The organism is Arthrobacter sp. NPDC056886, assembly GCF_042788715.1.
Classification (GTDB): domain Bacteria; phylum Actinomycetota; class Actinomycetes; order Actinomycetales; family Micrococcaceae; genus Arthrobacter.
The window spans coordinates 462392-573433 of the sequence record NZ_JBHUBT010000001.1 but is presented as its reverse complement, the minus strand read 5'-3'; the positions used below and the strand labels follow the sequence as shown (position 1 = coordinate 573433).

Sequence of the window (111042 nt, the reverse complement as noted above, 5' to 3'; positions counted from 1 at the left end):
GCACTTCCGGCATCGGCCACGGGCCCATGTCCTGCAGCTCATTCCGCACGGCGTCAACGACGGCGTCCGGGCGCAGCGGCACGCCGGAGGTCGGCCGGACGTTGACCATGACCCGGTTCCGCGACACGACCACCATCACCTGTTCCTGAGTCACGTTGGCGGCCAGGCGGGCCCGGCGCGCCAGGGCCGCGGCAATCACCTCATCGTCCACCACGACGGCGGCCCGGCGGTCCGGGAGCAGGTGGCGCGCCCGCCGTCCGGGCAGCACGGCGTTAAGGAAGAAAAACAATCCGACCATGGCGATCACGGCGCCCGTGACGACGAGGAGCAGCGGCCCGATTCCGGCCGGGAGCGCGACCACCCGCTCGGCCGCGGTCTGCGGATCCACGAGCCACGGTGGCTGCCCGATCGCGCGGACACCGGTCTCGAGCAGCGCATAAGCGCACACCGCCATCACCAGGGCGGCCGCGATCACGGAGACGACGGCCCGCGATGAGTGCGTCTCCCGTTTCAAAATACGTTCCATGCCCGCGGCACCGGAACCTAGCGGCGCGCTCCCGGGCACCGCGTCGGCGTCGTGCGTGCCGGAACCGAGACCGGCGTTCTGGGTGTCCTGGCTCAACGCACCCGCCCTCCCCCGCGCATGGTGGCCCCGCTGATGCGGATGTCCACGCGGCTCAGCTGGGCTCCGGTCAGCTCGGTCACGCGGCCCAGGATCTGGGCTTTGGCCGCGACGGCACGGTCCCAGATGGAACCGCCAAAGCCAGCGATGCGGCCGGGATCCCGCAGGACCATCGTGAGGTTCGGGACCGCGACGGGCATGACCAGCGAGAGCGCGAGCAGCCCGTCGTCGTCCGACCATTCGGCGCGCACATCGTGCGCCGGCACCCCGAGGGCCTCACCCGCCGCCGCCCGGGCCACGCTCGTCAGGGCCTGGGTGCTGATGCGGTTGTGCCCGGCCAACGCGGTGCCGCGGACCGGCGTTTCAGCCGTCATGTTCATGAGGAGGAACGCCGGCCCGTGAGGGCGTCAAACACGCTGCGCAGGTCCAGCTTCCCCTCTGCGGCGCGGCCCAAGAGGGCGCCGATGCCCATGAAGAGCAGCGCACCGAGGAAGCCCCAGACGCCGAACTGGAAGGACATGAAAGCCACAAAGGCCCCCATGGCGATTCCCACTACCGTCAGACTCATTGGATTGCCTCCCTGACCGGCCGGGCCTCGGCGGACGCGGCCGGTTTGGCCGGGCCGGGCACGTAAACATCATTGATCTCGATATTTACCTCGATCACCTCGAGCCCCACCAGTTCCTCGACGGCGGAGTAGACGGCGGCGCGGATCTGGTCCGCGAGTGCATGCAGGGGGGTGCCGTACACCGCGACGAGATCGATGTCCACGGCGACCTGAGTTTCGCCGACTTCCACGCGGACGCCCGCTGCGTGATCGGCGCTGCCGACGGCGTCGCGGATGGCCCCCAGGGCGCGTGACGGGGCGGATCCCAACGAGTAGACGCCGGGTACGGAGCGGGCGGCGATGCCCGCGACCTTGGCGACGGCGGCTTCCGATATGACCGTGCGGCCGGTGCCGGCCGGCCCGGACAGGCCGTCACCAGGCAGACCGGCCGCATGATTGGCAACGTGCTGGCGGGCGACGGGCAGACCGGCCGCGGGACCAGCCGCAGGTCCGGCTACCGGTCCGGCAACGGGCTGAGAATTCTGGTATTCCATAACGCACTCCCCCTTCTCTTTGACACCACCCTAGTCCCTGCCTCGGGCCGCGCGGGGGAATCTTGCGGCGCCCGTTCCCACAGAGCCGCCGCAGGTGGGGGCCATGGGAACGGGCGAAGCGCATCGGGGAGCAGGCATCCGGAGCTGGGCTGGCGTCCGCAGGTCAGCGGCGCGGCATCAACCGGGAGCCAGTGCGGACGATGGCCCGGTCAGACTCCCTACTTGCAGTTGGTGGCGATCCAGGTTGTTACGGGCGCCATGGCCGCCTGCAGCTTGCCGCTGGAGAAGACAGTCTGGTCGGTGACGCCCGCGACTGCCACCTCCTTGAGATTGGCGAAGTCGGCCTTGAGGCTGTCCGGGACCCGCTCCGCGGTCTCGGCCAAGTCCGCTTTAAACTGTTCCAGCTCCGCGGTCTTGCCCTGGGCGGCCGACAGCGGAAGGAGCGTGGCGCCGGTGGCCTGCTCGGAGATCTTGGTGCACGCCTCGGCGGCGCTGGAGAAGCTGCCAAAGGGGCCGGACGTTGCGCTGGGGCTCGGCGTGGCGGAGGCCGAAGCAGTTGACGAGCTCGCCGCGGACGACGGCGCACTGCCGGCTTGGGGGGCCGAGCAACCGGCGAGGGCGAGGGCGGCGAGGAACGCGGCGGCGGTGAGAGGACGGGCAATATTCTTCGAAATCACGTTGCAGAATCACTTTTCGGTTGAGATTGCGCCGCCTGCCCGGACCGGGCTGCCGGCGGCCTTGGTGTTCTTTCCCCAGCGTGCGAGTCTAGCCCGGCCAGCGGTCCGGCCCCCAACCGGTCGCCGCCGTCGGTGGCCCATCGCTGCGGCCCCGGTCTACCCGTCGATTGCTCCGTAACTGCCCTTTTGACCCCTCAGAAGGGCACTTACGGAGCAGCCGATGGTAGTAAAGCTGGTGTTAAAGAAGAAAAGCACCAGTTCTCAATGAACTGATGCTTCCCAGTGGTGGCTCCGACCGGCGTCGATCCGGTGACCTTTCGATTTTCAGTCGAACGCTCTACCAACTGAGCTACAGAGCCTAGGTGACATGTCACCTTGATGGCCGGAATTTCTTCCGGCAATCAGAGCGACCCTGACGGGACTTGAACCCGCGACCTCCGCCGTGACAGGGCGGCGCGCTAACCAACTGCGCTACAGGGCCTTGCTTTTTACTGCTTGTATTGCGTGTTTCTTGCTGTCTGCGGTATCGCTACCGCAAATTTTCAAGGCCTTTAGCCTACCAGACTTTTCCATCCGGTTTGACCAGTTCCTTGCGTACCCCCAACGGGATTCGAACCCGTGCCGCCGCCGTGAAAGGGCGGTGTCCTAGGCCGCTAGACGATGGGGGCCAGGACGCCATCCGATTGAACACATCAGGGCAAAAATTAAGGGCCGAAGCCTGTCGTTTTTGTCCTTTCGGGTTCCTCCGAACTGGACTATAAAACTATAAGGGCACACCCCCGGATTATCCAAAATCAGGCTTGCACGGGTGCAAGATCGGTGCCGGGCGGGTGCAAGATGGACGGATGGATGCCGTTGATGCCCTCAATGAGATTGCGTTCTGGCTGGAACGCGAGCTCGCCCCCACCTTCAAGATCCAAGCATTCCGCAAGGCAGCCGGGATTATCGGCGCCCTGGACCCGGACGAGGTCGCGGCGCGGGCACGCAACGGCAGGCTGAAAAGCATGAAGGGGATCGGGGACAGAACCTTCGAAGTCATCAGGCAGGCGGTCGACGGCGGCGTGCCCGACTATCTCGAGGGCCTGCGGCAACGCGGGCAGCAGCCCCTTGCGACCGGCGGCGCCGAACTGCGCTCCGCCCTCCGCGGGGACCTGCACAGCCACAGCGACTGGTCCGACGGCGGGTCCCCGATCGCACTCATGGCTGACGCCGCGAGGACCCTGGGCCGGGACTATCTGGCTCTGACGGATCATTCCCCCAACCTGACGATCGCCAACGGCCTGAGCGCCGAGCGCCTTCGGGAACAGCTGGCCGTTGTTGCGGAGATCAACGGGGACGACGGGGGCTTCCGCCTCCTGACCGGGATCGAGGTGGACATCCTGGAGGACGGCAGCCTGGACCAGACCCCGGACATGCTGGAGCAGCTGGACATCGTGGTGGCGAGCGTCCACTCGAAGCTCCGTTCCGACCGGCGCACCATGACGGACAGGATGCTGGGTGCCATCAATGATCCGCATATGAACGTCCTCGGCCACTGCACCGGCCGGCTGCTGCAGGGCTCAAGGGGAACCCGGCCGCAGTCCGAGTTCGACGCCGGGCGGGTGTTCGCGGCGTGCGCCGAGGAGAACGTGGCCGTCGAGATCAATTCCCGCCCCGAACGGCAGGATCCGCCGGATGAACTGATCCGGCTGGCCCTCGACGCCGGCAGCCTCTTCAGCATCGACAGTGACGCCCATGCGCCGGGCCAGCTGGATTTCCTGCAGTACGGCGCCGAACGCGCGGCCGCGAACGGCGTGCCCGCCGAGCGGATCGTCACCACCTGGCCGCTGGATCGGCTGCTGGAGTGGGCCGGACGCGGAAAGTAGCGGCCCCGGCCGGGCCCGCGCCCTAGCCTTCGCCCCGGGGCTGTTCCGGGCCCTCCGGCCGCCACGGCGTGAGCCTGGGCAGCCAGCGCGGGACATTTCGGCGGTATTCCTCGTAGGCCGCGCCGAATTTCCGGGTAAGTGCCGGCTCCTCGTACAGCCGGACGAATGCGACCACCGGGACGGCGCCGATGCCCAGGGCCACAAAGAGCTTCGGCTGGCCAAGCAGGAGTCCCTGACCGGCAACAGCCGCCGCAACGGACACGTACATCGGGTTCCGCACGTACCGGTAGAGCCCGCCAACCACCAGGTTCTTGGGCGGGGCGAACGGTGCGGGGGTCCCGATGCCCTCCACGGCGAAATGCACAAACGAGTTCGCGATCACCGCCGCGCCCGCGCCGATCAGCAGGGCGCCGGTGATCTGCGCAGGCACCCCGCCCGGGGCCGGGGAAGCCACTTCCCAGCGGGCCAGCAGCCACGGCACCACGCCGGCGACGGTTGCGGGGGCAACCGCGAAGGCGGCCGTACCGATGGCTGCACGCCTTCTTTCGCGGGCCGACGCTGCGGATGCGGTCATACCGCAATCGTTGCGCCGCATCATTGAGGGGACAAGGGCCCACCGGCCCCGATCTAAGGCCGGCCCGGGAGAAGTTCGGTTTTCCCTACGCGTTGCGTCGGTCACCGCGCGCCGGCGGAACGGCGGGCAGCCGCCGTTCAGGCCAGCAGCAGCACGGCAAGGGTGACCATCACGACGGCGATTCCGGCGTCGAGCACCCGCCACGCCGCCCGGCGCCGGAACAGGGACGTCAGGAAACGCGCCCCTGCCCCGAGGGCGGTGAACCAGGCGATGCTTCCCAGGCCGGCTCCTGCGGCGAACCACCAGCGCCCGGCTTCGCCCTGGGCGGCGGCGAGGGATCCGAGCAGCAGCACCGTGTCCAAATAGACGTGCGGGTTCAGCCACGTGAAAGCCAGGCAGGTGCCCAGTACGGCGGCCCGGCCACCGGCCGGTTTGTCGCCGGGATTCTGCAACTGCTCCCCCCGGACCGCGCGCCAGGCCGCGAGCGCTCCGTAGACGAGGAGGAACGCGGCCCCGACCCAGCGGATCACCACGAGGGCACCGGGCGCCCGGTCCAGCAGGACACCGATGCCCGCGACGCCCAACAGGATCAGCACGAGGTCCGAAACCGCGCAGACCGCCACCACCATGACGACGTGGGAGCGCTGGATGCCCTGGCGGAGGACAAAAGCGTTCTGCGCGCCGATGGCAACGATGAGGGACAGCCCGGCGGAAAGGCCGGAAAACAGGGGAAGGATCATCAGTCCACGGTAGGGGCCCGCCAAAGATGAAACCAGTTAAAGTTTCTGCTGATAGATAAGATGAGCTAATGATGGAAATTTCCCCCGAGCAGGCCCGGACGCTGGCCGCAATTCTCACGCACGGGAGCTTCGACGCCGCAGCCGCCCACCTGTCCGTGACGCCCTCGGCCATCAGCCAGCGTGTCCGGGCCCTCGAGGCCGCCGTCGGCAGGCCCGTCCTGACCCGCGCGCGGCCGCCCGGGCTCACGGAGTCCGGCGAGGCCGTGGTGCGGTTCGCCCGGCAGCTGGAAATGCTCGCCGCGGACCTGGCCGAGGAACTGCAGCCGGAGCAATCCCGCGGGGGAACGCGCCTGACCCTGGTGATCAACAGCGATTCACTGCACACCTGGGCGCTGGCCGGGCTCGCCGCGGCCAGCGACAACGTCCAGCTGGAGATCCTGCGCGAGGACCAGGAGCACTCGTTGGACCTGCTGCGTGCCGGCGCCGCCGCTGCCGCCATCACCGAGACAGCCAAGCCCGTGCCCGGCTGCTCGTCCAGCAAGCTGGGCATCATGCGCTACTTTCCGGTATGCGCTCCGGACTTCACCCGCCGGTGGTTTGGGGACGGGGTGAGCGCCGCTGCGCTGGCCGCGGCTCCCGTTATGGTCTTTGACCGCAAGGACGATCTGCAGGACCGCTGGCTGCGCCGGTTCAGCCGCGCAGCCCTGCAGCCGCCGCGCCACTACGTGCCGGCCGCCCAGGAGTTTGGCGATGCCATCCGCTGGGGCATGGGCTGGGGCATGATGCCCGAGATCGAAATCGGCGAAGACCTGGACAGTGGCAGGCTCGAGACGCTCTCTGCCCGCGCGCACGTGGACGTCGCCCTCTACTGGCAGCAATGGCGGCGCGGGTCGGCGGCGCTGACCGGCGTGGCGGACGCTGTCCGGGCGGCGGCGAAGGTCCTCCGCTGAGGCCGTCCGCCATGTTGGCAGGATCTCGACTAGACGCGACCGATTTCCGCCAGTAATGACCGTGCGGGAGCGGCTAGATTGGCAGCATGGCAACAACCGCCGCATCCGGCCCCACTCCCTCCGCAGGCCCCCACGAAGGGTCTCCGCTCCCTGCCCCCTTACCCGCCCCGCAACCCGCGCCCGGCTCTCCCCGACAGCCGGCCCCGATCAGCCGGCTCGGCATCGCCGCCGTCGTCGTCACCGTGGTCCTGTGGGCCTCGGCATTCGTGGGCATCCGCGCCGTGGGCCCGAGCTTCTCCCCCGGCTCCCTGACGCTGGGCCGCCTGGCCGTTGCCGCCGTCGTGCTGGGCCTGCTGGTGGTGCCAAAGCTCAGGGGGCTGCCCCGGGGCCGCGAATGGTGGCCCATTTTGGCGTACGGCGTCATGTGGTTCGGCGGCTACAACGTGGCCCTGAACGCCGCCGAGCACATGCTCGACGCCGGCACCGCCGCCCTGCTGATCAACGTCAATCCCATCCTGGTCGCCGTGATGGCCGGCGTGATTCTGAAAGAAGGCTTCCCGCGCTGGCTGATCATCGGCAGCCTGATCGCCTTCGGCGGCGTGGCCGTGATTGCGCTGGGATCCGGCCAGCGCTCGACGGCGGACGTGGCGGGTGTGCTGCTGTGCCTGCTCGCGGCCGCGCTGGCCGCCGTGAGCGTGATCGTCCAAAAGCCGGTGCTCCGCAAGTTCCCGGCCGCCCAGGCCACATGGTTCGGCATCATGGTGGGCGCCGTCTGCTGCCTTCCCTTCAGCGGCCAGTTGATCACAGAGCTGCAGTCCGCTCCCCTGCCGGCGACGCTGGGCTTGGTCTATCTGGGCATCTTCCCCACTGCGATCGCGTTCACCACGTGGGCCTACGCGCTCTCCCTCATTGACGCGGGGCGCCTCGCCGCCACCACCTACCTGGTCCCGGGCACCACAATCCTGATCTCCTGGCTGGTCCTGGGCGAGATTCCGACCATCTGGGGCCTGGTGGGCGGTGTGATCTGCCTCGTGGGCGTGGGGCTGACGCGGCGCCGGTCCCGCTAGAGTTTCCGTATGCCCTCATCCCTCCCGCCCGGCCTGCCGATCGTTCCGAACGGCGGGGACGGCAGTGACGGTAGTGACGGTAGTGAGTACCAGGCTGACGGGCCGTTCCCGATGTCCGAGGCCGATTTCGAGGCGGCGGTGAGCGACGCCCTAGACCGGATCCCGCCGGAGCTGGCCAAGACCATGAGCAATGTCGCGATCTTCATCGAGGACGACTACACCCCGCAGCCCGGCGAGGACCCGGACACCGTGCTGCTGGGGCTCTATGAGGGTGTTCCCCTGACCGAGCGGGACTCCTGGTGGGACGCCGGCTCGCTGCCGGACCGGATCACGATCTTTCGCCAGCCCATCTTGGACATCTGCGCCTCCCGGGAGGACGTGATCGAGGAAGTTACAGTCACCGTGGTGCATGAGATAGCCCACCACTTCGGCATCAGCGACGCGCGCCTGCACGAGCTCGGCTGGGGATAGCCTTGTAGGCATGGGACACGACCACAGCCACTCGCACGGCCTCACTGCCACAGGCACTGCGAAGCACCGCAAGCGCCTGGTCGCCGTCCTGGCGATCACGCTCGCCGTGGTGCTCGTGCAGACGATTGGCGCCGTGGTCTCCGGGTCCCTGGCCCTGTTCGCCGACGCCGGGCACATGCTCTCCGACGCCGCCGGCATCTTCATCGCCCTGTTGGCCGCGTGGATCGCCACCCGGCCCGCCAGCGATCTGCGCACCTACGGTTACCAGCGCGCCGAGGTCCTGGCGGCGCTGGCAAACGCCCTGGTCCTGATCGTCATCTCGGTGGTGATCTTCACCGAGGCCATCCGCCGGCTCGGCTCAACCCCGGAGGTCCACACCGACATCATGCTCGCAGCAGCGGTCCTCGGCGCCGTCGCCAACCTGGTATCGCTGCTGATCCTGCGCGGCGCCCAGAAGGAGAGCCTGAATGTCCGCGGCGCCTACCTGGAGGTCCTGGGGGATCTGCTGGGGTCCTTTGCCGTCATTGCGGCGGCGGTGGTCATCATGGTCACCGGGTTCCAGGCTGCTGACACCATTGCGTCGATCCTCATCGCCCTCATGATCCTGCCCCGGGCCTGGCACCTGCTGCGCGACGTCGTGGACGTGCTCCTCGAGGCCACCCCCAAGGGCGTGGACGTTCAGATGATCCGCGAGCACATCCTCTCGGTGGACGGAGTGGTATCCGTCCACGACATCCACATCTGGACCATCACCTCGGGCGTCCCCGTCTTCTCCGCGCATGTCGTGGTGGAGGACGCGGCGCTCAGTGCCCGGGGCGCGGACCGGGTCCTCGATAAACTCACCAGCTGCCTGGGCTCCCATTTCGACACCGAACACTGCACGTTCCAGCTCGAGCCCGTCACGCATTCGGAGCACGAGGCGCACCAGCACGCCTGACCCCCGCACCAGCGTGCGGGAGCGTCCCGGGGGTGCCCGCCGCCGCGCCGCGCCGGGATCGGCCGGGTCCGGCCGGGTCCTGGCACGCGGCAGCGCCGGGGGTGTTCTGTACGAGAGGGGCAGCGTCCGCATGGCGCCGCGGCCTGCTGCCAGCACGACACACCCCTCGCGAGCGTGGCCAAATGACACCAGTGTTGTTTATGTTATTCATGTGACTCGTGTTGCCAAAGTGACCTTTGGCACGTAGCCTCATGCCTGCTGGGTGATCCGCAGAGGGGCTTGCACGCGCCAAATCCGACCTCGCTCATACCAGCCTGAGACTTCGCGAGGTTTGCCCATGAGTTGGACCGGATCCGGTCGCAAGACGGCTGTGCTCTGCACCGCCGTCGTCCTCCTTGGAACGCTCGCGCTCCCGGCACAGGCCGCACCCCTGACTTCCGCGTTCGGACGCGGACCGCTGCCAGCGGCCGGCCCGGTTCCGGCGTCGCCGGAGATCCCCTCACCGGAAGAGATCGCGGCCGCCAAGTCCAGTGAAAGCGCGACGGCGGCGGAGGTCACCAGGATCGACGGGCTCCTGGCGGACGCGTCGGCCGGCCAGGAAGCCAGCCTCGCCGCGTCCCTGCAAGCAAACAATGCCTACGGCGAGGCCCTCGTGGAGCTGGCCACCCGCCGTGACGCGGCGGCTGTGGCGGCCGCCAGGGCTGCCGCCGCCGAAGCTGAACAGGCCAAGTCCCGTAAGCAGATCGGCCAGCTGGCCGGGGATCTGTACCGCAATGGCGGACTGAATCCTGCGCTCAGCAGCTTTGTCAGCGGCAGCGGACGGGCCCTCGAAGATGCGGCCACGCTGGAGGCTGTAACGGCCGGACGCGCGAGGGCGTTTGAGTCCGCGGAAACAGCGGCTGCCGCCGCAAAGTCACTGACGGAATCCGCAGCGGACGCCAACCGCGCCGCCGATGAGGCCGCCGCGACCGCGGAAGACCGCAAGGCCGACGCCGACCGCGCCACCGCGGCCCAGCGCCAGGCCGTGACGGATGCCAAAGCACAGCGCACCGCGCTGGTTGACCAGCTGGCAAACCTTAAGAACACCACCGCGGCGCTGGAATCGGCCCGGGTGGACGCCCTCGACCGCCAGCGCCAGCAGGAGCGGCTGGCGGCACTGACTGCGGCGTCCGCCGCGACGCCGCCGCCGGCCACGGATTCCCAGCCTGCCCCGGCATCACCGGGAGGGGACGATTCGGCCGCACAGCTGCCGGCAGCTCCGGCTCCGGCACCGGCTCCGGCCCACGTGCCGGCGGCTCCCGTTCCGGCACCAGCACCAGCACCCGCACCCGCACCCGCACCCGCGCCGGTACACGCGTCCGCACCGGCCCCCGTGCCTGCTCCGGCGCCGATTCATGTTCCGGTTCCGGCGCCTGTCCCGGTTCCGGCGCCCATACCTTCCCCTGTGCCGGCGCCGATTTCCGGCGGCTCGAACCAGACCGCGATTTCAGTTGCGCTTGGCAAGACAGGATCGCCCTACTTCTACCAGTACGGCGGGACCGGGGCCCGTGGGTTTGACTGCTCGGGCCTGGTGCAGAACGCGTTCGCCGCTGCCGGCAAATATCTGCCCCGCACTGCCTCCCAGCAGTTCGCGCAGGCCCCCGTCCACGTCCCGCTCTCCCAGGCCCGGCCCGGCGACTTGCTCGTCTGGGGCTCGGCCCCGGGTTTCTACCACGTGGCCATCTACCTCGGTGGCGGCCGCGTGGTCCAGGCTCTCAATCCCGACGCCGGCATCACCGTGACCGACGTTGCCGCCATGTCCGGGATGCAGCTCTACGGCTACGTGGCGCGCTACTGAGAGCCGGTTCTGGGCCGCAGTTCTGAGGTGCGGTCCTAGGATGCCGTCCAGGGTCGGCCTGTCCGTTGGCTAGGAGAGCACGTCCTTGGTGATGAACCTGCCGTAAGCCAGTGCGCCGAAGACGGCGATGTAGCCGCCCTGCAGGAGGGCGTTGGCAGTAAAGGCGTCCCAGGAAACCGGCTGGCGGAGCAGATCGCCAAAGTCCAGCCAGTAGTGGCTGAACAGCCAGGGATGCAGCCACCCCAGCTGTGGCAGCGCGTCCAGGACCTGGGCGACGACCGAGAGCACCACAGTGGCCGCCATGGCCCCCACTGGAACGTCGGTCAGGGTTGAGATGAACAGTCCGATCGCCGACAACCCCAGCAGTGAAACAGCCAGGTAGGCGGCGATCAGCAGGAGCCGGACCACTGCCTCGCCGGGCTCGATCGTGTCGCCGGAAAGCAGGGTCACCGGCCCCACAGGAAAGAGCGCCGCGCCGATCCCCGCCCCGGTCAGGGCCACCACGAGCGGGGCAACAACCACGAACAGGGCCGTTCCTGCATATTTGACGATCAATAGACGGATCCGCCCCGCCGGTGCCACGAGCAAGTAGCGCAGGGTTCCCAGCCCGGCCTCGCCGGCGATCGTGTCCCCTGCCACGACGCCGACGGTGAGCGGCAGGAACAGCGGAACGGAAACCACCAAGGCCGTGACGCCAACGAACAGGCCGTTCTGGGCAATCCGGTCCAGGAAGGCGGGTCCGCGGCCCGGCGGCACGGCCGAGGAAACCCGCACCGCCACGGCGATCAGGACCGGGATGGCCGCCAGCGCGCACAACATGGCCCACGTCCTGCGGCGGCGGAACAATACGCCGAGCTCGGACGCCAGCAGTCCGCCGGTCAGGGATCCGCGCCGGACCGGCGGACCGCCCGCCCCGACGTCGCCGGCTGCGCCTGGGCCCGCTCCCCTGCTGCCCCCGGCCGGGGCGGCTGGTGGGCCGGCTGAAAGGTCGGCTGGCGGATCGCCCAGAGGCTGGCTGTTACTGGACAACGTCGAACCCCTCCCCCGTCAATGCCACAAACCGGTCCTCGAGGCTGGCCTGTTCAGTCGCGAAGCCGCGTACCCGGACCCCGGCCGCCACGAGGGCCGCCACCACAGCTTCCGGCTCCACGGCCAGAGCGGATCCCGCGTCTTCCCGGGCTGCCGCCCCTGGCGGAGCCGGAGTCAGTGCCGGAGTCAGCGCCGCAGTCGGTGCCGCAGTCAGTGCCGCAGTCAGTGACGCGAACAGTGCCGCGTCCGTCCCGGAGCCAGCGGCACGGGACCCCGCCTCACCGGAACCCGTGCCTGCGGAAGTGCGGCCGTCGGCACTCACGGCCAGGCCTAGGCCCGTCAGCACCTGCGCTGCGGTGCCAGGATCCGGGGTCAGCACGCGGAACCTTGCCTGGCCCGCCCCACGCAGTTCCGCCAGGGTTCCCTGCGCCACAAGCCGGCCCGCGCTCATGATGGCCGCATGCGTGCAGATCTGCTCGACCTCGGCCAGCAGGTGGCTGGAGACGAACACCGTGGCGCCGTCCGCAGCGAGCGATCGCACCAGGCTCCGCACCTCACGGGTGCCCTGGGGATCCAGCCCATTGGTGGGCTCATCCAGCACTAGGAGTTCCCGCGGGGCGAGCAGGGCGTTGGCGATCCCCAGCCGCTGCTTCATGCCCAGCGAATAGGCCCGGACCAGTTTGTCCGCGGCGTGCGTCAAACCGACCCGTTCCAGGGCTGACTGGACCCGGGCGCGCCGCGTCGCCGCCGAACCGTGGGGGTCCGCGGCGTCCATGCGGCGCAGATTGGCCGCGCCCGAGAGGAACGGGTAGAACGCCGGTCCCTCGACCAGCGCCCCGACCCGCGGAAGCACGCCAGCCAGCTTCCGGGGCATCTCCTCGCCCAGGACGCGCATGGAGCCGCCGCTGGCCGTGGCCAGCCCCAGCAGGAGCCTGATGGTGGTGGTCTTCCCCGAACCGTTCGGACCGAGAAAGCCGAAGACCGCGCCTTTCGGCACGGCCAGGTCGACGCCGTTGACAGCCAACTGCTGGCCGAACCGTTTGGTCAGGCCGCTGGTCTCAATGCTCAGCTCGCTGCTGGCCTCGATGCTCCGCTCGGCCCCCGGCCCGGCGGCGCTCACGCGGCTGTCACCGGAGGGTCACCCGGCCGTCGCCGGATAGCGCGCCCATCATCACTTCTGCGCGGCAGCGGCCTGGAGCCGCTCCAGTGGCACGGAGCCGGCGACAACCCGGCCGTCGTCGAGCACCAAAACGTTCACCAGCGCCGTGGACAGGAGCCGGCCGCCCTGGACCGGAACAGTGGCCTGTTCAAGCAGGGCCGCGGCGTCCGAGGCGGGGCTGGCCGTTCGCGCCGGGAACTCAACCACCGAGTCCCAGCCGGAGCCGGTGACGGCCGGCTTGCGGGCGCTATCCTTGGCTGCTGGCGCCGTGGCGTTCCCGGAGTCTTTCCCGCGCTTGTGCTCCTGCACGGGGATCTCCTTGACGGTGGCGCCCGGTGGCGGGCTGAACGTGAAGACCGAAGCGTCCGGGGCGCCGAGCGTCAGGCTCGTGTAGGTGACCCGGAAGGCAGGATCCGCCTGTCCGCGCGCCTTGATCTCGACGCCCAGCGGCAGCCCAGTCTGGCCGTCAACGGCTACGGCGATGGACCCGACCAGCGTCGCATCGGATTTCGGCGTCAGCACCAGGTTGTAGGCGGCCCGTCCGGCTACTTGGACGTCGGCACCCACCGTCACGTCGGTGCCCGGTTCGATCTTGGCCAGGAGCGTCGTGGCGAGCTGGTCCGGGGTGGCCGTGGCGTCGCTGCCGTCGCCGCGGTGGTTGGCGGCGCCCGCCGGGTGGGCCGGGAGCTGGAGGTGGGAGGCCGTGTTGTCCTTGGAGTTGTAGAACCAAACCTCGTTGCCGTGGCGGACGGCGTTGCGTTCGGCCAGCCGGTCCATCACTTGGATACGGGCGTTATCCGGCCCGTCGCGATAGACCCGGGCGGTGTGCGGACCTGTCAGCAGTTCGAGCCAGGCTGTGTTGGACGAATCCGGGCCGGTACCGGTCTTGGGGAGCTCGGGAAGACCGAGCTCGGAGGACTGTTCCAGGGTTCCGGAGAGCGCAGGCGTGCGGTGCTGGGCGATCAACTGCAGGACCTGCTCCGGCGTCTTGGTAGGCAGGGGATCCCCGGCGCTGGCGGGCAGGGATCCGGCCAGCGCGCCGGCGGCAATGACCGCAGGAACGGCGACGGCGGGCAGCCAGCGCAGCCATTGGCGCGTCATCGTGACCGCGCCCCGGGAAGAGATGATCCAAATTTCCGCGTCTGAGGTATGCGCGCTTCAGTGCAGCTCATAGGTCAACAGTACGCCTGGCCCCGGCCGCCCGGTTGCCCTACTTCAGCACATTGATGGTCAGTTCCACGGCGCCCAGCAGGAGCGCGAGCACGGAGGTGCCCAGGCCCGCCACGAGCAGCAGACCGGGATGGGCGAGGCCCACCACCACCCGCCTCAGCCGCGGCCTGTCCCGCAGGAATTTCTTGGGCACGGTGCCCGGTTCCGGCGCTTGTTTCCAGCCCCGGAGCCGGCGCAGGAACCAGGCGCAGCGGATGATAAAGACAAGCCACAGCACGGAGACCACCAGCGGGATCGCGGCGAGCAGGAGGTTGAAGCCGACGGCGGTTACCTCGCGTTCGGACGCCCCGACGAGGGCCTGGAGGGTGGTTGAGATCGAGGCGCTCATGACCACCGACACGCCCCACACGAGGAAGGCGGCAACCAGCGCAAGGAAGCGGACGAAGAAGTGGCCCAGGACCGTGTCCCGGCGGGGCTTCAGGTAGCGGCGCGGGGTGGCGTGCAGCAGCGCGAGGCTTGCCAGCAGCGTCGGCAGGGCGGCCATGCCGACCAGCACATACCAGGACCAGCCGGCCAGATCCAGGAATTCATCGGTCACGATCAGCACGGCCCAGAACCCGGCCCACGCCCAGCCGGCCGTGAGCGGCCGCTCCACGAGCCACGCCGGCAGCCGCGCGTCCGGCGCCTCCGGCGCCTCCGGGTTTGCGGGCACGGGAGCTCCGGCAGCGGGACCTGCGGCCGCGGGAGCTCCGGCAGCCGGTGCGCCGGAGCGGGGGTGTTCGGAACCGGGGTTTTCGTGCGGCCGGGTGTCAGGTCCCGGGGTACCCGCCGCGGGAATTTCGGTGACCCCGGGTTCCTGTCCTTTGGAACCGCGAACTTCGCTCATGGCCAGCGTCACTCTGCCGGTGTCACCGTGCCGGCGGCGCCGTCGAGCGTAAGGTTGTCGCCGGTGGCGACCCTCGTGGTCGCGTCGGGGACCCCCACCACCGCGGGGATCCCGTATTCCCGTGCCACGACGGCGCCGTGGGAGTTGGGCCCGCCCATTTCCATCACGAGGCCGCCGGCGGTCAGGAACAACGGCGTCCATCCGGGATCCGTGGACGGCGCCACGAGGATCTCGCCCGGTTCCAGGTGCGCGCCCTGGGGGTCCAGGATCACGCGGGCCCGGGCCGTGACGGTCCCGGCCGAGGCCGGCGTGCCGGAGAGCTGTCCCGCGCCGCCGTCGGCGCCCGCCGGGCCCCGGCCGTCGGCGCCGGACCGCGTAGCACGGGCCTGCGCAGCGTTGGTCGGCACTGCGTTGGTCTGCACTGCCTCGGGTTCGGTGCCGTCCGAGAGCAGCACGCGGGGGATGTGCCGGCGGCCGAGTTCAGCCGCGTAAGCCTCCCGGCGCTGCGCCACCACACCCTGCAGCGCGTCGCCGCCCAGCCCCCGGTGCGCCTCGGTCAGGTCAACAAAGAAGATATCGTCCGCCGCATCGATGGCCCCGGCCGCGGCGAGTTCGGCGCCCACGGCCGCGAGCTGCTGGCGGACGGCACTGAGCGCTTCCACGAGATGGTATTTGGGCAGTTCACGCAATCCCGCGAACATTCGGGTCCGGCGCAGCGCTGCCCGTACCAGGGCACCCCGCAGGCGGCTGCGCTGCCCGGCCGCAGCCACAAGCCGAGCCACCTGCGCCTCAGCCTCGCGCGCCGCCTTGCTGAACTGCCGGTCGGGGGCAATGGCCGGGTCATCCATGCGCAGATAGTTGGCCAGGACCCCGAGGATGTGGGTCGGGTCGTCAGACCAGCGGGGCATTCCGACGTCGATCTCCGCCACGGCGCGGTGGCCGTACCGGCCCAAGAAGTCTGACAGCCCGGATTGCACGGCGCCGGGAAGATCCGCTGCCCGGTAACGCCGGGCTATCTCGGCCGATGCGGCTTCCTGGAACACGGCCGCCGACGCCGGATCGTTGCGGATGGCGGTGGCCAGCGACCAGAGGTCCAGGTCCATCTCGGTGGTCACGTTGTTGGGCAGACCCCGCAGGACTTCCTGCAGCGCCCCGTTCCCGGGGTTCCCCGCGAGTTTTCCGGCCAGGGCGAGCAAGGCGAACCCCAAGGCGGGCAGCGGCAGGATGGCGGGAACCACGGCAAAGACGCGCTGGCCAAGGATCTGCTCAACCTGGTCCAGGCGCTGCGCGGCGGTGGCGCCGGCAGGCACCGCGAGTGCGGCCCTGAGCTGTTCGCCCACACGGTCGGCCCGGCGCAGCGCCTTCTCGGGCCGGATGAGGCCGCGGATCAGGGTCTCCGGGACTCTGGCCCGCGCCGCCACCGGAACAACGTGGCGCAGGAGCGGCCACGGCGATCTTATGGTGACAGAGAACCTCGGATCGGCGAAAAGGTTTCGCAGCACGGCCGCGGAGCGCGCCTCCATGACATCGAACACCCGGGGGACAATCGCACGCCCGGCCTTGCTCCGGACTACGGGCGTGAGGTCGAAGTAAATGCGCTGTCCGGCCTCCGCGTATGGCGCAGGCCCGTCACGGGGCGCCGGCACCGGGAAATGCGCCGCCCGCGCAACCGAGGACGCAATCAGCCGGATGCCGGCGAGGCCCATCGGCGTCAGGGGCCGGGTCAGTCCCTGGGCCAGGCTGAAGCACAGATAGACGCGCGGCGCTGGCCCGGACGGCGGCCTTTCCTGCATCGGGTACAGCGTGGTGATGGGCCTGGACTGGGTCAGCCACACGGCGCCGTCCTGGCCGATGGCCCATTCGAGGTCCTGCGGGGAACCGAAGCGCACTTCCGCGCGGCGGCCAAGGAGCTCCAGCGCGGCCAGCTGCGCATCGTCAAGGCTGGGCGCCAAACCTGCGCTAGGTTGCGCCACCCGCTCGGTTCCGCCGCCGGGCAGGGGACGGATGAGCATGCCTTTGTCCCCCAGTCGCCGCTCGAGGATCCGTCCTGTGGCGCCGTCGATCACGAAGTGGTCCGGGTTGACGGCCCCGGACACCACCGCCTCGCCCAGCCCCGGACTAGCGTCGATGACGGCCTCGTGCCGCCGGCCGGTCACAGGGTTGGCGGTGAACAGCACCCCGGCCACGGCCGCGTCCACCATGCGCTGGACGACCACCGCGAGGGACACCGCCGAGGGCTCGATCCCCTGCACCGCCCGATACGTCACCGCACGGTCTGTCCACAGCGAGGCCCAGCATCGGCGGACGGCAGCCAGCACGGCATCCGCGCCGACCACATTCAGGAACGTGTCCTGCTGGCCGGCGAAACTGGCGAACGGCAGGTCTTCGGCCGTCGCGGAGGACCGCACCGCGACCGGGCCGTCCGCGCCCAGCGCCAAATACGCGGCGCGCACGGCGGCGTCGATGCCGGCGGGGACTGCGGCGTCGAGCACCAGCGCGCGGGCCTTCGCGGCAAGCGCAGCCAGACCTGCCAGGTCATCGGGGGCGGTCGCGGCGAGGGCCCGGTGCACGTCCGCCAGCTCCGGGGATGCGGTGGCGTCCAGGTAGGCCCGGGTGGTCAGACAAAAGCCGGCCGGAACCGGAAGGCCGGCACGTGCCAGCTCGCCCAGGTTGGCCGCCTTGCCGCCGACCCTGGCCAGCATGTCCTGGCCAAGGCGTTCCAAGGCCAGGACCGGCCCGTCCTCGGCAGCGTCCGGCTCCCCGGGGTGCTCCATCCGCAAACCGTCCTTCCGACGCCGGACCTGTGGCCTCGGGACTTAGGAGTCGCCGAGCATCGGGCCGAAGCTGGCCCTGTCCGCCAGCCGCGGGTCGTCGCGGTCCGGCACCACCATGACCGGCCCCTTGGCGTGGTGGAGGACGCCGTCGGACGTGGAGCCCAGCAGCATTCCGGCGAAGCCGCCGCGCCCGCGGGTGCCGACCACCACGAGTTCCACGTGCCTGCTGGCGTCGACGAGGATGTCAACGGGAGAGCCGTCCACGAGCTGCGTCTCCACCTGGAGCGCGGGGAAGTGGCTCCGCAGCCAGGCCACGCCGGCGTCAAGCTGGACTTTGATGTCGGCGAACAAAGCGTCGCGGTCCATCGGGGTGGGCACCCATGCCAGCGAGCCGGTGTACTGCGGCACGGCGCACACCACCCGCAGCCGGGCGGAGAGCCGTTCGGTCTGGGCTGCCGCCTCCAACACCGCGACGCGGGCCTGCTCCGAGCCGTCGACGCCGACCACCACGACGTTTTCAATCGGCTGGCGGCCCATTTTCGCCCGTTCGGCCAAGACATGCTTGTCGTCAGTGGTTTCGCCCAGCCGGTCCGCGCAGATCAGCGGCACGGTCACGGTGGGGCACTTCGCGTGCGCGGGCAGTGCGCTGCTGACGGAGCCGAGCAGCCGGCCCACGAAGCCACCGCGGCCTCGGGTCCCGAACACCAGAAGCTCCGCGGTTTCGCTGATTTCCAGCAGCACGCCGGACGCGTCGCCGTTTTCGACGGAGGCGTCGACGTCGATGTTGTAACCCGCGATCTTGTCGAGGGCGTGCTTGAGAATGGCTTCGGCGCCCTCGCGGATCACGGAGTCGTCCACCGTGGCGTAGCCGCCGTCGAGCCCGGAAGCGGCGAAGATCGGCACCGAATAGGCGGTCACGATGTGCAGCGGGCGACGGCGGCGTTCTGCCTCGCGGGCTGCCCACACGAGCGCGCAGTGGCTGTGGTCCGAGCCATCCACTCCCACAACGATTCCCCGGGGAGGCGCCGGTTCGCCGCCGGCCTCCCATGCCGGGTCCGGATGCACCTGTTCACGGCCCATTGGGTCCGCCTCCTCGCGATTCTTGCCTGATGTTGCGGCTATTCTGCCAGAAGTACCGCCGCCCGGCGTCCACTGGCGAGGCGACCCGGAATCTGCGTGCAGGAACCCCTGTTTTTCCTCACTATTCTCGGTTAATTGCGAACATTCAAGACGGCCTCCAGGAGGCCCAGACGGGCCGCGGCCAAAGGATTTACGCAGAGTTAACACGTCGTTTCGTGGCGCGGATTCCCGGGCTTCCGGGGACGGTTTCCGTAGGATCCGGGGCACGAAACCGCCCAAAATTCGGCACCACACCCAATGTCCTACCTCCCCTATCCATGGGCGGGAATCTTAGGTATCCTTCGAGGCACTGCTGAACCGAGACTGGTATTTCGGAACGCAACCGCTGGGGTTGCCAAAACCAGGCCTAGGTTCGGCGTCCGGGGTATTTCCCTGCGACTGGCACCATTCAAGGAGGTACCCTGCAGTGTCGAGCATGCCTTTGTACGGCGGGATTGAGCGGACCACCGCCGTAGTCATCGGGACGGGGCTCTCCGGCCTGGCTGTGGCCAGCGAACTCCAACGCCGCGGTGTGGCGTCCATCATTGTGGACGGGCTCGACCTCCTGGGTGCCGGCCATCCGGCCAACACGTCCTCGCTCCAGCGCTGCGACGCGGCGGACGCCGCCAGCCTGCGGGAGCGCAACGAAATCCTGCGCCACCTGCGCAACTACGCCGCAAGCCACAAGCTTGATGTACGGAACAACATCCGTGCCCTGCAGCTGGACCTCCGTGAAACCGGCATGGACGGCTCCCCCACCGAGAAGTGGGCCGTCCAGACCCCGGGCGGCGTCCTCTTGGCCGATCATCTTGTCCTGACCCGCTGCGCCCACAGCCAGCTGCGCCGCATGCTCTCCGAGCTTGGCATGGCCGCCGGAGCGAACCTCATGGCGGCGATGCATGCCCTCGGGATGTACCTCGTGGGGGTAGGCGAGCTGATTACCCCGACGCCCAAGGAAGTCCTGCGGCAGGCCAAAGTGGTGGGGCAGGCGATCTCCGCCAAGGTCTACCCCAACGGCGTCCCCACGCTGCTGCCTGCCGGCTTTGCCCTGGCTGCTCCCGCCTAGCCGGAGCCGGCGTGCGCGGCCGGTTACGTGGTTTTCCGGTCGCTGCTTTGGGTCAGGTGTTGGGTCAGCTCTCGGTGTCGTTGCCCTCGTCCGGGGTGAGGCGGCGTTTGGCCATCAGGCCCAGGGCCACCAGGATTCCGACCCCCACGGCGACGAAGATCATGACGCTCCAGGGAAACTGCTCCGACCCGGCCGGTGCAGGCGCCGGCTCCGGGGTGGTGCCCGGCTGGGCGGTGCCCATCGTGGGGACCGAGGCAGCCGACGTCGAGCCTGCTGCAGCCGCCGTCGCGGTGAAGGTGAAACTGCCCTCAATCGGGTGGCCGTCGGAGCTGGCCACCCGCCAGTGCACGGTGTACTTCCCGGCGGGGGCGCCGGACTTCAGCTTCTGCGCAGCGACGTTGTCCACGATCGCGACGGGGCCATCCGCCCAGTTGGCGCCCGTGGCGTCGTTGACCAGGAACTGCGATCCCAGGGCGAGCGGATTGTGGTTGAAAGTGACCGAAACCTGCTCCGGCGGTGCCGCGACGGTTGCACCGGACGCCGGGCTGGTGGACTCCGCGGTGTCGTGCGCCGACGCCGGGCTCACGGCTCCCAGCAGGACGGCCACGAGGACGACGGCACCCAGCAGGGCACTGCGAAGCTGGCGGATACGGCGCATGGGCAGGCTACTCCTAGTGTTGGCTTCCTTACAGACTAGGCGAAAACGCAGGGTTGGCCGTTGGGCGCCAAATAGGATATAGGCAACACCCATCACTCCCGGAGGACTAATGCAAGACCTAATGCTCACGCAGGGCTCCGCGCTCGACCGGTATTTCAAGATATCCGAGCGGGGGTCGAACTTCTCGCGCGAGATCCGCGGAGGGTTCGCCACGTTCTTTGCCATGAGCTACATCGTGGTGCTGAATCCGCTGATCCTCTCCGGGCCGGACTCCACGGGCGCGACCCTCGGGTTCCCCGCCGTCGCTGCCGTCACCGCCTTCGTGGCCGGCATCCTCACCATCCTGATGGGCGCCTGGGCCAAGCATCCCTTCGCACTGGCCACCGGGCTCGGCGTCAACGCCTTCGTCGCCGTCACCGTGGCCACGAACCCCGGGCTGTCCTGGCCGGACATGATGGGCCTGGTGATGCTTTCTGGCGTCACCATGCTGATCCTGGTCCTGACCGGTTTCCGGACGGCTGTGTTCAAGGCCGTTCCCGAGGGGCTGAAGACGGCGATCGTGGTGGGCATCGGCCTGTTCATCGCCCTGATCGGACTCGTCAACGCGGGCTTCGTGCGCCGCATCCCGGATGTCGCCGGCACCACCGTTCCGGTCGGCCTGGGCTTCGACGGCAAGCTCCTGGGCTGGCCCACCTTCGTGTTCGTCTTCGGCCTGGTCCTGACCATCGCGCTCGTGGTCCGCAAGGTCAAGGGCGCCATCCTGATCGGCATCGTCGCCTCCACCATCCTGTCCGTGATCCTGGAATCCACCCTGCACATCGGGCCCAGCTTTGACGGCACGAATCACAACCCGCAGGGCTGGTCCCTCGTGGCCCCGGCGTTCTCCGAGTGGGCGGCCCCGGACCTGTCCCTGATCGGCCAGGCGAACCCGTTCGGCGCCTTTGAGCACCTCGGCTTCGTCGCGGCGAGCCTGCTGGCGTTCGTGATCCTGCTCAGCATCTTCTTCGATGCCATGGGCACGATGGTGGGTCTGGCCACCGAGGCCGGCACCATCGACAAGGAGGGCAACATCCCCAACGTCGACCGCGTGCTGCAGGTGGACGCCCTGGGCGCGATCATCGGCGGCGGCGCCTCCGTTTCGTCGAACCAGATCTACGTCGAATCCGGTGCCGGCATCGGCGAAGGCGCGCGCACCGGCCTGGCTTCCGTCGTCACCGGCCTGCTGTTCCTCGTGGCCATGTTCTTCACCCCGCTGATCAACCTCGTGCCGTTCGAGGCCGTGGCCCCCGCGCTCGTGATCGTCGGCTTCATGATGGTTTCCCAGGTGGGCAAGATCGACTGGCAGGACTGGGGCATCGCGATCCCGGCCTTCTTGACGTTCACCCTCATGCCGTTCACGTACTCGATCGCCAACGGCCTGGGCGCGGGCTTCATCTCCTTCGTGCTGATCCGTCTGTTCCAGGGCCGGGCCCGCGAGGTGCACCCGCTCATGTGGGCTGTGGCGGCCGCGTTCCTGCTGTTCTTCGCGATCGGACCGATCGAGGCGGCCCTCGGGTTGCACTAAGTACTACCCCCGGTCCCGTCCGCCGAGACGTCACTTCACGCGCAATGCTTTCGAAGTTTTCGAAAAACACTGCCGTGAAGTGTCGTCTCGGCGGTGTTTAAGAGCAGTTTCCGGGATTCCGGACAGTCCGGCCGCGGCGCTGCTGGTTTTCCTGCCGGGGCTGCGGTGAGCTAGGGGGATGGTTTCTCCCGCGCTTCCCGTTGATGTCCCGTCGCAGCCCTGGACCGGCCGGTTCGACGGCGACGGTGCCGAGCACCGGCGCTGGTGGCAGGCCGTGACCCCCTACACTCCCCGCATGGCCCCCGCGGCCACCCCCGGCCCGCGCCCCGCCGTCATCCTCGGCTTCGGCAGCGACGCCGGGGTGCGGCGCAACAAGGGCCGGACCGGCGCCGCGGCCGCTCCTGCCGCCATCCGGGCCGCGCTCGGCCCGCTCGCCTTCCACCTGTCGCGGGGCGTGCACGACGCCGGTGACGTCACCGTGGCCGGGGACGCGCTGGAGGCTGGGCAGGCGCGTGCCGGGCTCGCCATCACCAGGCTGCTCGACGCCGGCCAGCTCCCCGTGGTGTTGGGCGGCGGCCACGAGACCGCCTTTGCCAGCTACCTCGGTGTGGCCGGATCGGCGGCCGTGCGCGAGGGCCTCACGGTCGGCGTGCTGAACCTCGATGCGCACTTCGACCTCCGCGACGAGCCCGTGCCCAGCTCCGGCACCCCGTTCCTGCAGATGGCCCACGCGGAAGCCGCCGCCGGCCGCGAACTGCGCTACGCCGTCGTCGGGATTTCCGAGCCGAACAACACCCGGGCGCTGTTCCGGACGGCAGAGAAACTCGGCGTCGACTACCTGCTGGATGAGGACTGCTCGGCGGAGGCCGCGCAAGCGTTTGTGGCGGGGTTCCTGGCCCAGGTGGACGCGCTCTACCTGACCATCGACCTGGACGTGCTGCCGGCCTCGGTGGCCCCGGGGGTGAGCGCTCCGGCCGCCTATGGTGTGCCGCTGCCGGTCATCAGCGCCGTGTGCCGGCAGGTGGCCGCGAGCGGGAAGCACCTGCATCTGGATATCGCCGAGCTGAACCCGGAATTTGATATCGACGGCCGCACCGCCAAGGTGGCCGCCCGGCTGATCAATACACTGCTCGCGTAGGCGAAGGCCTGGATAGCCCTCCCCTGCAGCGGCGAGAGCGCTTCCAATCGGGCGATCGCCGCCCCTGCCGCGCCGGCAATTACCTGAAACGCAGAAAGTCCCCGCCGCGGCGGGGACTTTCTAGTGAAACGGATCTAGCTGCGGCGCACCTGCACGCCGTCGGACTGCAGGAAAAGCTGCGTCTCGGACGGCCCGGCGGGGACCAACCAGAGCACATTTCCGCTCAGCGAGACTTCTTCGACCTCACCGGCTGCAATGACCTGTGCGTGCTTGACGATTTCGACGCGTTCGCCGACCCGGAGGCCGCTCCAGTCGGAAACCGTAGCTGCGGATGCAAGGCGTCTGGACAGAACCGTGCCGCGTGCTTTCATAGAACTCTTACCCCTTTGTATGTGTTCTCTGCCACAACTTCATTGGTGTGACTTTCCATTTGTACTACAGTTCCCGGGCCCTCGCCTTCCGTGTCGCCAAAGATTTCGGGGACGCCGGGAATTGTTCAGCCGTATTGCACTTTGTTTCTTCTCAGGCGAGATTTCCGACGGCGGATTCGGCCGCCGCGCGGACCTTGCCCGACGCAACAAGCTGGTCCGCCGCTTCAAGCTCCGGCGACAGGAACCTGTCGGTGCCAGGACCCTCGACGACATCGCGCAGCGCGGCGATCACGGCCGCGCCCGCGGGACCCGGCGTGAGTTCGCCGCCGGAGAGCTGGGTGCGGATATCCAGCGCCCGGGCCGAGGTCACCAGCTCGATCGCCAGGACGCGGCGCAGGTTCTCGACCGCCCGGCGGAGCTTGCGGGCCGCGTGCCAGCCCATGGAGACGTGGTCCTCCTGCATCGCGGAGCTCGGGATCGAGTCCACCGACGCCGGGACGGCCAGCCGTTTGTTGTCCGAAACCAGACCGGCCTGCGTGTACTGGGCGATCATGAGGCCCGAGTCGACGCCGGGGTCCGAGGCCAGGAAGGCCGGCAGCCCGTGCGAGCGGGCCGGGTCAAGCATCCGGTCGCTCCGGCGCTCGGAGATGGAGCTCAGGTCCGCGACGGCGATCGCGAGGAAGTCCAGCACGTAGGCCACGGGGGCGCCGTGGAAGTTGCCGTTGGAGCTGACCCGGCCGTCGGGCAGGACCACCGGGTTGTCGATCGCGGCGGCCAGCTCGCGGGAAGCGACCATGGCCGCGTGGTCCACGGTGTCGCGGACGGCGCCAGCCACCTGGGGTGCGCAGCGCAGCGAGTAGGCGTCCTGGACCTTAGTGTCGTTGATCCGGTGCGAGGCCACAATCGGCGAGTTGGACAGCACGCGGAGCATGTTGTCGGCGGAGGCGGCCTGGCCCGGGTGCGGGCGCAGCGCTGCGTGCAGCTCGGGCAGGAACACCTGGTCGGTGCCGAGCAGCGCTTCGACGCTGAGCGCGGCGGTGATGTCCGCCGTCGTGAGCAGCTGGCGGATGTCCGCGATGGCCATCAGCAGCATGCCGAGCATGCCCTCGGTGCCGTTGACGAGGGCCAGGCCCTCCTTTTCGGCGAGGGTGACGGGTTCGATTCCGTGTGCGGCGAGGAGCTCGGCGACGCTGCGGCCGCCCTTGACGCCGTAGAGCTCACCGTCCGGGCCGGTCGCTTCGCCTTCGCCCATGAGGACCAGGGCGCAGTGCGAGAGCGGCGCGAGGTCGCCGGAGCAGCCGAGGGAGCCGAATTCGCGGACCACCGGGGTGATGCCGGCGTTGAGCACGTCCACCATGGTCTGCAGCACCACGGGGCGGACGCCGGTCCGGCCGGAGGCCAGGGTCTTGGCTCGCAGGAACATGATGCCGCGGACCACTTCGCGTTCCACGGCCGGGCCCATGCCGGCGGCGTGGCTGCGGATCAGGGATTTCTGCAGCTGGGTGCGCAGCTCGTTGGGGATGTGCCGGTTGGCCAGCGCCCCGAAGCCGGTGGAGATCCCATAGGCGGGAACCTCGCTGTGGGCGAGATCGTCGATGTGGGCGCGGACCTTGGCGACGGCGTCGAGGGCGTCCTGGGCGATGGTCACGTGGGCGTCGTGGCGCGCGACGGCGACGACGTCCTCGGGGGTCACGCCGCTGGAGCCGAGGGTAACGGTGAGCGGTGAGTGGGTGGTGATGGTCATGATATTCCTACTTCGTTCTCATCGATTGCTCCGCAAGTGCCCTTTTGGTGGCTCAAAACGGCACTTGCGGAGCAGTCGATGTGGGATTGGGGCCTTGGTCAGCGGGTTTCGTTCATCGGGATGCGTACGCCGCGTTCCTTGGCGACCTCGACGGCGCGGTCGTAGCCGGCGTCGGCGTGGCGGATGACGCCCATGCCGGGGTCGTTGGTGAGGAGCCGTTCGAGTTTCTGCGCGGCGAGGTCGGTGCCGTCGGCGACGGAGACCTGGCCGGCGTGGATGGAGCGGCCGATCCCGACGCCGCCGCCGTGGTGCAGGGAGACCCAGGTGGCGCCGGAAGCGGTGTTGAGCAAGGCGTTGAGCAGCGGCCAGTCGGCGATCGCGTCGGAGCCGTCGGCCATGGCCTCGGTTTCGCGGTACGGGGAGGCGACGGAGCCGGAGTCTAGGTGGTCGCGGCCGATCACGATGGGGGCCTTGACCTTGCCCTCCCTGACGAGCTGGTTGAACAGCAGGCCGGCCTTGGCGCGTTCGCCGTAGCCCAGCCAGCAGATCCGGGCCGGCAGGCCCTCGAACTCGACGCGTTCGGCGGCGGCGTCGATCCAGCGGTGCAGGTGCTTGTTCTTGGGGAAGAGTTCCTTGATGGCCTTGTCCGTGACGGCGATGTCCTCGGGGTCACCGGAGAGGGCCACCCAGCGGAACGGGCCCAGGCCCTCGCAGAACAGCGGGCGGATGTAGGCCGGGACGAAGCCGGGAAATTCGAAGGCGCGGTTGTAGCCGCCCTTGCGGGCCTCGTCGCGGATGGAGTTGCCGTAGTCGAAGACCTCGGCGCCGGCGTCCTGGAACTCGACCATGGCCTGGACGTGCTTGGCCATCGAGGCCTGGGCCTTCTTGGTGAAGCCCTCGGGGTCGGCGGCGGCCTCGCGGTGCCATTCCTCGACCGTGATGCCCTCGGGCAGGTAGCTCAGGGGGTCGTGTGCGGAGGTCTGGTCCGTGACGATGTCGACGGTGAGCTCGCCGGCGTTGTGGCGGCGCAGAATCTCGGGGAAGACCTCGGCGGCGTTGCCGACGTAGCCCACGGACCAGCCGCGGCGCTCTTCCTTGGCTTTGAGGACCTTGGCGATCGCGGCGTCGAGGTCCGTTTCGACCTCGTCGAGGTAACGCTTGCCGGCCCGGCGGCGGAGGTGGCTTTCGTCGACGTCGACAATCAGGCAGGCGCCGTCGTTCAGGGTGACGGCGAGCGGCTGGGCGCCGCCCATGCCGCCGCAGCCGCCGGTGAGGGTCAGGGTGCCGGCGAGCGTGCCGTTCTCGTCCCCGGTGAGCTTGCGGGCGATCGCCGCGAAGGTCTCGAAGGTGCCCTGCAGGATGCCCTGGGTGCCGATGTAGATCCATGACCCGGCGGTCATCTGGCCGTACATCATCAGGCCCTCGGCCTCGAGCCGGCGAAACTCGGGCCAGTTGGCCCAGTCGCCGACGAGGTTGGAGTTGGCCAGCAGCACCCGCGGCGCCCATTCGTTGGTGCGGAAGACGCCCACCGGCTTGCCGGACTGGACCAGCAGGGTCTCGTCCTTTTCCATGGTTTCCAGGGTGCGGGTGATCGCGTCGAACGCGGCCCAGGACCGGACGGCGCGGCCGGTGCCGCCGTAGACCACCAGGTCATCGGGGCGCTCGGCGACCTCGGGGTCGAGGTTGTTCATGAGCATGCGCAGCGGGGCTTCCGTCTGCCAGCTCTTGGCGGTGAGCTCGGTGCCGCGGGCTGCTTTGACCGGGCGGGCACCGGTGGTGAAATCGGCGGGTGCCATGAGGATCTCCTTTGTGGCTGGATGTGTTGCTGGCGGGTGTCTGTGCTGGTGTTGTCTGTGTGGGGTGAATCGGGAGGAATGAGGTTCTGTATCAACTAAAGCCCCTTCGCGGCCTCGGAAACAGGCCCATCGCAGGGGTGCTGTCCGGGATTCCAGACCCTCCCCCTCCCCCGTTGCGCTATCACTTCCGGTGGCTAAAACGGGCGAATGGCAGCCCAAAGTGATAGCGCAATATGGGATGGGATGGGATGGGGTCAGGCGGGGCGGCCGTGGATCCGGACCGAGAGTTCGTCGGCGACCTTCTGGATCCGGGCGGCCAGGACCGGCCACTGGTCCGGGGGCAGTTTGTCCTCGAGGAAGGTCACGGCGACGGCGGCGGTGGGCCAGCCCACGTGGTCGGTTACGGCCGCCGCGATCGAGCCGAAGCCTGGGGTCACCTCGCCGTGCTCGGTGGCGTAGCCGCGCTGCCGGACCTGGTCCAGATGGGAGGACAGCGCGGAGTACTTCATGATGGGCGATTCGGTTTCGTGCCGGGCCGTGAAGGCTGCAGCGTTAGGGTAAAGCGCCCGCACCTGGGACTTCGGCAGCGCGGCAAGGATGGCGCGGCCGCTGGCGGTGAGGTGGCTGGGCAGCCGGACGCCGACGTCGGTCACCAGGGAGGGCCGGTTCTTGGCCCGCTCCTCCACGATGTAGAGCACGTCGCGGCCGTGCAGCACCGCGAGATGCGCGCTTTCGCCGATCACGTCCACCAGCGAGGCGAGCATCGGCCGGCCCAGCCGGGACAGTGGCTCCTGCCGCGAATAGGCCGAACTGAGCTCGAACGCGCTGATGCCCAGGCCGTAGCGCTGTTCCTCATGCAGATGGAGCACGAAGCCGTTCGCTTCCATCACTCCGAGCAGATGGTAGACGCTGGAGCGCGGCAGCCCCAGTGCGGTGGCAATGTTCGACGCCGCCATCGGTCCCCGGCGGGAGGCCAGCAGCTTGAGGATGCGCAGGGTGTTCTCGGCGGCCGGCACCTTCGACGCCACCTTGGTGCCCGCGGGCCGGTGGACGGCTTTGGGCGCAGGCGTGCCGGCAACAGATGCGGCGGGCACGTCAAGGGCCGCAGTCGCGGCGGCATGGCTCGCGGCGGCGGGGCCTACGGCGGTGCTGGTGGGTGGCATGGATCCTCTTCAGGTCGGGTGGTGTCCGGTATCCCGTACTTAAGCATGCGCCCTGCGCCGGTCAACGGACACCCTCGCACAGGAGGCTGTGTCTGGGATTCCGGACAAGCACGGCCGCCAGCGTATGGGCCTTCTGCCCCTAGCGCGGCCCGGCGGCCGGTGTTCCGATGAACCGGGGCGGGCTTCCACGTGGTACCCACCCCAATCACCGGATTCAGCCGATCGCCGGACGGTTCCGGAGGGATAGTTCCGGAGGGATAGTTCCGGAGGGATAGTTCCGGAGGAACGGCAAAGGATAGAAGGCAAGGACATGGCTGCAGCGCTGTCGGGCAGGGTGGCCCTCGTTGCCGGGGCAACTCGCGGCGCGGGCCGCGGCATCGCCGTCGCCCTCGGCGAGGCTGGAGCGGCGGTGTACTGCACCGGGCGCAGCACCTCCCGCCACCGCTCCGATTACAACCGGCCCGAGACGATCGAAGAGACCTCCGATCTGGTCAGCGCCGCGGGCGGCACCGGGACCGCCGTCGCAGTCGATCACCGGCAGGCTGCCGAAGTGGAAGCCCTCGTGCGGCGGATCGATGCCGAGCAGGGCCGGCTGGACATCCTCGTGAACGACATCTGGGGCGGAGAAGACCTCATTGAGTGGAACACTCCGCTCTGGGCCCACGATCTCGATGCCGGGCTCCAGATGCTCCACCGTGGCCTGGACACCCATCTCATTACGAGCCATTTCGCGCTCCCGCTGCTCACGCGCCGCCCCGGCGGCCTGGTGGTGGAGATGACCGATGGCACCCGCGAGTACAACGCGCAGCGCTACCGGGTGTCCGTGTTTTATGACCTCGTCAAGACTGCGGTGCTCCGCCTGGCGTTCAGCCAGGCGGAGGAGCTGAAGCCCTCGGGGTGCACGGCCCTGGCGCTGACGCCCGGCTGGATGCGTTCGGAGATGATGCTCGAGCATTTCGGCGTCACTGAGGCGAATTGGCGGGAGGCCGCCGGTACGCAACCGCACTTTGCCGCGATCTCGGAAAGCCCGCTGTTCGTTGGACGGGCGGTCGCGGCCCTGGCGGCGGACCCGAACGTGCTCAGCCGCACAGGCGGCTCATATTCCTCTGGCGCGCTGGCGCGCGAGTACGGTTTCACCGACACCGACGGCTCGCAGCCGGACTGCTGGAGATACCTGGTGGAAGTCCAGGAGGCCGGGCTCGACGCCGATGCCGCCGGCTACCGCTGAGTGCAGCGGCCCAAGGCCCAGCCCGGGCGGAAGGACTACGATCTGGAGCATGAAGCAGACGTGGGAGCCATCCCAGGAAGGCGTTCTGGTTCTTCCGTCCGGCCGAAGCGTCCGCGGCCGCGGGCTGCACTATGCGCTACCGGAGGGTCCGCTTCCCGAATTCGGTCTTTACCTGCTGGGCAAACGGCCGCCCCGGGTGGAATGGGAGTCCAGGTGGCTTCTCTGGCCCGACCTGCGGCTGCCAGCTGACGAGAACGAGGCCCTCGACGCCTTCCGGGAAGCCTGGCGCCGGGCCGAGACGGAACGGGTTGAAGTGGCCTGCTGGCGCGGCATCGGCAGGACCGGAACCGCGCTGGCCTGCATCGCCATCCTGGATGGAGTCCCGCCCGCCCAGGCGGTGTCCTACGTCCGCCGCAAGTACCGGTGGCGGACGGTGGAGACTCCGGGGCAGCGGCGGTACGTCGCCCGTTTTCACGCGTAAACGCCGCATGCAAGGCTCGAACGGCGACGCTTAGATGGTGACGACGGCCTTGCCGAGGAGGTGGCCGTCGCGCAGGTCCCGGATTGCCGCCGGCGCATCCGCAAGGGCGTAGCACTTGCCGATGACCGGGGTCACCGCGCCCGCCTCAAGGAGCCCGGTCAGGAACCTGAGGTCCTCCGCTCGCTCTGCGGACATCACGCCCGTGAGCCGCTGACCGACAAACGCAGAGAGCAGTGCCGCACCGAGTGAGCGTCCAATGCCGCCGGCCAGCCGCCCGCCGCCTTCCCCGCCGACGATCGCGAGCGTTCCCTTCGGCTTGAGCGCCCGGCGGAGCACGGAGACCGGGCGGTTGCCGGCGGTGTCGACAATGAGGTCGAACTGCCTGGCCCCGTCCGCGAAATCGTCGTGCTTGTAGTCAATGACGTGGTCCGCGCCGATCGAGCGGACCAGATCGGTTTTCGCGGTACTGCACACCCCCGTCACCTGCGCCCCGAACGCTTTGGCGAGCTGCACCGCGTACGCGCCGACACCGCCGGCCGCGCCGATGACGAGGACCTCCTGCCCGGACTGCACCCTGCCGGCGTCCCGGAGTGCCTGGAGAGCCGTGACGGCGGAGATCGGGACGGCAGCGGCCTGCTCGAAGCTGAGGTTCTTCGGCTTCAGCGCGAGCCGGCCTTCCTTGGCGCACGCGTATTCGGCGAAGGATCCCTCGCAGGTGCCGTACACCTCATCCCCCGCCCGAAAGCCGACGACGTTCCGGCCGACGGCCTCCACCCGGCCCGCCACAGCCCGGCCCCGGATGCGGGTCTTGGGTTTCCTGAGCCCATAGCCGACTGCACGGGTCAGGTACGGAAGGCCCGTCATGAGGTGCCAGACGCCCTGATCGACGCCGGCGGCCCGGACCCGGATCAGCACGTCGTCATCGCCCGGGACCGGGGCTTCGACGTCGCGCAGTTCCAGCACTTCAACGGAACCATAAACATCCTGAACGATCGCTTTCATGGTGCTTCTCCTTCAAGTTCGGGGTACTGGAAGACATCATCGAGGGGAACTTTAAGAACGTGGGCAATCTGGAACGCCAGCTCAAGTGAAGGCGAGTAGCGGCCTTGTTCGATGGCGATGACCGTCTGGCGCGTCACGCCGATACGTTCGGCGAGCTCAGCCTGCGTCAGCTCGCCGTTTTCGAAGCGCAGGCGCCGGATGGAGTTCGTGACCCGGGTGGGCTTCACCACGGCTGGAAGCCCCTGCGGTAGGCGACCACCTTGGCCACGGATCCCAGGATCGCCGAAAGGACGAAGGCCAGGTAGATGACGTTGGCGATCCAGAAGTGGTCGAGCTCGGCCATGGCCAGGAGGAGCGCCGCCACGGCCCCCGCGACAAGGAAGGACTGGCCGATGTACTCGCCGAAGCGGTAGATCTCCTTGTCCCGCTGGTCCTTCATGCCGGCGTCCTTGGCGGACAGGGCCCGGGTCACCAAGTGGAGCACGATCGAAAGGCCGATCGAGGCGCCGACCGTCCACAGCAGCGGCGCCACATAAGGCACGTCCGCGAGCGGCATGGTACCGGCGAGACCAAAAACGACGGCGAGGTACACGGCGTAGGTTGCCGCCGCAAGCACCCCCATGATCCAGGCACTCTTCTCTTCAAATGACATCTGCCACTCCCGGACATCCAACGCTATGTAAAAGAAACCTGACATCCTCAAAGTAAAGAAAACCTGACATGGTGTCAAGAGTTTTCGACTTTCTTTAGGTTCGGATTCGACGGCGACGGCGGCCGGCGCCGCCCGTGCCGCGGCGGCAGCACAGTCTGAAATCAAAGACACGAAGTTCCCGTGAGACTGATCACAGCACGGCCGGACATGGTCTGCTGGATAGCGATCCCCCTCCCAATGACGAGAAGGTATTCGCATGCAACAAGCCCAAACCGCCACGAAGCCGGCACCTGACGAAGCAGGCACCGGCCGCGCTGTCACTGCCGTCGGCGCGGCCGTCGACTCAGTACTCAGCCGGGGACTCAATGTCCGCCACATCCGCTTCATGGCGTTGGGATCGGCGATCGGCACGGGGCTGTTCTACGGCTCGGCCTCCGCCATCCAAAAGGCCGGGCCCGCCGTCTTGCTCGCCTACATGATCGGCGGCGCCGCGGTGTTCATGGTGATGCGCGCCCTGGGCGAAATGGCGGTGCGGCATCCGGTGTCCGGGTCCTTCGGCCAGTACGCGAGCCGCTACCTGGGCCCGCTGGCCGGTTTCGTGACCGGCTGGACCTATGTCTTCGAGATGGCGATCGTGGCCATCGCGGATGTCACGGCCTTCAGCATCTACATGGGATTCTGGTTCCCCGGCGTGGAGCGCTGGGTCTGGATCCTGGCCATCATCTTTTTCCTGGCGGCCCTGAACCTGCTCAGCGTCAAGGTGTTCGGTGAACTGGAGTTCTGGTTCTCCCTGATCAAGGTGGCGGCCATCATCGCGATGATCGCGGGCGGGGCGGCGATCATCGTCTTTGGCTTCCAGACCGGCGGCGCCACGGTGGCGCCGGGACTCGGCAACCTCGTGGACCACGGGGGCCTGTTCCCCAACGGGTTCGAAGGGCTCCTGGCCTCCTTCGCCGTCGTGATGTTCGCGTTTGGTGGCATTGAGACCCTCGGCATCACCGCCGGTGAAGCCGCCAACCCGAAAAAGGTCATCCCCAAGGCGGTCAACACCGTTCCCGTCCGGGTCCTGCTTTTCTATGTGCTGACCCTCGGCGTGCTGATGAGCCTGTTCCCGTGGGACGAAATTGGCAGCAACGGCAGCCCCTTCGTGCAGATCTTCAGCGGCCTGGGCATCCCGGCTGCACCCCACATCCTCAACGCCGTGGTGATCACGGCGGCGCTCTCGGCCGTCAACAGCGACATCTTCGGCGCCGGCCGGATCCTCTTCGGCCTTGCCCGGCAGGGCCACGCCCCGGCAAGCTTCGGCAAGGTTTCCCGTCACGGGGTGCCGTGGATGACCGTGGTGATGATGACCGGCATCCTGCTGGTGGGAGTGGTCCTGAACGCCGTGATCCCGGAGGACGTCTTCCTGCTGATCGCCTCGATCGCCACTTTCGCCACCGTGTGGGTTTGGGCCATGATCCTGGCCTCGCACGTCGCCATGAAACGCGAGATCGCCCGCAAGTCCCTGCCGGCATCAGAGTTCCCCTCGCCATGGTGGCCCGCCGCCTCTGTGCTGACCATCGTGTTCATGGCCCTTGTGATCGTGATTCTGGGCGTCTTCGAGGACACGCGAGTGGCGCTGTATGTGGGGGCCGTCTGGCTCGGCGTCCTGGTGATCGCCTATCGGCTCTGGGTCCGCGGCCCCGGCCGGGCGCGGGCGGAACTCGTGGACGAAACGGCCCAACTCCCGCAGGTTCCTGCCGGGCGGTAACGGTGCCAGCCCTCCCGTAGCGCTCCCGGGAGCGCCGCCGCGGGGTTAAGATCAGGCATGGTCCCCGCTACCAACCTTCTGGCCTTTGCCCTCGCCTCCCTCGTGCTCATCGCCATCCCGGGGCCCAGCGTGCTGTTCGTGATCGGACGGACCCTGGCCCTGGGACGCCGGGGCGGGCTGCTAAGCGTCCTCGGGAACGCGGCCGGGGAGGTGGTGCAGATCGCCGCCGTGGCCCTGGGCATCGGCGTCGTGCTGGCCCAGTCCCTGTTGCTGTTTAGCGTGGTGAAATTCGCGGGCGCCGCCTATCTCGTCTACCTCGGGATCCAGGCCATCCGGCACCGTGGCGGCGGGCCGGCGACGGCGGCCTCCTCGAACCCGTCCTCGACCGCCCGGGTACTCCGGGAGGGCTTCATCGTGGGCGCGACCAACCCCAAGTCGATTGTGTTCTTCGTGGCCGTGCTTCCGCAGTTCGTGGACTATTCCGCCGGCGCGATTCCAGTGCAGCTAGGCATCTTGGGGGCTGTCTTCCTGCTGATTGCCCTGGTTTCAGACAGTACGTGGTCCCTCGCTGCCGGAACGGCCCGGCACTGGTTTGCCCGCTCCCCCCGGCGGATCGCCGCGCTCAGCACCACCGGCGGCGTGATGATGATCGGGCTGGGCGGCACCCTGGCCCTCGTGGGCAACTCCGCCGAGTTCCAGCCGGGCAACTAGGCGGGCGATTCCAGCCTGCCCGGCTAACGCGCGGACCAGCCGCCGTCCATCGTGTAGCTGGCGCCGGTGACCATGCCGGCGTCGTCGGATGCCAGCCATGCCACCAGGGACGCCACTTCCTCGGGCTCCACAAGCCGCTTGACCGCCGATTCGGTCAGCATGATCTTGGCGAGCACCTCGGACTCCGGGATGCCATGCACCTTGGCCTGGTCCGCGATCTGCGCCTCCACCAGGGGTGTCCGGACGTAGCCGGGGTTGATGCAGTTGGACGTGACTCCGTGCGCCCCGCCCTCGAGTGCCGTCACCTTGCTCAGGCCTTCAAGCCCGTGCTTGGCCGAGACGTAGGCGCTCTTGAACGGCGAGGCCCGCAGTCCGTGCACGGAGGACAGGTTGATGATCCGGCCGAAGTTGTTGGCGTACATGTGCGGCAACGCGGCCCGGATCAGCAGGAACGGCGCCTCAAGCATGAGGGTGATGATCCGGCGGAAGTCGGCCGGATCGAACTCCTCTATGGGGCTGATGCGCTGGATTCCGGCGTTGTTGACCAGGATGTCGCAGTCCAGGCTGAGCGTCTGGAGGGTCTCAACGTCCAGCAGGTTGACGGCCCACGCGGTGCCGCCGACCTCGTCGGCGAGCGCTGCGGCGGCGGGCTCGTCCACGTCCGCGATCACCACTTTGGCCCCGCGAGCCGCTAGGGCGCGGACGCTGGCTGCGCCGATCCCGCCGGCGCCGCCGGTGACCAGGGCCTTGCGTCCGTTCAGCGTGTTTTCCATAACTCAGCCTTCCATGTAAAGAAATTTCGATGAGGCGGCCGACTCCAGCATTCGCTGGAGCCGGCCCAAACTCAAGCAACCCAGTTACTCAAGCTGCCCAGTCACTCAAACTGCTCCGTCGCTCAAGCTGCCCAGTGACGCAAGCAGCTCAGCGCATGGCTGCTACGGGCAGGCCTTCGCGTTCGGCGTCGGCCCGGTCCACGTCCTCCAGTGCAATGCCCTTGGTTTCCTTCAGGCTCAGCACTGCCACGGTGGTGATGGCGCAGGCGACCACCAGGTAGATCGCGGTGGGCAGCCAGGAGCCGGTGTCCTTAAGCCACTGGGTGGCCAGAAGCGGCGCCAGCGAACCGGCGAAGATCGACGTGACCTGCGAGCCGAGGGAGACGCCGGCGTAACGCATCCGGGTCGGGAACAGCTCCGACATGAGGGCCGGCTGGCCGGCATACATGAAGGCGTGCAGGCACAGGCCGATGGTGACGGCCAGGACGATGATCACCGGATTGCGGGTATCGAACATTGGGAAGGCGAAGAACGGCCAGGTGGCACCGGTGATGGCACCGACGAGGTAGACCGGCTTCCGGCCCCAGCTGTCCACGAGGCGCCCGACCTGCGGGATGACCAGGAAGTGGATGACGTGGGCGATCAGCAGGGCCAGCAGCAGCGAGGAGGTGTCGTACTTGTGCACGGACTTCAGGTAGACGATCGCGAAGCTGACCACCAGGTAGTACATGATGTTTTCCGCGAACCGGAGGCCCATGGCCTGCAGGATGCCCTTGGGGTATTTGCGGATGACTTCGCGGACGCCGTAGCTGGCAGACTGCTCCTCTTCCAGCTGGGCCTTGGCCTCGAGGAAGATGGGCGATTCGGAGACGTGGGTGCGGATGTAGTAGCCGACGAACACGATCACGGCGGAGAGCCAGAACGCCACACGCCAGCCCCAGCTGAGGAAGTCGGCGGCGCTGAGCACGTTGGACATGATGAACAGGACCAGGGTGGCCAGCAGGTTGCCCACGGGAACGGCGGCCTGGGGCCAGCTGGACCAGAAGCCGCGGGACTTGTTGGGGCTGTGTTCGGCCACGAGCAGGACAGCGCCGCCCCATTCGCCGCCGAGGGCGAAGCCCTGGATGAAGCGCAGGAAGACCAGCAGTGCCGGTGCCAGGTAGCCGATTGTGGCGAAGCCCGGGAGGCAGCCCATCAGGAAGGTGGAGACACCGATGATGATGATGGTGAGCTGCAGGGTGGGCTTGCGTCCGAGCTTGTCGCCGATCTGGCCGAAGACAATGCCGCCCAGCGGGCGCGCCACGAAACCGACGGCGTAGGTCAGGAACGCCTGGATGATGCCGTCCAGTTCGTTGCCGGTGGCGGGGAAGAAGTACTTGCCGAACACCAGGGTGGCGGCGGTGGCGTAGAGGAAGAATTCGTACCACTCGACGACGGTTCCCACCATCGATGCTGCGACGATTTTCTTGAGCCCGGAACCCTGGGATGCGGGTGCTGCGGGGGTTGTTGCAGAGCGTTCGTTTACGCTCATTCTGGTTCTCCTTAGTGTCCACGGTGACACGCGCTGTGACGCACAGCACTGAAATGGCTCCATTGAGTATTGCCGCACATTCCTGGCGATTCAATGGCCAAACCGGCACCCGGTATGTGCAGAATTGCAGATATGAATGCCAATCCCGATGACCTGCTGGTACTGCTCGCGGTGTCCCGTTCGGCGAAATTTACGACGGCGGCCCAGACGCTCGGACTGAACCACACCACCGTCTCCCGCCGGATCGCCGCGCTGGAGAAGGCGCTGGGCGGCCGCGTGCTCTCGCGCGCCTCCGGCGGCTGGGAGCTCACCGAGCTGGGTGCCGAGGCCGTGCGGGTGGCCGAGCAGGTCGAGAGTGCCGTGCGCACGCTGGAGCAGCCCGGGCACACCCCGGACCCCATCACCGGCGTCGTCCGGATGACCGCCACGGACGGCTTCAGCGCCTACATCGCGGCCCCGGCCGTGGCCCGGCTGCGCCGTCACCATCCCGGCCTCAGCGTCGAGATCATCACCGTGACACGCCGGGCGCTGCAGCAGCGTTCCGGCCTGGACATCGAGGTGGTGGTCGGCGAGCCGCAGGTGCACCGGGCAGAGGCGGCGCAGCTCGGCGAGTACATGCTGGGAATGTATGCTTCTCGCGGCTACCTGGCCGAGTACGGCACCCCGGCCACCGTGGAGGAACTGACGGCGCACTCGCTGGTCTATTTCGTCGATTCGATGCTGCAGGTGGACGATCTTGACGCCCCGCGGCGGCTGGTGCCCACCATGCGGGACGGGCTGAGCTCCACCAACGTCTTTGTCCATGTGGAGGCCACCCGCGCCGGCGCCGGGATCGGGTTCCTGCCCTGTTTCGCGGCCGACCTGCATCCGGACCTTGTCCGGCTCCTGCCCGAGGATTTCGCGGAGCTGCTCCCCTACTGGATGGTGCTCCGGCCCGATTCGATGCGACGGCCGGCAGTGGCGGCCCTCGTGCAGGCACTGCGGGAGCAGACCGTCGCGCACCGCGATGCCCTGCTGGGGCGGGGAACAACCCCATCGTTTGCTCCGTAGCCGCCGTTACGGTGCCCCAAAAGGGCCGTTACGGAGCAGTCGGCGATTCAGTAGGGTCAGCCGGGGTTGAACCTGCGGGATCGTGGCGGACTGCGGCGCCGGCCGCGAACGCCCGCACCTTCGCGTCGTTCCAGATGTGGGCCGGCACCGCACCGCCGAGCAGGCGGCGCGCGAGGCCAGGATCGTCGTCGAACGGGAGATCGCTGCCGGCCATGATCATGTTGCCGAAGCGCCGGCCCTTGAGCATGGCCGGATCCGCGATGATCACGGTGTGGGCAAAGGCGTCGGCAATGGTGGCGGCGTCTTCGCGTGCATTCCTGAGGTCCGGGGAGTCACCGGAGTTCACCACATAGATCCCGCCGGGCGCCAGGACGCGCTTGGCGTGCTCGGTAAATTCCCGGGTGGTGAGCGGCTGCGGGGTCAGCGAGCCCGCGAAGACGTCGCGGATGATCAGGTCCCGGGTCTGCGGGGTCAGGCTCTCGGTGACTTCCCTGGCCTCCCCCACGCGTAGGCGCAGCAGCGGCGCCTTGGGCAGATCGAACCAGCCCCGGACATAGTCGGCCAGCTTGCCGTCCAGCTCCACCACCACCTGGCGGGCGTCCGGATAGGCGGCGTGGAAATAGCGGGCCAGTGAGCATGCTCCCCCGCCGAGGTGCAGGGCGCGCAGCTTGGGCTTTGAATCGCGTGGCCAGCGTGACTCCACAAGGGCAGCGATCCAGCGCATGTACTCGAAGTCCAGGAACAGCGGGTCCGCGAGGTCAATGTGCGAGCTCATGACCCCGTTGATGCGCAGGAGCCAGCCGGTGGAATTGTCCTGGTCCGGGATCAGCTCGCAGTCTCCGGTGTCGATGTAATACACCCCGGCCACAGGACCGGACGGCCGGGTACCCTTAGGCACTTCCACCACTCCGGCTTCGGCGGTTCCGGCGCCCCGGCCCCTGCCCCGCTTGGCCATCAGCTATCCCCTGCAATGTGCATCTTTCAACCCTAGTTCACCGGCAGACGTCCCCCCGGCCCCGGTTTCCGGGCTGGAATGGGCCCGCACGGCCGTCCGCGGGCCGTCCGCGGGACCAAAGCCCCTACCCATTCCCCGGATCGCAGGGTTCTACTGGGGCTGCACATACTGCCGGGCGAAGGGGTGCGTCCGCCGAGCCGGGAGGAAATATGTCGGCACCCTCAGGGCAGCGGGGCGGCGTCGTGGTGGTCGGTTACGGCGGGTCCGAGGCCGCCCAACTGGCCGTTCGCTGGGCCGCCGGCTACGCGGCCGCCGCCGGGCTGAACCTCCGGGTGGTCCACGCCTGGGTGTGGCCGGTCTTCACCAAGAAACTGGGTCCCGTCAAAGGCGTGGCCGGGAGCGGGCTGCGGCACTCCGCTGAAGCCATCCTCGCCGAAGGCCTCGAACTGGGCCGCGCCGCCGCCATCGAAGCGGCCGGAGCCGCGCCGTCCGGCGTCCAGGATTCCGTTCCCGATGCTGCCGTTCCCGAAAGCGTGCCGGAACACGCGGGCCCCGCGGTGGACGGCGTCATGGAGGCCGGGCTTCCGGCGCCGGTGCTGCGCGAAGCCGCCCGGGATGCGCGGCTGCTGGTGGTCGGCAGCCGGGGCCTTGGCGCCGTCCTGGACCAGGTGGCCGGCTCGGTCTGTATTGCCCTGGCCGGCTCGGCGCCCTGTCCGGTGATGGTGGTCCGGCGCCCACGCCGCCCCCATCACCCCGTCGTGGTGGGAGTTGACGACTCGGCCCGCAGCCCAGCCACTGTGGCCGAGGCCATCGGGCTGGCCAAAGTCTTCGCCGCCCCGCTGCAGCTCGTGCACGTGGATTCGCACCGGGCCGGGGCACGGGAGGAGCACGGCCGCCATGCCAGGCTTCACGGCCAGGAACTGCTGGATCACGCCGTCGCTGAGGCCCGCGCGCTGGCATCCGGTCTGGAAGTTTCAGGGACCCTGCGCGAGGGCCATGCCGCCCGGGAACTGCTGGACGCCGCGGAGGACGCCGACGTCCTGGTGCTCGGGACCCACAACCCCTCGGCAGGGCCCGGCAACACGGTCTCGGCGGTGCTGCACAAGGCGCGCTGCAACGTGCTGGTCACCCGCTAGCCGCCGCGAACGTAACCGATTCGGACCTGCGGGGGCTGCAGAAAAGGAGGCCGCTGTGCGAGCCTGGCAAGTTGGACGACCGGGTCCCATGTCCAGTGGGCCCCTCGTGGCCGCCGACTGTCCGGATCCTGTGCCGGGACGCGGAGAAGTCCTGCTGAAAGTGCGGGTCTGCGGTGTGTGCCGCACGGACTTGCACCTGGCCGAGGGCGACCTTGCGCCGCAGCACCTCGGGATCATCCCGGGCCACGAGGTGGTGGGTGAGGTGATCGGGCAAGGCCCGGGGGCGGCCAGGTTCGGCCTCGGCGAACGCGTGGGGGTTCCGTGGCTGGGCCACACCTGCGGCGCCTGCCGGTTCTGCGTGCGCGGCCAGGAAAACCTTTGCCTCACCCCCACGTTTACCGGTTGGGACCGCGACGGCGGGTACGCCGAGCTCATCACGGTGGCGGAGGACTTCGCCTACCGGGTCCCGGACACGTTCAGCGACGAGGAAGCCGCACCGCTGCTATGCGCAGGCATCATCGGCTACCGTGCCCTGAGCCGGGCGGAACTGCCGATCGGCGGCCGGCTGGGCATCTATGGCTTCGGCGGTTCCGCGCATCTGGCCGCCCAGATTGCACTGTCCCGGGGTGCCTGCGTGTACGTCATGACCCGGTCCGCGGAGGCGCGCAAGCTGGCCCTGGACCTGGGTGCGACGTTCGCCGGCGGGGCCGAGGAGCAGCCGCCGGATCCCCTGGATGCCGCGATCCTCTTTGCCCCCGCGGGCGGGCTGGTGCCGTTTGCGCTCCGCGCCCTGGACCGCGGAGGGACGCTCGCCGTCGCGGGCATCCACCTGAGCGACATTCCGCCCCTGCACTACACCGACGAGCTCTTCCAGGAGCGCCAGCTGCGCAGCGTCACGGCCAACACCAGGGCCGACGGCGAGGAGTTCTTCCGGATCGCCGCCGAGATCCCGCTCCGTCCCACCACGGTGGCGTACCCGTTCTCGGCTGCGGACCGGGCCCTACGGGACCTGGCGGAGGACCGGGTCACAGGGGCGGCCGTCCTGCACATGGAGTAGGCCTGAGGCGGGCGGTCCGCGCCGCCGACGTCGCCCGGCCGCGCCGCCGCCGTCGAAATCGCCGGAAGCGTGCGAGCTCGCCGGAACATTCCGGCGATGTGGCAGGTGTCCGGCGAACTCGCGTCGGCGGGTCGTCGGCGGGGCACCTTCGCTGCACAGACTAGTCTCCGGCGGCGCGGATCCCGAATTCGCTTTTCAGCCGCACGCGGGCGCCGCGCTCCACCAGGGTGGGGATGTAGGTCCTGATCCGGCCTGCGTTCAGGGCGTCGAATTCCTCGCCGACGATCCCGGCGATGTGAATCCTCGGAACGTGCGGAAACCGGGCAGCCAAGCGGTCGACAACCTGATCAATGCTGGATTCTTTCGCATCGTCCGTCACTCCTTCAGTGTGGAGCGGCCCGGTTCCGGCGTCAATGAATCCTCAGCCGGCAGGCGGCAGCAAGTGGCCCAGGCTCCGCAGGTACGTGCCGAAGCCGTGCGGTGCCCGGGCCTGGGTCCGGCCGGAAGTCATGACCCGGGTGCTGTCCGTCGCGGTGACCGTAAAGGCGCGGCTGCGGAGGCTGTGCACCAAGGTCCGGTCCTCTTCGGACGTGATCCGCGCGAACCCGCCCGCCGTCAGATAGGCCGAAGCCCGGACCCCGAAATTCGCGCCGTAGATGTGGGGATGGTCCTCGGTGAAGGGGTGGCGTTCGCGCCAGCGCCGGAGCAGTTCAGGGTCCATCCCGGCGGGGTCAGGCTCGACGGACCCAAGCACAGCGTCGGCTCCGGCTTCGGCGAACTCAAGCTGGCGTACCAGCCAGTTCTCCGGTACCCGGGAATCGGCGTCGGTGTTGGCCAGCCAGGTTTGGCGGGCCCAGGGCGGCGGCGTCCAACGCTGGCCGGGCGGCCGCTGCCGGGGCACGCCGATGCCCGCGGCCCGGACGCCCGCGGCCCGGCTGGCGCCGGCACTGCGGTAGGTGACCTCCAAGGCGCTGATGCGCGGGTCCGTGGCGGCGTAGCCGGCCGTGATGGCGGCGGAGGCGTCCGTGCAGCTATCCAGCACCACCGTCACGCGGGTGGCGACGTCGGGCCGGACCCGGTACAGGGTGTCCGCGGACCGCTGAACGGCCAGCAGCGCCTGCCCAAGGTGGTCTTCCTCGTCGTGCGCGGGCATGACGACGGCGACCCGTTCGATCCTGTGCCCGCGCGGAAACGGCACGGCCGCCATCCGGGTCACCCCTTCCGTTCGGGAGTGCCGAGGTCCGGCGCGATGTGAAGCGCGGTGCCCGGAGCGAGGAACACCTCGAGGATGAAGTCGCGCTCCTGGTAGATCCCGCCGCCGGTCCAGCCCAAGCGCCGCCGGGCCGCGTCGTGGACCGAGTCGCCGTCGAGTTCCCAGCCGGAAACGGGGTGCCGCCAGTGGCACAGCGCGAGCGTCCCGCCCGGCACGAGCGAGCCCTCAATCCGGTCGAACAGACCCGCGAGTTCTGCCGGCGAGAGGTAGTAACCCACCTCTGAAACCACAATCAGGTCGAATGCTCCGTCCGGCCACTCGTCTGGGACCGTCAGGTGGCGCGTGGTTGCCGCGGGAAGGTGGGCGAGCCGCCGGGCGGCGCGGTCCAGCGCCATGCCGCTGGCGTCAACGGCGAGGAAGCTTCCACACCGCGGTGCGAGCTCCGCGCTCAGGGTCCCGATCGAGCAGCCGATCTCCAGCCCGGCCGTATAGCTGTTGCCGGGCAGCGCGGCGAGCGTGAGGGAACGCTTGCGCTGCTCGTACCAGCTCGAGGTGTACCGCCAGGGATCCTCGTCCCGGGCGTGGACTGCATCGAAGAGGCGCTCCGCGTCGCCCGAAGCGTAGGGTCGCGGGGGCTCACCGTCGGCCGGGGCATTTTTCGCCGGAGCGCTGGATCCAACGCCGGATCCGCCGTCGGCCGGGGCGTCCGCCGGGTGCCAGGCAAACGTCTCCCAGGTCCGCTCAAAGTGCGCCAGGAAGGCCGGCGGCAGGAGCACCTCGTCCCCCGGCAGCCCGGAGAGCGGCCGCACCTGGGAGGTATGAGCCGCCATGGCCGCAGCCTTGGCGGCCAGCTCCGCCGGGCGCAGCGGCAACCGGAACCAGCCGCGCCATGCGCCGCCTGCCAGGTCATGCGGTCCCTCCGGGTCATCCGGGTCATCCGGCCCAGCCGGCCCGGCCGAGTCTGGCGCCGCCCACAACCAGTACCAGATGGGGTATTCCAGAAGCGCGTGGCCCGCCGCGGCGCTGAGCTCCGCGGCAACGGACCCGAGGACGTCGTGGTCGGTGTGTCCATCCGCCCTGTAGGGCGCCACGAGAACGATCTCGTCTGCGGCGTGCCCGCACCCGGCCGCCGCCTCGCGGACCGCGGCACGGACCTGCTCCCGGTGCCCGGCGAGTTGTCCGTCGGGCAGGCCAAGGCACTGCCACTGGAGGTCCCCGGCCAGGTGCCCGCCCCCGGAAAGATGTTCCAGGGCGTGCCCGAACTCCTGCAAGCGGACCACGGTGAGCTGTTCCGGCGTCGTGGTGGGCGAGCCGGGGTGCGATCCTTCCCCCGCCGTGCACAGCAGCACGCGGACCGTGGCGCCTACGGCGTGCAGCCGGGCGAGCAGTCCGCCAGCCCCGAGCGATTCGTCGTCCGGGTGCGCGGCCAGGACAATGAAGGCCCGGCCGGCGAGCGCCGCGTCATCCAGCGGCAGTTCCGGCAGCCCGGCGGCACGGCTGCCGGCCCAGGCGGCCTCGGACGTCCCGGCGTCGTTGTGGGTGAAAGTCACCATGGGTTGCTTCCTGTCAGCGTCAGGGTGCCCAGCTGCGCGTCGTCGCGCATGGCGTGGTGCTGGCGGATGTACAGGGCGAGATCGGCCATCCGTTTTCCGTAGAACTCGTCGAAGGCGAGCGGGGCCGGCCCCAGATTTTGGCTCACGAGCGTCTGGACGCGTTCGACGGCGGTGGCAACGCTTCCGCGCACCCGCAGGGCTTCCTGCCACGCACCGCCGCCCGAGAGCTCCCCGGCGTCGATCCTCGCGGCCGTTCCGGCCAGGTAGGCGGTCAGGGTGGCCAGCGTTCGGTCAATCTCGCCGAGATGGGCCAGGGCTATCTGGTCCGGCTCGCGTCCGCCGTCGGCGGCTTGCCGCAGGGAGGCGGTGAAGCTGCGGGCCACGGCGACGGCGCCGCCCAGCCAGCAGGCGGCCACGCCCATGCCGCCCCAGGCGAAGCCCGGGCGCTGGTAGTACCAGCCGGCGCCGCCGAGGGGCACGGCGGGGACGGCCTCGAAGTGGACGGTGCCGCTGGGAATCTCGCGCAGCCCCCGGCTGGTCCACTCCGGATTCGCGAAGCTCACGCCGTGCGCGTGGAGGTCGACGGCGAAGGCCGCCCGGCCGCCGGTCTCCAGGTGGGCCGTCAGCACGGCATGGTCCAGCTGCGCGGCGAGCGAACACCAGGGCTTGGACCCCTGGAGAATCCAGCCGCCGGCGGATTCCCTGGCCTCAAGCCGCAAGCCGGGCGCTTCGGCCGCAAACACCCCCCAGGTCCCCTCGAAGTCGGCGCCATGGGCATCCGGGAAGTCCCCGCCGTCCTGCGCCGCCTGATCTGCGGCCTGGCAGAGGATCGCCACGGCGTCCAGGTGCGGTTCCAGCACGCGACCGGCAGCGACGTCGACGGCGGTCACGGAGGCAAGGATCTCCCACAGGAACGCGGTCCGGCCGTCCCCGGGTTTTGGCGCCGCCGCCGCTGCCGCCTTGGCCAGGTCCAGCAGCGCCGGGACATCTCCGACGGCGGCGTGCGCATCGGACAGCAGGGGGCTGATGGCGTCCAGGTCCGCGGCTTTGGAGCTGATCCTGACAGGTAGGGGGTGGTGGGAGGTGGGGATCCCGTTCATTTCGACTGCCTGTGTTCCTTCGGACTGGGCGGATTCTGGCTGTGCGGATCGGGCGTGTGGGCTGGCCATCTGGCTGGAGTCCTGCGCATCCGCGGCCGCGCCGCCATCGCTGGCGCCGTCGACAAGCAATCTAAGCATACTTAGCACTTGATGCTGGCCGGCCGCACCGACTCAGGCAGCAGGCCCCGGCGCGCGCCCGAGCGGACAAATCTAGTGCCTAGCGGACAATTTATTGCGCCTAGCGGACGATCGCGAGGGCGAAGCCGTCCCAGCCCTTCGAACCCACGGTCTGTATGACGGTGCCGTCCAGCCGCGGGTCATCGCCCAGCATCTGGAGCGTGCTGATGATTCCGGGGGCGTTCACCGGGTCCATCGACGCGTCCAGCACCGCACCTTCCCACACGACATTGTCCACCACAATGGTGGTGCCGGGCCGGCCAAGCCGGATGGCCCAGTCCAGGTAGTGGGGGTCGTTTTCCTTGTCGGCATCGATGAACACGAAGTCGAAGGGCGGCCCCGCCTCGCCTTCCAGCTCCTGCAGCGTGTCCAGCGCCGCGCCGACCCGGATGTCCACCTTGTGGCCCACGCCGGCGTCGTCAACGTTCCCGCGCGCAACGCGGGCGTGCAGCGGGAGGTACTCGCAGGTGACCAGCCGGCCGTCCTCGGGCAGCCCCTGGGCCATCCAGATTGTGCTGAACCCGGCCAGCGTGCCGATCTCCAGGACGCGGCGGGCACCGGAGAGCTGGACCAGCAATTTCAGGAGTTTGCCGGCGTTGGGGGCCACTTCGATGGGCGGCATGCCCGCCTCAAGGGCGCTGGTTACGGCGCGCTTGAGTGAACTGTCCGGGCGGACCACTGCGTCGGAGAGGAAGTCTTCGACGGCGACCCAGCCGGGGGTGGACTGATGCTCGATCATGTCCCCAGTGTTCCAGCCGCCCGCGCCCGGCGGTAGCCTCCGGGTGCGGTTTTCCCTCCGGATTTCGGCCTGCGCCCGGCCTTAGGTACCCGGCCGGATTGGAATTTGCGGTCCCGTACCGCCAGCGCCCTGCCCGTCGATGGCGCTTTCGAGCCGCTCCACCTTGCCGGTCAGCTCGCCGCTGTAGCCCGGCCGGATGTCCGCCTTGAGCACCAGCGAAACGCGGGAACCGTAGGCGCCCACCGCGTCCGTGGCGCGTTTGACGACGTCCATGACCTCGTCCCACTCCCCCTCGATCTCGGTGAACATGGAACTCGTCCGGTTGGGCAGGCCCGACTCCCGGACGATCCGCACGGCGGCCGCGACGGCGTCGTGGACCGACGCGTCGCCGGGCGCCTGCCCGTTGGCGGGGTCACCGGAGGGTGCTACGGAGAATGCGACCAGCATGTGGTGGTTCCCTTCACTCAGTCCGGACAGCGGGCAAAATACAGGCCGTCCGGCACTAGTCTTTCACGCGATTCTGCCCCGAAAGCGTCCGGACGTGCCTTGGGAACCGTCACATTAATCACTACCCGCCGGTAACAGGTTCGGGCACCCCTCGCGTTGCTAACCTAGGCAAATGAACCGGGCAGTAGACCGCAGGCCGCTCCGCGCAGATGCCGCGCGTAACGTGGACAAAATCATCGCCGCCGCCCGGCAGTGCTTCCGCGAACACGGCCCCGAGGTGCCGCTGCAGACCATTGCCGTTACAGCCGGGGTAGGCCCTGCCACCCTCTTCCGGAATTTCTCCGACAAAGAAGAACTGGTGCTCGCTGCCCTGAACCGGCAACTCCGGCTGCAGGTGGACCCGGCCATCGATGAGGCCCTAGCCGATCCGGACGCCGCTGCCGGACTCTTCCGGGTCATCGATGCCACGATGCATGTTGCCAGCGAAGAGGCCAACCTCCTGGGTGCTGTCGCCGGCCGGCGCGGGCTGCTGGCCGGCATTACGGGCGGCCTGATTGAATCCATCGCCGTGCTGCTGGGCCGGGGCCAGGGCCAGGGCAGCCTGCGCAGTGATATTTCCATGACGGACATGATCCGCCTGCTGGCCATGCTGATCGGCGTCGTGGACACCATGGAACCGGGCTCCGACGCGTGGCGGCGGCCCGTGGCGCTGGTGGAGGACGCCATCCGGACCGAGCGGCCGGACCGGGCGTTGCCGCCGCAAGCTCCGCTGGCGGGCACCGCCTTCGACGCCCTTCTCGGCTAGCCCTCCTGGGCTGGCCTGCGCTCTCGGCTGGCCGGCGCTTCTGGACTGGCCGGTGCAGGCCAGGCCGGGCTAGTCCTCGGCCGGCTTGTCTTTGGCTTCGAGCAGGTGCTGCTGCAGCTTCTCTTCGGCGTCCCGGCGACGGCGGGACATTTCGCGCATTTCCCGGGTGGACTCGGTCCCTCCAGAGACAAACGGCTCGTGCTGCTTGGAGCGCTGCTCCTTGCGTGGCTCCGCGACTTCTGGCTCCGCGACGTCTGGCTCCGCGGCATCCTGCCCCGCGGCAGGCTGCTCGCCGCCCTGTTCGCTCATGTTCGAATGCTCCCACGCGATCCCAACGTCAAGTAGGGACTAAAGACCGTTCCCGCCACGCGCGCAGCCTGTGCTCGGAGCAGCGCTGGCGGGGTTCCGCAGGGTGTCAATCCCAGCCCAGCAGCCGGAGCCCGGCGGCGGCGGCCGCGCCGGCGATCACCACCACCAGGAACGGCGCCCGGAACCACAAGGCGATGCCCGCGGCCGCCAATGCGCCCAGCCGTGCGTCCAGGACGAGCGACTGACCGGAGGCGACGGCGTTGACCACCGTCAGGGACGCCAGCAGCCCGATCGTCATGGTCCCGGCAATCCTGGACATTCGCGGGTTGCGGAGCAGGCTGGCCGGCACCAAATAGCCGAGCAGCTTCCAGGCGTAGGCGAGCAGGCAGGAGAGCAGCAGCCAGATCCAGAGGTTCATGCGTCGCCTCCAGCGCGGTCGCCCCGGTGGTCGCCGGCTTGGCCGTGGTGGTGTTGCGCGTGTTGCTCAGCGTAGGGATCGACGTCCGGTTCCATGCCCTCGTCGCTGCGGCCGTGGCTGAACCAGCCGATTCCGGCGGCGACCAGGGCAGCGACGAGGATCGGCACTCCGGGGGGCACGAATGGCACGGCCAGCACGGTGGCCAGCGCACAGACAACCGCGATCGCCACAGGTTCCCTGCCTTTCAGCCGCGGCCAGAGCAGGCCCAGGAAGGCCGCCACTGCGGCGCCGTCGAGCCCCCACTGTTTGGGATCCCCGAGTGCCCCGCCAGCCATCGCACCGAGGGCCGTGAACAGGTTCCAGAGGACGAAGACACCGATTCCGGCGGTCCAGAAGCCGCGCTTCTGCTCGTCCGGGTCCGTCTGCCCCGTGCTGGTGGCCGTGGACTCGTCGATGGTCAGATGGGCAGCGGCAAACCTGCGCCACCCGCGGGGCTGCAATAGGGCGTTGATTTGCATGCCGTAGATTCCGTTGCGCATGCCCAGCAGCGTCGCGGCGCCCATCGCTGCGACGCCGGACCCGCCGCCGGCCACCACGCCGATGAAGGCGAACTGCGAGCCACCGCTGAAGAGCAGCAGGCTCAGGGCCATGGTCTGCCAGAAATCCAGGCCCGAGGTGACGGACAGCGCGCCGAAGGAGACGCCGTAGAGACCGGTGGCGATGCTGATCGACAACCCGATCCGCACTGCCGGTGACTGCAGGATTTTCACGGGCGCCGCTTCCGCCGCGTCAGCGTCCAGGCCCACGCGATGAGGGGCGCCTGGAGTGGGAGCCGCAAGGTATGCACGCGCCGCCGCCGCGGCGTGCCCTCCGGCCCGTAGGCCTGGCGCACGGCATCGACGTGGCCGGAAAGAAACGCGGTGAACAGCGCCATGACGCAGCCGGCGGTTGTCCTGCGGGTGGCCGGGATCAGGAGCCCGACGGCGGCGGCGGCTTCCAGCAGCCCGCTGGCTGCCACCCATTCCTCACGGGACAGGACGGCCAGCGGGCCGTTCGGCTGCTCCCCGGAGTCGTCCCGGCACAGGATGTCCGGAACCACCGGGTGGAAAAATTCGGGCTCGCGGAAGTGCTTGGCGGCGCTGGTGAGCAGCAGCACGCTCAGCGCTGCCGCGGACAGCGTCTGGAGGTCCCGGCCGGACCAGCGAAATGGCATGCAACCACTCAACCACAGGCGGCACGCCCGCCGTAATCCGCCCGGGAGCCCCGGCGCCACAACGAATTCGGACGGGATCCGCTATGGATCCGCGGAGCGGCCGGGCTGTTAGCGGAGGGGCTGGCGGTCCGCCATCAGCTGGGTCAGGACCTGGGCCGGCCAGTTCGTGGTGATCTCGTGGACCCCGAGTTCCCTGCACCGCTCGACGTCGTCCTCGGCATCGACCGTCCACACCCGGACGCGTCGGCCCGAGCCGATCCAGCGTTCAACGGTCCCGGGGAACGCGCGGACGTACCCGATGCCGGGGCCGGCCATGCCTGCCTCGCCGGCGGCCAGGATCCGTTCGCCCTCCGCCTGGGCGGCCTTCATCACATTGGCCAGCGCCCCGCCGGTCAGGGCACCGAGGCGCAGCTCCTCTCGGATTTCCGCCACGTTGACGTCGTCCACGAGCTGGCAGACGGCCCCTGCCGGCACGGACTCGAGAAGGTGCTTAACGGCGTCGGGGCTAAAGCTCATGAAGGAAACCGTGATGTTCTCCAGCATCGACGTGACGGGATTCCACCCCCTGTCCCTGAGGACGTCGAGGGCCCGGTCCTCCAGTCCGAGATGGAACGAGCTGGGATGTTTGAACTCAATCGCCAGACCTATTGGACGGCCCGCCGCGCGCAGGATGTCGAGCAGTTCCGGCAGGGTCAGGAACTGCGCAGACTTGGCGCCGTAGGCTTCCGGGATCCGGGCGCCCTTCCAGGAGGAGAAGTCCAGGCGACGGAGCTCTTCCAACATCCGGTCCGCGACCTGACCGGTGCCGTCCGAGGTGCGGTCCAGGGTGGAATCGTGCAGGAGCACCACTTGCCGGTCCCGGGTCAGGCGGACATCGCATTCCACACCGTCGGCGCCGTCGGCGATTGCCTGCAGGTACGCGGCCCTCGTGTGCTCGGCGAAGGCACCACTAGCGCCCCGGTGGGCATAGACCAGAGGACGGGCGGCGGCGGACTCGTCTGTCGTCATGGTGCCACGTTAGCGGACGGCCCGTTTCCTTGGCGGGACTAGGCTGGGCTCATGCAGGTCAATACTCAGCCAACTTCCCTGACAGGTGCTACGGGATCTCCGGGCGGCGTTCGGCCGGACAGTCCTCCCGGGCAGCGTTCCGCTGCGTCCAGCGACGCCGAGAAGGCCGCGGCGCTGCGTCGGATGAAGCTCCTGGCCCTCGCGCTCCTGATCGTCATGGCCGTGATCTTCGTCGTCGCATTCGCCCTGCAGAAGCAGTATCCGGGGCTGGAATACGTTCGCGCGGCGGCCGAGGGCGGCATGGTGGGGGCCCTGGCGGACTGGTTCGCCGTCACGGCCCTGTTCAAGTACCCGATGGGAATCAAGATCCCGCATACGGCGATCATCCCGCGCCGCAAAGACCAGATCGGCGCTTCGCTGGGCGAATTCGTGGAGACCAATTTCCTCTCCGAACAGGTGGTCCAGGAAAAGCTGGCGTCCGCCGACATTGCGCGCAAAGCCGGCGCCTGGCTTTCCAGCCCCGGCGGCCCGGACCGCGTCGCCAAGGAGGGTGCCGCCGTCATCCGCGGCGCGTTCAAGGTCCTCAACGACGACGACGTCCAGGCCGTGATCGAGTCCATGGTCCGTAAGCACCTGCTCACCCCGCCGTGGGGACCGCCGGTGGGCCGGCTCGCCGAGCGGATCTTCGACGACGGACACCACCACGCCCTGGTGGACCTGCTGGTGGACCGCACCGTGGACTGGGTGCGGGACAACCAGGAGACGGTCAACAGGCTGGTCACCGACCGTTCCCCGACGTGGGTGCCGTCGTTCGTGGACGGGCTCGTGGGCGACAAGGTGTATGTGGAGATCCTGAAGTTCACCCGCGCCGTGCAGTCCAATCCGCAGCACCAGGTCCGCCAGTCGATCGACAAGTACCTCAAGGAACTCGCGCAGGACCTGCAGCATGACCCGGTCATGATCGCCCGTGCCGAGGGCATCAAGGCGCAGGTGCTCGGCGATCCCGAGGTCCGCGAACTCGCCTCCCGCACTTGGGAGACCATCAAGACGGCCCTGCTCACCGCCGTCGATGACCCGCACAGCGAACTGACCGTCAAATTCAAGGCCGCTGTGCATGACTTCGGCACCCGGCTGCTGGTCGATCCCGAGCTCGCCGGCAAAGTGAACGCCTGGATCGGCGACGCGGCGGGCTACCTCGTGAAGACCTACCGCTCGGACATCACAGGAGTCATCACGGACACCGTGGCCCGCTGGGATGCCGAGGAAACGTCCCAGAAGATCGAACTGCAGGTGGGCAGGGACCTGCAGTTCATCCGGATCAACGGCACGGTGGTGGGTGCCCTGGCCGGGCTGGCCATCTTCACGGTGGCGAGCATGCTGTTCGGCTAGTTACCTGGCGGCCCGGCTCAGGCGAAACTTTCCAGCTCCACGCCGGCGGCCTCCAGCCCGGCCCGCACGGCGGCGGCAACGCCGACGGAGCCGGGCGTGTCCCCGTGCAGGCAGAGCGACTGCGGCTCGATCCGGAGCACTGTGCCGTCCACCGCCTCCACCTCGCCCTTCGTGGCGAGCCGGACCGCCCGCTCGGCGACCTGTCCGGCGTCGAGCAGCACGGCCCCTTCCTGCGTGCGCGGCACCAGCGTGCCGTCAGGGAGATAGGCGCGGTCCGGGAAGGCTTCGGCGACGACGGGGTGCCCCGCGTCCCGGGCGATTTCCAGCAAGGCGGAGCCGGGGAGGCCCAGGACGGGCAGCCCGGGATCGTAGGCCTGGATGGCGGCAATGACTGCGGAGGCCTGCTCGGCGTCGCGCACCGTGCGGTCGTAGAGCGCCCCGTGCAGCTTGATGTAGTCCACCGAGGCGCCCACGGCATGGGCCACGCCGTCGAGCGCCCCGAGCTGGTACAGGACCGCGCCGAACAGATCGTCAAAGGTCATGTCCAGCGAGCGCAGGCCGAAGCCGGCAAGATCCGGATAGCCAAGGTGGGCGCCGACGTTGACGTCGAGCTCGTAGGCCGCCCGGCAGGTGTCCAGCATCGTCACGGGGTCGCCGGCGTGCATCCCGCAGGCCACGCTGGCGCTGGTGATGAGCGGAAACATCGCGGCATCGTCACCCCTGGTCCAGGTCCCGAAGGCCTCCCCCAGGTCAGCGTTCAGATCCAAAACGTGCCGCCGTCCTTCGTTGTCTTCGGGGCGCCGTTGTTCAGTGGCGCATTCGGTGGCGCGCCCAGGGCCGGCTCCGGCGCAGACTCGTAGAGCGCCGCCGTCCCGGTGGTTTCCGCAAGGGCCTGCAGTTCGCCCGGGATCGTGTCCGGGATGGGGCCGAATGCTTCCCTGGCATTGGCGATGACGGCGCGGCCCATCAGCCGGTTGCCGACGCCGCCAACGACGGCGCCGATGCCGAAGGGAAGGGCACGGCCCAACAGGGCCGATCCCTGGGTCTTGAGCAGGGAGCGCAGGAACATCGTCTGGATCTTGGCCCGCACTGTGCCGAAACCGGCGAGCGGGACGCTGCGGGTGAAGGCTGTGGTCCAGGCCTGGGTGGGCCCCTTGCCCCGTCCCGCCGCCTGGCCGCTCAGCGAGCTCAGCAGCTGGGTGCCTTCCTCGCCCAGCATGATCGCCATGACCAGGGTGCTGGCCCTGTCCGGGTCCACCATCCGCACGCCGTGCAGCTCAGCCAGCGATGTGGAGAACAACGCGGTGGCCTCAAGGAACCCGACGGCCGCAGCAGCCGAAAGACCCAGGGCGGCCGCAGTGCCGACACCCGGAATTACGGCTGCCCCGCCGACCAGCGCCCCGCCGCCGGTGACGGCCAGCAGGTAGTCGCGCTCCATGATGGCGGCGAGCTGAGCCGCCGAGGCCTGCGGGTGCTTGCGCTGGAGCCTGCGGATATTGGCCAGCACCAGCGGCCGCTGGACTTCAACTGCCCGCAGCAGCACCTTGTGGAGGCCGGGCCGGGGGTTGCCGGCTGCGTCGAACATCGCACTGTGGGCTGTTTGCTGGGCAACCTTCATTGCCGGGTTGCTGCGCTTGGCCATGATCGCCTCTCATCGGAACCAGAAAAGTAAGTTCACTTAACATTAGGGCACGGTCCGCCGGGCCGGGTTCCTCCTGGACCGCGGCGGGCGCCAGCCGGCCGCGTGGCCGGATACTAGACTGGGCCCATGCCCGCCCTGCGAGCCCTCCGCCCCTTCGCGCACCGGGAGTACCGTGTGCTGATCACGGCGCTGGCCATTTCCATCTTCGGTTCCGGGATGTGGGCCGTTGCGATGGTCTACGAGGTGATCTACCTGGGCGGCGGTCCGCTGGAGCTCTCGTTGGTGGCTGCGGCGGGAAGCGTTGGGCTCGTGGCGTTTCTGCTGGCCGGCGGCATCGCCGCGGACCGCGTTCCCCAGCGGCTGCTGATCATCGCGGTCGAGGGCGCCAACCTGGCCGTCATCGCCAGCATCAGCGCACTGGCCCTGGCGGGCTTGCTGCAGCTCTGGCATCTGGCGCTGGGGGCCTTCGTGCTCGGCGTCGGGGCCGCGTTCTTCTTCCCCGCCTATTCCGCCATCCTGCCGCGGATCCTGCCGCCCGAGGACCTGCTGGCGGCCAACGGTCTGGAGGGGACCATGCGGCCGATCCTGCAGCAGGCGGCCGGGCCGGCCGTTGCGGGCGTCCTGGTGGCGGCCATGTCCCCCTCGTTCGCCGTCACCGGCGTGGCGGTCTGCCACCTGCTGGCTTTCTCAATCCTGAACTTCCTCCACCGGCAGCCCGCGGCAGGGGCGCCGGGCACTGCCGCGGGCAGCGAGGGCAGCGCCGGCGGCGAGGCCCACGTTTCTGGCCAGAGGCGGGCGAAGACGTCCTTGCGCCACGACCTCCGCGAGGGCGTCAGCTACACCGTCCGCACGCCCTGGCTGCTGTGGACCCTGCTGTGGGCCTGCATTTCAGTGCTGTTCCTGATCGGCCCCATCGAGGTCCTGGTCCCGTTCGTGGTCCGGGACCAGCTCGGCGGGGACGCGCGCATGTTCGGCTTCCTGCTCGCCATCATGGGAGTCGGCGGCGCCGCAGCCTCGCTGGCCACGGCCTCTTTTCCCCTTCCGCGCCGCTACCTCACCGTAATGATGGTGTCCTGGGGAGCAGGCAGCCTGCCGATCGCCGCCGTCGGAATCATGGACAGTTTCTGGGCCCTGGCAGCAGCACTGTTCATCTTCGGCGCCACCGGCAGCGTGGGCATGGTGATCTGGGGAACCCTGCTCCAGCGCCGGGTGCCGCCGCATCTGCTGGGCCGGGTCTCCAGCCTGGATTTCTTCGTGTCGCTGGCGCTCATGCCGGTCTCCATGGCACTGGCCGGGCCGGCCGCCGAGGTGTTGCCGCTATGGCTGATCTTCCTCGTGGCGGGGACCGTGTGTCCGGTGATGGCCGTCGTCGCGATGGCGGTGGCGCGGATGCCCTCCGATGAGCTGGCCCATCCGCTCGCCCGCGGCGCGGAAGAGGCCGGCGGAACAGAGGTCAGCGGCACAGAACAGGCCAGCGGCGCGGGAGAGCCGGCCGAGGACGGTCTGGCGGGCAGTTGAGGGCGGTTCGACGCCGCCGATCCGACCTCAACTGCCCCCGCGGCGAACACCGCATAGCGGCCCGCCGGCCGCCCGGGTAACCGGGGCCTCAGACTGCTGCGCGCACCACCGGGATCGACGACGTCGGAAGGCCGCTGGGGAAGATGGTCGGCTCGGGGGCCGTGACAGGCGCCAGCGGGACCCGGACCGGGCCGCCGTCGACGGTCAGCAGTTCCCCGCGCACGTCGATTTCCAGCGGGGCGCCTTCACGGACCGTCAGGCTGATCGAATCCTGATCCAGCACGACGTGCAGGAGCCTGCCCTGAATCTTCAGGTGGAACTCGAGTCCGTCCCAGTCGGCAGGCAGCCGCGGATCGAAGTAGGGCACCGCGCCCTGGTCCCGCAGACCGGCAAAGCCGCTGACCAGCGAGCTCCACACCCCGCCGGTAGAGGCGATGTGGACGCCGTCGATCGTGTTGCCGTGGGTGTCGTCGAGGTCGATGAACAGGGCGTGGGTGAAGTGGTCCAGCGCAGCCTCGCCGTAGCCGACCTCGGCCGCCATGATGCCCTGGACGCAGGCGGACAGCGTGGAGTCGCCCGTGGTGATGGGATCGTAGAAGTCGAACGCGCGGCGCTTTTCCTCGGCGGTGAAGTCCTGCCACTGCAGGAACATGGCCAGCACGGTGTCGGCCTGCTTCAGGACCTGGTGCCGGTAGATCACCAGCGGGTGGAAGTGCAGCAGCAGCGGGTACTTGGACCGGGGTGTGGTCCAGTCCCACGGCTCCAGGGCCATGAAGTCGTTGTCCTGGGAGTGGACCTGGAGGTCTTCGTCGTAGGGCAGCTGCATGCGGTTGGCGGCCTGCTCCCAGAGCTCGCGTTCGGCGTCGTCGATCTCCGGGTGGTCCAGCGCCGCGGCGGTGCGCAGGTTGAAGCGCGCCATGACGTTTGTGTACAGGTTGTCGTTGACGACGGCGGTGTACTCGTCGGGGCCGGTGACGCCGTGGATGTGGAAGAGCCCGTCCTTGCCGAAGAAGCCCAGCGAGACCCACATCCGGGCGGTCTCGATCAGCAGCTCGGAGCCCAGGGTGGCCTGGAACTCGGTGTCTCCGCTGGCCCAGATGTACCGGTTGGTCGCGAAGGCGATCGCGGCGGCGATGTGGAATTGCGCGGTGCCGGCCGCGTAGTAGGCGCTGGCCTCGAGTCCGTTGATGGTGCGCCAGGGGAAGAGGGCGCCGTCCACGCTGAGCTCCTTGGCGCGGATCTTCGCCTCGGGCAGGAGGTTGTGGCGGAATTCCAGGACCTGCCGGGCGTTGCCCGGGCTCGTGTATGTCAGGTAGGGCAGCAAGTACACTTCCTGGTCCCAGAAGTAGTGCCCGTCGTAGCCGGAGCCGGACACGCCCTTGGCCGGGATGCCGGCCACATCGGCGCAGGCAGTGGCCTGCGCGAGCTGGAAGAGGTTCCACCGGACGCCCTGCTGGAGCTCGGTCTGGCCCGCCACCACGATGTCGCTGGTGCTCCAGTAGCCGCGGTAGTAGTTCTCGCTCTGGGCGAAGATCTCGCTGACCGGCAACAAGGCCGCTTCGGCGTCGTCCGCCAAGTCCCCCGAGGCCTGGCCCACGGCGTAGCTGACGGTCTTCTCCAGCACAAACGGTGCGTCCGCGCTGACGGCGAGCACGTAGCGGACGCTGCTGTCGTCCTGATCCACCAGGGTGTCGAAGGGCTGGACCCCGGCCGAGGTCCAGTGGTCCACGGCCATTCCGAGTCGCTGCTCGGATTCCGCAGCTTCCCACGCGAGGCGCAGGGAGCCGTCGCCGCCTTCGAGGCGCAACGGAAGCAGCACGCGTCCGGCGTGGCGGCCGGCACGGCGCGGGTCATGGGCGGAATGGTCCTCCACCGGCTGGTCCTGGCGGTTGATGACCGAGGACGTGACGTCCGCGGAGATATCCCGGTCGGCCGCCACTTCGAGGCTGATGCCCAGCGCGCCGCGGGAATCGTAGCCGACGGCGCGGCGTTCGGTGGTGGTCACGGTCGCGCCGGAGCGGCACTGCCAGGTGATCCGGCACTCGTAAATACCGGTGGCGAAATCCACCGAGCGGCGGTAGTCCAGCACTGTGGACTCGTCCAGGCTCAACGGCTCGCCGTCGATGATGACGGTGAAGTTGTTGGCGTCCGGGACGTAGAGGATCCGCTGCCCGGTGCGTGCAAAGCCGTAGGCGTTTTCCGCGTGCTTGATGTCCCACGTCTCGTGGAAGCCGTTGATGAAGCTGCCGGGAAGTTCGGCGTCAGCGGCGCCCCAGTGCGCGCCGCGAATGCCCAGGTGCCCGTTGCCGAGGCTGAACAGGGTCTCCAAGGTGCCGGCGTTGCCGGGGAGGTGGACGGTCTCGACCAACTGCCAGGGATCGTTGGGGAACCGGGCGCGGTCCGAGGTGATGAGGGCCATGGTTAGGGGTTCTTTCGGCGGGAGTGGGCAGTGAGCTAGGCGGTGGGAGCTGGCACCCGGAGGGGCGGAGCTTTAGGCGGCGGAAGCCGGCGCAGGGCTAGAGCAGTTCGGCGAGGTCGTTGACCACTACCGTGGCCCCGGCATCGAGCAGGGTCTGCCGGCCGGCGCCGCGGTCGACGCCGATCACGGAGCGGAAGTCTCCCGCACTGCCGGCCTGGACGCCGGAGACGGCGTCCTCCACCACAACGCAGTCCTGGCTCGCCAGATCCAGGAGCCGGGCGGCGTATTCGTAGGTGGCCGGGCTGGGCTTGCCGGGCAGACCCTCGGCGACGGCGACCACACCATCGACCACCACGGGGAAGTAATCGGAGAGCCCGGCAGCCTTGAGCACGGCCGGGGCGTTGCGGGAGGAGGAAACGACGGCGAGCTTGAGTCCGCGGGCCAGGGCGGCGTCGACCAGCCGGACGGAGCCCTCGTAGGGCTGGACCCCGCCGGCCTCGACGATGTCATTGAAGACCTTGTTCTTGCGGTTGCCCAGCCCATGGACGGTGTCATGGGCGGGCTCGTCGTCCGCCGGGCCCTCGGGCAGCACAATGCCTCGGGAGGCCAGAAAGTCCCGGACGCCGTCGAAGCGCGGCTTGCCGTCGATGTGGTCGAAGTAGTCGCTCTCACGGTACGGCGCCGCATCAGGGACCGAGGCCAGGAATCCGTCGAAAAGCTGCTTCCAGGCCTGCTCGTGCACCACCGCGGTGGGCGTCAGGACGCCGTCGAGGTCAAAAAGGATGGCCGATGCGCCGGAGAGGGCACCGGCGAGGCCGGAGGTGTCGGGAACTGCAGTCATGAGTCAGGGTCCTTTCAGACAACGGGCAAGCAAGACGGTTTGATCAAAGCGACGGTTTAAGGCAGTCAGTTCAGGGCAGTTCCGGCGCGACGGCGGCTCTGCCTTGCTGCTCTGTTTGGGGACGTTCCGGTGGGGTCGCCGCCCGGATCAGCGGCGGCGCGTGCTGGTGCGCTCTACCAATTTGGTGTCCAGCAGATGGTCCGACGGCGGACTGGCAAGCGGCGGATTGGGAAGTCCCGAGCGATGAAGTCTTTCAATCAGCAGGTTGGCCGCGAAAGCGCCTTGGTCGGCCACAGGCTGGGCCATAGTGCTCAGGCCCAGGAACCAACTCATCTGATGATCGTCTATTCCTATGATGGACACGTTTTCCGGCGCTGACAAACCGAGCTCCCGTAGTGCCATGAGCGCGCCGAAGGCTGTTTCGTCGCAACCGGCGAAGATCGCGGACGGCATTTTGCGGCTTTTCACCAGCCCTGCCATGGCCAGCCGGCCGCCTTCGATGCTCGAGCCGGCGTCGATCACGAGGTCCGGATCGACCTCGAGGCCGTAGGCGGTTAGGGCCTCTTCGAAGCCCCGCCGCCGCTCGCTGGCGGTCACGAGGGACGGCGCACCGGTTTCGCTGCCGGCGAGGATCGCGATGTCCCGGTGGCCTAGTTCCAGCAGGTGGTTCGTGGCGGCGCGGGCGGCCTCCGCGTTGTCGATGCCCACGTTGTCCCACGGCACGGCGTGCATTCCGACGCTGGCCACGGCGAGGCCCGACCCGGCGAGCGCGGCCATTTCGGCCTTACTAAGGGCAATGTTGAGCAGCAGCACGCCGTCCACGCGCTGGGCCAGGCCCGCGAGGTCGCCGAAGAGCTTCTGCTGCACGCTGGGCCGGTTCCGGAGGCTGATCAGGACAGTGTCATAGCCGCTGTCTGCGAAAACTTCCTCGGCCGTTTCCACCGCGCGGGCAAAAAACCATGCTGTAGCAGTCGGGGCGATGATGGCCACGGAACCGGTGCTGCCGCCGGCCAGCCTGGATGCTGCTGATGAGGCCCTGTAGCCCAGCTGGGCCGCCGCGTCGCCGACCCTTGCCTTAGCTTGTGCGGAGACATTGGGAAGCTGCCTGAGTGCACGGGAGACAGTGCAGATGGAGAGCCCAGAGAGCGCGGCGACGTCCTGGATTCTCACGCGCGGGGTCTTAGCCTGCGGCACGGGCTCAGCCCTTTCTCCCCCCGAAGTAGTGGGCCCGGTGTTCATGGCCGAGGTCGATTGTAAGCGCTTACAAATTTGGCATGCAAGTGGATGGTCCCATGTCGGGCCAGTGTTCGGGTCCGAGTTTGGGTCCGCGGCTGGACGGCGCCCGGTGAGTGACCCGTCGGTGACCGGGCAATGGCCGGGCAGTAGCCGCTCTGCGTCTGGTCAGCGCAGGACGTAGTGCCGCAGGAAGGCGCTGACGTCCACGAGTTCGGCCTTCGAAATCGAATGCCCCATGCCGGGGTAGGTCCGGGCAGTGAGCTGGGTGTTCCGGTGCAGCCACTCCTCGGTGTGTTCGGCGGCGGCGTCGTTAATTACGACATCGGCCCTGTCCCTGCCCCAAAAGAATGGCGGCCGGGAGGTGAAGGATTCGCTCATGGCCAGGAGTTCGTTGTCCAGAACAAAGCCCGAAAGCCCGACCACCGCGCGGAACTGGTCCGGCCGGAGCCGCAGAAGCGTGCTGGCCATGGCCATCCCCTGCGAAAATCCGAACAGGCTGACGCTGCTGTGCCGGGACTTGACGGACTCGATCCAGGCGAAGACAGCGTTCGTGGAGGCGATGACGTCGGCAAAGTCGTGGGTCAGGAAATAGTCCAACAGGAACCAGCCGTGATGGTCGCCGATGTCCTTGGGCCCGCGCAGGGCGGCGCAAGTGAACTCCGGCGGCAGGGAACTGAACAGCTTGGACATCCGGGACTCGTCCGTGCCGTAGCCGTGCAGCATCACCAGCAGCGGCGTGCCGGCGCGTTCGTGTTCGGGTCGTGACCAGACGACAGTCTCCATGGGCTCAGCCTATCCAGAGCGTCCGCGTCCTCGGCTCAACATCCCCAGCCCAGCATCCGTGGCACTGCACTCTGGACGGGCCTTCGATTCCTCGGCGGAAGCGGACTTCTGCCGTCCAGGGCCCGCGGCGCGTTCGGGGGAAACCGGGCCGGATGTTCGAGAACACGCCGGATGCCCGGAACCGGTGCGGAAATATCCCGGCCGGACCGAGCTCGATTTCATTGAAACAGCAGGGGCGGGGTTGTAGCGTGACGCTGGACAGCATGCTTAGCATCACCAATCCGTCCCCCGGGACACCAAGGAGCACGTCATGAGAATCGGTTCCGCAATCTTCCTCATTGCCATCGGCGCCATCCTTGCCTGGGCCGTAGCCCCGGGGCTGATCCCCAACGTGAACCAAGCCATGATCGGCTACATCCTGATGGCGGTCGGCGTTATTGGACTCATAGCCTCTCTGGTCCTCGCCTCCCCCGGACGCGGCCGCTCGCGCCGGGTCAGCGAAAGCCGCACGGTTGTGGACCCCAACACCGGCGAGACCATCACCCGCAATGAGAGCCGCGACGCGAGCCTCTAAGTTCCGCCCGCGCCCCCTTCGCAGCGTGGAATCCAACGACCCGGAAGCCGGGCCGGGCCTTGAGGTCAGGCCCGGCTTCTGCCACTTAACCCCGCAGCCACCCCGCGGAGCACATGCCCAGCCCCCGGAGCGGACCATGGACATAACCCCAACCTGCCCATCCCCCGGCCGGACCACTGGACATGTCCCCCGGGCACCCGGTCCGCAGGCCCCCGCGCGGAGCACATGCCCATCCCCCGGCCGGACCACTGGACATGTCCCCCGGGCACCCGGCCCGCAGGCCCCCGCACGCGGAGCACATGTCCAGCCCCCGGCGCCAACCATGGACATAACCCCAACCCGCCCATTCGCCAGCCCGGCCACTGGACATGTCCCCCGGGCACCCGGCCCGCAGCCACCCCGGCCGATGGGCATGTCCCCCGGCGCCGACCCATTTTCTGTGTTCATGTGGTTTTTCATTGACAAACCCACATGAACGAAGATAAAGTCAAACAATTCCACTTCATGTGACGGGAGTCACCGGAGCGGCGAGATCGGGTTCGGCAGTTCAAAGGCCCGGCAAGAACAGCAGCCAAGACAGACGCAGTACGCAATGGAGGGTAAGTGTTCGCCGAAGAACGCCAGCAGCTGATCGTGGGGCTCATCTACGCCAGCGGCCGGGCCAGCGTCACGGACCTGGCCGAGCGCTTCAGCATCACCACCGAAACCGTCCGCCGGGACCTCGCCGCGCTGGAAGCCAATGGCAGCGTCCGCCGGGTACACGGCGGCGCTGTTTCCCCGGACCGCTTCAGCACCACAGAGGAAAGCGTTCTCGAGCGGACCGTCCAGCGCCAGCCCGAGAAGACCCGGATCGCCGAGGCCGCCCTGGCCCTCATGCCCCCGGGCCTCACCGGCAGCATCCTGATCGACGCCGGTTCCACCACGGAAGCCCTCGCCGAGCTCCTGTCCGCCCGGGCCGCCGGAGCCGCCGCGGCCGGCAACTTGCCCGGCCCCGGGTCCGACGCCGAACTCGTGGTCATCACGCACTCACTTCCCATCGCGTCCAGGCTGTCCGGCGAACCCGGCATCGCCCTCCACCTGCTCGGCGGCAAAGTCCGCGGCCTGACGCAGGCCGCCGTCGGCCAGTCCACGGTGGAGGCCGCCCGCCGGATCCGCCCGGACATCGCCTTCATCGGCACCAACGGCATCCATGCAGCCTTCGGGCTGAGCACACCCGATCCTGAAGAAGCCGCGGTCAAGGCTGCCTTCGTCCAATCAGCGCGCCGCATTGTGGTGCTGGCTGATTCCTCCAAGCTGGATGCAGAGACGCTGGTCCAGTTCGCCTCGTTGAAAGATCTGGACACCGTGATCACAGACACCCAACCCAGCCGGGAACTCGCGGACGCCCTTGCGGAAGCCGGAGTGGAGGTGGTGGTCGCGTGATTGTCACCCTTACCGCCAACCCCAGCCTGGACCGCACGGTGGCGCTGCCTGGCCCCCTCCTCCGCGGGGAGGTCCAGCGGGCCATCTCCGTCCGCCAGGAATCGGGGGGCAAGGGCGTCAACGTCTCCCGTGCCCTCGTCGCCTCGGGGCTCAAGACAATCGCCGTCCTTCCCGGCGCGGAGGCCGACCCCGTCCTCGCCGGCCTGCGGGAGACCGACGTTCCCTTCGCGGCCCTCCCGATTGGCGAGCCGCTGCGCAGCAACGTGGCCCTCACCGAGCCCGGCGGCGTCACCACCAAGATCAATGAACCCGGACCGGTCCTGAGCGCGGATCAGCAGGAGGCCCTGATAAGCCTGCTGCTGGACCACGCCCGCGGCGCCGCCTGGGTGGTCCTGGCCGGCTCGCTCCCACCAGGGGTTCCGGCCGACTTCTACGCGACCGTCACCCGGCGGCTGCGCTCCCTGTTCGACGGCGAGGCCGCACCCCGGGTCGCCGTCGACTCGTCCGGCGAACCTCTCGCCGCAGCGGTCTCCGGCGACACCTCGGGAAAGCCGGACCTCTTGAAACCCAACGCCGAGGAACTGGTGGAACTGGCTGCCGCAGCCGGTTTCGCCACGAACAAGTCCGCCGAGGAACTCGAAGCGGACCCGGAGGCTGCAGCAGCGGCCGCCTCCGCCGTCGTGCGCTCCGGAGTGGGTTCCGTACTGGCCACCCTCGGCTCCAAGGGTGCCGTTCTAGTGACGGCCGACGGCGCGTGGCTGGCCACGCATCCGCCGGTCACCGCGGTCAGCACTGTCGGCGCCGGCGATTCCTCGCTGGCCGGATACCTGCTCGCATCCAGCCAGGGCGCCGCCCCGGTCGATTGCCTACGTCAGGCGGTGGCCCATGGTGCCGCCGCCGCTTCCCTGCCTGGCTCCACTGTCCCGGCAGTCAACCAAACCACCCCTGATGCCGTAACCATCACGGCCCTCCGGAAGGATTGACAGTGACACAGCTCATTACTACCGAACTGGTCGAGCTCGACCAGAATCTGGGCAACTCGCCCGAGGACGTGATCCGGCATCTGGCAGGCAGAGTTGCCGACACCGGACGCGCCACCGAGGCCGAAGGCCTTTTTGCTGACGCCTTTGCCCGGGAATCCAAGACTGCCACGGGTGTCCCGGGCGGCATCGCCATCCCGCACTGCCGCTCGACGGCGGTCACCGAGCCCACCCTGGCGATGGCGCGGCTGTCCCAGCCGGTGGACTTCGGGGCCAAGGACGGGCCCGCGGACATCATCTTCTTCATCGCCGCTCCTGAGGGCGCGGACCAGGACCACTTGAAGCTGCTTTCGAAGCTGGCGCGGTCGCTGATCAAGAAGGACTTCACGGCCAGCCTGCGCGCCGCTACCTCCCAGGCAGAGATCGTCGAGCTCGTCGACGGCGCCCTGGCGGACAAGCCGGCCGCCCACACCCCGGCCGAAGCGACCGGCGCCGCTTCCGCGGCCGCCGCCTCAGCAGCGGCGGGTGCCGCCGGCGAAGGTTCCGGCGCAGCGAAGGCCAAGGGGCCCAAGCGCCTCGTCGCCGTTACGGCCTGCCCCACCGGCATCGCCCACACCTACATGGCCGCCGACTCGCTCGTTGCCGCGGCCAAGGAGGTCGGCGTGGACCTGCAGGTGGAAACCCAGGGATCCTCCGGCGCCAAGGCACTTGACCCCGCCGTGATCGCCGCCGCCGATGCCGTGATCTTCGCCGTGGACGTCGATGTGCGCGGCAAGGAGCGCTTCGCCGGCATGCCGGTCATCAATGCGCCGGTCAAGCGCGGCATCGACGAACCGGACAAGATGGTGGCGGAAGCACTCGCCGCCGCGGACAACCCGCGTGCCCACCGCGTGCCGCACTTCGGCGCCGAGGAACAGGCCGAGCTCGCGGCCGAGGAAAAGAGTGAACACATCGGCACGAAGCTGAAGAAGGCGCTCCTGACCGGTGTCAGCTACATGATCCCGTTCGTGGCGGGCGGCGGTCTGCTGATCGCCCTCGGCTTCCTGTTGGGCGGCTACGACATCACCGCCGTCGCGGACAAGATCCTGGCGGAAAACAGCCTCTTCAACCTGCCTACCGCGTACCCGGAACTGGCGTGGGGCCCGCTGGGGGCTTACCTGGGTGCCGTGCTGTTCAAGATTGGCGCCCTGTCCCTGGGCTTCCTGGTACCCGCACTGGCCGGCTACATCGCCTACGCCATCGCTGACCGGCCGGGCATCGCCCCGGGCTTCGTTGCCGGCGCCACCGCCGTCTTTATGGGTGCAGGCTTCCTCGGTGGCATCGTGGGCGGCCTGATCGCCGGCTACGTGGCACATTCCATCGGCAAGCTCAACGTGGCCCGCTGGCTGCGCGGCCTGATGCCGGTGGTCGTTATCCCGCTCGTGGCGTCGCTCGTGGCTTCCGGCCTGCTGTTCGTGTTCCTGGGCGCCTACATCGCCCGGGTCACCGTCGGGCTCAACGAATTCCTGTCCGGCCTTACCGGTGCCAGCGCCGTCGCACTTGGCATCATCCTGGGCCTGATGATGTGCTTCGACCTCGGCGGTCCGGTCAATAAGGTGGCCTACTCCTTCGCCGTCGCCGGCCTGAGTGCCGCCTCCATCACCAACCAGGCACCGTGGCAGATCATGGCAGCCGTCATGGCCGCCGGCATGGTCCCGCCGCTGGCCATGGCACTGGCTGCCACCGTGCTGAACAAGAAGCTCTTCAGCCTGGCGGAACAGGAAAACGGCAAGGCCGCATGGCTGCTGGGAGCGTCCTTCATCACCGAAGGCGCCATCCCCTTCGCCGCCGCCGACCCGCTGCGCGTCATCCCCGCCAGCATGCTCGGCGGCGCCGTAACCGGCGCCATCTCGATGGCGGCGGGCGTGGGGTCGAAGGCCCCGCACGGCGGAATCTTCGTCTTCTTCGCGATCGATCCCTTCCTGATGTTCGTCGTCGCCATCGCGGCCGGTACGGTCGTAAGTGCCTTGGCAGTGATTGCGCTCAAGCGCTGGGCAGTCAAGAAGCCGGTTGGTACGGTGGAAACGGTTCCCGTAGCCGCCTGAACCAGTGCACGATTTTCCAAGCAGATACCCACAGCTGATAAACACACAAGCTGACTTCAAGGAGCAGAAATGACCGAACGTAACGCCACCATTGCCAGCCGCGTTGGGCTGCATGCCCGTCCGGCAGCCATCTTCGCCGAGGCTGCAGGCGAGTTCGACAACCTCGAGATCACGATCGCCCGCCTGGGCGAGCCGGAGGACGAGGCCATGGACGCCGCCAGCATCCTGTCGCTGATGAGCCTGGGCGCCTCCCACGGCGAGGTTGTGGTGTTGCGTGCCGAGGGTGCAGGCGCCGACGCGGCACTGGACCGTCTCGTGCAGATCCTTGAGACGGATCACGACGCCGAATAGCCTCACCTTCCGGCCCGCGCCGGAACACCGGCAGTTTCAGTTGGCCCGGCCGGCCCCGATTAAGGGGCCGGCCGGGCCTTTGCGTTGCCGGAGTGACCTTCGTAGTAACGGGCAGGATGTGCGGAAAACGAGGCTTTTTGTCAGTGAACTTAGTAAATGCTTGTCACCGCCCGGCGGTGCCGCTAGTTTGGAATCCCCGGCGGCACTGACCGCGCGCCGCCGCCCAAATCGTTCCCGGCCGAAGGAGATGATCTCGCAGCCATGCCAACGAAGAAGGGCGAGCCCCGCGGCTCAGAAAGCCCCAGCATCAAGGACCCCGAGCTCTACGAGAAGCTGGTAGAGGACGGCGCCTCCAAGCAAAAAGCCGCCAGAATCTCCAACGCCGCCGCCAAGCGGGGCCGGTCCTCGGTCGGCCGCAAGGGCGGCAAGGCCGGTGACTACGAGGACTGGACGGTGCCGCAGCTGAAGGAACGCGCAAAGGCGATCGGCCTCAAGGGCTACTCGGCCAAGAAGAAGAGCGAGCTCATTTCCGCCCTGCGGAACTCCTGATCAGGGTGGGCGACGGCGCCGGGCGACAGCCGGGCTCAGGCACCCTTCCGGGCCGCCGTCTTCGCGGCCGGCGCCTTGGGAGCGGCCGCGGTCTTGGCGGCCCCAGTCTTGGAAGCCGCCGCAGTCTTGGTGGACGCCGTCTTGCTGGCGGTGGACTTGGACGCCGTCGTCTTGCTGGCGGTGGACTTGGCCGCCGTCGTCTTGGCGGCCGCCTTCGGGGCAGCCTTGGCCGCAGATCCGGAGGCCTCGGCCGGAGTCTCCGCGGCCTCTCCCCCGCCGCCGCGCTTTTTCTCGATGCTGCGCTTGAGGGCTTCCATCAGGTCGATGACTTCGCCGTCGCCCGCCTCGGCCGGGACACCGAAGGTCTCCTCCGTGTCCAGCGACTCCCCCTTGTCCAGCTTCGCCTCGATCAGCTGGCGCAGCTGCTCCTGGTATTCGTCCGTGAACTGGTCGGGCTCAAAATCGGAGGCCATCGAATCAACCAGGGCGGCGGACATTTCGCGTTCCTGCGCGGAGATCCGGATGGAGGTCTCCAGTGCGGGAAAGCTGGCCTCGCGGACTTCGTCGGCCCACAACAGCGACTGCAACAGCAGGACCTCGTCGCGGATCCTCAGCGCGCCAAGCCGGGTCTTGTCCCGGAGCGCGAACTGCACAATTGCCACACGGTCCGTGTCCTCCAGGGCGCGCCGCAGCAGCACATAGGCCTTGGGCGACTTCGAGTCGGGTTCAAGGTAGTAGCTCTTTTCAAACATCATGGGATCGAGCTGATCGACCGGAACGAACTGGACCACTTCGATTTCGTGGCTGTTTTCCGCCGGGATGGACTTCAGCTCGTCGCGGGTCAGGACCACGGTGCGGCCATCGTCCTCATATGCCTTGTCGATGTCCTCGTAGTCGATGATCTTGCTGCAGACCTCGCAACGGCGCTGGTAGCGGATCCTGCCGCCGTCGGCGTTGTGGACTTGGTGGAGGCTGATGTCGTGGTCCTCAGTGGCGCTGTAGACCTTGACCGGCACGTTGACCAGCCCGAACGCTATTGCGCCTTTCCAGATGGCTCTCATGGATCAAGTGAACCTCACAGTTGCGCGGAGGTGAAGGGTTTTGCCCAACGGTAAAGAACGCGTCCGGGTGGACGGACGCGAACTGGTGCTCACCAACCTGGAAAAAATCATGTACCCGGAGACGGGAACCACCAAGGCCGACGTCCTGGCCTACTACGCCGCCGTCGCGCCGGTGCTGATCCCCGCCGCCCGCAACCGGCCGGCCACGCGGAAGCGCTGGGTCCACGGCGTCGGGACCGCCGACGCCCCCGGGGAAATGTTTTTCCAGAAGAACCTGGACCATTCAACGCCCGGCTGGGTGCCCCGCGCCGCCATCACGCACAAGGACCGGACCATCCAATATCCCCTGGTCAATGATCCCGCCACGCTCACCTGGCTGGCCCAGATCGCAGCCCTGGAGATCCACGTGCCGCAGTGGCGGGTGGACTCCCACGGCAATGCGCTGCCGCCCGACCGGCTGGTGCTGGACCTGGACCCCGGCGAGGGCGCGGGACTGGCGGAGTGCGTGGAGGTGGCCAGGCTGGCCCGCACCATCCTGCAGGACGTGGGCCTGGACCCCGTGCCCGTGACGAGCGGCAGCAAGGGCATCCACCTCTACGCGCCCTTGGACGGGGCCCAGAGCTCGGACCAGATTTCCGATTTCGCCCGCGAACTGGCCCGCTCGCTCGAAGCAGACCACCCGGATCTGGCCGTCAGCGACATGAAAAAGACCCTGCGCACCGGCAAAGTGCTGGTGGACTGGAGCCAGAACAACGCCGCCAAGACCACCATCGTGCCGTACTCGCTGCGCGGCCGGCTCCGGCCCACAGTGGCCGCACCGCGCACGTGGCGCGAACTCAGCGCCCCTTCACTGCACCACTTGGACTTCCAGGAGGTGATGAAGCGCGTCGCAGAAGGCAAGGATCCGTTCGCTCCGGTCTCCGGCAGCCGGCAGGGCGCCGGAACCGGGGCAGCCCACACGACAACCCACGCGGCAGGCAACAGTCCCAGCGGGCGGGCTGAAATGTCGCCCGAGCAGGCCGGCGACGGCGGCGACACGGACCCGCGGCTGGACAAGTACCGGACCAAACGGGACAGGGCAGGCACCCCAGAGCCCTTCACCGCCGAACGGCACCACGCCGACGAGGACGGCGGGACACGGCAGGAGAAGTTCGTCATCCAGGAGCACCACGCCAGGCGGCTGCACTACGACTTCCGGCTCGAACGCGACGGCGTGCTCGTGTCCTGGGCATTGCCGAAGGGCGTCCCGACCAGCAAGGCGAAAAACCACCTCGCGGTCCAGACCGAAGACCATCCGATGGACTACGCGGACTTCGAGGGAGACATTCCCCAAGGCCAGTACGGGGCGGGAACCGTCAGCATCTGGGACCGCGGATCCTACGAATGCGAAAAGTGGATCGCCGGCAAAGAAGTCATTGCCACCCTGACCGGGGCAGAGGGCGGCGGCCTTGGCGGGACCCGCAGGTTCGCTCTGATCCACACCGGCCAGGCCAACGACCAATGGCTCATCCATCTGATGGACCCTGCCGGTTCGAAAGACCACCCTGGCGCGCGGCGCCCGTCCGGCACAGCGGACGACGCCGACGAGGACGACGGGGACGACGACCGCGGCGGCGGCCAAGTCGAAAGCGAAAGCGCGAGCCAGGCCGACGGCGGAGCGGAAACCGGCAGAGGCCCCGAATCGGCGCCCGACGCCTCCGCGTTCAGCCCGATGCTGGCTACGTCCGGGACCTTGGCGGATCTTCCGGACCTGGACTGGCAGATCGAGCTCAAGTGGGACGGGGTGCGGGCCCTGGTCATCGGCGATGCCACCAAGATCCGGCTCATCAGCCGCAACGGCATCGACATGTCCCTGAGCTACCCCGAACTCACGGACCGGTCCCACTGGCCGGAACAGGGCTTTGTCGCCGACGGCGAGATCATCGCCGTCGGGCGCTCCGGCCGGCCCGACTTCGGCCTGCTGCAGAGCCGCATGAAACTCACCAAGGCCGCGGACGTCAGAAAAGCGCAGGCATCGACGCCCGTGCGGCTGATGCTGTTCGATCTGCTCTTCGACGCCGGCCAGGACCTGCGCCGGCTGCCGCTGAGTGAGCGGCGCAGCCGGCTGGAGCGGTTCTTCCGCCCCTCCGCCGCCCCGGCTGAACTCTCCGGCGTGATCGACGGCGACGCCGAGCACATCCTCGAGAGCGTCGCCGAGCTGGGGCTGGAGGGTGTCATGGCCAAGCGCAAGGACGGGCGCTATGTCGGCCAGCGCAGCCGGTCCTGGCTCAAGCTCAAGGTTGAACGGACCCAGGAAGTGGTGGTGGGCGGCTGGCGGCCCGGAAAGGGCGGGCGCGGAGAATCCGTGGGCTCGCTGCTGCTGGGGATTCCGGACGGCGCGAAGCTACGTTATGTCGGCCGGGTGGGCAGCGGCTTCAGCACCCGTGAACTCAAGGAACTCAGGCAACAACTCGACGCCCTGCCACGGAAGACCTCCCCGTTCCGGGACGTGCCGCACGCTGACGCCGCAGACGCCAACTGGGTGAGTGCAAAACTGGTCGGCGAGGTCACTTTCGGGGAATGGACCGGCAGCGGGAAGCTCCGGCACCCGGTGTGGCGCGGCTGGCGCCTGGATAAGACGCCAGCCGACGTCGTGGTCGACCCTGCCGCCGGCCCCTAGTATGCCGCCGGGGCTAGTCGTGGTGGGGCATCTGCGGACGGCTCTGCCGGTGCATGGCTCCGGCGGCCACCTGCTGGCCTTGCCGTCCGCGGGCGGTATCGCGGTCCTTGGGGTGACGCTGCTTGCCGCTGCCGTCCGGCCATTGCTGGCCGGTCGCCGCCGAGGGGGGCGCATGGTGCAGGGTCTCCGGTCCGGGGGTTTCAGCCATGGACTGCGCCAGATGGCTCGCGACCTCCGGTTCGATTTCTTCTCCGAATTGATGATCCGCCATTGATCTTCCTTTCCGCTGTAATAACCGCTGTGAAATGAAGTGTCCATCAATCGTAGAACCGCACCGATGAGATGTCTGTAGTGGCTGTGGCGGGCCTCTCCTTTTGGCCCGGTTCCCGCCCAGTAACCTGCGTTCGCGCGGGCCGGTGGGGAAAATTTTGGCCGCGGCGCCGCCGGGCTCGCCGGTTCCCAGTAACCGGGCGGTGAAACCGGGCAAAAGAAATTCGCGGATCGACCCCAAATACCGCCCGAAATGCGGGATCATACGGTACGGAACTCGGAAACGCCAGAGAAATCCCGTAAAATTGAAAGCCTGCCCAGAGCGGGGCAGCTACCAGTCGCAAGCAAATGATCTCCCTAGGAGCTTCCCAAATGCCCACAGACCGAAGCATGACCGACTCTTCAGCAGGCGTCATTAACGCCAGCGGAACCAACCAAGGCGCGCCCAAGGGTGTGAAGAAACCGAAGCTTCGCCGCCGTCGACTCCGCGAGTCCGACGTCAACGTAGTCGACCAGCCAATGCTCAAGAAGGCGCTCGGCGGCACCATAGTGGGTAACACCATGGAGTGGTACGACGTCGGCGTGTTCGGCTACCTGATCACCACCATGGGACCGGTGTTCCTGCCGGAGGCGGACAAGTCCGTCCAGACCCTGTTCCTGCTGGGAACCTTCGCCGCCACCTTCATCGCCCGCCCCCTCGGCGGAGTCGTGTTCGGCTGGCTTGGCGACAAGATCGGCCGCCAGAAGGTCCTTGCCGCGACCCTGATGATCATGGCCGCCAGCACCTTCGCCGTCGGGCTCCTGCCCGGCTACGCACAGATCGGCATCTGGGCCGCGGTCCTGCTGGTCCTGTTCAAGGTTATCCAGGGCTTCTCCACCGGCGGTGAATACGCCGGCGCCACGACCTTTGTGAGCGAGTACGCCCCTGACAAGCGCCGCGGATTCTTCGCCAGCTTCCTGGACATGGGCAGCTACCTCGGCTTCGCCATGGGCGCAGCCCTCGTTTCGGTGCTGCAGCTGGCCCTCGGTCAGGACACCATGGAGCAGTGGGGCTGGCGCATCCCGTTCCTCCTTGCCGGCCCGCTCGGCCTGATAGCCGTGTACTTCCGGAGCAAGATCGAGGAATCGCCGCAGTTCCAGGCAACCCTGGACGCCCAGGAAGCATCCGCCAAGGACGCAACCGCCTCGGACACCGCAGCCTCCAAGGGCCCGGTGGGCATCGTGAAGGCATACTGGCGCTCCCTCATCGTCGCGATGATCCTGGTAGCGGCGGCAAACACCGCCGGCTATGCACTGACTTCCTACATGCCGACGTACCTGACCGAGTCCAAGGGCTACGACGAGCTCCACGGCACACTGCTGACAATCCCCGTGCTGGTCATCATGAGCCTCTGCATCCCGCTGACCGGCAAGCTCTCTGACCGGATCGGCCGCCGCCCCGTGCTGTGGATCGGCGCCATCAGCACTGTGGTCCTCGCCACCCCGGCGTTCCTGCTGATCGGCATCGGCGAAGTCTGGTCCACGTTCGCCGGCCTTGCCCTGATTGCCTTCCCTGTGACGTTCTACGTCGCCAACCTGGCTTCGGCCCTGCCGGCCCAGTTCCCGACGGCCAGCCGCTACGGCGCCATGGGCATCGCGTACAACTTCTCGGTGGCCATCTTCGGCGGCACCACGCCGTTCATCGTTGCCGCTCTGATCAACGCGACCGGCAACGACATGATGCCGGCCTACTACCTGATGGCCACCTCGGCGATCGGCGCAGTAGCGATCTACTTCCTCAAGGAATCGGCCCAGATGCCGCTGCCCGGCTCCATGCCGAGCGTGGACACCCAGGCTGAGGCCCGCGAACTGGTCGCGACGCAGGACGAGAACCCGCTGATCGACCTTGAGCACATGGACATGCCCATGGTCGCGCCGGCCGCCGATTCCACCGCAGGGCGCGGGGAAGCCGAGAAAGTCCCGGCCACAGTCTGAGTCTGCCGGTCCGACCGGACCCGGCAGCAGCAGCCCAGGCTACGTAGCTGACAGCCCCGCCCTTTGAGGCCTGTTCCGTATGTTTACCCGCTGGGAAGCATACGGAACAGGCCTTAGGCGTGTCCGCACCACTTGTCAGTCCCGGGAAAGCCGGGAAACCCCACGGAACCCCGGGAAACAGCAAAACAGCGAAACCGGAGAGAGGCAGTTTTAATGTCCCTGCTGCACCACATCCGTTCGCTGCACAGCCTGGCCCCGGCCAACAAGGACCACGTGTCGGCTTGGCGGGTGGCGATCAGCGTGGCCGTTCCGTCCCTGGCACTGTTGGCGGCCGGGCGCCCCGAGCTGATCGGCTACGCCGTTTTCGGCGCGCTGACGGGCATGTACGGCCGCACCGAGCCTCATCAGCTCCGGCTCCGGCATCAAGGCCAGGCGGCCGTCCTCCTGCTCACCGGGGTGGGAGTCGGCGTCTTCCTCTCTGTCCATCACATTCATTCGTGGGCCCTGGTGGTCGTGGAGGCCGCGTTTGCCGGCGTGGCGTCGCTGTTCACGGACAGGACGGCCCTGAAACCCGCCGGCCCGTTCTTCGGGATCCTGGCCCTGGGCGCATGCGCCTCTGTTCCCGCCGCGGTGCCCTGGTTCACCGCCGTCTTCATCGCCGCGGGATCGGCCGCGTTCTCGATCCTGATCGGCTTTGGCGGCTGGTTCCGGGGCCGCACCTGGCAGCGAGGTCGGCGGCGGCACGTCGCGGTGCTGCGCGGGGCGGGCCGCCGGGCGGTGTGGCTGCATGCCGCCCGCTACATGACCGCCGTCGGCGCCGCCGGGACGATTGGCGTCCTCAGTGGCAGCGGCCACCCGCACTGGGCCATGGCGGCGGCGGCGGTGCCGCTTGCCGGCGCGGATCTGCCCAGCAGCGTGTACCGCGGCGTCCACCGGATTGTCGGCACGCTCCTGGGCCTGGTGGTGGTGGCGGCCGTCCTGTTCCCGTGGCCGGGGTCGCCGCTGTTAGCCTTTCCCGGCCATGAGGCCGCGGTCTTGGCGTGCCTGGTGATCGTCCTGCAGTTCAGCACCGAGCTGTTCATGGCCCGGCACTACGGCCTCGCCATGGTTTCCTTCACGCCGGTGATCCTGTTGATCGGACAGCTTGCGGCGCCGGCCGATCCCGGTGTCCTCATCGCCGAACGGGCCGTCGAGACGGGGGTGGGCGCCGCCGTCGGGATCCTGGTGGTCGTGCTGATCCGGCGCCGGCGCGTGGCCGTTTCCTGATGCACCCGGCCTACTTGGCCCGCCGCGGCGGCCCGGCAACGAGCCGCGGCGGCAGCACCCGCGACACCGACGTCAGGACCTTGTAGCGCTTACTGGGGATGGAGACGGCCTTGCCCTTGGCGTTGTCCGCCAGACCCTCGCTGACCACCTGCCGCGCTTCGAGCCACATCCAGCGCGGCGTCACCGTCTTGTCCATCCCCATCCGGTCGTGGAACTCGGTGTGGGTGAATCCGGGGCACACGGCGGTGACCCTCACCCCGCGCGCGGCGTAGGCCATGTTGGCCGAGCGCGAGAAGCTCAGCAGCCAGGCCTTCGCTGCGGAGTACGTTCCGCGGGGCAGGAAGGCGGCCACGCTGGCGACGTTGATGATCCTGCCGGACTGGCGCGCGAGCATGCCCTGCAGTGCGGCGTGGCTCAGCTCCATGGCGGTTTCGACATGGAGCTTCAGGTGCTTCTTCTCCTCGGCAATGTCGTTGTCCTCGAACGGCTGCAGCAAGCCGATTCCCGCATTGTTGACCAGGATCTCCACCGGCCGTGCGGGATCGGTGAGGCGCGCGACGACGGCGGCAATCCCGGCGTCGTCGGTCAGGTCCGCGGCGATCGTCTCCGTCGCGGTCCCGTAGCTGTTCTCCAACTCCGCCGCCGTGGCCGCCAGGCGGCCGGCGTCGCGGGCCACGAGCACCACGCGGTGGCCCTGTTCGGCGAGCTGGCGGGCGAACTCGGCGCCGAGGCCTGCCGTCGCGCCCGTAACGAGAGCGGTGGTGCCCGGTGTGGAGGCTGTTTGTGGGTTCATAGCGACAGCCTAACGGTGGAGCGGCTCAGGCCAGGGCCGTGTCCGGCGCCAGTTCGTCCCCGTCCGCCAGGCCGTTACCGTCACCGCCCGCCAGTTCGTCCCCTTCTGCCAGACCGTCGCCGTCTGCTTGGTCGTCCCCGTCCGCCATGTGGCGGTTCTGAAGCTCTTCGGCCGCGAGCTCGTACCAGGTGTGGGCTCCGTACAAAGGGGTGCTCGTGTCGAGGTGGCGGTATAGGGCGTCCGCGAGCCGGCACAGCGCGGTGTCGGACAGGGCCCGGACCGTGGCCACAGGATCGAGGGTGTCCTCGAAGTACTCCGAAAGCGCCAGCCCGTCCATGGTGCCAAAGTCAGTGGCGCTGCTGGTTTCCGCGGGCAGCGGAACGTTGGCTGCCCCCAGCTCGGCGTCCAGCCCGACCCTGAGTCCGGGGCCGATTCCGGCGTCCAGCACCGTCTCGAATCCGGCGTCAGGCATTGTCCCGGGGCCGGTGTCGAGTCCGGCGAGGACCACGGCGTCGGAGCCGACGTGCAGGAGGCAGATAGGCAGCTCGGCCGGCTCGTCGAGAATCAGGCGGAACGGCACCACCGCTCCGGAGGGCCCGGCGTCCGGGGATAGCGCCGGGGGCTGCAAGTGTCCGGCCTCTGCGAGCCGACGAAGGTCCAGCAGCAGTTCCGGGTCCAGGTGGGATGTGCCGTGCAGGTCGATGACCACTTCTGCCCCCGCGGCGAGGCGGGAGGCCCGACGCACGATGTGCATGAGGGCATCCGCATGCGACGGGGTGACGCAGCCGGTAATTTCGAGCGTGACATTGGCGGGATCGACGTCCATACGAACGAACACACGGAGCTTATGGTTCATGGGGTTCTCCAAAAAGGGACCTGTCCAAGAGCCAGCTGCATAACTCTGCTCAAACTTTACGAGGTTGTTCTCCGGCTCACAAGCGGACCCGGCGCCCGCGCCAGTCCAGCCTGCCGGGCCAGGCGCTCAAGCCCCCTCAGGCACCCGCTCCGGCCAGTCCACATACTGGTGGTACGACTCATGTTTGCGCAGGTAGCGGTACATGAACGGGCAATTCGGGATGATCCGCTTACCGGATGCCACCACGTCATCAAGGGCGAAGTGCGCCAGCACCTTGGCGAGCCCCTGGCCCTGGAACTGCTCTGCCGTATCCGTGTGGATGAAGTCGATATGGCCCGGCCTGTCGATGAAGCGCACCTGGACGGCCAGCTTGCCGCCGACACGGAGTTCGTACCGGTGCAGCTCATCGTTCCTGACTGTGGAGACGTCCGGGGTGAAGGTGTCTTCCGTGGTTGCCGAGTTCTCCGTCATGGTTCGACATTGGCACTTAATGGCGGGCGTGGCAATGGCGGTTCTGATCCGCCCTGCCGGTCAGGTGGCGTTGTGAGCCGAACAGGAATCCGTCCCAGGAGCACGACGGCGAGCGCGAAGCAGGCGGCACCCCCGCCGAGGAGCCCCAGCGTGAGCCCGTTGAGCGCTGCGTCGACTGCCGGGACAAAAACGGCGACGGCGACCAGCAGCACGGCGGCCGCCGGGCGGCTCTGCGGCGGACCGGACGCCGTAGGCCGCTCCTCCAGCCAGCCAAACAGCGCCAGCACCGGCAGTAACAGCGCAACGACGCCCAACAGCACCAGGGGCCGCCCCCACCACCAGGCCGCGCTTCCCCCGGCCGGCTGGGGAAAATTGGTCAGCAGCAGCAGCCCCGACATCGCCGCCAGCAGGGGTAAATGCCACAAATAGACCGTCATGGACCGCCGGCCGGCGACGCCCATCGTCCAGCGCACTCCGGCCAGGGACGCCATCCGGGACAGCCCGGGCCGGAAGAGCTGGAGGGCTGCGGCCTGCGAGATCCCCAGGAGCAGCAGCGTCACGTTGGGCGGGTTGAGGTTCACCAGCATGTTCCCGGAGTACAGCCCCAGGAGGACTATCAGCCCCAGCAGCATGTTGCTGGCGACCATGATGCCAACGTGTGCCGGCCGGCCCGGCAGCAGCCGCGGGCCGTCTGCCAGGATGAATCCGAGCTGCTGCACGGCGCACCACAGGAACACCATGTTCAGGTAGGCCAGCGGCGGCAGCACTCCCCGGAGGCAATCGACGGTTACCACCAAAGAGGTGAGCCCGGCGAGTGTCAGCCACGGCGCCCGGGTGTGGAGGGCGGCCAGCCAGGGAAGGTTGAGTTGCGCGGCGAGGTACGCGGCCAGGAACCACAGCGGCATTCCGGCTCCGCTGGTGAGCAGTTCGATGACCTGCGGGTCCACCCCGGCCAGGCGGGCCGCAGACAGGGCGACGAACATGATGGCCAGCAGGACGGCAGCCGGACGGATCAGGCGCAGCAACCGGCCCTGCATGAAATCGAAGGCGCTGCCGCCCCTGGCGCTGAGCCGCCGCCAGGATTGCAGTCCGGTGATCCCGCCGGCCACGAAGAACAGCGGCATGATCTGGAAGACCCACACCACAGGCTCAAACCAGTGCTGGTTGCCCAGGATGTTTTCGGTGGTCACGGTGCCGTCCGGGTGCAGAACGGGGCTGACCATCATAGTGTGCGCGACCACCACCAACGCCAGGCAAAAGAACCGGACAAGATCGATCACCGGGTCGCGGTCCGGCATCGGGGCCGGGCCGCCGGCTGACCGCTGCTGTGGAACCATGGCGCCCCCAGGGAAGGCTGGCTGTGTAGCGTCCATTGTCGGCCTTGGGGGCCGTGGCGGCCAGAGCAGTTTGGCCCAGATCCGCGCCGGTGGTCAGACGGTCAGGAGCCCGCCCCAGCATGCCGGGCCCGGCGGCGGAGCAACGGCGTCACAAGTCCTAAGGGACGAAAGGGGCAAGGACGAGGAGGCCAGGATCATGGTTCGATCCTGGCCTCCGGTTCCGCCGGCGCCGTCAGCGGGAGAGCGTGGCCAGGGCGGTAGCGGCGAACGTCCGCGCAGATGCATCCCAGTGGCCCAGCAGTGCTTGGAGGTTCTCGCCGTCGGCCCGGTGGGCGGTGGTCTGCTCCTCAAGGACCGCCAGGACGCCGGTGCGCAGCTCGGTGTTGAAGTTGACCTTGCCCACGTTCATGGCCGCGGCCTTGACCAGTTCCTCGGCCGGAATGCCCGAGGCCCCGTGCAGGACCAGCGGAATCCGGGTCCGCACGGCGATGTCTTGCAGCACGTCCCAGCGCAGCCGGGGCTCCCCCTTGTACTTGCCATGGACATTGCCCACGGCAACGGCGAGCAGCTGCGCCCCGGTCCGGGACACAAAGTCCTCCACCTGGGCGGAGTCGGTGAGGCCTGCGGGTTCCTCGGCCACCCCGGTCCCGAAGGCCCGGTCCTCGTCGCCGGCGAGTCCGCCGAGTTCGGCTTCAATCACGACGTCGGCCCGCCCCTGCGCCGCCAAGGCTGCCCGGACGCCCTGGACCAGGGCGATGTTGTCCTCGTAGGGCAGGGAGGACCCGTCGACCAGCACCGAGTCGGCTCCGGCTGTGACGGCGTCGGAGATCACCTGCGGGTCGGCGGCGTGATCGAGCTGCACGGCAATCGGTACGCCGGCTGCGTCGGCGAGTCCGCGGAGGGCGGTGATCAGCCGCAGCCCGTTGGGGGTGGCCGCTGTCTTCGGCGCGACCAGCAGGATGGCGCCCCGGCCGGATTCCTCGGCCGCCGCCACCACGGCGAGCGCGGTGGTGAAGTCGTAGCAGGTGAACGCCGGTACGGCCGAGCCGTGCTGCAGGGCGCCGGTGACCAATGTGTCGAGTTGGGTACGCATCAGGCGCTCAAGCCTCCTACCAGGATCCAGGCGACGAACGTCAGGGCGAAGCCGGCCAGCCCGAGAATGGTCGTCAGCACAGTCCACGTCCGGAGGCCGTCGGAGACGGTCAGGCCGTAGTAGCGCACGACGGTCCAGAATCCGGCGTCCGTCACGTGGGACAGGCCGAGGGCACCGAAGCCGATGGCGATCACGATCACGGCGATCTGGGCCGGCGAGTAGCCGCCGCCGGCAACGGCGGAGGTCAGCAGGCCGGTGGTGGTGACGATCGCGACAGTGGCTGAGCCCTGGGCGGCGCGGAGGGCAAGGGAAATGATGAACCCAAGAACGATGACCGGCAGGCCCAGTTGGTCCAGGGTCTGGGACAGTGCGGCACCGATACCGGAGGTCCGCAGGACCTCGCCGAACACGCCGCCGGCCGCGACGACCATGAGGATGGACGCGATGGGAGGCAGTGCGCCTTCGAAAATCTCGCCGGTTTCCTTCAGCGACCAGTTGCGGCGCACGGCCAACAGGAAGAAGGACAGTGCCACGGCCACCAGCAGGGCGAAGAACGGGTTGCCGATGAAGGCGGCCAGGCCGTACCAGCCGTTGTCCTTGGGGATGGTGAGGGTGCCCAGGGTGCCGACCAGGATCTGCACGATCGGGGCAGCGATGAGGAAGATGATCAGGGCCGGCCGCGGCGGGGCAACGGCGAGGGCACCCGGGCCGTCGTGGCCGACGCGCACTAGGGAGTCTGAACCGTACTCGTCCACCTGGGCTTTGACTGCGGGCAGCAGCTCGTAGTCCCTGCTGTTCATGATGCTGGCAACCCAGTAGGACAGGAAGCCGAGCGGGATGCAGATGAGCAGCGAGATGAGGGTGATCAGGCCGATGTCGGCGCCGAACACCCCCGCACCGGCCACAATTCCCGGGTGCGGCGGGACAGCCACGTGAATGGACAGCATGATGCCGGCCATGGGCAGGCCGAACTTGACCGGGTGCACGTTGGCGATCTTCGCGAAGGCGTAGACGATCGGCACGAGCACGATGATGCCCACCTCGAAGAACACCGGGATGGCCACGAGGAAGCCAACCGCAGTGAGCGCCACGGCCACCCGCCGGGCGCCGAGCTTGGCGGTGAAGTGCGCCGCGAGGGACTGCACACCGCCGGAGACCTCGATCATCCGGCCCAGTATGGCGCCGAGCGCGATCAGGAGGGCCACCTTGCCCATGGTGCCCCCCACCCCGTTGGCCACCACGGTGAAGACATCCTTGAGCGGGATCTGGGCGGCCACGGCCACCAGGATACTCACGGTCAGCAGCGCCACGAAGGCCTGGATCTTGAAGCGGATGATCATGATGAGAAGCAGGGCTACGCCGGCGGCGGCGATGGTCAGCAGCAGCGGAGTTCCCAGCTCCACGGCAGGCTTGATGACGGGCGCGTCGGCCGCGCGCACCATCAGGGAATTGAGCAGGGGGGTCATGAAGGGATGTCTCCTTAGACGGGAAAGTCGTCCGACGATTCAACCGTGAGGTAAAAGTGGCGGATCACGGGCGGCAGGGGCCCGGCGACGGCGGAGGGGGGACCGCCGTCGTCGGGGGCGTGGTGGCTGGTTAGGCGGTGCGCTTGGTGGGCGCGATGACCTTGATGACGGCGGAGTCATCCGCGGCGGCGAGGCCCTGGGCCTGGCCCAGGAGGTAGAGCTGCTCCGCGGCGGCAGCCACCGGGGCGGCGAGGCCGGCGGCGCGGGTGGCCTTGCCGACGATACCCATGTCCTTGACGAAGATGTCCAGGCGGCTGAGGACCTCGGCGCCGTTTTCCGTGTAGGCCTCCAGGATCCGCGGGCCGCGGTTGGAAAGCATGAACGAGCCCGCCGCGCCGGCTTCCAGGGCGGCGAGGGTCTTGGCCTGGTCCAGACCAAGGGCGTCCGCCAGGGCCATGGCCTCGGCGGCGGCGGCGATGTGGATGCCACAGAGCAGCTGGTTGACTGTCTTGAGGGCCTGGCCGTCGCCGGGCTTGTCTCCGACCACTGTCAGGGTGGAGGCCAGAAGTTCCAAGGCCGGGCGGGCTTTTTCCTGGGCCTCGGGCGATGCGCCCACCACGATCAGCAGGTCGCCTTCGCCGGCACGCTTGGGGCCGCCGGAAAGCGGGGCGTCAACCAGCTCGACGCCGTAGGCGGCCAGGCGGTCCACGGTGGCCGGGATGGCCTCGGTGCCCACGGTGCTGCCCAGGATCACGACGGAGCCCGGCTTGAGCACGGCGGCCACGCCGTTCTCCCCGAAGAGGACATCGTTGAGCTGCTCGCCGTTGCGCACCGCCAGCAGCAGCGCGTCGGCGCCCTTCGAGGCTTCCCGGGCGGAGGCGAACGTGCGGATGCCGGCCTCTTCAGCCAGCTTCAGGCGCGGTTCGGCGATGTCGAAGCCGTGGACGGTGAGCTGGCTTGCCAGGCGCGTGGCCATGGGCAGGCCCATGGCGCCAAGGCCCAGGACGGTGATGGTGTAGTTGCTGGTCATGGTGTTCTCCATCGAATGACGTGTTGTGGCGTGCAGTGCTGGTAAGAAGGCAGTGCTGGTAAGAAGGCGGTGCTGGTCAGAAGGTGTTGCTGAGCTTGCGCGTGACATCGGCGAGGGACTGGTCATCTCCAACGTTCCCGGCGAACACGATGTACGGAATGCCCTTGGCCGGGCCGTCCACCGGCTCCCACAGGCTGACAATGCCCGGCAGCATGGGTCCGCGGACAATCCCGTGCCGGATCTCCAGGCCGTGTGCGGCCACGTCCGAGGACGTGATGCCGCCCTTGGCGATCACAAAGCGGGGAGGGAAGGTCTTGAGCGTGCGGTTCACGACGGCGACGACGGCGGCGGAGACGGTGCGCGCGATCCGCAGGCTTGCGGCGGCGTCGTCGGTCTTGATCAGGAGGCGGCTGGTGTGGACGATCACGTCGCCGCCGTGCAGGGCATCGACCACCGTGTCAACGGTCTGGTCCAGGTGGCTGTCCGCGTTGTCGCCGAGCAGTTTCTCGACGTCGATTTCCACGATGCGGGCGGCGCTGTGCTGCTCGGTGAGGACCTTGAGCTGACGCGTCGTGACGCCCACGTGCGAGCCAACCACGATCAGGCCGCCGGCCTCCGACGGGGTGTTGCCGGCGTAGGCTTCCTCGCCGGTGAGTTCGGTCCGGATTTCCTGGCCGATCCGTGCCCGGACGAACGGCGGGCCCACGCGGTAGAGCAGCTTCTTGCCGCGGCGTTCCGCTTCTTCCAGGCCCAGGGACAGGGCGCGGAGATCGTTTTCTGTGACGATGTCCGCGACGATCGGGGTGGAGTCCGTGGCTGTGTCGACGGCGTCGGCAATGGCATTGGCGGAAATGGTCGGATCGGTGGAGGCCCGGATGATGTTCAGGTCCAGCACGATTACCGAGTCTGCGGAGAACCGGCCGTTCGATTTCTCTTCGACGTACTTGGCCATCTCGGAGTTGGCGAAGCCGAAGCTGGCGTCCTTGGCGAATTCGGTCTCAGCCACGGGGGTGAGCTTGCCGGCCTCGTCGCCGGTGCCGCGCATGTAGTGCACGCCGCCGATCGTTACGCGGCCGGCATCGGGGAACGCGGGGACGATCACGACGCCGTCGGTCGTCTCGCCGTTGACGGCGGTGACGGTGGCGGCGATGACATCTGGTTCGAGCGGGTAGTGGCCGCGGAGGGTGGAGTCGCTGCGGCTGACGAAGCTGAGCCGCAGCGCGGGGTCAGCGGATGCTGCGGCCGCGAGGGCGTTCCTGACGACTTCCTCGTTGCGGGCAGCCGCCTCGGCAGGGTCAAGGCTGCGGGTGTTGGTCAGCACGTAGACCGCGCGCTGGCGCTGGCCGTTGACTTCGTAGCCGAACGCCCAGGCGAAGTCCGCCACGTCCCAGCGGGTGAGGACCGGCAGGTCCGCCACTGACTGCGTGCCGGTGGGGTCGTCGTCGAGCACTACCAGGACACGCGGGGATGCCTCGGAGGAGGCTGCCACGCTGTCTGCCACTTGCCGGGCGGGGATCTGTACTTCCGCGGGGAAAGCGGCCAGCACGTCTGCTTCGAGGGGCACTATGCACTCCATTGTGTGGGGATCGTTCGGTGGAACCTGCGGCTCCCTGGAGCCGCAGAAAGGGACAGATGTAAGATGTCAGACATCTTATATCTGGCTGCTAGTGTGGCATATGGCACAACGGCGCGCAAGTAGACTTGGCCATCAGGAGCACGCCATTAGGCATAGCATGTCGCTGGACGGGGAGAATTGGCTAGGAAATCGCTGGTCGGCGTAGTGGCCGACGAATTGCTGGACCGGATCATTGCCGGCGAATTTCCGCCCGGCGCGAGCGTCCCCGGCGAACTCGAGCTCAGCTCCCGGCACGAAGTCAGCCGAATGACCGTGCGCGAGGCCATGAAGACCCTTGAAGCCCAGCGGATTCTCCGCGTGGAGCGAGGCCGCGGCACGTTCGTCAACCCGCTCAACCGCTGGGGCTCCCTGGATGCCGTGCTGCGGGCCGCCTCGGAGGGCAAGAACGACGCATCGGCCGCCATTCAGCTCATTGAGCTGCGCCGGATGCTGGAAACGGGCGCCTGCGAACTGGCCGCCGCACGGATGGCGGATTCCGACATCCAGGCTCTCCGCGCGCAGGTCGAAAAGATGCGGCTGGCGCACGAGAACAATGATCTGGCCGCGTTCGTCGAGGCGGACCTCGCCTTTCACGACCTCATACTTCAAGCCTCGGAAAACGTGTTCGTCGCCGTACTGTTCGAGCCCCTGCACCGCGTGCTGGAAAAGCGGCGGACGGAAACGTCCAAGGTGCCGGAGATCCAGGAGCACGCCATCGGGCACCACCAGAGCATTGCGGATGCCCTGGCCTCACGCGACCCGCACCGTGCCCGCGACGCCATGGACGCCCACATGCAGCAGACCCTCGACGACCTGAAGACGTTTGTGCTGGCCGAAGGGCCCGCCTGACGCGGAACCCCAGGCTTGGTGCGCCTGGCGCGCTCAAGCGGGCAAACCGTGCCGGGCGCGCTTCGCCCGATGCGCGGCTCAGGCGAGCGAGAGGAAGAGCTTCTCGAGTTCGGCCCGGTCCACACTGGGGTCTTCCTGCTGCATGCAGTGCTGCAGGCCCGTGGCGATGATGGAGAATCCGGCCTTGTCCAGGGCGCTCGAGACGGCAGCCAACTGGGTCACGACGCTCTTGCAGTCACGGCCCTCCTCGATCATCCTGGTGACTGCCGCGAGCTGCCCCTGGGCGCGGCGAAGCCTGTTGATGACAGGCTTCATGTCGGTGGGATCGAGTTCCATTGGTTCCTCCGGATCGATACGTGGGGGTCCTATTATACCCCCCTGAGTATTTTGGCCCCCTTGTGGCGGGCCCTCTGGGGGCAGCCGCGAAACCGTCCACGGTGCCTCGCTAGGGGCATAAGTACCTAGCGCGGCATGGAATATCGGCGTATTGCTGGTGATGTGAACGCCGCCAGGTTCCTCGAGCCGGACGCCGGCCATACCGGCGCCAATATCCCCGCCGCGGGGCCGTGGCATTCAGGGGATCGGAGCTCCGCACGGGGGCATGCCGGAGCCCGGCGTTCCCGGCCCTGGAGCCGCTACGTCGCCATGGGAGATTCGTTCACGGCAGGCGTCGGCGACCCGGAACCGCTGAGCCCCGGGGGCATGCGGGGATGGGCGGACCGCATTGCCGAGGAACTCGGTGAGGGCCGCGGCGAGTTCGGGTACGCCAACCTTGCCATCAGCGGCCTGGTTCTGCGCGAAATCCTCGACCAGCAACTCGGACCGGCCCTGAGCCTGAAGCCGGACCTCGTCACCCTCTCGGCTGGCGGGAACGATCTCGTGTTCCATCGCGGCGATCCGGACCGGATGGCGGCCGCCCTCGACGACGGCGTGGCAGCGCTCTCTGCCACCGGGGCCACTGTGGTCCTGTTCACCGGCCCGGACTGGGGCGAGACGGCCGTGTTCGGACACATCCGGGGGAAAGTCGCGGTTTTTAACGAACATATCCGTGTCATCGCCGCCCGGCACGATGTCCTTATCGCTGATCTGTGGGCTCTGCGGCAACTGAGCGATCCGCGGATGTGGGATCCGGACCGTCTGCACTTTTCGCCGCTGGGACACCACACCATTGCAACCATGGTCCTGGACACGCTCAACGTGCCCCACCGCCTGCGGCCGCTGGAGCCCAAGCCCATGCCGCCCGGCAACTGGCGGGAGGCCCGCGCCGGCGACCTGGCCTGGGTGGCGCACTACATGCTGCCCTGGGTGGTGAGCCGGATCAGGCCGCGGGCAGACAACCTGCCCCGGCAGGCCAAACGCCCGCTGCCGGGGCCCCCTCCCGGGGTCCCCGACTCCGGTCCCCAACCCCTAGTCCGGCCGGGTTCAGTCGGCTAGTCTGCAGGAACGGCCCGCAGCCGGGCATCGATGGCGATCACGAGGAGCGAAGTTGTCTAATCACACTTACAGCATTTCTGAAATTGTCGGAACCTCGAACGAGGGCGTCGATGCAGCCGTCCGGAACGGCATTGCCGAGGCCGCCAAGACCCTCCGGAACCTTGACTGGTTCGAAGTCAAGGAGATCCGCGGCCACCTGGAAAACGGGCAGGTGGCCGACTGGCAGGTCACCATCAAGCTCGGGTTCCGCCTGGAGCGCTGACGCCAGCCTCCGGAGCGCCGGCGGCACGCATTGGGAGCAACGGCGGCCGCCTTCGGAGGAAACCCGCAATTCGTCAGGGCGGGGGACGTCGGGACGGAGAGGAGCGCGTTATGCGTTACACGCACCTTGGCCGCTCCGGTCTGACAGTCTCGCGCCTGTGCCTGGGGACCATGAACTTTGGCCCGCAGACCGAGGAGAGGCAGGCCTTCGCCATCCTGGACACCGCGCAGGCCGCCGGCATCAATTTCATCGATACCGCCAACGTGTACGGTGGCTCGAGCCACCGCGGCTGGACGGAGGAAATACTCGGCCGATGGTTTGCCCAAGGAGGCGAGCGCCGTGAGCGCACGGTGCTCGCCACCAAACTGTTTGGCACCATGACCGACCGGCCCAATGAGTCCAAGCTCTCGGCCCTGCACATCCGCCGAGCGCTCGATGCCAGCCTGAAGCGGCTGCAGACGGACTACATCGATCTCTACCAGTTCCATCATGTGGACCGGAACACGCCCTGGGAGGAGATCTGGCAGGCTATCGAGGTCGCCGTCCGGCAAGGCAAGATCCTGTACTCCGGCAGCAGTAACTTCGCCGGATGGCACATCGCCCGCGCCCAGGAAATCGCCGCCCGCCGCAACTACAACGGGCTGGTCAGCGAACAGTCGATTTACAACCTGCTGACCCGGGACGCGGAACTGGAAGTTATCCCTGCGGCCCAACAGTACGGCCTGGGGATCTTGCCATGGTCGCCGCTGCACGGCGGCCTGCTGGGCGGCGTGCTGAAGAAGGACGGCGAGGGCGTCCGCCGCGTCGCCGGTCGCGCCCTCGAGGCGCTCAAATCGCACCAGAAACAGATCCGGCGGTACGAGGACTTCGCCGCGGAGCTGGGTCAGGAACCGGCGGACGTGGCGCTCGCGTGGCTGCTCCACCAGCCGGCCGTCACGGCTCCGATCATCGGCCCGCGGACCCCCGAGCAGCTCGAGGCCTCCATCAGGGCGCACAAGTTGAAGCTCGACGCCGACGCGCTCAAGCGCCTGGACGAGATTTTCCCGGGCCATCGCACTGCACCGGAAGACTACGCGTGGTAGGCCCCGGTCGGCGTCGGGCATGCCAAACGCACAATTGAGCACGAACATTTGGACCGTGAAAATTTGAACCGTGAACAACTGAACGAATGACAACGAAACAACGCCTGTACGCACCGTGAGCTCCCGTGAATCATCCGGCCCCATTGCGGCTGTTTTGGCACCCCGCCAGACAAACCCACAGGGAGCCGGGTGGCACTTTGATAGTAAGCATGATTAGTATTGAGGCAGAAGGATGAAGCGCACCCGGCAATCCGGGTGCCTCCTCAATGAAAGAAGAAGGAACGAAAAATGGGTTTTCTCGCATTTCTGATTCTGGGCCTCATCGCCGGAGCAATCGCTAAGGCCATCCTCCCGGGACGTCAGGGCGGTGGCATCATCATCACTCTGATCCTCGGCGTCGTCGGCGCCCTCCTGGGTGGATTCATCGGCAGCGCACTGTTCGGCGTAGGCATCAACGAGTTCTTCTCGCTGTCCACCTGGCTGCTGGCCATCGGCGGTGCGATCATCGTCCTCCTCGTTTACGGCATGATCAGCAAGCGCTCAGCCCGCTAACACGGAGACTGACCGGAAACCGGTCCCGGGATATTCCCGGGGCCGGTTTTTTGCATTACTTTGACAGGCAAGGGTGGCCTGCGGGCCGCAAGAGCCAGCCCCGCCACCCACTGTTTAGGAACTGATCAGAAACGTCTATTTTTACCTACGTCAGGGAGCAGGAGCACAGCATGAAAGGCAAACTTCTTTTCGGCATCGGAGTGGCAGCAGGATATGTCCTGGGATCAAGGTCCGGCCGCGCCGCCTATGACAAGCTCAAAGCCCGCAGCGAAGAACTGTGGCACAGCAAACCGGTCCAGGACAAGGTGTCCGCGGCAGCCGAAACAATCAAGGACAAAGCCCCGGAGGTCTCCGAGCAGCTCGGCGAAGCCGCCCGCCGCGCGGGTACTGTCATCAGCTCCGCCGTTCACCGCGATGCCGGACACGGGGGCACCTCGGCGGCCACGCCCGGAACAACCACGCCCGGAACAACCACGCCTGCAACAGCCACGCCCGCGACTCCGGATGTCCGTTCCGACCCTGCACTCAACGACCTGGACGGCCAGGACTGGTCGGACGAGGGCGGCGCCACCCCAGCCGGTCCCGCTACCAACGTGGACGGGGACAAACTAGCCTAGGCGGTATCCACAGGGACCGCCGGAGCTGCCCTCGGGCAGCTACCGTCCGTCGGCAGGCACCAGTGCACCGGCCACCACCGTAGCCCCTAGCTCCTCGGAGCGCAGCACGCGGGCCGCCAGTCCGTGCCTGCGAAAAATTCCGGCCGTCTGGGCGGCCTGCCGGCGGCTGGTCTCTATCAGCACGTGGCCGCCGGGCATCAGCCACTCCCGCGCGCCGGCGGCGACCCGGCGCTGCACCTCCAGCCCGTCGGCCCCGCCGTCCAGGCAGGCCCGCGGCTCATGCACGCGCGCCTCCTGCGGCATGGTTTCGATGTCGGCCGAGGGCACGTAGGGGGCGTTGACGGCCAATAAACGGACGCGGCCCCGAAGCCCCGGCGGCAGCGGCGCATAGAGATCGCCTTCGTGGACCTCCCCGCCCAGTGGCAGGACGTTGGTGCGCGCGCACGCCACGGCCGTGGGATCAATGTCCGCGCAGTGCAGTTCGATAGGGCAGTGCAGCTCGGCGGGGCCGGCGAGCGCGGCCAGCGCCGCGCCGACAGCACCGGACCCGCAGCAGAGATCAACGACGACGGGTGCCGGGCGGTCAGCACCCGGCACCCTGCGCCGAGCGTCCAGCAGCGCAGCAGCCTGCCGGACGAGGAATTCCGTCCGCCGCCGCGGCACAAACACTCCGCTGGCGACCGCGATGCGGAGTCCGCAGAATTCCGCCCAGCCGAGTATGTGCTCCAGTGGGAGGCCGGCAATTCTCCGGGCGGCTATCGCCTCGAGTGCCTCCGGCGTCGGGGCTGCGTCGATCATCAGGCGGGCTTCGTCTTCGGCAAACACGCAGCCGGCTGCTCGGAGCCTGGCCGTGAGGGTCTGGTGCGGGGAACGATGGCGGGTTACTGGCATGGGAGCGCCTTTCGGTCTGGTGTCAGGCGCCCTCACCGTGAGCTGGCCGCAGCAGGCACTGCGGGGAGGGCACCCTTTCTGGACTTGCGTGAACGGGACCCACCTCCTTTTGCTGCAGTTGCTCGGACTCCCCCATGCTACCGAAGGCGCAGGATCTCAGGTGATAGGGCCCCGGGGACGTTCCGGCGGTTCGTGACGGCTTGTTTGCGACGGTTGCTTGCTGAGGTGCCGCGCCGCGGCAGGGCCGGCTGGCAGGATGTCAGCATGGACTCCATCCCTGCAAACGACCTCATCTGGACCGGCTCCTACACGGCAGACTCTGGCGGCAGAGGCGCGGGGATCGGCGCGCTTGCCGCGTCGTCCGACGGCACCCTGCACTGGCTCGGAGTCGCGGCTGCGGCCGACTCACCGTCTTTCCTGGCGGCCCACCCCACCCTCCCCGTGGTCTACGCCGTGGCCGAGCAGGCCGGGACTGCCCGGGCCTACCGCCGGGCCGGTGCGTTTGGCCTGGAGCCCGAGGGCCCCGCGTGGCCGGCTGGCGACGCCGCCTGCCATGTCGCCATCGAGCCCTCCGGCCGCTTCCTCGTAGTCTGCTGTTGGGGCGACGGCCAGGTGCTGTTCTATGAGCTCGACGCCGACGGCGGCATCATGGACCGGACCGCCGCCGTCGAGTCGCTTGACCCCTACGGTGACGTTCCCGACGGCGGCGCCCCCGAACGACAAAAGCGGCCCAGCCGTGCGCATGCCGCGCTCATGCTGGCCGACGGCCGGGTGATGACCACCGATCTCGGCCACGATCTCCTGCGGATCTGGAATGTCCGCTCCGGACCGGGGCCGGTGCTGGGGCCGGTTCTGGAGCATGAGGTGGTCCTGCCACGGGGCAGCGGCCCCAGGCACCTGGTCCAGCACCTGGGCGGCAACGTCTTTATCGTGACCGAGTATTCAGTCGAGGTGGCCGTGGCTGTACTGGCGCCGGACGCCGGGGACTTCCGGCTCGGTTTCGTCGGGCCGGCCACCGCCGGTGGGGCGCTGCCGGGAGACTCGGCGGCCGAGATCGCGTTGGCGGCAGGCGGCAGGCACGCTTATGTGGGCGTCCGCGGCTCGAACCGGGTCAGCGTGCTGGAGGTGGAGGCCGGGGGCGCGGCGCTGCGGCCGGTGGCCGATGTCCCCAGCGGCGGCAACTGGCCCCGGCACCATCTGGTCCGCGACGGGTCGTTGCACGTCGCCCACGAACGCTCCGGCGATGTCGTCACGTTTCCCCTGGACGCGGAGTCGGGGCTGCCGGGGGGCCCAGCGTACCGGCTGCACGTGGCCTCCCCCACCGCGCTGGTGCCGGCCCGGCCCCGGTTCTCAGCGCGAGATTGAGGGAGTGACGCCTGCGTGGCCCCGTTCGAGACCGTCCCGCTGGAAACCGCCGTCCAGCTGGAAACCGCAGTCGCAGCGCCACACGGCAGGGAGTGCCAAGGATGGGTCGGCGGGCCCGAACGAGTACGAGGACATGGCGTCCGGCTCAGGCGAGCGCCACTCCATGGGTGCACCGCAGTGCATCGGGGCCCAGTCAGAGGGAACCGTCAGAACCGTCGCCAAGTGCCCGGCAAGGGTTGCGGATTCAGCCACGGCGCCTACTCTCGTTTGATGTCGAAAAACAACTAGTAAGCATACATATAAGTAGTTAAACGAGCTAGTCGCGCCGCTCGTCGCCAAGGGCCGCGCTCATCCGGCGCAGAAACGTGATGACCACCCGGGCGTCCTCGGCGCTCATCGACTCGGCCACCTCCATCATCCGCTGGTGCATGTGCCCGAGCGTGGCGCGGACCTCGGAATCGGTCGCCATCGTCGGCACGATCACCAGCGAGCGCCGGTCGGTCGGGTGCGGCTCGCGCCGGACGTGCCCGCTGGCCGCCAACCGGTCGATCAGCGACGTGGTGGAAGCGGTGGTGATGCCCAGGACCCGGCTGAGATCCTTCGGCCCCACCCGCTGGCCGGTCGCCGTGGCACGCAACAGGTAGCGCAGGGCCAACAGGTCCGTCTCGCCCATCCCCATCGAATCGCGGGTGGACCGTCTGGTCGCCACCTCCGAGATCCGGTAGTCGCGGAGGGCCTGCAGGAGGGCCGCAGGGGTGTCCAGGCCGCCATCGGCGCCATACCAATATCCGGAGGCGCCGCAGGTGTCCATTCGCCAAGCCTAGCCGAACTGGTAGCTAGCCAGCCGTACTATCCAGCCGCCCGCAGCCACAGGGTCCCGCAGCGCCGAGGGCCCCGGAGCTCCGGGCATCGCGCAACGGGAAAGGACCGAGGGCAGGCACAAAAATCCCCGGCTTCCTGTTGCCAGGAAACCGGGGATTTTCCACTCTTCGCTAAAAGAGTGGGCCCTGTGGGGATCGAACCCACGACCCACGGATTAAAAGTCCGATGCTCTACCAACTGAGCTAAAGGCCCCAGCCGATAGCTCCGAACCAGCGGATAAATCCGCTGCTGCGGTGCGTTTCAGCCCAGTCCATTTCTGGACGTTAATACTGTACCCCAGACCTGGGCCGGCATTTTCCACAATCCCCGGGACCGGCGTCGTTGGTCACCGGCGTCACCGGCTGCAGCGCTGGCCCATCCTCGATTCCCTTGCGGCACTGGAGTAGCGTGGGGGCATGAGCGAGCAAGCAGGATCAAGCGCCACCGGCCCGCGGCACCACAAGCCGAAGCCCTTCGCGCCGATCGACTTTGAGCCCTTCGCCGGCGGGGCCGATCCCGCCCGCGTCTCGGAGGCGGCCCATCTGGCCGCGCAGGCGCTGGTGCGCCGCGGCCGCGACAGCGACGACCCCAAGGTCACCAAGCGGCTCGTGAAACTGGCGGATGAGCAGGGTCTGGAAGCGATTGCCGAAATGTGGGCCGAAAGCCCCGCCCGGTCCCTCCCCGGCGCCCTGTGGCGCCTGTACGCCCTGCGGGCCGCCACCATCCAGGATCCCGAGCGCATCTCCGTTTACTTCAAGGCGGGCAAGGACACGGCCCAGGTTTCGCATGTGGTGGCCGGCGCAGCCGAACCGCCCGGCGCGGATGAGATGAAGTCCATGGCGGACGCCATTCTCTCCGGGGCGTTCGACGGCGAATTCGACGTCGCGCTGGAACGTTCTGCCGCATTCTGCCGCGTGGTGGCCCTGGGACAAGCGACGCTTGCCGACAACGCCGAGCACAGCAACGAGAACCACGCCAGCAAGCTCACCCGCAACTCGCATCTGCTGGTCAAGACGGCGGAGGACCTCGAGCACGCTGCCAATGCGTGGCGGCTGGGCGAACTGGACTAAATGGCCGGCTGGCCGGGGCCGCAGGCGCCCGGATGAGGGGCTGAAACCACCCCCGATACGCACGGCAGGGGCAGGCTGTCAATGTTGACTTGCAAGAACCTACGTAGAAAACTGAAAGCGGTGCCGAACCGCGAAACCCCCGGGCTTCAACATTTAGCCGCCTAGAGCGGCCTACCGCCGAGAGGCGTATCCGGTTCGGCACCATTTTCATGCCTTCGTTGCCTCCGGCTTTGGCTGCCTTTTTGGCTGCCATTTCTAGCTCGCACGCGCCTTCACCGTCACACGCCGCGTCCGGCCGGTCCGGGCCGGACTCGGACGGTAAAGTAATGCGTATGCGCTGGTCACCGTCAAGTCACACGGCCGGCGGACTCCACCCGCGAGCCCCTCTTCGGAAGACCGGTGACACCACGTGAAGCTGCGCCTGTTCCCGCAGGAGTCCGCCGGACTGAACCTGCTCTCCCAAATGGCGCGCCAGATCGTGCTGGCGACCGGAACCCTCTCGGAGATCCTCGGTGCTCCGGCCAGTGAACATGCCCGGCTCGTGGAAGACATGCACAACCATGAGGCCAAATCGGCGGAGCTGCACTTTGCCCTCCTGACCCACATGCGGACCAGCTTCGTAAACCCGCTGCCGCGCGAGGACATGTACACGCTGTCCCGCTTCCTCAACGAGGCCATGGAGAAGCTCGACGCGGCGGCCGAGCTCGTGTCCCTCTACAAGCTCGAACGGCTGCCCAAACGCGCCGCTGACCAGCTGGAAATCATCAGCCGCCAGGCCGAGCTCACGGTCGATGCCATGCGGAAGCTGAATAACCTGGACGACCTCGAGGACTACTGGATCGAGATCCTGCGGCTGGCCAAACGCGCCGAACGCACGCACCGGGTCTGGGTCGCGGACATGCTCCACGAGATGAAGGCGATGCAGTACGCGCGCAACCGTGACGTCGCGAACCAGCTCGTGGAAGTCACGAAGGACATGCGCCGGATCGCCACGCAGGTGGGCAGCATCATCGTCAAGGAATCCTGACGTGATGATGTTCTTCCTGGCCCTGGTGCTGCTCTGCGCCGGGGCCTACGCATTTCTCAACGGCTTCAGGGACGCGTCCGCGTCGGTGGCACTGGCCGTGAGGACGCGGGCGTTGACCCCAACAGTGGCGGTGCTGCTGGCAAGCCTTTTCAACTTCATCGGCGCCGGGCTCAGCGCCGCGCTGACGCTGGCCGTGAGCCAGGCGTGGCTGTCGCTACCGCCGGGCACGAACGGCCTGACGATCCTGCTGGCCGCGCTACTCAGCGCCATCCTCTGGGGCCTGTACATGTGGTGGCGCGGCATCCCGGCGTCCTCCACACATGCCTTGGTCGGCGGGCTCGCCGGGGCGGGGGTCGCGAGTGTCGCCGTCGGTGGTAACCCCGTCACGGGCGTTGACGCCTCGCTGCTGTCCCAGGTGGTGATGCCGCTGCTGGTCTCACCGGTGATCGCCTATGTCGGGTCGTACCTGCTGGTCTGGCCTGCCAGCTGGGCCGCCCGCTACACGCCGCCCAACGTCGTCAACACCCGCTCCCGCAGGGCCCAGGCCATTGCTGCCGGCGCTGTCGCCTTCGGCCACGGGCTGCAGGACGGCCAGCGCACCAGCGCGGTGGTGATCCTGGCGCTGCTGGCGGCCGGGCTCGCCGACGGCGGCTCCGTGCCGATGTGGGTGGCCCTGCTGACGGCCGTCTTGTTGTCGGCGGGGACCCTGGCCGGCGGCTGGCGGATTTCCTACACCATCGGCTACCGGCTGACCCGGATCGACCCCCTGCGCGGATTCGTCGCGCAGATGTACACGGCGGTGATGCTGCTCGTGGGCGCGATCGGGCTGCACTGGCCCGTCTCCACCACCCACACGGTGACGGCAGCAACCCTCGGCGCCGGCGGCCACCAGACTTTCCCGGGCACCAACCGCCTGCTGGTGATCCGCATCCTGGCGTTCTGGGTCCTGACCCCGGTTGCCACCGCCGCCGCCGCGTTCGTCCTTCAGCTCGCGCTCTCCCCGGTGGCCGGCCTGTAGGACCGGTTCCTACAGACACGTCTTGGCGCTACGCTTTCGCCCATGAAGCCCCGAGCAATCCTCGCTACGGCCCTGCTGACGGTCGCCGTTGTGGTTGCCATCATCGTGGCGTGGATACTTTGGCGTCCCGAAGTAATGCTGCTTTGATCCCCATTCAGGGGCCTTCAGCGACGTTCCCTGGGCCGACCTGACGCCTCCGGAGCTGGCGCGCCAATCTGCTCGGCCCTTGGTCGCGTCGCCTGTCCGGAGGCGTTGCGGGTTATCCGAAGCGGCCGGAAACGTAGTCCTCGGTGGCCTTCTCGGTCGGGTTGCTGAAGATCGTCGGGGTGTCGCCGAACTCGATCAGCTTGCCCGGCTTGCCGGTACCGGCAATGTTGAAGAAGGCCGTCTTGTCCGACACGCGGGCCGCCTGCTGCATATTGTGGGTCACGATTACCACCGTGTACTGGTCCTTGAGCTCGTTGATGAGGTCCTCAATGGCCAGCGTCGAGATCGGGTCCAGGGCGGAGCAGGGCTCGTCCATGAGGATCACCTGGGGCTCCACGGCTATCGCGCGGGCAATGCACAGGCGCTGCTGCTGGCCACCGGAGAGTCCGGAGCCGGGCTTGCCCAGACGGTCCTTGACCTCGTTCCACAGGTTCGCTCCCTGCAGGGAACGCTCTACCAGGACATCGGCCTCGCCCTTGGAGATCTTCGTGTTGTTCAGCTTCACGCCGGCCAGCACATTGTCCCGGATGGACATGGTGGGGAACGGGTTGGGGCGCTGGAACACCATGCCGATCTGGGAGCGGACCGTCACCGGGTCAACGCCGGGGCCGTACAGGTTGTCACCGTCCAGCAGCACCTCGCCTTCAACCCGCGCACCGGGGATGACTTCGTGCATGCGGTTCAGGGTCCGCAGGAAAGTGGACTTGCCGCAGCCTGAGGGGCCGATGAAGGCCGTGACGGACTTGGCCTCGATGTTGATGTTGACGTCTTCGACTGCCAGGAATTTGCTGTAGTAGACGTTCAGGTCCTTGACGTCGATGCGCTTAGACATGGTGTTCCTTCACTTGCTGGAGGTATGGGCGGCGGGCGCGGCGGTGGCCTAGCGGCCTGTCTTGGGGGCGAACATGCGGGCAATCAGGCGGGCGCCGAGATTGAGCAGCATCACCAGGATGATGAGCACCAGGGCCGCGCCCCAGGCCCGTTGGGAGGACGGATCCGGGTTGGACGGCGAGGTCGGGTTCAGGATCTGGGTATAGATGAACGTCGGCAGCGAGGCCATCCAGCCGCTGAACACGTTGGTGTTGATGGTGGTCGCGAACCCGGCGGTGACCAGAATCGGCGCGGTTTCGCCGATCACGCGGGCGATCGCCAGGGTGATGCCGGACGCGATGCCGGAGATCGCCGTCGGGAGGACCACTTTGAGGATGGTCCGCCACTTGCGGACACCGAGGGCGTAGGCGGCCTCGCGGAGTTCGTTTGGCACGATCTTGAGCATTTCCTCGCTGGAGCGGACCACCACCGGGATCATCAGCACCGAGAGTGCGACGGCGGCAACGGCGCCGGTCTTGGTGCCCGGACCGACCAACGCGAAGAAGGCGGCGGCGGCGAAGAGGCCCGCGACAATCGAGGGAATGCCGGTCATGACGTCCACGAAGAAGGTGATGGCCCGGGCCAGTGCGCGGTCCTCGCCGTACTCTACGAGGTAGATCGCGGTCAGCAGGCCCACGGGGACCGAGATGAGGGTGGCGAGCACCGTGATCAGCAGGGTGCCCATGAGCGCGTGGTAGATGCCGCCCACCACGGGGGCGCCTTCCTCAACGGTCTTGTTATCGAACGCGCCGGTGACACCGTTCATGGAGGTGGTGAGGAATCCGGGGTCCAGGAGCCCGGGAAGCCCGTTGATCAGCACGGTCCAGATCACCGAGAACAGGGGCAGCAGGGCAACCAGGAAGGCGCCCACCACCAGGCAGGTGGCCAGCTTGTCCTTGGCCTTGCGGGCGCCTTCCACAACCAGGCTCCAGCCCACCAGGCCGGCGGCGAAGAGGATGCCGGAGACGATCCCCCAGCCGAAGGCGTTGAAGCCGATGAGGGCCAGGATCGCGGCGCCGAGGACCAGGGCAACGGCCAGGACGATGTACGGCGCGGCCTTGGGCAACTGGCCCTTGGTCAGTGCCGAACGCTTGCGTACCGGGGTCAGGGTGGAGGTCATTTAGTTGGCTCCCGAGAATTCTTTGTGCCGGGTGATGATCCCGCGGGCGATCATATTCACGCCGAGGGTGATGACGAACAGCACCAGGCCGGCGGCGATCAGGGTGTTGACCTTGAGTCCGCTGGCCTCGGGGAAGTTCAGGGCGATTTCGGCGGCGATGGTCTGGTTGCCGGACTGGATCAGGCTGGCCGTGAGGGCTCCGGAGGAAAGGACCAGCGCCACCGCCATGGTCTCGCCGAGGGCACGGCCGAGTCCCAGCATCACGGCGCTGATGATTCCGGGCCGGCCGAACGGCAGCACGGTCATCCGGATCATTTCCCAGCGGGTGGCGCCGAGCGCCAGCGCGGCCTCTTCGTGCAGCTTGGGGGTCTGCAGGAAGATTTCGCGGCTCAGGGAGGTGATGATCGGCAGGACCATGACGGCCAGCACGATCCCGGCCGTGAGGATGGTCTTTCCGGTGGCGGAGGCTGGACCCTGGAAGATCGGCAGCCAGCCCATGTTGTCGGCCAGCCAGTTGTAGGCCGGGGAGATTTCCTTGGCCAGGAACGCAACGCCCCAGGCGCCGTAGACCACGGACGGGATGGCGGCGAGCAGGTCAATCACGTAGCCCAGGCCGGAGGCGAGCTTGCGCGGTGCGAAGTGCGAAATGAACAGCGCCACGCCGATGGCGATGGGCGTCGCGATCACGAGTGCGATCACGGCGGCGATGAGGGTGCCGATAACGAGCGGCCAGATGTAGGTGAGGAATCCTTCGCCGCCCTGGATCTTGTCCGGCGAGGCCACGAGGGCCGGGAACGCCTGGATGACCAGAAACAGTGCCACGCCGAAGAGCACGACGAGGATCAGACACCCTGCCGCCAAGGCGGCTGCGGAAAAGACTTTGTCACCGGTGTGGCCTGCGCCCCGGGACTTGGTCAGGGAGGTGGTGGTCACTTCACGGTCCTTCGGTTTGGATGGGGATCCGGGTGCCGGCCGCGGGGGCACCCGCGGCCGGGGTCCGGCAAATCTTGAAGTTTGGAACAAACGCGTCGGTTCCCTGCGCCATGGCGGCCGCCGGTGACGGCCGCCATGATGCAGGGAACCTGGGTCAGGCTCGTGTTTCCACTATGCCTCGCGGTGCAGCGTATCCCTAGGCCTTGGCCTTGACGGTTTCGACGGCAGCGATTGCCTTGTCCTGGAGGGTCTTGGACAGCGGTGCCGACTTAGCGGCGTCGGCGGCGGCCTTCTGGCCCTCGTCCGAGGCTGCGTACTTGACGAAGGCCTTGACCAGGTCGGCAGTGGCCTGCGTGTCGTAGGTGGTGCAGACGATGTGGTACGACACCAGGACGATCGGGTAGGCGCCTGCGACCGTGGTGGTGCGGTCCAGCTTGATGGCGAGGTCGTTGGCGTTGCGGCCTTCAACCGGCTTGCCAGCGTCCACTGCCTTGGCAGCAGCCTCCGGGGAGATCTTCGTGAAGGAGTCTCCGACCTTGATCTGCGCCGTGCCGAGCTTGCCGCTGACAGCGGAGTCATCGGCGTAGGTGACCGCGCCGGGGGTGTCGGTGACGGTCTTGACGACGCCGGAGGTGCCCTTGGCGTTCTCGCCCTTCAGGCTCGCGGGCCAGATGCCGGCTGCTTTGTCGGTCCAAACCGTGGGAGCGACAGCGGACAGGTAGTCCGTGAAGTTCGAGGTGGTGCCGGAGTCATCGGAGCGGTTCACCGGGGTGACCTTGAGGTCCGGAAGCTTGGCGTCCGGGTTCAGGGCCGCGATGGCGGGGTCGTTCCAGTTGGCGATCTCGCCGCGGAAGATCTTGGCCACGGTGGGGGCATCGAGCTTCAGGTCCGTGATGCCGGGCAGGTTGAAGGCCACGGCGATCGGGGAGATGTAGACCGGGATGTCCAGGGCACCGTCGGGACCACACTTGTCCTTGGAGCTGGCGAGCTCTTCATCCTTAAGGTAGGCATCGGAGCCGGCGAACTGGGCCGAGCCGTCGAGGATCGCCTTGCGCCCGGCGCCGGAACCGTCCGGGGAGTACTGCACAGTGGCACCCGGGTTCGCGGAAGCGAAGTTGGTCTTCCAGACATCCATGGCCGCGCCCTGGGCGGAAGAACCGATACCGGTCAGCGTGCCGGTGACCTTGGGGCCGGAGGCGGCCGGAGCAGTCTGGGCCGTGTTGGTTGCGTTGTCCGAACCGCAAGCAGTCAGCGCGAGTGCGCCGGCGGCGATAACAGCGATAGCCGCGTTGCGGCCGAAGCGGAGTGCCTTCACTAGATATACCCCTTTCAGGGCTTTGCGTGCCGGGCCGGAGATGGCCAGCAGGGATGCGTACGGGTTTGTACCTTTACCGACCGTAGGCGGCCCAGGTGAAGAGAATTGCGGACCAAAGTGAACAGCCGGTTAACGACGCCGGGCTATTGGCTTACATCTGCCGGGCAGCCATTGCGTTCTGTGCGTCACAGTCGTATCGCCCTCAGCCGTGTCCTGCCGTGAACGGCCGCCCCCGGGGCAGCAAATAGACTGGAGGACATGGCCTCCGCGACTGGACTCTCCGCAAGCGCACGATTCCTGCGCGTCCGGGTCCGCACCGGCTTTGTCCGGAGCCGGAACTCCCTGGGCCCGGCCATTCAGATGACCACCTGCGCGGTCAGCGCCTACGCCTTCGCCGAATACGTCCTGGGCCATTCCGGACCGTTGTTTGCGGCCACGTCATCCCTCATTGCCCTCGGCTTTTCCCGCGACCCCAGGCTGCGCCGCGTCATCGAGGTGGGCCTAGGCTGCACGATTGGAATCGTGGTCGGGGACCTGCTGCTGCACTGGCTGGGCTCCGGAATCTGGCAGGCCGCCGTCGTTCTCCTGTTCTCCATCCTGCTGGCCAGGTTCCTGGACAGCGGGACGATCTTCACCACCCAGCTGGGTCTGCAGTCAGTGCTCGTAGTGCTCCTGCCCGCGCCGGCCGGGGGGCCGTTCACCCGCAGCATCGACGCCGTGGTGGGCGGGGTTTTCGCGCTCTTAATGACGGTCCTTGTTCCCAGGGACCCCCGGCGTGAACCCCGCAGTGACGTCAAGAAGCTCCTGCACGAGCTCGCCGAGGTGCTGCGGGAGTGCGCGTCGGCGCTGACTTACAGCGACTCCACGCAGGCGTGGCATGCCCTCATCCGGGGGCGGAACTGCCAGCCCCTCGTCGACGCCATGCGCCAGTCGCTGCGCGCCTCCGCCGAAGTTGCCACCCTTGCCCCCGCCTACCGGCGGCACCGGGAGGAGCTGGACCAGATGGAGCAGTCGCTGGACTACATCGACCTCGCGCTGCGCAACAGCCGGGTCTTTGCGCGCCGCCTGACCAGTGCCATCAACCATGCGGCGCTCTCGGACGAGGCCACCCAGAACATCGCCGAGGTGCTGCAGGAGACGGCGGCCGCCGTCGACGAGCTCTCGCTGGGCCTGGCGGAAGTCCACGACGGCGCCCGCCGCGCCCACCTGCGCACCGCCAGGTCCGAGCTGCGGGAGATCGCCCTCCGCCTGCATCCGCGGATGCTGGACGTCCAGCTGCTCGAGGGCGAAACGGTGGTGATGCTGTTCCGCCCGCTTATGGTGGACCTGCTCGAGGCCGCCGGAGTGGATTCCAAGGAAGCCCGGGACATCCTTCCCCCGCTGTAGCCGCTTTAATATAACGCTGGAGCGCCGCCGACCCCGCCGGCGCCCTTGGTTGTCGCTGCCCCCGGATAGTGTGGACCAATGGCTACGAAGACTTCCCGGGGGCCGAAGGCACCGGGCTACAAATGCGCCGAATGCGGCTGGACGACTGCCAAGTGGGTGGGCCGCTGCGGCGAATGCCAGGCGTGGGGCAGCGTGGAGGAGACCGGCAACGCCGTTGCCCGGACGACGGCGGCCACGACGGTCCTGGAACCGGCCCGCCGGATCGCCGACGTCGACGCCACCACTGCCGCGTTCCTGCCCACCGGCGTGGACGAACTCGACCGCGTGCTCGGCGGCGGGCTGGTGCCCGGCGCCGTCATCCTCCTGGCGGGCGAACCCGGGGTGGGCAAGTCCACGCTGCTGCTGGATGTCGCGGCCAAGTTCGCCCGCACCGCACAGGACGTCCTCTACATCACCGGCGAGGAATCCGCCGCCCAGGTCAAGCTCCGCGCGGACCGGATCGACGCTGTGGCCGAATCCTTGTATCTGTCCGCCGAAACGGACCTCGGGCAGGCCCTGGGGCAGGTGGAGAAGCTGGAACCGCGGCTGCTGGTGGTGGACTCCGTGCAGACCCTCAGCAGCGCCGACGTCGAGGGCAGCGCCGGCGGGGTGTCCCAGGTGCGCGAGGTTGCGGCGTCCCTGATCGCCGCGGCCAAGCGCCGCAACATGACCACGCTGCTGGTCGGACACGTGACCAAAGACGGCTCCATCGCCGGGCCCCGGCTGCTGGAACACCTCGTGGACGTCGTCTGCCAGTTCGAGGGCGAACGGCACTCGCGGCTGCGGCTGCTGCGCGCCGTCAAGAACCGCTACGGACCCACCGACGACGTCGGCTGCTTTGACTTGAACGAGGACGGCATCGAGGGCCTCGCCGATCCAAGTGGGCTGTTCGTCTCCCGGACCAAGGAGCCCGTTTCGGGAACCTGCATCACGGTCACGCTGGAGGGCCGCCGGCCGCTGCTGGCCGAGGTCCAAGCCCTGCTGGCCGAGAGCGCCAGCTCCCAGCCCCGCCGCGCCACCAGCGGGCTGGATAGCTCCCGAGTGGCGATGCTGCTGGCCGTCCTGCAGCAGCGCGCCGGCTGCCTGCTCAACAAGGACGACTCCTATGTGGCAACGGTGGGCGGGGTCAAGCTCAGCGAACCCGCCACGGACCTCGCCGTCGCCCTGGCGGTGGCCTCCGCCAAGGCCAAAAAGCCGCTCCCCCAGCGACTCATCGCCTTCGGCGAGGTGGGCCTGGCGGGCGAAGTCCGTCCAGTGCCCGGCATCAACCAGCGCATCCAGGAGGCACACCGGCTTGGCTTCACCCATGCCGTGGTCCCGGCCAGCCCCAACGGGCACGGACCGGTTCCCGCGGGCTTCTCGGTCCGCGAGGTCGGCCACCTGGCCGAGGCGCTGGGCCTGCTGATCAGCTGACGGCGCTGAATCGCCTAACCCCTTGCGCGTGATACCCCCAGGGGGTATCTTAGTGAGCCTGCAGATGACTGAACATCCTTCAGGAGCACGCACCATGGAACACCGGCACAGTAGCGCAGGCGCGGACCAGGGAATCCGGGAACAAAGCCCGCACCGGACGCAGCACTGGACACGGCATTGGAACCATGCAGTGGGCCCGGCAGTCCCCGCGGCCGCCACCGCAGGCGGTGGCGCCGTCGTCGGGGACGACCACACGGTGCACAGCCACGGCCAGCATGCCGGCCACAGCGTCGCGATGTTCCGGGACAGGTTCTGGCTGACGCTGGCCCTGGCCGTGCCGGTGGTCTTCTTCAGCCCCATGTTCGCGGAGCTCCTGGGCTACCAGCCTCCCGCCTTTCCCGGCTCAGCCTGGATCCCGCCGGCGTTCGGCACGGTGATCTTCCTTTACGGCGGCCGGCCGTTCCTCACGGGCGGCCTCAACGAACTGAGGACGCGCCAACCGGGGATGATGCTGCTGATTGCGATGGCCATCAGCGTTGCCTTCATCGCCTCCTGGGTGACCAGCCTCGGCATCGGCGGTTTCGATCTCGACTTCTGGTGGGAGCTGGCGCTGCTGGTCCCCATCATGCTGCTGGGCCACTGGATCGAGATGCGCGCCCTCGGCTCGGCTCAAGGCGCCCTGGACGCGCTGGCCGCGCTGCTGCCCGACGAGGCGGAACGCGTCACAGCCGCCGGCACGGAGACTGTCAGCCTCGCCGAGCTCCGCGCCGGAGACACCATCCTGGTCCGCCCCGGCGGCCGGATGCCGGCGGACGGCACTGTCAGCGGCGGCCAGGCCGAATTCGACGAATCCATGATCACGGGCGAATCGAAAACCGTCTTGCGGACCCCGGGCGATCCCGTGGTGGCCGGCTCCATCGCCACGGACAACTCCGTGCGGGTCCGGGTGTCAGCCCTCGGCGAGGACACCGCCCTCGCCGGGATCCGCCGCCTGGTGGCCGAGGCGCAGGCATCCTCCTCCCGCGCCCAGGCCCTGGCAGACCGGGCTGCGGCGTTCCTCTTCTATTTCGCCGCCGGCACCGGTGTCCTGACCTTCATCTTCTGGACCCTGATGGGCAGCGTAGGCGACGCAGTCACGCGCGCCGTGACCGTCCTCGTGATCGCCTGCCCCCATGCGCTCGGCCTGGCCATTCCGCTCGTCATCGCCATCTCCACCGAGCGGGCCGCCCGGGCGGGCGTGCTGATCAAGAACCGGATGGCGCTGGAGCGCATGCGGACAGTCGACGTCGTGCTGTTCGACAAGACCGGAACCCTGACCCTGGGCGAGCCGGAGCTCAAGGAGATCGCCGCCGCAGGCACGGTAACAGCCACCGGCCAAGACGCCGCGCAGAATTCAGTGCTGCGGCTCGCGGCCGCCGCGGAGGCGGACAGCGAACATCCTCTGGCCCGCTCGATCGTTGCCGCCGCCCGGGAACGGGGGCTGAAGATACCGGCGGCGGACGGGTTCACTTCGCTGACCGGACGCGGAGTCCGCGCCACGATTGATGGCCGCATAGTCCAGGTGGGCGGCCCGGCCCTGCTCCGCGAGCTTGGTTTGCAGGAGCCGCTGGCTTTGGCCGCCGCCACCGGCGCCTGGCTGGAGCGCGGCGCCGCGGTGCTCCACGTCGTGGACGGCGGCACGGTCCTGGGCGCTGTCAGCCTCGAGGATGCTGTGCGGCCCGAGTCCTATCAGGCTGTCCGGGCCCTCCAGGCACGCGGCATCAAGGTGGCCATGGTCACCGGCGACGCCCGGCAGGTGGCGCACGCCGTCGCCGCCGGGCTCGGCATCGATGAAGTGTTCGCCGAGGTCCTCCCCGCCGACAAGGACAAGAAGGTGGCGGAACTGCAGGGCCGCGGACTGAGAGTGGCCATGGTGGGCGACGGCGTCAACGACTCCCCCGCGCTGGCGCGGGCGGAGGTGGGGATCGCGATTGGCGGCGGCACGGATGTGGCAGTGGAATCCGCCGGTGTGGTCCTGGCCGGCAACGATCCGCGGGCTGTTCTGTCGATGCTCGATCTTTCCAAAGCGAGCTACCGGAAGATGTGGCAAAACCTCGTGTGGGCCACCGGATACAACATCATCTCGGTGCCGCTGGCGGCCGGGATCCTGGCCTTCGCGGGGATCGTCCTCTCCCCCGCCGCGGGCGCCGTGATGATGTCGGCGTCGACCATTGTGGTTGCCCTGAACGCCCAGCTCCTGCGCAGGCTCAAGCTCAACCCGGCCGATCCCGGCTGACCGGAAGGAGTTCCCATGCCGGAAACCAACCGCCGCGAACCATCATTCGGGGCATCCTATGCCCGCGTGGGTCCGCGGATGGATGCCCGCGGGGCAACGGAGCACCGCCGGCGGCTCGTGGAAGCGGCGCACGGCGTCGTCATCGAGATCGGGGCGGGCTACGGGGCCACCTTCCCGTTCTACCCTTCCGCGGTGTCCAAGGTGCTGGCCCTGGAACCGGACCCCACGCTCCGGGAGCTGGCCCTCGCCGCCGCCGGGACGGCACCGGTGCCTGTCAGCGTGACAGACGGCGTGGCGGAAGCGCTGCCGGCGGCGGACGCCTCGATCGACGTCGTCGTCTCCAGTTTGGTGCTGTGCAGTGTGGCGGACCAGTCCGTCGCCCTGACGGAGGTGCTCCGAGTCCTGCGCCCCGGCGGATTGCTGCTGTTCTACGAACATGTCCGCTCCGTCCACCGTGTGCTGGCGGCCGCCGAAGACCTGGTCACTCCGCTGTGGAGCCGGGTGGCAGGCGGATGCCACCCGAACCGTGACACCGCCGCCATGATCGCGGCGGCCGGCCTCACCGTGCAGCGCCTCGAGCGCTTCGGCTTTTCGGTCCTCCCCGGCAACCCGCGGCTGGCCCACGTCCTTGGCGCGGCGAGCAAGCCCTGAGCCCGCCACCGGTGTGTGGCGTTCCTGCCCGGTTGCTTCCGCGCCGGGGCTTGGGGCTGCCCTGAAAACTCGGGCTTTCCGTTCCGGCCGGGCCGAACCGGCGCCGGCAACTGGGACAGAGCGCCGGCCTAAACCAACACCGGCCGCCACTTACTCCGCTACACGCAGAAGGGGCGCCTGCCGCGACGGCAGACGCCCCTTGCGTCAATAATTCAAAGCCGATTGGGCCTGTCTGACTAGGCCTTCTTCGGAGGCAAGGCCAGCTTGAAGACCTTGGCCCACGTGGAGCCGACCTGCTTCAGCAACGGCCCGGTTGTGTACGGCAGCCCGTACCGCTCGCAGATCTCCCGCACCTTAGGTGCCACTTCGGCGTAGCGGTTCGATGGAAGGTCCGGGAAGAGGTGGTGCTCGATCTGGTGCGAGAGGTTGCCGCTCATCAGGTGCATGAACTTCGACCCGGAGATGTTGGCCGATCCGATCATCTGCCGGACATACCAGTCGCCGCGGGTTTCGCCTTCGACCATCTCTTCGGTGAAGGTGTCGGTGCCGTCGGGGAAATGCCCGCAGAAAATAATCGCGTGCGCCCAGACGTTCCGGACCGCGTTGGCGGTCAAGGTGCCATACAGCGCCTGCTTGCCCGAGCCGGTCAACATGGCGACGGCCGGCGTGGCGGCATAGTCCTTGGTGAATTGCTTCAGGGCCTTGAGCCCCAGCGCCTTGAGGTCCCGGGTCATGGCCTCCTTGCTCTTCTTGCCTTCCTTGTAGTCAGGCAATTCAAGATCGTAGAGGGCGATGCCCCATTCGAAGACTGGCGCCAGGACCGCGTTATACAGCGGATTGCCCAGGTTGAAGGGCTTCCATTCCTGGGACGGGTCCATACGCAGCAGGTTGTACCCGATGTCATTGTCCTTGCCCACGACGTTCGTCCACCGGTGGTGCAGGTCGTTGTGGGTGTGCTGCCAGGATCGCGTCGGGGTGACGAAGTCCCAGTCCCAGGTGGTGGAGTGGATGTCCGGGTCCCGCATCCAGTCCCACTGGCCGTGCAGGATGTTGTGGCCCAGTTCCATGTTTTCCAGGATCTTAGCGAAGCTAAGCATCGCCGTGCCGGCGACCCAGGCTGCTTTGTGCTTGCTCACCAGAAGGGTGGCGCGGCCGGTGATCTCAAGCCCGCGCTGGACCTTGATCACCCGGCGGATGTACGCCGCGTCGCTGGCGCCGCGCTTGGCGAGGACCTCGTCCTTGATGGCGTCGAGTTCGCGGCCGAGCTCGGCAACCTGCTCGTCAGAGAGGTGCGCCGCCGCGTCCGGACGGACCAGCGGGCTGCCGGACTCCGCTAGGGCGCCGGGCCGCGGCTTTACGGCAGCGGACGCTTTGCTTTGGGAAGGGCCGTCCTTGGGAGCTTCCTCGGAAACGTCGGGTTTGTCGGAAACAATCGTCATGCGGTGGTACTCCTTAGAGGTCGAGGTTAACGGGTCCGGCGGCTGCCGAAACGCACGTCTGGATTAGTTGGCCGGGCTCGCCATGGACTTCGTCCGTGCGCAGGTCACGAACGTGGCCGGCCCGGAGTGGGATGAGGCAGCTGTGGCAGATGCCCATGCGGCAGCCGCTGGGCATCAGGATGCCGGCGTCCTCGCCGACATCGAGCAGCGGCGTATCGCCGTCGGCTTCGATTTCGCGGTCCGACGCCTCGAACGTGACCAGGCCGCCGTCGTGCCCTTCTCCGCCGGCGAGCTTCGTGCTGAAGCGCTCGATCGTCAGTGAGCCTTCCACGGCCGACGGGGCTTCAGTGGCCTCCGCGGCTTCGGCTTCCCACAGCGTCTCGGCATCGTCGAGGAAGCCTTCCGGGCCGCAAGCGTACGCGGCGCGCTGCCGCCAGTCCGGGCACAGCCGGTCCAGGTCGGCGGCGGAGCTGAAGTCCAGCCGGCCTTGCTCGCCGGTAAACCAGTGTGTGACCCGGAAGTTCGGGAACTGGTCGGCGAGCTCCGCGAGCTCTTCACGGAAGATGGTGTCCGCGGCGGTGCGGGCGGTGTGGATCAGGACGACGTCGGAGTCGGGACGGTGCGGCACCAGCGTGCGGATCATCGACATCACGGGCGTGATTCCGCTGCCGGCTGTGAGCATGAGCAACGGGCGGGGGTGTTCGGGCAGGACGAAGTCGCCTTGCGGAGGCGCCAGGAACAGGACGTCGCCGGGTTTCGTGCCGCGCACGAGGGCGCCGGAGACGGCGCCCATATCGGTAACAGTAATTGCCGGGTCCTGCCCGGCGGGGGCGCTGAGCGAATAGGACCGCCAGTGGCGGACGCCGTCGAGCTCGACGCCAATACGGGCCCATTGGCCAGCAAGGTGCGCTTGCCAGCCGCGGCCGGGACGGAAGAAAATAGTGGCGGAATCGGCCGTTTCTGGAACCACCCTCGTGACCACGCCGCGCAGTTGGCGGGCGGAGAATACAGGATTGAACAGCGACAGAATGTCTTCTGGAGCTAGGGGGGTGGTCAGTAGAGATGCGGCGCGCGCCAGCTTACGGAGCCGGATCATCTATCAAGCTTATGTCAGTTTGCGTAATACATCTTCACCCAAGGCATACGATCGACACAGGAAAACTATCCCACCGCAACAACTCATCGGATTGACCATGAACGCAGCCCCTGTCCCGGAGCCCTCTGGGCCCGCCCCCGCCCACGAACCTCCCTGGCTGGCGCTGCCCCGTGAGGTCAGCGACATGCTGCGTCCCAGGGTGCCCGGCATCGTTGAGGCGATCATCGAGGCCGTCCCGCAGCTCGTTCCGGCGTACGCCAGGCCGATTGAGGGGCGCTTCGGCCGGGGCCTGAGGAGGGGCGTCGCCGCTGCGCTGGACCGCTTCCTGCAACTGCCCGGGACCCGGTTGCCGGCGTTGTCCGAGGAAAGCCGGGAGCTGGTGGCCGGGCTGGGCAGCGGCGAGTTCCGGCAGGGGCGGAGCATGGACGCGCTCCTGAGCGCCTACCGGATGGGTGCCCGCGTGACCTTCCGGGAGATGTCCAAGGTCTCCGTGGAACACCATCTGGGCCAGGGGGTCGTGGTGGATCTGGGCGAATCGATCCTCGCGTACATCGATGAGTTGTCGGCGGTCAGTGCCGAGGCCTACGCCTTTGAACAAACCGAACGCGCCGGAGCGGTGGACCGACGCCGCACCGAACTGCTGGACCTGCTCCTGCTCGGCCAGGCAGACGAGGCGGCCCTGCGCCAGACTGCGGCGATGGCGGACTGGTCCCTACCGCAGCGCATGGCGGTAGTGACGCTTCCGCTGGACCGGGCAGCCGGGCTGCGGCTGCGCCTCGGTCCGGGAACTCTTGTGATTGAGCGCGAGACCGACGTCGTGGCGCTGGTGCCGGCGCGGAACTCGCGGTCCGCCCGGGAGGACCTGGACCGTGCCCTGAAGGGGCGCGGCGCTGCCGTGGGGCCGTCCGGCGGCTGGGAGCGGGTTCCGGATTCGCTGCGGCTCGCCGTGCTGGCGGCCGCGGCCCTGCCTCCGCGCGAAGGGCCGGACGATCCCCCGATCTGGGCGGACGAGCACCTGGCGCAGGTGATTCTTGGTGCGGAACCCTCGGCAATCACCGAGCTGGCCACCCGGCGGCTCGCGCCGCTGGAAGGGCTCCGGCCCGCGCAGCGCGAGCGGCTCGCCGAAACCCTGCTCTCCTGGCTGCGCCACTGGGGCCAGCGGGCACCCGTGGCCGCCGAGCTCGGGATCCACCCGCAGACCGTGGGCTACCGGGCAGCCCAGCTGCGCGAGCTATTCGGCGACGCCCTCGAGGATCCAACGGCGCGCTTCGAACTCGAACTGGCCCTGCACGCCGGTCGGCGGTAAGCGGTCCGGCCGTAAGTGGTAAGCAGTCCGGCGGGCGGTGTGCGGACCGCGGGCGGCGGACCGCCGATTACCCGGCGAGCGCCCGCCGGCTGTGGAGCCGCAGCTCCAGGTCATGCATTACGAGCGCCGCCAGGTCCTCCAGCGCAGCAGTGTCCCCATCGCTGAAGTCGCGAGGCTCACGGTCCAGGATGCACAAGGTGCCCAGGTTGTAGCCGTCCGGAGTGCGCAGCGGCACCCCGGCATAGAACTGCAGGCCGAACTCGCCGGCCACGAGCGGGTTGGACAGCGTCCGGGGATCATTGATGGCGTCCCGAACAATCCAGGCGTCGCCCTGCAGGACGGCGGAGGCGCACAACCCGGGGTCCCGGCCGATCTCCGTGACGTCCGTGCCGTGGTGGGACTTGAACCAGATGCGGTCATGGTCCACAACGCTGACAATCGCCACGGGCACCGAGAACATGCGTGCGGCCAGCGCCGCGATCCGGTCGAAGGCGCCATCCGCGGGAGTGTCCAGGATCTGGTACCGCTCGACCGCCTGCATGCGCCCGCCTTCGTCGGTCAACAGCGCAGCCTGGTCGCGGCGGTGGCGTCCCGTGCCATTGATGACTTCCTGGCGGAGGGCCAGGGACACTTCCCGGGCCGGCGGGCGGGCCGCCGGATCCCGGTCCAGCATGGAGGTCAGCAGTGCCACCCACAGGGGGGCGAGCCCTTCGGGGATGTGCGGGTCCTGGAGCAGCCGGGCCAGGGCGGACTGGACCGGCGCGCCGGGGTACGCCATCTTCCCGGTCAGGCCTTCCAGCAGGACCAGCCCCAGCGAATAGACGTCACTGGCGGGGCCTGCCGGTTCACCGGCGGCCTGTTCGGGGCTGAGGTAGGCCGGGGTGCCGGAGCTGTCGTCAGGGTCGCCGTGGTGGCCTTCGCGGATGGTGATGGCGACGCCGAAGTCGCTGAGTTTGGCGCGCGGACGCCGGTCCTCGACGCTGTAGTCCACAAGCAGGATGTTGGCCGGTTTGACGTCCCGGTGGATGATGCCGTGGTGGTGGATGTGCGCCAGTCCGTCGGCGAGATCGTGTCCGATCAGCGCCATGTGGGCTGCCGAAAGCGGGCCCTCGGCCGAGCGGCGGCGGAGGTCGGGGCCGCGGACGAGTTCCATCACCAGGTAGCTGAGCCGGCGGGCAGGGTCGCTCACGTCTGTCACGGCGTCGAACAGTGTCACGAGGGCGTGGTGGGCCATCCCTGCCAAAATCCGCACTTCTTCGCTTTGCCTGCGTGTCCGCTCTTCGTCCACAGTCCCGTCGCGGAAAAGCTTGACTGCCACTTCGCGTCCCAGGACCTCGTCCGTAGCACGGTACACACTCGATTGGCTGCCCCGGCCAATGAGTTCTTCGATCCTGTAGCGCCCGCTGAGCAGGAACCCGGGGTTCATGGTTGTCAAAAGGTTACGTGGTCCCTCGAATGGGGCCGCCGCTGGAATCGGGGCGGATCAGTCCAAAGCCGGAAAACTGACCCCGGCACCCGCATCATAAGCAAGCTTACTTATGATAACCCGGATCCTGGACTAGGGAAGCCTCGGGGCACACTTTCCTGAATGTTCCCCGGTCACGGGTGATCCGCTATTTTGCGGGGTTGTGGGTCCCGATCGGCACCAGCGTGAGGTCTGGATGGTTCTTTTCGATCCGGCGCAGGGCCCAGACGTCATTGAACAGGGCCAGGTATTCCCCGTCGGAGCGCAGCAGGACTTCAGCCCCGGGGACGTTGGCCAGTGCCGGCATGGCGTCGACGGTCGAGATCCGGGCCATGGAATACGGGAGGCGTTCCAGCCGCATCGGGGCGCTGAAGTCGTGCGCCATGCGGTCTTCGACCACTTCGAACTGCATCGGGCCGACGGCGGCAAGGACGGGCGCCTGGTCACCGCGGATGTCGGAGCGGAGCACCTGAATGACGCCCTCGTGCTCGAGTTGTTCGATGCCGCGGCGGAACTGCTTGAACCGGCTCGGGTCCTTGGAACGCGCCACCTGGAAGTGTTCCGGGGCGAACAGCGGGATCGCGGGGAACTCCACGGGCTGGTCCAGGAACAGGCTGTCCCCCACGCGCAGGGAGGAGGCGTTCACGAGGCCAACTACGTCGCCCGGGAAGGCCTCGTCGATCACCTCGCGTTCGCGGCCGAAGACCTGCTGGGCGTACTTGGTGGCGAAGGATTTCCCTGTCCGGGTCTGGGTGACCACCATGCCGCGCTCGAACATGCCGGAGCAGACCCGGATGAAGGCAACGTGGTCGCGGTGGGCCTTGTTCATGCCGGCCTGGACCTTGAAGACAAATCCGGCGAACGGGGCATCGACCGGGCGGGGCTCACCCTCGACGTCGGGCCGCGGTGCGGCGGGCGGGGCAAAGTCGACGAGGGCGTCGAGGATTTCCTTCACACCGAAGTTCAGCGCGGCCGAGCTGAAGAGGACAGGCGTCGCCTTGCCGGCGTGGAAGGCCTCGACGTCGAACGCCAGGTTGGATTCAATGACCAGCCCGGCCTCGTCCACGGCATTGGACCAGTCCTCGCCCTGGCTGGCCGCGGCCTCATCCGGGGTGAAGTACTCGGTGAGGGCGATGTTGGCGCCGGAGTTGTTGCGTTTGAACTGCGCGAAGCGGTCATTGCGCAGATCCCAGACGCCGCGGAAGTCGCCGGAGATGCCCACGGCCCAGGTCAGCGGCATGGGCTGCAGGCCGGTGCGCTCGGTGATCTCGTCCATGAGGGCCAAGGCGTCCAGGCCGGGCCGGTCCCACTTGTTGATCACCGTGATGATGGGCAGGTTGCGCTGCTTGCAGACCTCGAAGAGTTTCATGGTCTGGGTTTCCAGGCCCTTCGCGGCGTCGACCAGCATGACGGCGCAGTCCACAGCTGCGAGCACGCGGTAGGTGTCCTCGGAGAAGTCCGCGTGGCCTGGCGTGTCCAGCAGGTTGATGACGGTGTCCCGGTAGCCGAACTGCAGCGCGGCGGAGCTGATGGAGATGCCGCGGTCCTTTTCCATCTGCATCCAGTCCGAGACCGTCTCCTTGCGGTTGGCCTTGCCGCTGGAGGCGCCGGCAGTGCCGATCACCTTTGCGTGCAGCGCCAGGGCCTCCGTCAGGGTGGATTTGCCGGCGTCGGGGTGCGAAATGACCGCGAAAGTCCGGCGCCGGGCCGCCTGCTTGTGAATCTCCTGGACTCGGGCGGGGCTGAGGACTTCTTGAGACACGATGCTACTTTCGCTGCGGCTGTGGACGGGTCACGGCGCGGAGAGCCCGCGGTACACCCAAGGATCCAAGTTTATCGCAGGCCACGCACCGTGCACGAAGCGGCGGCCATTCGGCCCCAAAATGCCTTCCCCGGCGGCACCCGGAATAGCCGTTCTGGAGGCGCCCGGCGGCACATCGCAATGGACCACTTTAAGGCTTGCCTGTGCGGAAGTAGCTGTGCTTTGCCCCTATCATGGGGAGAGCGGGGAACTGAGTACTTTTGATCCTGCCGGGGGACCCTGGAAACCGGCGCACTTGTGGGCTCTCGCCTGCACCTTTGAAGGGAAATCTATGGCTCGGAGCCCTGAAGATGCGCTGAAGGCTACCCTGGCCAGGGTTGCACCGGGCACCGCCCTCCGCGACGGCCTGGAACGCATCCTCCGCGGAAGAACCGGCGCGCTGATCGTGCTGGGCATCGACAGGACCATCGAGTCCATCTGTTCGGGCGGCTTCGAAATCGGCATCGACTTCTCCCCCACCCGGCTGAGGGAACTGGCGAAGATGGACGGTGCCATCGTCTGCGATAAGGATGCCAGCAACATCCTGCGCGCGGCGGTCCAGCTCGTCCCGGACTCGAGCATCGAAACGCAGGAATCGGGAACCCGGCACCGGACCGCGGAACGCGTGGCCATCCAGACGGGCGTCCCGGTGATTTCGGTCAGCCAGTCGATGCAGATCATCGCGCTGTACGTGCACGGGCTGCGTCACGTCCTGGAGGGCTCGGAGAAGGTCCTGGCCCGCGCCAACCAGGCCCTGGCAACCCTCGAACGCTACCGCTCGCGCCTGGACCAGGTGACCAGCTCACTTTCCGCCCTGGAAATCGAGGCCATGGTGACGGTCCGCGACGTCGCCGTCACGCTTCAGCGCCAGGAAATGGTGCGCAGGATCTCCGAGGAGATCTCCCAGTATGTCCTGGAACTGGGTGAGGACGGCCGCCTGCTCTCACTGCAGCTGGACGAGCTCACCGTGGGCCGCGGCCCAGGGAGCGACGTCATCATCCGCGACTACTCCGGCCCGGCCGCAACCGCGGAGGACATCGACAAAGCCGTCAAGGCCCTCGTCAGCCTGGGCCCAACCGAGCTGATCGATCTAGGCAAGATCGCCGGAATCGTTGGCTTCGCCGGCGGCGAGGCCAACCTCGACGCCGTCGTGCAGCCGCGCGGCTACCGCCTGCTCTCCGGCCTCAAGGCCGTGCCCAAGGCCGTCGCCGACCGGCTCGTGGACCACTT

Annotated in this window: 107 protein-coding genes and 4 tRNA genes (2 of these 111 only partly in view); 44 read left to right on the top strand and 67 right to left on the bottom strand. The window is 68.2% G+C overall.

Features of this window, described 5'->3' with window-relative positions:
• From ACFRJ8_RS02785 to ACFRJ8_RS02750, 8 genes are all read right to left on the bottom strand, one after another.
• On the bottom strand, positions 1 to 622 hold the 5' portion of the coding sequence (locus ACFRJ8_RS02785; RefSeq protein WP_377984602.1) for a hypothetical protein. It extends 38 nt beyond the left edge of the window; the window shows 622 of its 660 coding nt (coding positions 1-622); it begins with the start codon at positions 620 to 622; its stop codon lies off the left edge, out of view.
• On the bottom strand, positions 619 to 1002 hold the full coding sequence (locus ACFRJ8_RS02780) for a hypothetical protein (RefSeq protein WP_377984601.1): 384 nt from the start codon (positions 1000 to 1002) through the stop codon (positions 619 to 621). Before ACFRJ8_RS02780 ends, ACFRJ8_RS02785 begins: the two co-directional genes overlap by 4 nt.
• On the bottom strand, positions 999 to 1190 hold the full coding sequence (locus ACFRJ8_RS02775; protein WP_091562601.1) for a hypothetical protein: 192 nt from the start codon (positions 1188 to 1190) through the stop codon (positions 999 to 1001). The genes ACFRJ8_RS02780 and ACFRJ8_RS02775 overlap by 4 nt, the downstream gene beginning before the upstream one ends.
• On the bottom strand, positions 1187 to 1723 hold the full coding sequence (locus ACFRJ8_RS02770) for an Asp23/Gls24 family envelope stress response protein (protein WP_377984600.1): 537 nt from the start codon (positions 1721 to 1723) through the stop codon (positions 1187 to 1189). Before ACFRJ8_RS02770 ends, ACFRJ8_RS02775 begins: the two co-directional genes overlap by 4 nt.
• Positions 1724 to 1941: 218 nt before the next feature.
• Positions 1942 to 2400, bottom strand: a complete 459-nt coding sequence (locus ACFRJ8_RS02765; protein WP_377984599.1) for a hypothetical protein — start codon at positions 2398 to 2400, stop codon at positions 1942 to 1944.
• Positions 2401 to 2683: 283 nt separating this feature from the next.
• Positions 2684 to 2759 (bottom strand) — tRNA-Phe (locus ACFRJ8_RS02760).
• 48 nt (positions 2760 to 2807) lie between these two features.
• A tRNA-Asp gene (locus tag ACFRJ8_RS02755) sits at positions 2808 to 2881 on the bottom strand.
• Between the two features lie 114 nt (positions 2882 to 2995).
• Positions 2996 to 3068 (bottom strand) — tRNA-Glu (locus tag ACFRJ8_RS02750).
• A gap of 177 nt (positions 3069 to 3245) precedes the next feature.
• Here ACFRJ8_RS02750 and ACFRJ8_RS02745 point away from each other — a divergent pair.
• Positions 3246 to 4265 (top strand): PHP domain-containing protein, encoded by a 1020-nt coding sequence (locus ACFRJ8_RS02745; protein WP_377984598.1) that lies wholly within the window; start codon positions 3246 to 3248, stop codon positions 4263 to 4265.
• Between the two features lie 22 nt (positions 4266 to 4287).
• Here ACFRJ8_RS02745 and ACFRJ8_RS02740 read toward each other — a convergent pair whose 3' ends face one another.
• On the bottom strand, positions 4288 to 4839 hold the full coding sequence (locus tag ACFRJ8_RS02740) for a methyltransferase family protein (RefSeq protein ID WP_377984597.1): 552 nt from the start codon (positions 4837 to 4839) through the stop codon (positions 4288 to 4290).
• A gap of 137 nt (positions 4840 to 4976) precedes the next feature.
• Entirely contained in the window at positions 4977 to 5579 is a 603-nt protein-coding gene (locus tag ACFRJ8_RS02735; RefSeq protein ID WP_377984596.1) for a LysE/ArgO family amino acid transporter, read from the bottom strand.
• A 68-nt stretch (positions 5580 to 5647) separates the two neighbouring features.
• Here ACFRJ8_RS02735 and ACFRJ8_RS02730 point away from each other — a divergent pair, with 68 nt between their 5' ends.
• From ACFRJ8_RS02730 to ACFRJ8_RS02710, 5 genes are all read left to right on the top strand, one after another.
• The gene (locus ACFRJ8_RS02730) at positions 5648 to 6529 is read left to right on the top strand and encodes an ArgP/LysG family DNA-binding transcriptional regulator (protein WP_377984595.1); all 882 of its coding nucleotides are present in this window, start codon (positions 5648 to 5650) and stop codon (positions 6527 to 6529) included.
• A gap of 86 nt (positions 6530 to 6615) precedes the next feature.
• Positions 6616 to 7596 carry a DMT family transporter gene (locus tag ACFRJ8_RS02725; RefSeq protein ID WP_377984594.1) on the top strand — a complete coding sequence of 327 codons (981 nt, stop codon included), beginning with the start codon at positions 6616 to 6618 and terminating at the stop codon, positions 7594 to 7596.
• A gap of 9 nt (positions 7597 to 7605) precedes the next feature.
• Positions 7606 to 8067 (top strand): metallopeptidase family protein, encoded by a 462-nt coding sequence (locus ACFRJ8_RS02720; RefSeq protein WP_377984593.1) that lies wholly within the window; start codon positions 7606 to 7608, stop codon positions 8065 to 8067.
• A gap of 10 nt (positions 8068 to 8077) precedes the next feature.
• Positions 8078 to 9004 (top strand): cation diffusion facilitator family transporter, encoded by a 927-nt coding sequence (locus tag ACFRJ8_RS02715; protein WP_377984592.1) that lies wholly within the window; start codon positions 8078 to 8080, stop codon positions 9002 to 9004.
• Positions 9005 to 9341: 337 nt separating this feature from the next.
• On the top strand, positions 9342 to 10841 hold the full coding sequence (locus ACFRJ8_RS02710; protein ID WP_377984591.1) for a C40 family peptidase: 1500 nt from the start codon (positions 9342 to 9344) through the stop codon (positions 10839 to 10841).
• Positions 10842 to 10910: 69 nt separating this feature from the next.
• On the opposite strand, the gene ACFRJ8_RS02705 is transcribed toward ACFRJ8_RS02710, so the two are convergent.
• The 6 genes from ACFRJ8_RS02705 to ACFRJ8_RS02680 form a co-directional block, all read right to left on the bottom strand.
• Positions 10911 to 11723: an ABC transporter permease gene (locus ACFRJ8_RS02705; protein ID WP_377984690.1), complete on the bottom strand. Its 813-nt coding sequence runs from the start codon at positions 11721 to 11723 to the stop codon at positions 10911 to 10913.
• Between the two features lie 136 nt (positions 11724 to 11859).
• Entirely contained in the window at positions 11860 to 12990 is a 1131-nt protein-coding gene (locus ACFRJ8_RS02700; RefSeq protein WP_377984590.1) for an ABC transporter ATP-binding protein, read from the bottom strand.
• 51 nt (positions 12991 to 13041) lie between these two features.
• A complete protein-coding gene (locus ACFRJ8_RS02695; RefSeq protein ID WP_377984589.1) occupies positions 13042 to 14130 on the bottom strand; it encodes an outer membrane lipoprotein carrier protein LolA in 1089 nt (362 codons plus the stop codon).
• 109 nt (positions 14131 to 14239) lie between these two features.
• Positions 14240 to 15085 (bottom strand): hypothetical protein, encoded by an 846-nt coding sequence (locus tag ACFRJ8_RS02690; protein ID WP_377984588.1) that lies wholly within the window; start codon positions 15083 to 15085, stop codon positions 14240 to 14242.
• An 8-nt stretch (positions 15086 to 15093) separates the two neighbouring features.
• Entirely contained in the window at positions 15094 to 17859 is a 2766-nt protein-coding gene (locus ACFRJ8_RS02685) for a PEP/pyruvate-binding domain-containing protein (RefSeq protein WP_377984587.1), read from the bottom strand.
• Positions 17860 to 17901: 42 nt separating this feature from the next.
• Complete coding sequence (locus ACFRJ8_RS02680; RefSeq protein WP_377984586.1) at positions 17902 to 18939, bottom strand: universal stress protein; 1038 nt, start codon at positions 18937 to 18939, stop codon at positions 17902 to 17904.
• 475 nt (positions 18940 to 19414) lie between these two features.
• Here ACFRJ8_RS02680 and ACFRJ8_RS02675 point away from each other — a divergent pair, with 475 nt between their 5' ends.
• Complete coding sequence (locus ACFRJ8_RS02675; RefSeq protein WP_377984689.1) at positions 19415 to 20044, top strand: FAD-binding protein; 630 nt, start codon at positions 19415 to 19417, stop codon at positions 20042 to 20044.
• 64 nt (positions 20045 to 20108) lie between these two features.
• Here ACFRJ8_RS02675 and ACFRJ8_RS02670 read toward each other — a convergent pair whose 3' ends face one another.
• On the bottom strand, positions 20109 to 20702 hold the full coding sequence (locus tag ACFRJ8_RS02670) for a copper resistance protein CopC (RefSeq protein WP_377984585.1): 594 nt from the start codon (positions 20700 to 20702) through the stop codon (positions 20109 to 20111).
• Between the two features lie 121 nt (positions 20703 to 20823).
• Between ACFRJ8_RS02670 and ACFRJ8_RS02665 the strand changes: the two genes are divergently transcribed.
• Together ACFRJ8_RS02665 and hutG are read left to right on the top strand one after the other, a co-directional pair.
• Positions 20824 to 22266 (top strand): NCS2 family permease, encoded by a 1443-nt coding sequence (locus ACFRJ8_RS02665; RefSeq protein ID WP_377984688.1) that lies wholly within the window; start codon positions 20824 to 20826, stop codon positions 22264 to 22266.
• A gap of 178 nt (positions 22267 to 22444) precedes the next feature.
• On the top strand, positions 22445 to 23404 hold the full coding sequence (hutG, locus tag ACFRJ8_RS02660; protein WP_377984584.1) for a formimidoylglutamase: 960 nt from the start codon (positions 22445 to 22447) through the stop codon (positions 23402 to 23404).
• Between the two features lie 134 nt (positions 23405 to 23538).
• Here hutG and ACFRJ8_RS02655 read toward each other — a convergent pair whose 3' ends face one another.
• The 4 genes from ACFRJ8_RS02655 to ACFRJ8_RS02640 all read right to left on the bottom strand — a co-directional run bounded on the left by ACFRJ8_RS02655 (position 23539) and on the right by ACFRJ8_RS02640 (position 28478).
• A complete protein-coding gene (locus ACFRJ8_RS02655) occupies positions 23539 to 23775 on the bottom strand; it encodes a hypothetical protein (RefSeq protein WP_091562768.1) in 237 nt (78 codons plus the stop codon).
• A gap of 151 nt (positions 23776 to 23926) precedes the next feature.
• On the bottom strand, positions 23927 to 25519 hold the full coding sequence (gene hutH, locus ACFRJ8_RS02650; protein ID WP_377984583.1) for a histidine ammonia-lyase: 1593 nt from the start codon (positions 25517 to 25519) through the stop codon (positions 23927 to 23929).
• A 98-nt stretch (positions 25520 to 25617) separates the two neighbouring features.
• Positions 25618 to 27315 (bottom strand): urocanate hydratase, encoded by a 1698-nt coding sequence (locus ACFRJ8_RS02645; protein WP_377984582.1) that lies wholly within the window; start codon positions 27313 to 27315, stop codon positions 25618 to 25620.
• 254 nt (positions 27316 to 27569) lie between these two features.
• Positions 27570 to 28478, bottom strand: a complete 909-nt coding sequence (locus tag ACFRJ8_RS02640) for an IclR family transcriptional regulator (protein ID WP_377984581.1) — start codon at positions 28476 to 28478, stop codon at positions 27570 to 27572.
• A gap of 310 nt (positions 28479 to 28788) precedes the next feature.
• Between ACFRJ8_RS02640 and ACFRJ8_RS02635 the strand changes: the two genes are divergently transcribed.
• Together ACFRJ8_RS02635 and ACFRJ8_RS02630 are read left to right on the top strand one after the other, a co-directional pair.
• Complete coding sequence (locus tag ACFRJ8_RS02635; RefSeq protein ID WP_377984580.1) at positions 28789 to 29706, top strand: SDR family oxidoreductase; 918 nt, start codon at positions 28789 to 28791, stop codon at positions 29704 to 29706.
• A 49-nt stretch (positions 29707 to 29755) separates the two neighbouring features.
• A complete protein-coding gene (locus tag ACFRJ8_RS02630; protein WP_377984579.1) occupies positions 29756 to 30187 on the top strand; it encodes a protein-tyrosine phosphatase family protein in 432 nt (143 codons plus the stop codon).
• 30 nt (positions 30188 to 30217) lie between these two features.
• Here the strand turns inward: ACFRJ8_RS02630 and ACFRJ8_RS02625 are convergent, their stop codons facing one another.
• The 3 genes from ACFRJ8_RS02625 to ACFRJ8_RS02615 are packed head-to-tail and all read right to left on the bottom strand — an operon-like array spanning position 30218 to position 31841.
• On the bottom strand, positions 30218 to 31189 hold the full coding sequence (locus ACFRJ8_RS02625; protein ID WP_377984578.1) for an NAD(P)-dependent alcohol dehydrogenase: 972 nt from the start codon (positions 31187 to 31189) through the stop codon (positions 30218 to 30220).
• Positions 31186 to 31419: a helix-turn-helix transcriptional regulator gene (locus ACFRJ8_RS02620; protein WP_377984577.1), complete on the bottom strand. Its 234-nt coding sequence runs from the start codon at positions 31417 to 31419 to the stop codon at positions 31186 to 31188. The genes ACFRJ8_RS02625 and ACFRJ8_RS02620 overlap by 4 nt, the downstream gene beginning before the upstream one ends.
• On the bottom strand, positions 31413 to 31841 hold the full coding sequence (locus tag ACFRJ8_RS02615) for a hypothetical protein (protein WP_377984576.1): 429 nt from the start codon (positions 31839 to 31841) through the stop codon (positions 31413 to 31415). Before ACFRJ8_RS02615 ends, ACFRJ8_RS02620 begins: the two co-directional genes overlap by 7 nt.
• A 256-nt stretch (positions 31842 to 32097) precedes the next feature.
• Between ACFRJ8_RS02615 and ACFRJ8_RS02610 the strand changes: the two genes are divergently transcribed.
• A complete protein-coding gene (locus ACFRJ8_RS02610) occupies positions 32098 to 33594 on the top strand; it encodes an amino acid permease (protein ID WP_377984575.1) in 1497 nt (498 codons plus the stop codon).
• A gap of 57 nt (positions 33595 to 33651) precedes the next feature.
• The gene (locus ACFRJ8_RS02605) at positions 33652 to 34305 is read left to right on the top strand and encodes a LysE family translocator (protein ID WP_377984574.1); all 654 of its coding nucleotides are present in this window, start codon (positions 33652 to 33654) and stop codon (positions 34303 to 34305) included.
• 23 nt (positions 34306 to 34328) lie between these two features.
• Here the strand turns inward: ACFRJ8_RS02605 and ACFRJ8_RS02600 are convergent, their stop codons facing one another.
• On the bottom strand, positions 34329 to 35078 hold the full coding sequence (locus ACFRJ8_RS02600) for a 3-hydroxybutyrate dehydrogenase (RefSeq protein WP_377984573.1): 750 nt from the start codon (positions 35076 to 35078) through the stop codon (positions 34329 to 34331).
• Positions 35079 to 35226: 148 nt separating this feature from the next.
• Positions 35227 to 36609, bottom strand: a complete 1383-nt coding sequence (locus ACFRJ8_RS02595; RefSeq protein ID WP_377984572.1) for an MFS transporter — start codon at positions 36607 to 36609, stop codon at positions 35227 to 35229.
• 132 nt (positions 36610 to 36741) lie between these two features.
• Here ACFRJ8_RS02595 and ACFRJ8_RS02590 point away from each other — a divergent pair, with 132 nt between their 5' ends.
• Positions 36742 to 37659: a LysR family transcriptional regulator gene (locus ACFRJ8_RS02590; protein WP_377984571.1), complete on the top strand. Its 918-nt coding sequence runs from the start codon at positions 36742 to 36744 to the stop codon at positions 37657 to 37659.
• A 28-nt stretch (positions 37660 to 37687) separates the two neighbouring features.
• Here the strand turns inward: ACFRJ8_RS02590 and ACFRJ8_RS02585 are convergent, their stop codons facing one another.
• On the bottom strand, positions 37688 to 38614 hold the full coding sequence (locus ACFRJ8_RS02585) for a spermidine synthase (RefSeq protein WP_377984570.1): 927 nt from the start codon (positions 38612 to 38614) through the stop codon (positions 37688 to 37690).
• A gap of 209 nt (positions 38615 to 38823) precedes the next feature.
• On the opposite strand from ACFRJ8_RS02585, the gene ACFRJ8_RS02580 reads away from it, so the two are divergent.
• Both ACFRJ8_RS02580 and ACFRJ8_RS02575 read left to right on the top strand, forming a co-directional pair.
• Positions 38824 to 39750 (top strand): universal stress protein, encoded by a 927-nt coding sequence (locus ACFRJ8_RS02580; RefSeq protein ID WP_377984569.1) that lies wholly within the window; start codon positions 38824 to 38826, stop codon positions 39748 to 39750.
• 55 nt (positions 39751 to 39805) lie between these two features.
• Positions 39806 to 40807, top strand: coding sequence for a zinc-dependent alcohol dehydrogenase family protein (locus tag ACFRJ8_RS02575; protein ID WP_377984568.1), 1002 nt, complete (start codon positions 39806 to 39808; stop codon positions 40805 to 40807).
• A 160-nt stretch (positions 40808 to 40967) separates the two neighbouring features.
• Here ACFRJ8_RS02575 and ACFRJ8_RS02570 read toward each other — a convergent pair whose 3' ends face one another.
• The 6 genes from ACFRJ8_RS02570 to ACFRJ8_RS02545 all read right to left on the bottom strand — a co-directional run bounded on the left by ACFRJ8_RS02570 (position 40968) and on the right by ACFRJ8_RS02545 (position 46036).
• Complete coding sequence (locus ACFRJ8_RS02570) at positions 40968 to 41186, bottom strand: three-helix bundle dimerization domain-containing protein (RefSeq protein WP_377984567.1); 219 nt, start codon at positions 41184 to 41186, stop codon at positions 40968 to 40970.
• Positions 41187 to 41228: 42 nt separating this feature from the next.
• Complete coding sequence (locus ACFRJ8_RS02565) at positions 41229 to 42014, bottom strand: glycosyltransferase (RefSeq protein ID WP_377984566.1); 786 nt, start codon at positions 42012 to 42014, stop codon at positions 41229 to 41231.
• Positions 42015 to 42019: 5 nt separating this feature from the next.
• Positions 42020 to 43573: a PIG-L family deacetylase gene (locus ACFRJ8_RS02560; RefSeq protein ID WP_377984565.1), complete on the bottom strand. Its 1554-nt coding sequence runs from the start codon at positions 43571 to 43573 to the stop codon at positions 42020 to 42022.
• Entirely contained in the window at positions 43567 to 44673 is a 1107-nt protein-coding gene (locus tag ACFRJ8_RS02555; RefSeq protein ID WP_377984687.1) for an acyl-CoA dehydrogenase family protein, read from the bottom strand. The genes ACFRJ8_RS02560 and ACFRJ8_RS02555 overlap by 7 nt, the downstream gene beginning before the upstream one ends.
• Before the next feature lie 238 nt (positions 44674 to 44911).
• The gene (locus ACFRJ8_RS02550) at positions 44912 to 45589 is read right to left on the bottom strand and encodes an O-methyltransferase (RefSeq protein ID WP_377984564.1); all 678 of its coding nucleotides are present in this window, start codon (positions 45587 to 45589) and stop codon (positions 44912 to 44914) included.
• 81 nt (positions 45590 to 45670) lie between these two features.
• On the bottom strand, positions 45671 to 46036 hold the full coding sequence (locus ACFRJ8_RS02545) for an MTH1187 family thiamine-binding protein (protein ID WP_377984563.1): 366 nt from the start codon (positions 46034 to 46036) through the stop codon (positions 45671 to 45673).
• Positions 46037 to 46208: 172 nt separating this feature from the next.
• On the opposite strand from ACFRJ8_RS02545, the gene ACFRJ8_RS02540 reads away from it, so the two are divergent.
• Complete coding sequence (locus ACFRJ8_RS02540) at positions 46209 to 46841, top strand: TetR/AcrR family transcriptional regulator (protein ID WP_377984562.1); 633 nt, start codon at positions 46209 to 46211, stop codon at positions 46839 to 46841.
• A 69-nt stretch (positions 46842 to 46910) separates the two neighbouring features.
• Here ACFRJ8_RS02540 and ACFRJ8_RS02535 read toward each other — a convergent pair whose 3' ends face one another.
• The 5 genes from ACFRJ8_RS02535 to ACFRJ8_RS02515 all read right to left on the bottom strand — a co-directional run bounded on the left by ACFRJ8_RS02535 (position 46911) and on the right by ACFRJ8_RS02515 (position 49789).
• On the bottom strand, positions 46911 to 47150 hold the full coding sequence (locus tag ACFRJ8_RS02535; protein WP_377984561.1) for a hypothetical protein: 240 nt from the start codon (positions 47148 to 47150) through the stop codon (positions 46911 to 46913).
• Positions 47151 to 47256: 106 nt separating this feature from the next.
• Entirely contained in the window at positions 47257 to 47568 is a 312-nt protein-coding gene (locus ACFRJ8_RS02530) for an AzlD domain-containing protein (RefSeq protein ID WP_277525422.1), read from the bottom strand.
• On the bottom strand, positions 47565 to 48338 hold the full coding sequence (locus ACFRJ8_RS02525) for an AzlC family ABC transporter permease (protein WP_377984560.1): 774 nt from the start codon (positions 48336 to 48338) through the stop codon (positions 47565 to 47567). The genes ACFRJ8_RS02530 and ACFRJ8_RS02525 overlap by 4 nt, the downstream gene beginning before the upstream one ends.
• Positions 48335 to 48781, bottom strand: coding sequence for a hypothetical protein (locus ACFRJ8_RS02520; RefSeq protein WP_377984559.1), 447 nt, complete (start codon positions 48779 to 48781; stop codon positions 48335 to 48337). The genes ACFRJ8_RS02525 and ACFRJ8_RS02520 overlap by 4 nt, the downstream gene beginning before the upstream one ends.
• Positions 48782 to 48889: 108 nt before the next feature.
• Complete coding sequence (locus tag ACFRJ8_RS02515) at positions 48890 to 49789, bottom strand: glycerophosphodiester phosphodiesterase (protein WP_377984558.1); 900 nt, start codon at positions 49787 to 49789, stop codon at positions 48890 to 48892.
• A gap of 51 nt (positions 49790 to 49840) precedes the next feature.
• On the opposite strand from ACFRJ8_RS02515, the gene ACFRJ8_RS02510 reads away from it, so the two are divergent.
• Positions 49841 to 51178 (top strand): DUF445 domain-containing protein, encoded by a 1338-nt coding sequence (locus ACFRJ8_RS02510; protein ID WP_377984557.1) that lies wholly within the window; start codon positions 49841 to 49843, stop codon positions 51176 to 51178.
• Between the two features lie 17 nt (positions 51179 to 51195).
• Here the strand turns inward: ACFRJ8_RS02510 and ACFRJ8_RS02505 are convergent, their stop codons facing one another.
• A complete protein-coding gene (locus ACFRJ8_RS02505; protein ID WP_377984556.1) occupies positions 51196 to 51945 on the bottom strand; it encodes a LamB/YcsF family protein in 750 nt (249 codons plus the stop codon).
• Positions 51936 to 52820 carry a hypothetical protein gene (locus tag ACFRJ8_RS02500; protein ID WP_377984555.1) on the bottom strand — a complete coding sequence of 295 codons (885 nt, stop codon included), beginning with the start codon at positions 52818 to 52820 and terminating at the stop codon, positions 51936 to 51938. Before ACFRJ8_RS02500 ends, ACFRJ8_RS02505 begins: the two co-directional genes overlap by 10 nt.
• A 126-nt stretch (positions 52821 to 52946) precedes the next feature.
• Here ACFRJ8_RS02500 and ACFRJ8_RS02495 point away from each other — a divergent pair, with 126 nt between their 5' ends.
• Entirely contained in the window at positions 52947 to 54338 is a 1392-nt protein-coding gene (locus tag ACFRJ8_RS02495) for an MFS transporter (protein WP_377984554.1), read from the top strand.
• Between the two features lie 88 nt (positions 54339 to 54426).
• Here ACFRJ8_RS02495 and ACFRJ8_RS02490 read toward each other — a convergent pair whose 3' ends face one another.
• The 4 genes from ACFRJ8_RS02490 to ACFRJ8_RS02475 all read right to left on the bottom strand — a co-directional run bounded on the left by ACFRJ8_RS02490 (position 54427) and on the right by ACFRJ8_RS02475 (position 59617).
• The gene (locus tag ACFRJ8_RS02490; RefSeq protein WP_377984553.1) at positions 54427 to 56757 is read right to left on the bottom strand and encodes a glycoside hydrolase family 65 protein; all 2331 of its coding nucleotides are present in this window, start codon (positions 56755 to 56757) and stop codon (positions 54427 to 54429) included.
• A 97-nt stretch (positions 56758 to 56854) separates the two neighbouring features.
• On the bottom strand, positions 56855 to 57598 hold the full coding sequence (locus ACFRJ8_RS02485) for an HAD family hydrolase (protein ID WP_377984552.1): 744 nt from the start codon (positions 57596 to 57598) through the stop codon (positions 56855 to 56857).
• Positions 57599 to 57745: 147 nt separating this feature from the next.
• Positions 57746 to 58768 (bottom strand): LacI family DNA-binding transcriptional regulator, encoded by a 1023-nt coding sequence (locus ACFRJ8_RS02480; protein WP_377984551.1) that lies wholly within the window; start codon positions 58766 to 58768, stop codon positions 57746 to 57748.
• A 231-nt stretch (positions 58769 to 58999) separates the two neighbouring features.
• Positions 59000 to 59617, bottom strand: a complete 618-nt coding sequence (locus tag ACFRJ8_RS02475) for an alpha/beta hydrolase (RefSeq protein ID WP_377984550.1) — start codon at positions 59615 to 59617, stop codon at positions 59000 to 59002.
• Positions 59618 to 59927: 310 nt separating this feature from the next.
• On the opposite strand from ACFRJ8_RS02475, the gene ACFRJ8_RS02470 reads away from it, so the two are divergent.
• From ACFRJ8_RS02470 to ACFRJ8_RS02445, 6 genes are all read left to right on the top strand, one after another.
• The gene (locus ACFRJ8_RS02470) at positions 59928 to 60191 is read left to right on the top strand and encodes a DUF6458 family protein (protein WP_377984549.1); all 264 of its coding nucleotides are present in this window, start codon (positions 59928 to 59930) and stop codon (positions 60189 to 60191) included.
• A gap of 603 nt (positions 60192 to 60794) precedes the next feature.
• Entirely contained in the window at positions 60795 to 61613 is an 819-nt protein-coding gene (locus tag ACFRJ8_RS02465) for a DeoR/GlpR family DNA-binding transcription regulator (RefSeq protein WP_377984548.1), read from the top strand.
• Positions 61610 to 62596: a 1-phosphofructokinase family hexose kinase gene (locus tag ACFRJ8_RS02460; RefSeq protein WP_377984547.1), complete on the top strand. Its 987-nt coding sequence runs from the start codon at positions 61610 to 61612 to the stop codon at positions 62594 to 62596. The genes ACFRJ8_RS02465 and ACFRJ8_RS02460 overlap by 4 nt, the downstream gene beginning before the upstream one ends.
• A gap of 2 nt (positions 62597 to 62598) precedes the next feature.
• Positions 62599 to 64677 carry a fructose-specific PTS transporter subunit EIIC gene (locus tag ACFRJ8_RS02455; RefSeq protein WP_377984546.1) on the top strand — a complete coding sequence of 693 codons (2079 nt, stop codon included), beginning with the start codon at positions 62599 to 62601 and terminating at the stop codon, positions 64675 to 64677.
• A gap of 69 nt (positions 64678 to 64746) precedes the next feature.
• On the top strand, positions 64747 to 65028 hold the full coding sequence (locus tag ACFRJ8_RS02450; protein WP_377984545.1) for an HPr family phosphocarrier protein: 282 nt from the start codon (positions 64747 to 64749) through the stop codon (positions 65026 to 65028).
• A gap of 261 nt (positions 65029 to 65289) precedes the next feature.
• Positions 65290 to 65577: a Rho termination factor N-terminal domain-containing protein gene (locus ACFRJ8_RS02445; RefSeq protein ID WP_377984544.1), complete on the top strand. Its 288-nt coding sequence runs from the start codon at positions 65290 to 65292 to the stop codon at positions 65575 to 65577.
• Positions 65578 to 65612: 35 nt separating this feature from the next.
• On the opposite strand, the gene ACFRJ8_RS02440 is transcribed toward ACFRJ8_RS02445, so the two are convergent.
• Complete coding sequence (locus ACFRJ8_RS02440) at positions 65613 to 66638, bottom strand: Ku protein (protein WP_377984543.1); 1026 nt, start codon at positions 66636 to 66638, stop codon at positions 65613 to 65615.
• Between the two features lie 109 nt (positions 66639 to 66747).
• On the opposite strand from ACFRJ8_RS02440, the gene ACFRJ8_RS02435 reads away from it, so the two are divergent.
• A complete protein-coding gene (locus ACFRJ8_RS02435) occupies positions 66748 to 69297 on the top strand; it encodes an ATP-dependent DNA ligase (RefSeq protein ID WP_377984686.1) in 2550 nt (849 codons plus the stop codon).
• A gap of 13 nt (positions 69298 to 69310) precedes the next feature.
• On the opposite strand, the gene ACFRJ8_RS02430 is transcribed toward ACFRJ8_RS02435, so the two are convergent.
• On the bottom strand, positions 69311 to 69568 hold the full coding sequence (locus tag ACFRJ8_RS02430) for a hypothetical protein (RefSeq protein ID WP_377984542.1): 258 nt from the start codon (positions 69566 to 69568) through the stop codon (positions 69311 to 69313).
• Between the two features lie 371 nt (positions 69569 to 69939).
• Here ACFRJ8_RS02430 and ACFRJ8_RS02425 point away from each other — a divergent pair, with 371 nt between their 5' ends.
• Complete coding sequence (locus ACFRJ8_RS02425; RefSeq protein WP_377984541.1) at positions 69940 to 71541, top strand: MFS transporter; 1602 nt, start codon at positions 69940 to 69942, stop codon at positions 71539 to 71541.
• A 213-nt stretch (positions 71542 to 71754) separates the two neighbouring features.
• Positions 71755 to 72807, top strand: coding sequence for an FUSC family protein (locus ACFRJ8_RS02420; RefSeq protein WP_377984540.1), 1053 nt, complete (start codon positions 71755 to 71757; stop codon positions 72805 to 72807).
• Between the two features lie 10 nt (positions 72808 to 72817).
• On the opposite strand, the gene ACFRJ8_RS02415 is transcribed toward ACFRJ8_RS02420, so the two are convergent.
• From ACFRJ8_RS02415 to ACFRJ8_RS02380, 8 genes are all read right to left on the bottom strand, one after another.
• A complete protein-coding gene (locus ACFRJ8_RS02415; RefSeq protein WP_377984539.1) occupies positions 72818 to 73600 on the bottom strand; it encodes an SDR family NAD(P)-dependent oxidoreductase in 783 nt (260 codons plus the stop codon).
• Between the two features lie 25 nt (positions 73601 to 73625).
• A complete protein-coding gene (locus ACFRJ8_RS02410; RefSeq protein WP_377984538.1) occupies positions 73626 to 74456 on the bottom strand; it encodes a hypothetical protein in 831 nt (276 codons plus the stop codon).
• A 126-nt stretch (positions 74457 to 74582) separates the two neighbouring features.
• Positions 74583 to 74927 (bottom strand): GNAT family N-acetyltransferase, encoded by a 345-nt coding sequence (locus ACFRJ8_RS02405; RefSeq protein WP_377984537.1) that lies wholly within the window; start codon positions 74925 to 74927, stop codon positions 74583 to 74585.
• Positions 74924 to 76264 (bottom strand): acyltransferase, encoded by a 1341-nt coding sequence (locus ACFRJ8_RS02400; protein ID WP_377984536.1) that lies wholly within the window; start codon positions 76262 to 76264, stop codon positions 74924 to 74926. The genes ACFRJ8_RS02405 and ACFRJ8_RS02400 overlap by 4 nt, the downstream gene beginning before the upstream one ends.
• Before the next feature lie 232 nt (positions 76265 to 76496).
• Positions 76497 to 77357 (bottom strand): class II fructose-bisphosphate aldolase, encoded by an 861-nt coding sequence (locus tag ACFRJ8_RS02395; RefSeq protein ID WP_377984535.1) that lies wholly within the window; start codon positions 77355 to 77357, stop codon positions 76497 to 76499.
• Positions 77357 to 78823, bottom strand: a complete 1467-nt coding sequence (locus ACFRJ8_RS02390) for a GntP family transporter (RefSeq protein ID WP_377984534.1) — start codon at positions 78821 to 78823, stop codon at positions 77357 to 77359. Before ACFRJ8_RS02390 ends, ACFRJ8_RS02395 begins: the two co-directional genes overlap by 1 nt.
• 130 nt (positions 78824 to 78953) lie before the next feature.
• Positions 78954 to 79853, bottom strand: a complete 900-nt coding sequence (locus ACFRJ8_RS02385; RefSeq protein ID WP_377984533.1) for an NAD(P)-dependent oxidoreductase — start codon at positions 79851 to 79853, stop codon at positions 78954 to 78956.
• 76 nt (positions 79854 to 79929) lie between these two features.
• On the bottom strand, positions 79930 to 81417 hold the full coding sequence (locus tag ACFRJ8_RS02380) for a four-carbon acid sugar kinase family protein (RefSeq protein WP_377984532.1): 1488 nt from the start codon (positions 81415 to 81417) through the stop codon (positions 79930 to 79932).
• A gap of 189 nt (positions 81418 to 81606) precedes the next feature.
• Between ACFRJ8_RS02380 and ACFRJ8_RS02375 the strand changes: the two genes are divergently transcribed.
• A complete protein-coding gene (locus ACFRJ8_RS02375) occupies positions 81607 to 82317 on the top strand; it encodes a FadR/GntR family transcriptional regulator (RefSeq protein ID WP_377984531.1) in 711 nt (236 codons plus the stop codon).
• A gap of 78 nt (positions 82318 to 82395) precedes the next feature.
• Here ACFRJ8_RS02375 and ACFRJ8_RS02370 read toward each other — a convergent pair whose 3' ends face one another.
• Positions 82396 to 82653, bottom strand: a complete 258-nt coding sequence (locus ACFRJ8_RS02370) for a metal-sensitive transcriptional regulator (RefSeq protein WP_277525530.1) — start codon at positions 82651 to 82653, stop codon at positions 82396 to 82398.
• A gap of 135 nt (positions 82654 to 82788) precedes the next feature.
• Between ACFRJ8_RS02370 and ACFRJ8_RS02365 the strand changes: the two genes are divergently transcribed.
• The 5 genes from ACFRJ8_RS02365 to ACFRJ8_RS02345 all read left to right on the top strand — a co-directional run bounded on the left by ACFRJ8_RS02365 (position 82789) and on the right by ACFRJ8_RS02345 (position 86264).
• Entirely contained in the window at positions 82789 to 83751 is a 963-nt protein-coding gene (locus tag ACFRJ8_RS02365) for an SGNH/GDSL hydrolase family protein (RefSeq protein WP_377984530.1), read from the top strand.
• Positions 83752 to 83803: 52 nt separating this feature from the next.
• Entirely contained in the window at positions 83804 to 84013 is a 210-nt protein-coding gene (locus ACFRJ8_RS02360) for a dodecin (protein WP_011690139.1), read from the top strand.
• Between the two features lie 110 nt (positions 84014 to 84123).
• The gene (locus ACFRJ8_RS02355) at positions 84124 to 85095 is read left to right on the top strand and encodes an aldo/keto reductase (RefSeq protein ID WP_377984529.1); all 972 of its coding nucleotides are present in this window, start codon (positions 84124 to 84126) and stop codon (positions 85093 to 85095) included.
• A gap of 288 nt (positions 85096 to 85383) precedes the next feature.
• On the top strand, positions 85384 to 85647 hold the full coding sequence (locus ACFRJ8_RS02350; protein WP_018774889.1) for a GlsB/YeaQ/YmgE family stress response membrane protein: 264 nt from the start codon (positions 85384 to 85386) through the stop codon (positions 85645 to 85647).
• Positions 85648 to 85817: 170 nt separating this feature from the next.
• Positions 85818 to 86264 (top strand): YtxH domain-containing protein, encoded by a 447-nt coding sequence (locus tag ACFRJ8_RS02345; RefSeq protein ID WP_377984528.1) that lies wholly within the window; start codon positions 85818 to 85820, stop codon positions 86262 to 86264.
• A 39-nt stretch (positions 86265 to 86303) separates the two neighbouring features.
• Here ACFRJ8_RS02345 and ACFRJ8_RS02340 read toward each other — a convergent pair whose 3' ends face one another.
• Positions 86304 to 87155 carry a putative protein N(5)-glutamine methyltransferase gene (locus ACFRJ8_RS02340; protein ID WP_377984527.1) on the bottom strand — a complete coding sequence of 284 codons (852 nt, stop codon included), beginning with the start codon at positions 87153 to 87155 and terminating at the stop codon, positions 86304 to 86306.
• Positions 87156 to 87419: 264 nt separating this feature from the next.
• Between ACFRJ8_RS02340 and ACFRJ8_RS02335 the strand changes: the two genes are divergently transcribed.
• Entirely contained in the window at positions 87420 to 88520 is a 1101-nt protein-coding gene (locus ACFRJ8_RS02335) for a lactonase family protein (RefSeq protein ID WP_377984526.1), read from the top strand.
• On the opposite strand, the gene ACFRJ8_RS02330 is transcribed toward ACFRJ8_RS02335, so the two are convergent.
• The 3 genes from ACFRJ8_RS02330 to ACFRJ8_RS02320 form a co-directional block, all read right to left on the bottom strand.
• A complete protein-coding gene (locus ACFRJ8_RS02330) occupies positions 88506 to 88772 on the bottom strand; it encodes a hypothetical protein (RefSeq protein WP_377984525.1) in 267 nt (88 codons plus the stop codon). The genes ACFRJ8_RS02335 and ACFRJ8_RS02330 overlap by 15 nt on opposite strands.
• Positions 88773 to 88836: 64 nt before the next feature.
• Entirely contained in the window at positions 88837 to 89331 is a 495-nt protein-coding gene (locus ACFRJ8_RS02325; RefSeq protein ID WP_377984524.1) for a MarR family winged helix-turn-helix transcriptional regulator, read from the bottom strand.
• A 190-nt stretch (positions 89332 to 89521) separates the two neighbouring features.
• Positions 89522 to 89594: transfer RNA gene (locus ACFRJ8_RS02320), tRNA-Lys, on the bottom strand.
• 203 nt (positions 89595 to 89797) lie between these two features.
• On the opposite strand from ACFRJ8_RS02320, the gene ACFRJ8_RS02315 reads away from it, so the two are divergent.
• The 3 genes from ACFRJ8_RS02315 (at position 89798) to ACFRJ8_RS02305 (ending at position 92496) form a co-directional block, all read left to right on the top strand.
• Positions 89798 to 90451 (top strand): hypothetical protein, encoded by a 654-nt coding sequence (locus tag ACFRJ8_RS02315; RefSeq protein WP_277525356.1) that lies wholly within the window; start codon positions 89798 to 89800, stop codon positions 90449 to 90451.
• Positions 90452 to 90860: 409 nt separating this feature from the next.
• Positions 90861 to 91478 (top strand): DUF47 domain-containing protein, encoded by a 618-nt coding sequence (locus ACFRJ8_RS02310; RefSeq protein ID WP_377984523.1) that lies wholly within the window; start codon positions 90861 to 90863, stop codon positions 91476 to 91478.
• Between the two features lie 4 nt (positions 91479 to 91482).
• Positions 91483 to 92496, top strand: a complete 1014-nt coding sequence (locus ACFRJ8_RS02305; RefSeq protein ID WP_377984685.1) for an anion permease — start codon at positions 91483 to 91485, stop codon at positions 92494 to 92496.
• Between the two features lie 259 nt (positions 92497 to 92755).
• Here ACFRJ8_RS02305 and pstB read toward each other — a convergent pair whose 3' ends face one another.
• From pstB to pstS, 4 genes are all read right to left on the bottom strand, one after another.
• Entirely contained in the window at positions 92756 to 93535 is a 780-nt protein-coding gene (pstB, locus tag ACFRJ8_RS02300) for a phosphate ABC transporter ATP-binding protein PstB (RefSeq protein WP_229995114.1), read from the bottom strand.
• A 48-nt stretch (positions 93536 to 93583) separates the two neighbouring features.
• Positions 93584 to 94693, bottom strand: a complete 1110-nt coding sequence (gene pstA / locus ACFRJ8_RS02295; RefSeq protein ID WP_377984522.1) for a phosphate ABC transporter permease PstA — start codon at positions 94691 to 94693, stop codon at positions 93584 to 93586.
• The gene (pstC, locus tag ACFRJ8_RS02290; protein ID WP_377984521.1) at positions 94694 to 95626 is read right to left on the bottom strand and encodes a phosphate ABC transporter permease subunit PstC; all 933 of its coding nucleotides are present in this window, start codon (positions 95624 to 95626) and stop codon (positions 94694 to 94696) included.
• A 196-nt stretch (positions 95627 to 95822) separates the two neighbouring features.
• Complete coding sequence (pstS, locus tag ACFRJ8_RS02285; protein WP_377984520.1) at positions 95823 to 96941, bottom strand: phosphate ABC transporter substrate-binding protein PstS; 1119 nt, start codon at positions 96939 to 96941, stop codon at positions 95823 to 95825.
• A 258-nt stretch (positions 96942 to 97199) separates the two neighbouring features.
• Here pstS and ACFRJ8_RS02280 point away from each other — a divergent pair, with 258 nt between their 5' ends.
• From ACFRJ8_RS02280 to ACFRJ8_RS02265, 4 genes are all read left to right on the top strand, one after another.
• Entirely contained in the window at positions 97200 to 98327 is a 1128-nt protein-coding gene (locus tag ACFRJ8_RS02280; protein WP_377984519.1) for an aromatic acid exporter family protein, read from the top strand.
• A gap of 78 nt (positions 98328 to 98405) precedes the next feature.
• Entirely contained in the window at positions 98406 to 99779 is a 1374-nt protein-coding gene (gene radA, locus ACFRJ8_RS02275) for a DNA repair protein RadA (protein WP_277525347.1), read from the top strand.
• 94 nt (positions 99780 to 99873) lie between these two features.
• The gene (locus ACFRJ8_RS02270) at positions 99874 to 102054 is read left to right on the top strand and encodes a heavy metal translocating P-type ATPase (protein ID WP_377984684.1); all 2181 of its coding nucleotides are present in this window, start codon (positions 99874 to 99876) and stop codon (positions 102052 to 102054) included.
• 15 nt (positions 102055 to 102069) lie between these two features.
• Positions 102070 to 102705 (top strand): class I SAM-dependent methyltransferase, encoded by a 636-nt coding sequence (locus ACFRJ8_RS02265; protein ID WP_377984518.1) that lies wholly within the window; start codon positions 102070 to 102072, stop codon positions 102703 to 102705.
• A gap of 236 nt (positions 102706 to 102941) precedes the next feature.
• Here the strand turns inward: ACFRJ8_RS02265 and ACFRJ8_RS02260 are convergent, their stop codons facing one another.
• Positions 102942 to 104144: a fatty acid desaturase family protein gene (locus ACFRJ8_RS02260; protein ID WP_377984517.1), complete on the bottom strand. Its 1203-nt coding sequence runs from the start codon at positions 104142 to 104144 to the stop codon at positions 102942 to 102944.
• Between the two features lie 13 nt (positions 104145 to 104157).
• Complete coding sequence (locus ACFRJ8_RS02255) at positions 104158 to 105240, bottom strand: ferredoxin reductase (RefSeq protein ID WP_377984516.1); 1083 nt, start codon at positions 105238 to 105240, stop codon at positions 104158 to 104160.
• 97 nt (positions 105241 to 105337) lie between these two features.
• On the opposite strand from ACFRJ8_RS02255, the gene ACFRJ8_RS02250 reads away from it, so the two are divergent.
• Positions 105338 to 106546 (top strand): helix-turn-helix domain-containing protein, encoded by a 1209-nt coding sequence (locus tag ACFRJ8_RS02250; RefSeq protein WP_377984515.1) that lies wholly within the window; start codon positions 105338 to 105340, stop codon positions 106544 to 106546.
• Between the two features lie 67 nt (positions 106547 to 106613).
• Here ACFRJ8_RS02250 and ACFRJ8_RS02245 read toward each other — a convergent pair whose 3' ends face one another.
• Together ACFRJ8_RS02245 and ACFRJ8_RS02240 are read right to left on the bottom strand one after the other, a co-directional pair.
• Positions 106614 to 107972, bottom strand: coding sequence for a protein kinase (locus tag ACFRJ8_RS02245; protein ID WP_377984514.1), 1359 nt, complete (start codon positions 107970 to 107972; stop codon positions 106614 to 106616).
• Positions 107973 to 108159: 187 nt separating this feature from the next.
• Complete coding sequence (locus ACFRJ8_RS02240; RefSeq protein WP_377984513.1) at positions 108160 to 109773, bottom strand: peptide chain release factor 3; 1614 nt, start codon at positions 109771 to 109773, stop codon at positions 108160 to 108162.
• Between the two features lie 331 nt (positions 109774 to 110104).
• On the opposite strand from ACFRJ8_RS02240, the gene disA reads away from it, so the two are divergent.
• Positions 110105 to 111042, top strand: the 5' portion of a protein-coding gene (gene disA, locus ACFRJ8_RS02235) for a DNA integrity scanning diadenylate cyclase DisA (RefSeq protein WP_018774911.1). The gene runs 139 nt beyond the window's last position; the window shows 938 of its 1077 coding nt (coding positions 1-938); it begins with the start codon at positions 110105 to 110107; its stop codon lies beyond the right edge, outside the window.

Bases quoted from the DNA above. Each gene is read 5' to 3' on its own strand.
- ACFRJ8_RS02780 (WP_377984601.1), bottom strand. From the start codon at position 1,002: ATGAACATGACGGCTGAAACGCCGGTCCGCGGCACCGCGTTGGCCGGG.
- ACFRJ8_RS02775 (WP_091562601.1), bottom strand. From the start codon at position 1,190: ATGAGTCTGACGGTAGTGGGAATCGCCATGGGGGCCTTTGTGGCTTTC.
- ACFRJ8_RS02770 (WP_377984600.1), bottom strand. From the start codon at position 1,723: ATGGAATACCAGAATTCTCAGCCCGTTGCCGGACCGGTAGCCGGACCT.
- ACFRJ8_RS02745 (WP_377984598.1), top strand. From the start codon at position 3,246: ATGGATGCCGTTGATGCCCTCAATGAGATTGCGTTCTGGCTGGAACGC.
- ACFRJ8_RS02740 (WP_377984597.1), bottom strand. From the start codon at position 4,839: ATGACCGCATCCGCAGCGTCGGCCCGCGAAAGAAGGCGTGCAGCCATC.
- ACFRJ8_RS02735 (WP_377984596.1), bottom strand. From the start codon at position 5,579: ATGATCCTTCCCCTGTTTTCCGGCCTTTCCGCCGGGCTGTCCCTCATC.
- ACFRJ8_RS02730 (WP_377984595.1), top strand. From the start codon at position 5,648: ATGATGGAAATTTCCCCCGAGCAGGCCCGGACGCTGGCCGCAATTCTC.
- ACFRJ8_RS02725 (WP_377984594.1), top strand. From the start codon at position 6,616: ATGGCAACAACCGCCGCATCCGGCCCCACTCCCTCCGCAGGCCCCCAC.
- ACFRJ8_RS02720 (WP_377984593.1), top strand. From the start codon at position 7,606: ATGCCCTCATCCCTCCCGCCCGGCCTGCCGATCGTTCCGAACGGCGGG.
- ACFRJ8_RS02715 (WP_377984592.1), top strand. From the start codon at position 8,078: ATGGGACACGACCACAGCCACTCGCACGGCCTCACTGCCACAGGCACT.
- ACFRJ8_RS02710 (WP_377984591.1), top strand. From the start codon at position 9,342: ATGAGTTGGACCGGATCCGGTCGCAAGACGGCTGTGCTCTGCACCGCC.
- ACFRJ8_RS02695 (WP_377984589.1), bottom strand. From the start codon at position 14,130: ATGACGCGCCAATGGCTGCGCTGGCTGCCCGCCGTCGCCGTTCCTGCG.
- ACFRJ8_RS02690 (WP_377984588.1), bottom strand. From the start codon at position 15,085: ATGAGCGAAGTTCGCGGTTCCAAAGGACAGGAACCCGGGGTCACCGAA.
- ACFRJ8_RS02685 (WP_377984587.1), bottom strand. From the start codon at position 17,859: ATGGAGCACCCCGGGGAGCCGGACGCTGCCGAGGACGGGCCGGTCCTG.
- ACFRJ8_RS02680 (WP_377984586.1), bottom strand. From the start codon at position 18,939: ATGGGCCGTGAACAGGTGCATCCGGACCCGGCATGGGAGGCCGGCGGC.
- ACFRJ8_RS02675 (WP_377984689.1), top strand. From the start codon at position 19,415: ATGCCTTTGTACGGCGGGATTGAGCGGACCACCGCCGTAGTCATCGGG.
- ACFRJ8_RS02670 (WP_377984585.1), bottom strand. From the start codon at position 20,702: ATGCGCCGTATCCGCCAGCTTCGCAGTGCCCTGCTGGGTGCCGTCGTC.
- ACFRJ8_RS02665 (WP_377984688.1), top strand. From the start codon at position 20,824: ATGCTCACGCAGGGCTCCGCGCTCGACCGGTATTTCAAGATATCCGAG.
- hutG (WP_377984584.1), top strand. From the start codon at position 22,445: ATGGTTTCTCCCGCGCTTCCCGTTGATGTCCCGTCGCAGCCCTGGACC.
- ACFRJ8_RS02655 (WP_091562768.1), bottom strand. From the start codon at position 23,775: ATGAAAGCACGCGGCACGGTTCTGTCCAGACGCCTTGCATCCGCAGCT.
- hutH (WP_377984583.1), bottom strand. From the start codon at position 25,519: ATGACCATCACCACCCACTCACCGCTCACCGTTACCCTCGGCTCCAGC.
- ACFRJ8_RS02645 (WP_377984582.1), bottom strand. From the start codon at position 27,315: ATGGCACCCGCCGATTTCACCACCGGTGCCCGCCCGGTCAAAGCAGCC.
- ACFRJ8_RS02640 (WP_377984581.1), bottom strand. From the start codon at position 28,478: ATGCCACCCACCAGCACCGCCGTAGGCCCCGCCGCCGCGAGCCATGCC.
- ACFRJ8_RS02635 (WP_377984580.1), top strand. From the start codon at position 28,789: ATGGCTGCAGCGCTGTCGGGCAGGGTGGCCCTCGTTGCCGGGGCAACT.
- ACFRJ8_RS02630 (WP_377984579.1), top strand. From the start codon at position 29,756: ATGAAGCAGACGTGGGAGCCATCCCAGGAAGGCGTTCTGGTTCTTCCG.
- ACFRJ8_RS02625 (WP_377984578.1), bottom strand. From the start codon at position 31,189: ATGAAAGCGATCGTTCAGGATGTTTATGGTTCCGTTGAAGTGCTGGAA.
- ACFRJ8_RS02615 (WP_377984576.1), bottom strand. From the start codon at position 31,841: ATGTCATTTGAAGAGAAGAGTGCCTGGATCATGGGGGTGCTTGCGGCG.
- ACFRJ8_RS02610 (WP_377984575.1), top strand. From the start codon at position 32,098: ATGCAACAAGCCCAAACCGCCACGAAGCCGGCACCTGACGAAGCAGGC.
- ACFRJ8_RS02605 (WP_377984574.1), top strand. From the start codon at position 33,652: ATGGTCCCCGCTACCAACCTTCTGGCCTTTGCCCTCGCCTCCCTCGTG.
- ACFRJ8_RS02600 (WP_377984573.1), bottom strand. From the start codon at position 35,078: ATGGAAAACACGCTGAACGGACGCAAGGCCCTGGTCACCGGCGGCGCC.
- ACFRJ8_RS02595 (WP_377984572.1), bottom strand. From the start codon at position 36,609: ATGAGCGTAAACGAACGCTCTGCAACAACCCCCGCAGCACCCGCATCC.
- ACFRJ8_RS02590 (WP_377984571.1), top strand. From the start codon at position 36,742: ATGAATGCCAATCCCGATGACCTGCTGGTACTGCTCGCGGTGTCCCGT.
- ACFRJ8_RS02585 (WP_377984570.1), bottom strand. From the start codon at position 38,614: ATGGCCAAGCGGGGCAGGGGCCGGGGCGCCGGAACCGCCGAAGCCGGA.
- ACFRJ8_RS02580 (WP_377984569.1), top strand. From the start codon at position 38,824: ATGTCGGCACCCTCAGGGCAGCGGGGCGGCGTCGTGGTGGTCGGTTAC.
- ACFRJ8_RS02565 (WP_377984566.1), bottom strand. From the start codon at position 42,014: ATGGCGGCCGTGCCGTTTCCGCGCGGGCACAGGATCGAACGGGTCGCC.
- ACFRJ8_RS02560 (WP_377984565.1), bottom strand. From the start codon at position 43,573: ATGGTGACTTTCACCCACAACGACGCCGGGACGTCCGAGGCCGCCTGG.
- ACFRJ8_RS02555 (WP_377984687.1), bottom strand. From the start codon at position 44,673: ATGAACGGGATCCCCACCTCCCACCACCCCCTACCTGTCAGGATCAGC.
- ACFRJ8_RS02550 (WP_377984564.1), bottom strand. From the start codon at position 45,589: ATGATCGAGCATCAGTCCACCCCCGGCTGGGTCGCCGTCGAAGACTTC.
- ACFRJ8_RS02545 (WP_377984563.1), bottom strand. From the start codon at position 46,036: ATGCTGGTCGCATTCTCCGTAGCACCCTCCGGTGACCCCGCCAACGGG.
- ACFRJ8_RS02540 (WP_377984562.1), top strand. From the start codon at position 46,209: ATGAACCGGGCAGTAGACCGCAGGCCGCTCCGCGCAGATGCCGCGCGT.
- ACFRJ8_RS02535 (WP_377984561.1), bottom strand. From the start codon at position 47,150: ATGAGCGAACAGGGCGGCGAGCAGCCTGCCGCGGGGCAGGATGCCGCG.
- ACFRJ8_RS02530 (WP_277525422.1), bottom strand. From the start codon at position 47,568: ATGAACCTCTGGATCTGGCTGCTGCTCTCCTGCCTGCTCGCCTACGCC.
- ACFRJ8_RS02520 (WP_377984559.1), bottom strand. From the start codon at position 48,781: ATGCCATTTCGCTGGTCCGGCCGGGACCTCCAGACGCTGTCCGCGGCA.
- ACFRJ8_RS02515 (WP_377984558.1), bottom strand. From the start codon at position 49,789: ATGACGACAGACGAGTCCGCCGCCGCCCGTCCTCTGGTCTATGCCCAC.
- ACFRJ8_RS02510 (WP_377984557.1), top strand. From the start codon at position 49,841: ATGCAGGTCAATACTCAGCCAACTTCCCTGACAGGTGCTACGGGATCT.
- ACFRJ8_RS02500 (WP_377984555.1), bottom strand. From the start codon at position 52,820: ATGGCCAAGCGCAGCAACCCGGCAATGAAGGTTGCCCAGCAAACAGCC.
- ACFRJ8_RS02495 (WP_377984554.1), top strand. From the start codon at position 52,947: ATGCCCGCCCTGCGAGCCCTCCGCCCCTTCGCGCACCGGGAGTACCGT.
- ACFRJ8_RS02490 (WP_377984553.1), bottom strand. From the start codon at position 56,757: ATGGCCCTCATCACCTCGGACCGCGCCCGGTTCCCCAACGATCCCTGG.
- ACFRJ8_RS02485 (WP_377984552.1), bottom strand. From the start codon at position 57,598: ATGACTGCAGTTCCCGACACCTCCGGCCTCGCCGGTGCCCTCTCCGGC.
- ACFRJ8_RS02475 (WP_377984550.1), bottom strand. From the start codon at position 59,617: ATGGAGACTGTCGTCTGGTCACGACCCGAACACGAACGCGCCGGCACG.
- ACFRJ8_RS02470 (WP_377984549.1), top strand. From the start codon at position 59,928: ATGAGAATCGGTTCCGCAATCTTCCTCATTGCCATCGGCGCCATCCTT.
- ACFRJ8_RS02450 (WP_377984545.1), top strand. From the start codon at position 64,747: ATGACCGAACGTAACGCCACCATTGCCAGCCGCGTTGGGCTGCATGCC.
- ACFRJ8_RS02445 (WP_377984544.1), top strand. From the start codon at position 65,290: ATGCCAACGAAGAAGGGCGAGCCCCGCGGCTCAGAAAGCCCCAGCATC.
- ACFRJ8_RS02440 (WP_377984543.1), bottom strand. From the start codon at position 66,638: ATGAGAGCCATCTGGAAAGGCGCAATAGCGTTCGGGCTGGTCAACGTG.
- ACFRJ8_RS02435 (WP_377984686.1), top strand. From the start codon at position 66,748: ATGTACCCGGAGACGGGAACCACCAAGGCCGACGTCCTGGCCTACTAC.
- ACFRJ8_RS02430 (WP_377984542.1), bottom strand. From the start codon at position 69,568: ATGGCGGATCATCAATTCGGAGAAGAAATCGAACCGGAGGTCGCGAGC.
- ACFRJ8_RS02425 (WP_377984541.1), top strand. From the start codon at position 69,940: ATGCCCACAGACCGAAGCATGACCGACTCTTCAGCAGGCGTCATTAAC.
- ACFRJ8_RS02420 (WP_377984540.1), top strand. From the start codon at position 71,755: ATGTCCCTGCTGCACCACATCCGTTCGCTGCACAGCCTGGCCCCGGCC.
- ACFRJ8_RS02415 (WP_377984539.1), bottom strand. From the start codon at position 73,600: ATGAACCCACAAACAGCCTCCACACCGGGCACCACCGCTCTCGTTACG.
- ACFRJ8_RS02410 (WP_377984538.1), bottom strand. From the start codon at position 74,456: ATGAACCATAAGCTCCGTGTGTTCGTTCGTATGGACGTCGATCCCGCC.
- ACFRJ8_RS02405 (WP_377984537.1), bottom strand. From the start codon at position 74,927: ATGACGGAGAACTCGGCAACCACGGAAGACACCTTCACCCCGGACGTC.
- ACFRJ8_RS02400 (WP_377984536.1), bottom strand. From the start codon at position 76,264: ATGGTTCCACAGCAGCGGTCAGCCGGCGGCCCGGCCCCGATGCCGGAC.
- ACFRJ8_RS02395 (WP_377984535.1), bottom strand. From the start codon at position 77,357: ATGCGTACCCAACTCGACACATTGGTCACCGGCGCCCTGCAGCACGGC.
- ACFRJ8_RS02390 (WP_377984534.1), bottom strand. From the start codon at position 78,823: ATGACCCCCCTGCTCAATTCCCTGATGGTGCGCGCGGCCGACGCGCCC.
- ACFRJ8_RS02385 (WP_377984533.1), bottom strand. From the start codon at position 79,853: ATGACCAGCAACTACACCATCACCGTCCTGGGCCTTGGCGCCATGGGC.
- ACFRJ8_RS02370 (WP_277525530.1), bottom strand. From the start codon at position 82,653: ATGGAACTCGATCCCACCGACATGAAGCCTGTCATCAACAGGCTTCGC.
- ACFRJ8_RS02365 (WP_377984530.1), top strand. From the start codon at position 82,789: ATGGAATATCGGCGTATTGCTGGTGATGTGAACGCCGCCAGGTTCCTC.
- ACFRJ8_RS02355 (WP_377984529.1), top strand. From the start codon at position 84,124: ATGCGTTACACGCACCTTGGCCGCTCCGGTCTGACAGTCTCGCGCCTG.
- ACFRJ8_RS02350 (WP_018774889.1), top strand. From the start codon at position 85,384: ATGGGTTTTCTCGCATTTCTGATTCTGGGCCTCATCGCCGGAGCAATC.
- ACFRJ8_RS02345 (WP_377984528.1), top strand. From the start codon at position 85,818: ATGAAAGGCAAACTTCTTTTCGGCATCGGAGTGGCAGCAGGATATGTC.
- ACFRJ8_RS02340 (WP_377984527.1), bottom strand. From the start codon at position 87,155: ATGCCAGTAACCCGCCATCGTTCCCCGCACCAGACCCTCACGGCCAGG.
- ACFRJ8_RS02335 (WP_377984526.1), top strand. From the start codon at position 87,420: ATGGACTCCATCCCTGCAAACGACCTCATCTGGACCGGCTCCTACACG.
- ACFRJ8_RS02325 (WP_377984524.1), bottom strand. From the start codon at position 89,331: ATGGACACCTGCGGCGCCTCCGGATATTGGTATGGCGCCGATGGCGGC.
- ACFRJ8_RS02315 (WP_277525356.1), top strand. From the start codon at position 89,798: ATGAGCGAGCAAGCAGGATCAAGCGCCACCGGCCCGCGGCACCACAAG.
- ACFRJ8_RS02305 (WP_377984685.1), top strand. From the start codon at position 91,483: ATGATGTTCTTCCTGGCCCTGGTGCTGCTCTGCGCCGGGGCCTACGCA.
- pstB (WP_229995114.1), bottom strand. From the start codon at position 93,535: ATGTCTAAGCGCATCGACGTCAAGGACCTGAACGTCTACTACAGCAAA.
- pstA (WP_377984522.1), bottom strand. From the start codon at position 94,693: ATGACCTCCACCCTGACCCCGGTACGCAAGCGTTCGGCACTGACCAAG.
- ACFRJ8_RS02280 (WP_377984519.1), top strand. From the start codon at position 97,200: ATGGCCTCCGCGACTGGACTCTCCGCAAGCGCACGATTCCTGCGCGTC.
- radA (WP_277525347.1), top strand. From the start codon at position 98,406: ATGGCTACGAAGACTTCCCGGGGGCCGAAGGCACCGGGCTACAAATGC.
- ACFRJ8_RS02270 (WP_377984684.1), top strand. From the start codon at position 99,874: ATGGAACACCGGCACAGTAGCGCAGGCGCGGACCAGGGAATCCGGGAA.
- ACFRJ8_RS02265 (WP_377984518.1), top strand. From the start codon at position 102,070: ATGCCGGAAACCAACCGCCGCGAACCATCATTCGGGGCATCCTATGCC.
- ACFRJ8_RS02260 (WP_377984517.1), bottom strand. From the start codon at position 104,144: ATGACGATTGTTTCCGACAAACCCGACGTTTCCGAGGAAGCTCCCAAG.
- ACFRJ8_RS02255 (WP_377984516.1), bottom strand. From the start codon at position 105,240: ATGATCCGGCTCCGTAAGCTGGCGCGCGCCGCATCTCTACTGACCACC.
- ACFRJ8_RS02250 (WP_377984515.1), top strand. From the start codon at position 105,338: ATGAACGCAGCCCCTGTCCCGGAGCCCTCTGGGCCCGCCCCCGCCCAC.
- ACFRJ8_RS02245 (WP_377984514.1), bottom strand. From the start codon at position 107,972: ATGAACCCCGGGTTCCTGCTCAGCGGGCGCTACAGGATCGAAGAACTC.